Raw genomic sequence first — 113,295 nt, 5'->3', positions numbered from 1 at the left:
CGCTCACCGGCAGGAGCAGGGCCGGCTTCGGCCAGGTCGGCTGCAGTGGCGGCGAAGCTTTGGCGATCGTGCGCGCCTCGGAGGTCTGGACGCCCTCCATCTGCGAGGTTTCCTTGGCGCGCTTCAGATAGTCGTCGAGGACGCCGCGTGCGGCCTGGGCCTTGGAGTCCAGCTGCCGCAGCTGCACCTGGGCAAGGCTCGAGTCGGAAGACTGCTGGCGCAAGGCTTCGAGCTTCGCCTGCAACTTGCCGACATTTTGCGCGGCAAGATCGTAGCTGGCCTTCAGCTGCTGCCTGATGCGGTCGGCCTCGGCGCCCATGAGCCGGTTCATCCGCTCAAGCTCGGACCGCAGCCGCGCGATCGCCGGATGGCGCGGCCCATACATGGTTTCGAGATTGGCGAGTTCGGCGGCGCGCTGATTGTAGTCGTCGCGCAATTTGATGGCCGAGTTGGAAGACAGGATTTCCGCCAGCCTGGCGAGACCGGCAGGTGAGCTGCCGACGGCAAGCGCCTGATTGTAGCGGTCCCTTGCCTGGTCGGCGTCGCCTTGGGCGGTGATCAGTTGCGTCGTCAGCTGGTCGAGCTGGAATTGCAACGTGCCGCCATCGGTCGGATCGACGATCCTGTGCGTCGTCTTGAAATCCTCGACCGCGCGTTCGGCGTCGCTGACGTCCTTCTGCAGGCCCTTGATCCGGTCGTTGAGGAGGGAGTTCACATCGCTGTTGGCGCCTTCGCGTTCCCCGGCAAGGCCGGTCCGGTAGCGTTCGACGATGGCGTTGGCGATGCGCGCGGCCGTCTCCGGCGATTTCGAGGTGAAGCTGACATTGATGACATAGGTGAGCCCTTCGCGCTCCACCGATACCGCTTTTTGAAAGCGCTTGAAGGTCGCGTCGCGCGTGGCCTTCTGGTCTGATCCGAATATGGAAAACAGCCGCGATATCAGGCCGCGGCCCGAGAATTCGGGGTCGCTCGCCACCTTCTGACCGTCGAATACGTCGCCCAGCAGATCCTGCGATTCAATGACGAAGACCTGGCTGGCAATGGCGGCGCTGTCGGAGCCGATGCCGGGAAGAACGCTGTTGAAATTGGTGGAACGCGAATCGCGCGGGTCGATCAGGATCGAAGCCGTTGCGGTGTAGCTCGGGCTGGTCACCAAGAGATAGAGCACCGTCAGCAGCAGCACGGCACCTGCAATGACAAAAATCATCAGGCGGCGGCCCCAAAGAATCGCCCACAGCGCTGCGATATCAAACAACGGTGGAAGCGTGCGATCGTCGATGCCGGCAGGACTCATCATTTTTCCTCTGCAGAGTCACGTCACTCTACACCTCGCACTATTCCCCATTATCGTTAGCCTTTCGTTAAGGTTACCAAAGCGTTTCACCTTTGTATGCAGGTGTGCCAGTAACCATTCGTCGCGTTCGGGGCTGGCGCATGCGGGAGTTTTTGTTCTATTCAGGGACAGGTTTCAGGGTCGGTTCGGCTGCCGCGGGGGCAAGGCCATTGCCGATCGTCACAGGAGCCGATCTTGGATGACAACATAAGCGACAACAAAGCCGCAATGGCTGGGAGCGGCAATCCGGCAGCCGACATGCGCATGTCCATCCCCGCGCTCGCCAGGAGCGGGGCGGTCGCGGGTGTGATCAAGCTCGCCAGTGCCGGCCTGTCGTTCCTGATGTTCGTGGCCGTAGCGATGGTGATGGACGAGCGGCAGTTCGGCCTCTACAGCGCCACCTATGCCGGCGCCAGCCTGGTTTCTTTCTTTGCATCGGTCGGCCAGCAGAGCACTGTGCTCAGGTTCTGGCCGCAATATGCCGGCCTCGGCGACCTCAATTCGGCGCATGGCATGATGGCGCGCGCAATATTGGTGGCGCTGCTCGGCCTTGTCGTCTCCAGCCTGCTCATCCTGGTGGCGGGGTTTTTGCCGTTCGTCGGCGGCGGCACGCCCGAATGGCTATCGCTGTGCCTGGCTGCCGCGGTGCTGTCATTCTCGCTCGGCTGGTCGGAATTCACCTCCGGCGCCTTCCGCGCCAAGAATGCGCTCATTTACGGCCTGTTGCCGCGCGATATCATATGGCGGGCGGCAACCATTGCCGCCATTCTCTGCTTTCGCTTCATGCATGTCGGCGTCAGCGCGGTGGAGGCGACCTACCTGACCGCGGGGCTGCTCCTCCTTTCGGTGGTGCCGCAAACGCTGTCCCTGCTGCGCGACACGTCGCGCGCCGAGCGCGGTCCGCTTAGCCCAGCGCAAAAGCAGGAATTCAAGACGGTGACGCTTGGCCTGTGGGGCGTCACCTCACTGCCGCCGGCGCTCGGCCAAGTCAGCACCTTGCTCGTGGCCATGATCCTGGGGCCGGTGCCGGCCGGCGCAATCTTCGTGGCGGACCGGACGACGCGGTTCGTGGCGCTGGCGCTCAACGGCATCAACCAGGCGCTGGCGCCGCAGATTTCGAGCGCCTTCTACAGCGGCGACAGGGCGCATGTGCAGCGCATCACCAGCCTTGCGGCACTTGGCAGCTTTGCCATTGCGCTCTGCGTGCTGGCGGCGTTCTGGCTTTTCGGCGGCTTCATCCTGTCCATTTTCAATCCGGCCTATGACACGCCGACCATGCGCACGACGCTCGTCATCTTCGGCATCGGCGCGACCTTCGGAACCGCTTGCGGCCCGATCGAGATACTGCTGCAACTGACCGGCCTGCAGCATGCGCTGTTCAAGGTGCTGGTCGTCGTCAACGTGCTGGGGCTCGCCGCGACGGCCGCGACGACCTACTATTTCGGGCCGGTCGGCGCGGCGGTCACCATCGCCGCAACGGTCATTGCCTGGACTGCCATCGCAGTGTCGATCGCACGGCGTCGAATAGGCATAAACCCGTCCATCTTCGGCCTCGCGGCGGGCAAGGCGGCAGCCGTTTCCCGCCCGGTGCTTAGAGACCGTACGTGAAGATCGTGCAGGTCCAGACGCAGGCGGAGGCGGCCGGCGCGCAACGCGTTTCCGACATGGTGGGGGAAGGATTGCGGGCGCGTGGCCATGATGTCCGCACCGTCTTCATGTACCGGAAGACCGACGCCTTCGACCACGACGCCAGCGCCGATTTCATTCTTACCGAACCGCCAAAAGGCTTGCCGGGACAGATCCGGGCAACCATCGGGCTGGTGAGCTATCTGCGCAAGGCGCGGCCGGACGCCGTCATCACCTATCAGCACTATGGCAACATCTTCGGCACGATCGGCGCCCGACTGGCCGGGGTCAGGCACATCGTCGCCAACCAGAGCGGCGCACCGCAGACCAAGGGCACCATGGGCCTGCTCTCTCAGATCGACAAGCTGATGGGCGTGACCGGCCTTTACCACGCAAACATCGTCAACTCGGCCTGGACCGAGGCGCAATTCGATCATTATCCGCAAGCCTACCGGCGGCGCCTCCATCGCATCGATCACGGTGTTCCGGCGCCGCGCGAGCAATTCGACAAGGCGGCGGCGCGTGCTCGCTTCGGCTTGCCAGGCAATGCGTGGCTTGCCGTGTCGTCCGGACGGCTGACACGGTCGAAGAACCAGATCGCGCTGGTCGGGGCACTTGAGCGGTTGTCCGACATCCATGTAGCGCTTGCCGGCGTCGGACCGGAACTGGAGACGCTCGTCACCTTTGCCAGGGAGCGGGGTGTGGCGGACCGGTTGCACCTGGTCGGCGAAGTTCCGCCGGTACAGATTTTCGAATTCCTGGCGGCGGGCGATGTCTATGCGTTCCCGTCGACGAGCGAGACCTTCGGTCTTGCCTGTGTCGAAGCGGCGATTTCCGGCCTGCCGGTGGTGGCGAGCAATCTTGCGGTGATGCGCGAGGTGCTGACCGCGCAAGACGGCGAACCGGCTGCGATCTTCGTCGAGGCCGACGCCGCCGGCATGGCCGAGGGGATGGCCGAATTGATCGCCGGGCCGGAACTGACGGCCAGGCTTTCGGGCGCCGGGCGGCGGCTCAAGGACAAGTACTCGCCCGCCCAGATGTGTGCCAGCTACGAGGCGCTACTACTTTCCTGAACGCCTTCGCACGGCTGCGATCCCGTCGATCACTTCCAACCTGCCGGCTCGGTTGAGCGTGTGGATTTTCGGGTATGGCCAGTCGCCGTCGGCGACGATCGGCCGGGGTGCTGAAAGCCGCACCGTCCGCCGGTCGAGCTGCAACAGTTCGGACAGACTGAGGCCGCCGCCATAGCCGAGCGTTCCATCCTGAACGGGAAGGGCGACGCGTCCGTCCGGGCTGCGAACGAAAGCGCCGCCCGGACGTGCCGCGCGGTGGTCGATCAGGATCGGATTGCCGGCGTGTGGCGTCCAGGGGCCGGTGAGGGCGGGAGCCGAAAACACCACCAGCGTATCGGAGGTGCTGCCGTAGCCGTCACGGTCAGTGGCGAACAGCCAGAGCAGCGCGTCATGCTCGAGCAGCGTTGCGTCGGAAATCTCGCCCTCGACCAGCACCGTCTCGGCGGTCCAGCGGTCGGGGAACACTGACGCGCGATAGAGGGTGAGCTTGCCGCTGGCACTGGCCTCGGGAAGCATCCAGATTGCCCCCTCGCGCTCGAACACCTGGGGATAGGAGAGGTGGTGCGGTTCCTCCAGCACCACGCGTGGCGCCTCGGGAACGCCATTCGCATCGAACGCAACGACCGAGATGACAGCCTTGCCGGTGGCGTGAGGATAGTCCTCGACGAACAGGAACGACCGGCCCTGCCATTCGAACGGGAACGGGTCGGCGTAGAAATGATCGCCCGGGTCGGGCAGGACCGACCAGCCGTTGCCAAGCCTGCCGGTTTCGGCGACACCGGGAGCATCGGTAAAGCGGTAGCCGACCCGCCAATGCGCGTGGCGATAGCTGACGCGCCGGATGATTTCACGGCCAAGCCGCGGCAGCGCCGAACCGAGATAGGCGGGCAGGAATTGCGTTACCGGAGCGCTGCGAGCTTCAGACGACGATTCGCTCTGCAAGGGCCGGCCGTCGGCAAAAGCCTTGGCGAGCGAGACGACCAGCGTGATGGCGCGTGCGAGCACATCTTCCGTGCCGAGCGCCACCGATTCCCGCTTGTCCACCATCGGCCGTGCCCGGCCGACCACTTTTCCATCAAGGACGGCCTCGATCACAGGCAGCCTTCCGGCCGCGATCGCTGTCGCCACGGCAAGATCGGACCGAGATCCGTCGAACAGGAGGCCAATGGTTGGAACATCGGATCGCGGCGCATTGCCGGAAAGGTCCAGCCTGAGCGCTGCGGGCCGGCCGGTGGGCTGGACCGGAATCTCGTTCAGCGCCGCAGCCAGATTCGGACGGTGGCGCCGAAACAAGCGCTGTTCGAAAGCAAAGGCGGCTTTGGCCGACCCTGGCCAGCCTGCCGTTCCCGGCTGCTGTAGCACAGCGACATCGTGGCCGTTCGATCGCAGCCGCTCGATGACAATCTTCTGCCACGGGCGCGGGGTAGTTTGCGGAACAATGACGTCGATCGCCAGCATGTCGTACCAGTTCGCGATTGTATCGGGACCCGGCCTGGACATTTGAAAAGCAATGACCGGTAAAAACAAATGACTGACTGAAAAAACTTACCTTGCGGTTACTTGGAAGTCTGGCCATCCGCTTTAGGGGAAGATCTTGACCAACCCTGCCGGCCTGCCAACGAATGCTGGATTGACGACAGATATGCAATCAGCACTCGAGGCCCCGTATATACCAAGTTCCTAACATTCCATGCGGTTGACCTTGACGTGGAACGCAAGACAGCGTCGATAGACCATGCCCAGCCGGTTCGGACCATAAATGTTTGAAGTCACAGTCGAGGATTCGTTCGATTTTCGTTCGAAGGAATATGCCGAGCTTTTCGCCAGCTCGGCCGCGACCGCTTTTCAGCACCCCATTTGGCTAGCCCTGCTGTACGAGAAGATCGTCGGGCATGGTGCGGCCACGCCGCTGATCATCGTCGTGCGCACAGCCGGAAGACTGGCGATGGTCCTGCCGCTGGTCAGGCGTCGCTATACGCTTTTGAAAGTCGTGGAATTCGCCGACATGCGTGTTTCCGACTACATATCGCCGGTCGCCGACGAGGAGACGTTTTCGCGTATCGTTGCAGACGGCCGCACTGTGGCTGCCATCCGAAAACATCTGAAGCCCTATGATCTGCTGCGTATCGGCAAGCTGGCCGATCGCTCGCTGCCAATCGAGCGCCTGTTTGGCATCGACAAGCGCGAAAGCATGGGCATGAGCGCCTATTCCAGCAAGCTGGAGACGACATTCGCGGCGTGGCGCGAACATCAGCTCGACAGTTCCTATCGCAAGGAACTCGACAAGAAGTCGCGGCAGCTCGGCCGGATGGGCCAGGCGCGTTTTGAATGTTCGGATAGTATCGATGCCATCCGGACGACATTCGATGCCCTCAAATTGTACCGCGGCAAGCGTTTCGACGGCAGCGACGGCCCGGCCGACCTGTTGCAGTCGCCGTCCTATTTCGAGTTCTATATGGCCGTGGCGGCCGAGGGATGTGGCGGCTTTGCCCGCACCTACACCTTTTGGATGGACGATCGGGCGATCGCCGGCGCGCTCGGTCTCGCACATCGCGGCTCGCTGCTGGTCATTCTCGGCGGCTTTGACGAGGCGGGTTACAGGAAGCAGTCGATCGGCAGCCTGATGTTCGAACAGATCGCCCGTGACTGCATCGAGCGCGGCGACCATTCGCTCGATTTCACGATTGGAGACGAACCCTACAAGATTACCTTCGGTGGCCGGCCATCGCCGATGTGGCAGATTTTCAGGGCCGGCAGCCCGCTCGGCTATGCCGCCCACATGACCGTCGAGAAACTGCCGGCGGCCAAGGCGCTGGCGCGGCGGCTGGTCGGGTCGCATGGCAAGAAGCCCAAGTCTGGCCGCACCGCGCTGCCGCAAGCGCCCAGCGACGAGGCGGCCGGTTCCTAGAACAATTACAGGAAAAGTGTGAAGCGGGTCCCCGGGGAAAAGCGCGTAGCGCTTTCCCTGGGGGATTGCTCAAAAACAAAGATAGAGCTGTTTTAGGTCGCGGCTTCGATACGGGGCTTTCTGAAACTCCGCAGCCTGGCGGCGAAGGCGGGGCTCAGAGCGTCGATCCTCTGCATGACGCGGCGGCGGCTGAAATGAAGCTGCCGGCGCGCGCGCCAGCGCAGGTCCGTGTCGATGGTCAGGCTGCGGCGAAAATCAGCCATATGCAGGCCGTGTTCGTCCATCGCCAGCTTTACCGGATCGTCGTAGAACGTTGCAATCTTGGCCGCCGCCATGCCGGGCGAAGCCATCCAGTCCGGCACATGCACGGTGCACAGCCGCTCGACATCGGTAAGCAGCCGGCTGACGCCGGTTCCGGCGGCCGGACAAGAGGTCTGATAGGCATCGCCGATCAAAACGATGCCATTGCGCACACAGTTCTGCGCCACGGTGATGTCGGTGAGCCAGCTGTCGACCCGGTTGATGACTTCGAAATCGCCGAATGTCTTAAGCAGCCCCGGCAGTGTTTCGATGAGCGTTTCCCGGGGACGTTCGCGCAGCGCCTTCACCCAGGGATCACGGTGATCGCGGAAGACGAACAGATTGGCGCGCGTGACGTCGGCGGCGGGAAAAAGGGTCAGGTAATCGATGCCGTCGGAGACCCGCTCGCCGTAGTAGGTGACGGCCGGGTGCTTGAAGGCGCTTGTTCCCACCGGGCGCAGATTGAAGCCGAAGGTCAGCGACTGCTTCTGGTGAACGAAGTGGCGCTCGATACCGACGTCGCGCTTCAGAATATCGCCCATGCCGGTGGCCAGCACGAGCAGCCGCGCCGTCACGTCGTGATGGTCGAGGATCGACACGCGCTGGCGGTCCGCTCCTGTCTCCAGCCCGTTGACGCGGCCGGAGATGAAGCGAACGTTTTCGGGCAGTTCGGCGCGCATGGCGGCAACGAGGTCATCGTAGAAAATGCCGTAGTGGCGCGCGTGCGTGCGGTCGAGGATACGCCCCCTGCGAATGTTGACGATGTCGTCGAAGACCACGGCCGCCGTCGAAAGCCTGTCCAGAAGGCCAAGCCGGCGCAGTTTTTCAGCCTGGTCGCTGGAGACTTTCTCGACACGGAACTCCCTGGGAAAGACCGAATGGCGATCGATCAAGATGACGCTGTAACCGGCCCGTGCGAGCACATTCGCCGCAATGGTGCCGGAAAGTCCGGCGCCGACGATGGCGATCTCGGCATCGGTCCCTTCGGGCAGCGGACTATTGTGATGCTCGGCCGTCATTTGGAGTACCTCAACATGGCATAGACGGCGCGGGGACTGGTTGTGAAGTAGCGCCAGAAAAGCCGGCGCGGCTCCATCATCACACGCCAGAGCCACTCGAAGCCAGCCTTTTGCACCCATAGCGGTGCGCGCCGGACCTTGCCGGCAATATGGTCGAAAAGCCCGCCCGACGTCTTGATCACGCCAACATTGTGGAGCCGCGATGCATAATCGCGGACAAAGATCTGCTCGCGCGGCACGCCGAGGCCCAGCCACAAAATGTCGGGCGCTAGCGCGTTGATCTCGTCGAGTTTCCTTTCAAGCGCCTGGCCGGCCAGAAAGCCGTGACAGTTTCCGGCGATGCGCAGGCGAGGGTATTTGGCGCTGATGCGGGCGACAGCTGTGTTGTTCTCCGCCTCTGTCGAGCCAAGCAGGTAGAACGTCGTGCCTTCCTGTTCGGCGAGCCTGGCCACATCATGGAACAGGTCCGTGGTGGCGACCCGCTCCGGCAGATGCACGCTGCACAGCAGGCGCGAGGCAAAAACCAGCGGCTGGCCATCGGCGAAGATCTGGTCGGCCTGGCGAAAGAGCCGGGCGACTTCCGTGTTCTGCCCCACCTGGGCGATGACATCGCCATTGGCGGAGGTGAAATAATAGGGGCGGGTGTTGGGCAGATGCCCACGCGCCGACGCGATCATCAGACGGGCGGCGTCCTGCCGGTCGATGACGGTGATCGGCAGGCCGCCGAGTACAACCGTCGGCAGGGCGGGGAGCTGCGCGCCGGTTGTCGCGTCTGCAGGTCCGGTCTCGCCAAGCGAGCGGGGATGGGAAGCCTCACCTGCTGCGGACGCCTCGGGGCGCCGCGTATCCGCTTCGCGGATCGCGCCCTTACCCCTTTGAGACTTTTTTGAAACGTCGCGCATCGCGGAAATTACCCATTTCGAAGTATTCTAAGTAAATAGTGGGGAAAGTTAAGCGATACGTTAATAGGTAGTTAACGCGTAAACTTTTCATAAAATTTATAAATAAATCAATGGGTTGCATCACCGCAGCGAAGCGGCCCAAATCGCGAAGAACGAACCATTTCAGGTCGAGTTTGCTTTTTGGCCCAGGAGCATAAAAAATCCAATTGGATCAACGCGCTGATTGCATTTTGTTGGCCGACAGAATTCGATGGTGGTGTGGCGGGGACTCTGGCGTTGCGAACGCTCACGCAGCCAGCGGGCGACACGGAAAAGCCGACGCAGCCTGCGTCAAGAAAAGGTCGATGAAAACGGATTTCCGTCATGTTCCATGAACGGCGATTGCTTTGGATTGGATGTCAAAGGCATCAACCGATACGATGCTTGCAAGCAACCGCCCCTAGTAAAACTATGTCTTTCCGGTTGCATTTACTTGCAGACATTGTTCTCGTGCCATGCATCGAGAAATTCGACGCCGCTGCTTGTCGCAACCCGCTTCGCTCTGTCGGACCTGCCCGCGATACCGGCAATCGAAGGGCAGGGCGCATCGTGAGGCCGTCGGACAAAAATCCTTCCGACCTCTCTCTTGGAGGGATGCCCATTGCGGCGGGAATACCTTATCGTCGAGGGCGGGCGCAAGCGCCAAATCCTCTGAACCGGCCTGATTGAGATGCTGCTTGATTCAGGCTCCGCGTCGGAGGATACCGAACGGATCAAGCATGGAGTCCAGTTTGCCAGCCGTTGTTTCGCAACCGGTCGTCGCCCTTTTGACGCGGGCCGCGATCTTTCTTGTCGTTACGCTCAAATCCGGCCCTGAACACGACGCGACCGCACGCGGCTTGTGTGCCGATCTTTCCGCGCTCAAGCGAGCGGTCGGCTTCCGCGACCTCGAGGGCGGGTTGTCCTGTGTCATGGCAATTGGCTCCGACGCGTGGGACCGGTTGTTTGCAACCCCAAAGCCTAGAGATCTGCATGCATTCCGTGAGATCAGCGGTCAGCATCACGCTGTTTCGACGCCGGGCGACTTGCTGTTTCATATCCGTGCGGCGCGAATGGACCTCTGCTTCGAACTGGCAACGCAGATCATGGCGCGGCTTGGTAGCGCTGTTGCCACGACGGACGAGGTGCAGGGCTTCAACTATTTCGACAATCGCGATCTGATCGGTTTCGTCGATGGTACCGAGAACCCGGTGGATCAGAGCGCGATCGATGCCACCATCATCGGCGAGGAGGATCCTGACTTTGCCGGCGGCAGCTACGTCATCGTGCAGAAATACCTGCACGACCTGGCGCGCTGGAACGAGGTGCCGGTGGCGGAGCAGGAAAAGATGATCGGGCGGACCAAGCTTTCCGACATCGAACTGGACGATGCGGTGAAGCCGACATCGGCGCACAATGCGCTGACGTCGATCACCGAGGATGGCGAAGAGCTGGAAATCCTGCGCGACAACATGCCGTTCGGCGATGCAGGCAAGGGCGAGTTCGGCACCTATTTCATCGGCTATGCCCGCTCGCCTCGCCGCATCGAGCAGATGCTGGAAAACATGTTCATCGGCCGTCCGCCCGGCAATTACGACCGGCTGCTCGATTTCAGCCGCGCGGTGACCGGCACATTGTTTTTTGTGCCGTCGGCGACTTTTCTCGACGCTGCTGCGGCGGATGCTGCCGCCGCTCCGCCCGCGGCCCAACCCGAGGCGACGGATCAAACCCAGTCGCGCCCGCGCGACGGTTCACTCGGTATCGGATCTCTCAAGGATGTGAGGCAGACATGAACACTCTTTATCGGGAACTCGCTCCCATTTCCGACGGCGCTTGGGCGCAGATCGAGGACGAGGCATCGCGCACCCTCAAGCGCCATCTGGCGGCTCGGCGCGTGATCGATGTCGTCGGCCCGAAAGGTTTTGAGCTTTCGTCTGTCGGCACCGGCCATCTCAAGCAGATCGCAGGCCCGGGCGAGGGGGTTCAGTCAGTGCAGCGCGAGGTGCAGGCGCTGGTCGAGCTGCGCGTTCCGTTCGAACTGACACGCCAGGCCATCGACGATGTCGAACGGGGTGCCACGGATTCGGACTGGTCCGCGGTGAAGGAAGCGGCGCGCAAGATTGCCTTTGCCGAGGATCGCTCGGTGTTCGACGGCTACGCCGCCGCCGGCATCCAGGGCCTTCGTGAAGGCACCAGCAATCCCGTCGTGGCACTGCCGGCCAAGGTGATGGCCTATCCGGAAGCGGTCGCCCAGGCGGTCAGCCAGTTGCGACTTGCCGGCGTCAATGGCCCCTATGCGCTGGTGCTGGGTGCTGCGGCCTACACGGCCGTCAGCGGCGGCAGCGACGAGGGCTATCCGGTCTTCCACCATATCGAGCGCATGGTCGACGGCGGCATCATCTGGGCGCCGGCCATCGAAGGCGGGTTCGTGCTGTCCACACGCGGCGGCGATTTCGAGCTCGATATCGGGCAGGACTTGTCGATCGGCTACCTCTCGCATTCCAGCACGAGCGTCGAACTCTATCTGCAGGAGACGTTCACCTTCCGGCTGCTGACGTCAGAGGCCTGCGTTACGCTTGCGCCGTCGCGGAAGTGAGCTCGAAGTCGTAACGGCCTGGCCGCAAGATCGGCCGGGCTACCATTCGGCGAAGGAACCGTCCTTGTGGCGCCAGATCGGGTTGCGCCAGCGGTGGCCTTCCTTGGCCCGCTCCTTGACGTAGTCTTCGTCGATTTCGACGCCCAGGCCCGGGCCATCGGGGATGGCGACATAACCGTCCTCGTAGCGGAAGACGTCCTTGTTGGCGGCGTAATCGAGCAGGTCGTTGGCGGCGTTGTAGTGGATGCCGAGGCTCTGTTCCTGGATGAAGCAGTTGTAGCTGACGGCATCGAGCTGCAGGCAGGCTGCAAGCGCGATCGGTCCGAGCGGGCAATGCGGCGCCACCGCAACGTCATAGGCTTCCGCCATCGCCGCGATCTTGCGGCATTCGGTGATGCCGCCGGCATGCGACAGATCGGGCTGGATGATGTCGACCGCGCCTTGCTCGAACACCGACTTGAAATCCCAGCGGCTGTAGAGCCGCTCGCCGAGCGCGATCGGCGTCGAGCCGAGTGCTGCGATCTCCTTCAGTGCCTCGCGGTTTTCGCTGAGCACCGGCTCCTCGATGAACATCAGCCGGTAGGGTTCCAGTTCCTTGACCAGCATGCGGGCCATCGGCCGGTGCACGCGGCCGTGGAAATCGACGGCGATGCCGATGTTGGGGCCGACTGCTTCGCGAACCACGGCGACGCGTTCGACAGCCGCATCGATCTTGTCATGGCTGTCGACGATCTGCAGTTCCTCGGTGCCGTTCATCTTCAGCGCCTGGAAGCCGCGCGCCACCACCTCCCTAGCGCCATCAGCCACTTCCGCCGGGCGGTCGCCGCCGATCCAGGAATAGACCTTGATGGTGTCGCGCAATTTGCCGCCGAGCAGTTCATGCACGGGCACGCCGAGCGCCTTGCCCTTGATGTCCCACAGCGCCTGGTCGATGCCGGCAATGGCGCTCATCAGGATCGGCCCGCCACGGTAGAAGCCGCCGCGATGCATCACCGTCCAGTGGTCCTCGATCAGGCGCGGGTCCTTGCCGATGAGATAATCGCCGAGCTCCTTGACCGCCGCCTCGACCGTCAGCGCCCGGCCTTCGACGACAGGCTCGCCCCAGCCGGTGACGCCGGCATCGGTCTCGATCTTCAGGAACAGCCAGCGCGGCGGAACGATGTAGGTGGTGAGCGAGATGATTTTCATGCTGGTCTCAGTTGTTCTTGAGTTTCTTGGCGCTGACGAGGTCGCGCGCCGCAAGGTCGAGAATCCGGCCTGCCGCCGCACGCGCCGCCGCGGCATCGCGCATGCGCAGCGCCTCGACGACTTCGCGGTGCGCCGCGACCGCTTCCATGCGCCGGTCGAGCGAGATGGTCGCGGTTGCTTCCAGCGAGAATTTCAGCCCGGTGTCGATCAGATTGCCGATCTGGCGGAAGATCGGGTTGTGGCTCGCGGCATAGACGATCTGGTGGAAGGTGATGTCCGAGCGCGAGAAGGTGACGAGATCCTCGCCGGCGTTGGCCATGCCGCGCCATGCGGCTTCAAGGTCGGCGATCTCCTGCAGTGTCGCGCGCGTCGCCGCAAGTTCGGCGACCAGCGGTTCGATTGCGCGGCGCGTTTCGAGGATGGCGTCGAACAGCTTGTCGTCCAGCGCGTGTGGCGCATGCCAGGCCAGCACCTGCGGGTCGATGATGTTCCAGTTGTCCTGTTCACATACAACCGTGCCGATGCGCGGCCGCGACAGCACCAGCCCCTTGGCGGCCAGCACCTTCAGCGCTTCGCGGATGACGGTACGGCTGACGCCATATTCGACGCCGAGTTCGTTTTCGGTCGGCAGGGACGAGCCGGCGGGATAGCGTCCGGAAAAGATGTCGGAGGCGATTGCCTTGATCACATCGGGCATGACGCGCGGGCGGCGGGTGGGCGTGTCGCCTGATGCCTTCTTCGAAGTCTCGGTCACCTCAGCCCTCCTCCAAGGCGGCGAAACCGCTGATCTCGCACAACCGGTCCGGCCTTACCGGATGCGGATGATTTGCGCCAGCGATCCCTGGTCAGAGCATGTAGCTTAATTATCATACCAGATCAATTGACGAGTATGATAAAAACAATTAGAGACTCCAGCACCCGGGCCTGAGCGCCCGGCCTATCGCTGGGAGGTAATCATGCGACTTTTGAAGACCGCGCTCGTCGCGGGCGCGCTTGCCGTGCTGTCCGTCACGACCATCGCTGCATATGCTCAGGACACCAAGATCGGTTTCATCGTCAAACAGCCGGAAGAGCCGTGGTTCCAGGACGAATGGAAATTCGCCGACCAGGCCGCCAAGGAAAAGGGTTTTACCCTGGTCAAGATCGGCGCCGAGGACGGTGAGAAGCTGATGTCGGCCATCGACAACCTCGGCGCGCAGGGCGCGCAGGGCTTCATCGTCTGCACGCCGGATGTGAAGCTCGGCCCCGGCATCGTCGCCAAGGCCGCCGCCAACAATCTCAAGCTGATGACTGTGGATGATCGCCTCGTTGGCGCAGATGGCAAGGCGCTGGAAGACGTGCCGCATATGGGCATTTCGGCGACCAAGATCGGCGAGGCCGTCGGCCAGGCGATCGTCGACGAAATGAAGGCGCGCGGCTGGAAGGCCGACGAGGTCGGCGCCATCCGCGTCTCTTATGACCAGCTGCCGACCGCCGTCGACCGTGTCGAAGGCGCCATTTCGGTGCTGAAGGCCAATGGCTTCAAGGCCGAGAACATTTTCGACGCCCCGCAGGCCAAGACCGACACCGAGGCTGCGCTCAATGCGGCGACAGTGGTGCTCAATGCCCATGCCGACATCAAGAAGTGGGTCTCCTTCGGCCTCAATGACGAAGCCGTACTGGGCGCGGTGCGCGCTTCCGAGAGCGTCGGCATTCCGGCCGATGGCATGATCGGCGTCGGAATCGGTGGCGCGGATTCGGCGATCAACGAGTTCAAGAAGCCGACCGCCACCGGCTTTGTCGGCACGGTGATCATCTCGCCGAAGCGTCACGGCTACGAGACGGCGCTCAACATGTATGACTGGGTCGCCAACAACAAGGAACCCGAGAAGCTGATCCTGACCGCCGGTGCGCTCGCCAAGCGCAACGACTACCAGACGGTCCGCCAGGGTCTCGGCATCGAATAATCCTCCCTGTACAAACAGGCGGCGGCTCATAGCCGCCGCCTGTTTGGCATCACGCAGAAGGATTGGCGTCCGTGTCCTTTCTCGATTTCTCGCGCATCACCAAGACCTATCCGGGCGTCAAGGCGCTGTCTGACGTCTCCTTCGGCGTCGACAAGGGCGCCGTGCACGGCTTGATGGGCGAGAACGGCGCCGGCAAATCCACGCTGATCAAGATCCTGTCCGGTGACCAGCATGCCGACGAAGGCGAAATCAGCATCGACGGCAAGGTCCAGGCCTATTCATCGACAAGGGATGCCTTCGACAATGGCGTCATCGTCATCCACCAGGAACTGCAGCTCGTCCCCGAATTGACTGTCGCGGAAAACCTCAGCCTCGGCCGCTTTCCCGCCAGCGCCGGCATCATCGCCCGCGCCAGGATGCGGGACGATGTCGGCGCCAAGCTGAAATCGGCCGGCATCGACATCGACATCAGCCGCAAGGTCAAGACGCTGTCGATCGGCGAGCGCCAGATGGTCGAGATCGCCAAGGCGATCATGCTCGATGCGCGCGTCATCGCGCTGGACGAACCGACGTCGTCGCTGTCGTCGCGCGAAAGCGAAATCCTGTTTGCCCTGATCGACCGCCTGCGTGGCGAGGGCAAGGTCATCATCTATGTCTCGCACCGACTCGACGAAGTGTTCCGGCTCTGCGACAGCCTGACCGTGCTGCGTGACGGCAAGCTTGCCGCGCATCACGCCTCACTGAAAGATGTCACCCGCGACCAGGTTGTCGCGGAAATGGTCGGCCGCGAAATTTCCGACATCTGGGGTTTTCGTCCGCGCCCATCCGGCAATGTCCGGCTGAAGGTCGAAGGCCTCTCAGGGGCAAAGCTGAAGACCCCGGCCAGCTTCGAGGCGAAGGCAGGCGAGATCGTCGGCTTCTTCGGCCTGATCGGCGCCGGGCGCTCGGAACTGATGCGGCTGGTATTCGGTGCCGACCCGCGCTCGGGCGGCGCCATCGGTGTCGACGGTAAGGTCGTGCATGCCACCGATCCGCATGACGCGATCCGCGCCGGAATCGTGCTGTGTTCGGAAGACCGCAAACATGACGGTATCATCCAGGGCCGCTCGATCGAGGAAAACATCAACATCTCGTCGCGGCGCCACCACACGCGCTTCGGTGTGCTCAACCGCGCCAGCGAGATCGCCACCGCCGAGACCTTCATCAACAAGCTCAAGGTACGCACGCCGTCGCGCAAGCAGGACATCATCAACCTGTCCGGCGGCAATCAGCAGAAGGTCATCCTCGGCCGCTGGCTGTCGGAGCAGGGCGTGCGGGTGCTCATCGTCGACGAGCCGACGCGCGGTATCGATGTCGGCGCCAAGTCGGAAATCTACGAACTGCTCTACCAGCTTGCCGAGGACGGCATGGCGATCGTCGTCGTCTCGTCCGAACTTCCGGAGGTGATGGGCATTTGCGACCGCATCCTGGTGATGTGCGGCGGGCGCGTCAGTGCCGAACTCACGCGCTGCCAGTTCGCCGAAAAAGCGATCCTGGCCGCTGCTCTTCCCGATCAGAAAACACCCGACGCGATCGCTTCCTGAGGATCTTGCCATGACCGACCAGTTGAAGAAAATCCTGCTCGGCGAACAGGGCCTCGTCGTCATCTTCATCGTCGCCTTCGCTCTGGTGTCGTTGCTGGTGCCGAACTTCCTCACCGACCGCAACATGCTCGGCCTGCTGCAGTCGGTGGTCACCGTCGGCATCGTCGCCTGCACCATGATGTTCTGCCTCGCCGCGCGTGACTTCGACCTCTCGGTCGGCTCCATCGTTGCCTTTGCCGGCATGGTCGCGGTGATGGCATCGAACTACACCGGCTCGATCCTGCTCGGCCTGCTGGCGGCAATTGCCTGCGGCGCCTTCGTCGGCTTCATCAATGGCGTCGTCATCGCCAAATTCCGCATCAACGCGCTGATCACGACGCTTGCCACCATGCAGATCGTGCGCGGCTTTGCGCTGATTGCATCGGACGGCCGTGCCGTCGGCATCAACAGCCCGGATTTCTACCAGCTGGCGCTGTCGAAGCTGCTCGGCATACCGACGCCGATCTGGGTGTTGGCGGTGTTGTTCGGCATCTTCGGCTTCGTCTTGAACCGTACCGTGTTCGGCAAGAACACGCTGGCCATTGGCGGCAATCCCGAGGCGTCGCGGCTGGCCGGCGTCAATGTCGACTGGACGCGCATCTGGATTTTTGCGCTGCAAGGCGTGGTCTGTGGCATCGCCGGCATCCTTTTGGCCTCGCGCATCACGTCGGGCCAGCCCAATGCGGCGGTCGGGCTTGAACTCTCCGTCATCTCGGCGTGCGTGCTCGGCGGCGTCTCGCTTGCCGGCGGCCGCGCCACGATGTCGGGCGTCATCGTCGGCGTGCTGATCATGGGCATTGCCGAAAACGCCATGAACCTGCTCAACATTCCGGCCTTCTACCAATACATTGTGCGCGGCGTGATCCTGCTGCTTGCGGTGCTGCTCGACAATCTGCGTTCGTCGGCACTGGGTCGGCGCTGACCATCTTCCAGTGGAGTGACAGCCATGGCTGAGCGCCTGTCCGGTAAACGCATCTTCCTGACCGGCGCCGCGCAAGGCATCGGGCTTGCCATTGCGCAGGCCTGCCTTGCCGAGGGGGCAAAGCTGTTCCTGGTCGATCGCGACGGCGCGCTGCTGGACAAGACGGTCGCCGGCCTTGCCGCGCCGCAGGGCCATATCGGGCATGCCGCCGCCGACATCAGCGACGGGGCCGCGATTGCCGCCGCCGTCAGACACGCAGGCGACGCAATCGGTCCGATCAACGCGCTGATCAACAATGCCGGGATGAATCTGTTCTCGACGCCGCTCGAGGCGACCGAGGAGGAGTGGAACCGCAATTTCGACGTCAACGTCAAGGGCGCCTGGAATTGCAGCAAGGCGGTGCTGCCGGGCATGATCGCAAGTGGTGGCGGCGCGATCCTCAACATCGCTTCGACGCACAGCTTCACCATCATTCCGCACACGTTTCCCTATCCCGTCGCCAAGCACGCACTGCTTGGGCTGACCAAATCGCTGGCGCTCGAATATGCGGGGCAGGGCGTGCGCGTGAACGCGCTGGCGCCCGGCTATGTCGAGACGCAGAAAGCGATCGACTATTGGAACAGTTTTCCTGATCCGGCGGCGGCACGCGCCAACACTCTGGCACTGCATCCCGGCGGCCGCATCGCCTCGACGCGCGAGATCGCGCTGGCCGCTGTGTTCATGATTTCCGACGAGTGCCCGTTCATGAACGCAGCCACTCTCGTCGTCGATGGCGGGCTCAGCCAGCTGCAGCATCCCGCCTGAATTCCGGGAAAGATCATGACCAAGAGACGATCGCAGCACTGGTTCGGCGGGCAGGGCAAGGATGCCTTCATCCACCGCAGCTGGATGAAGAACAACGGCCTGCCCGATGACGCTTTCGACGGCCGTCCGGTGATCGGCATCTGCAACACATTCTCCGAGTTCACGCCCTGCCATGTGCATTTCCGCGGCCTGATCGAGCACATCAAGGCGGGCGTGCTGGAGGCCGGCGGCCTGCCGCTGGAGTTCCCGGTGTTTTCGTGCGGCGAATCCAATCTGCGGCCGACGGCGATGCTGTTTCGCAACCTCGCCTCGATGGATGTCGAGGAGGCGATCCGCGGCAATCCGATGGACGGCGTCGTGCTGATGGCGGGTTGCGACAAGACCACGCCGTCGCTGGTGATGGGCGCGGCGTCCTGCGACCTGCCGGCGATAGTCATCTCCGGCGGGCCCATGCTCAACGGCCGCTTCCAGGGCCGTGCCATCGGCTCCGGCACGGACGTCTGGAAATTCTCCGAGGATGTCCGCGCCGGCGTGATGAGCGAGCAGGATTTCGCCAACGCCGAAAGTGCCATGTCGCGCTCGCCCGGCCACTGCATGACCATGGGCACGGCTTCGACCATGGCCTCGATGGTCGAGGCGCTCGGCTTGGCGCTGCCAGGCAACGCCGCCTATCCCGCCGTCGATGCGCGCCGCAACCGCATCGCCCGCATGACGGGGCGGCGCATCGTCGAAATGGTCAATGAGGATCTGCGCCCGTCGGCCATCCTGAGGAAGGAAGCCTTTGCCAACGCAATCCGCGTCAATGGCGCGATCGGCGGCTCGACCAATGCGGTCGTGCATCTGCTGGCGATTGCCGGCCGCGTCGGTACCGAGCTGACACTGGACGACTGGGACCATTACGGCCGCGACGTGCCGACCATTCTCGACCTGATGCCGTCCGGCCGCTTCCTGATGGAGGACTTTTGCTACGCTGGCGGCATTCCGGCGGTGATGAAAGAGATCGCCGACATGCTCGATCTCGATGCGCTGACGGTCACCGGCAACAGCGTGCGCGACAACATCGCCGATGCCAGGAATGACAATCCGGAGGTCATCCGCCCGCGCGACAAGGCGCTCACGCAACAAGGCGGCATCGCCGTGCTGCGCGGCAATCTGGCGCCGGATGGCGCCATCATCAAACCGTCGGCGGCCTCGTCGGCGCTGATGAAACATCGCGGCCGCGCTGTCGTCTTCGAGGATATCGATGATTACAAGGCGCGCGTCGACGATCCCGCGCTCGACATCGATGAGAACTCGATCATGGTGCTGAAGAATTGCGGCCCCAAGGGTTATCCGGGGATGGCCGAGGTCGGCAACATGGCGCTGCCGCAAAAGCTGCTCAAGCAGGGCGTGCGCGACATGATCCGCATTTCCGACGCGCGTATGTCCGGCACCGCCTTCGGCACGGTCGTGCTGCATGCGGCGCCCGAGGCGGCTGTCGGCGGTCCGCTGGCGTTGGTCCGGAGCGGCGATATCATCGAGCTCGATGTCGAGGCGCGGAAGCTGCATCTCGAAGTCTCGGAACAGGAGCTGGCGCGGCGTCGTGAATCCTGGCAGCCGCCTGTGCCGGCGATGCGAGGAGGCTATCAGAGCCTTTATGTCGACCGCGTGCTGCAGGCCGATCGTGGCGCCGACCTCGATTTCCTTGTCGGCAGTCGCGGCCACGCCATTCCGCGCGAAAGCCATTGAGGCCGACCGATGCCGAATTTCCGGCCTGACGATTTCCACGGCATTCACGCCATTCTCTACGCGCTCTTCGACGAACAGGAAAAACTCGACCGCGCGGCGATGCGCAGGCAAGTCGAGATCTGCCTGGCCTCTGGCGTGCACGGCATGGCGGCGCTTGGCTTGGCGACGGAGGTTGCCAAACTGACAGAGGCCGAGCGGCGGACGATCATGGATTGGACGGCGGAGGATATCGCGGGCAAGGTGCCGCTCGCCTTCACCATTTTCGGCTCATCAGTGGCTGAACAGGTCGCGCAGGTGCGGCACGCCGAAAGCGTCGGCGCCGATTGGGTGATCCTGCAGCCGCCACCGGTCGGATCCTACGGAGCGCCGGAGTACATCCGTTTCTTCGGCCGCGTTGCCGAAACCACCGACCTGCCGGTGGCGATCCAGAACGCGCCGGCTTTTTTCGGACGCGGCCTGACGTCGGATGAAATTCGCGACCTCGTCACGCTTCATCCCAACATCAGCCTGATCAAAGGCGAGGGGCCGGTCACGGACATTGCCGGCCTGATCGAACGCACCGAAAGCCGAATCCCGATCTTCAACGGGCGCGGCGGGCTGGAGCTGATCGACAACTTCCGCGTCGGCTGCCGTGGCATGATTTTGGCGCCTGACTGCATTGACCTCGCCGTGCGCGCCTATGAGGCCCTCCGCACTGGCGACGAGCCTGCGGCCGAGGCCGAGTACGCAAAGATGCTGCCGGCCGCCGTCTTCGTCATGCAGGGAATCGAGAACCTGATCTGCTACGGCAAGCGGCTGTTCGGCGCCCGTGCCGGCGTGCCGATACACGACCGCGCGCCGGCAATGCGGCCCAATGAGGTCGGCCTTGCGATGGTCGAGCGCTTTGCATCCCACCTGGGCAAATTACCGGGATAGGGCGCTATCCCTGCGGCGTCGACCGCCGCGTTGACGGAGCGAGGAGTCGCGATCAGAAACGCTCGCGATAGGCGCGCGGATTGGTGCCCAGCACGCGCAGAAAGCCGCGCCGCATGGTTTCTTCCGAACCGAAACCGCAGCGGCGTGCCGTCTGGTTAACGGGCTGGCCCCGCTCCAGCATCCGTCGTGCCGCCTCGATCCGGATCTCCTCGATCGCGCGGGCCGGTGTCCGGCCGGTGGCCTCGCGATAGCGTCGCGAAAAACTGCGCGGGCTCATACTGGCGTGGTCGGCCAACTGCGTCAGCGACAGGTCGCCTGCCAGATTTTCGAGGATCCAGCCATGCAGCCGGTCGAAGCGCCCGTCGCCTTGCTGCAGCTTGAGCGTCTGGCTGAATTGCGCCTGGCCGCCGGGACGTTTCAGGAAGACCACCAACTCGCGCGCCACGCTGAGCGCCGTATGCCGGCCAAGGTCGGCCTCGACGAGGGACAAGGCGAGGTCGATCCCCGCCGTTACGCCGGCCGATGTCCAGACATTGCCGTCACGAATGAAGATTGGATCGGGTTCGAGGCGGACCGCCGGAAAGCGCCGGGCGAACTCCGCGCAGCGTCCCCAATGGGTCACCGCGCGACGGCCGTCGAGCAGGCCTGCCATCGCCAGCAGCATGGCGCCGCTGCACACGGACGCGGTTCGCGTGGCATTGCGCGAGCGGCTGGCGATCCATCGGACAAGCTCGGAATCCTCGCAGGCTGCGTTGACGCCCCATCCGCCTGGCACGACCAGCGTGTCGATCTCACCTCCGTGGGTCGGCAGCGCCGCGGCTTCCAGCACGAGACCGGCAGATGTCCTGATCCGCGGCGAGGCGGCGACCATCACGACCTCGTAGGGCGCTGGTTCTCCGGCCTGCCTCTTGAAGTCGTTGGCGCTGGCAAAGACTTGAAGCGGTCCGCTGACGTCGAGGAGCTGGACGTCGGGATAGGCAAGCACTTCGATACGGCGCATTGGGTTTGGCCTGAAACGAGGGGTGAATGGCAATCGTGCCAAACCATGATGCCTTAGATTGCCCGAAGTCAACCCACGGAGATTTCCATGCCCCTTCGTTTCGGCATCCTCGTATTCCCCAACGTCCAGCAACTCGACCTCACTGGCCCCTACGAAGTCCTGGCGTCCGCCAAGGACGCCGAGGTGGATCTGATCTGGAAGGACCGCAATCCGGTGATGTCGTCGACGCATCTCTCGCTTACCCCGACGGCGACCTTCGACGATTGCCGACCTCTCGATGTGCTGTGCATTCCGGGCGGGGGCGGGGTCAACGCGCTGCTGGAGGACCAGACAGTCCTCGATTTCGTGTGGGAGCGCGCGGCGCAGGCGCGCTACATAACTTCGGTGTGCAGCGGCGCCCTGGTGCTCGGCGCGGCCGGGTTGCTGAAGGGCAAACGGGCGACCACGCACTGGTATGCGCATGATTTCCTTGAAGAGTTCGGGGCGATCCCCGTCGATGAGCGTATCGTCGAGGACGGCAAGCTCATTACCGCCGGCGGTGTCACTTCCGGCATCGATTTCGGCCTGGCGCTGGTTGCGAGACTGCTTGGACAGGAGGAGGCTGAGATCGTGCAGCTCTCGCTCGAATACGCCCCGGCTCCCCCCTTTCGGTCAGGCACGCCCGCCGAGGCTTCGCCTGCCGTGCTGGCGCAGGCAAAAGAGCGCCTCTCTGGTTCGAGGCGGGTTCGCGAGGAAATGTTCGCTCGCTGGCGCGAGGCTCGCGCCGCCGCTGCGCCGGTGCGCAGCCACGGCTGAAGCGGCAGGGCCGAAGGCGCATATCTTCGCCATTCGGCCCGGCTGCGTTTCCACTGTTGACACGTCCCTTCGTCTGTGCAGAAATTGGTTGGACCATTGAACCACTTTGAGTGCCACAGGCGTGACCGAGTTCAGCCTCCCGCCGATCCAGACGACGGCCCGCGACGATGCGGTGCTGAAGGCGTTGGCCGGCTTTGTCATGCGCGAAAAGCTGGAGCCAGGTGAGAGGCTGCCGACCGAACGTATCCTCGCTGAGCGCCTGAAAGTCAGCCGCAACACGGTGCGCGAGGCGCTCACACGCTGGGAAGGGCTTGGCCTGGTCGAGCGCCGGCAGGGCTCGGGCACCTATCTCAAGGCCGCCGTTTCGCTCGACATGCTGCACATGCCGCTGACGCTCGCCGGCGGCAATGATTTCACCGGCCTGATGCGCACGCTGGAAATCCGCCGCGCGCTGGAAGCGGAAGCCGCCGCTCTTTGCGCCATTCGCGCCGACAAGGACGATCTCGCCGAGATCGAGCGCAAGCTCGACATCATGGAGGAAGAGTTTCTCAGCCGGGCCGGCATGTCGTCGGAAGAGGACTGGGAATTCCATCAGGCGATCTACCGCGCCTGCGGCAATCCGCTGTTCGAGCAGATCATCGCCGCCATGCACGAACTGTTCCACCGCTTCTGGGAACATCCGCTCGGCGTGCGTGATTTCGGCCACGCCAGCTTTCCCTACCACCGCACCATGTTCAATTGCATCGCCGCGCACGACCCGGAAGGCGCCCGGGCCGAGGCGCTGAAGCTGATCGCCACGGTCGAGGACGATTTGAAGCGCGGTGCCGCCAACCTCAAACTTTCGGACCGCAAATGAACGAGCACAGTTTCGACCCAGGGATTTCCGGCAGCGACTATCTCGCCGAGGCGGCGACCCTTCTGGCGCATGACGACCCGTTCCCCGGCAATGCCGTGGTGCCGCCCATCTACCAGACCTCGCTGTTCACATTCGGCAGCTATGCCGAGATGGCCGATACCTTTGCCGGTCGCAGGAAGCAGCCGATCTATTCGCGCGGCGACAATCCGACGGTGATGGAATTCGAGTCACGCGTCGCTGCGCTTGAAGGCGCTGAGGCCGCGCGCGGATTCTCCAGTGGCATGGCGGCAATCAGCTCTACCGTGCTCGCCTTTGTCGGTGCCGGCGAGCGTATCGTTGCGGTGCGCAACTGCTATGGCGACGCCTACCGTCTGTTCGAGCGGCTGTTCCCGCGCCTCCACATCAAGGTCGACTATGTCGACGGCTCCGATCCGGATGCGATTGCCGCAGCTCTGCCCGGCGCGAAACTGCTTTATCTGGAAAGCCCGACCTCGATGATGTTCGAGCTGCAGGACATCGCGCATCTGACGCGGCTGGCCAAGGAGCAGGGCATCGTCACCACCATCGACAATTCCTGGGCGACACCGGTGTTCCAGAAGCCGATCCTGCACGGCGTCGATCTCGTCCTGCATTCAGCCTCGAAATATCTCGGCGGCCACAGCGATACCGTCGCCGGCGTGGTGGCTGGCTCGGCTGCCCATATCAAGCACATCAACGACCAGACCTATTCCCAGCTCGGCGCGAAGCTGTCGCCCTTCGAGGGCTGGCTGCTGCTGCGCGGCTTGCGCACGCTGCCGCTCAGGCTGCCGCATCACATGAAGAGCGGGCTCACCATCGCCGAGCGCTTGAAGGCGCATGACAAGGTCGAGCGGGTCAACCACCCCGCCTATTCCAATCATCCCGGCAAGAAGACGCTTGCCGGCTATGCCGGGCTGTTCTCCTTCGAAGTGACGGAGGATGTAGACATTCCGGCTTTCGTCGATGCGCTGAAATTCTTCCGTATCGGCGTCAGCTGGGGCGGCCATGAAAGCCTGGTCGTGCCGGCAAAGGCCTCGCTCGAGCAGACGCCGGGTCTCAATTCGATGGCGCGCTTCGGCGTCAGCCCCCGAACCATCCGCTTCAGTGTCGGATTGGAAAGCGTCGAAGACCTCTGGGCCGACATCGCCCAGGCTTTTGACAAAAGCAAAGTCTTCGACAAAGCAAAAAAATAACTGGGTTCAAAATGGGAGTTCTGAACATGAGAAGACTGACAATCATGCTTGCCACTGCTGCCGGCCTGGCGATTTCCGCCAGCGGCGCGTTGGCCGACACCACCATCAAACTGGTCGAGGTCATCACCAGCCCGCAGCGCACCGAATTTCTGAAGAAGCAGATCGCCGAGTTCGAGGCGGCCAATGCGGGCGTCAAGGTCGAGGTGGTCTCGCTGCCCTGGGGGCAGGCGTTCGAGAAATTCCTGACCATGGTGCAGGCCGGCGATACGCCCGACATCGTCGAGATGCCCGAGCGCTGGATGGGCCTCTATGCCACCAACGGCCAGCTCGAGGATCTCGGCCCCTACATGGCCAAGTGGGACGATGCCAAGACGCTGGGCGATCGCGCCAAGCAGTTCGGCTCTACGGTCAACAACACCCAGTTCATGATCCCCTACGGCTACTATGTGAATGCGCTGTTCTGGAACAAGAAGCTGTTCAAGGAAGCCGGTCTCGACGGCCCGCCGGCGACGCTCGACGACTTCATTGCCGATTCAAAGAAGATCTCCGCCATTCCGGGCAAATATGGCTATTGCTTGCGCGGCGGCCCGGGCGCCTTCAACGGCATGCATATGTTCATGAACATCGCCGCCGGCAAGGGCGGCTATTTCAACGAGGACGGAACCTCGACCATCAATGACGAGGGCTCGGTCAAGGGTCTGCAGATGCTGGCCGACATGTACAAGGACGGTCTGGCGCCGAAGGATGCGGTGAGCTGGGGCTTCAACGAGACGGTCACCGGTTTCTATTCCGGCACCTGCGCCATGCTCAACCAGGATCCGGATGCGCTGATCGGCATTGCCGACAAGATGAGCGCCGACGATTTTGCCGTGGCGCCGCTGCCGGTCGGACCGAGCGGCAAATCCTATCCGACACTGGGCTATGCCGGCTGGGCGATGTTCGCCAATTCGCAGCACAAGGACGATGCCTGGAAGCTGATGGCGACGCTGTTGTCGCCCAAGGACAATCTGGAATGGGCCAAGGAAGTCGGCGTCGTGCCGATCCACAACGGCGCCGACCAGGACGCTCATTTCAAGACCGAGCAGTTCAAGGGCTGGTTCACCGAGCTCAGCGACACCTCCAAATATGAAATGGTGACGCCGCCGACGCATCTGGAAAACCTCGGCAATTTCGTCGACCAGGTGGCGATCAAGAATTTCCAGGAAGTGCTGCTCGGGCAGAAGACGGCCAAGGAGGCGGCCGACGCATGGGCCACCTTCCTGACCAAGGAACAGCAGGACTGGCTGGCCAAGAACAAGAAGTAGTTCTTCTTCCTTCTCCCCGTTCACGGGGAGAAGGTGGCCCGAATGCATGTCGCCCAAAAGTGCGTAGCGGTTTTGGGACAACGACATGCACAGACAGGCCCGGATGAGGGGCTGCGCCAGCACCCCAAGGCTTAGGGCTGCCCCTCATCTGCCTACCGGCATCTTTCCATGAACGGTGACGACGCTAGTCGCCAATCCCGACTCCAGGAGACGATTTAGCACCCGATGACCTACGCCGTGTCCGCAATACGACCCGCAGGCAAGCCGCGAAAAAAGCGGCTGACGCATGCCGCCATCGAGCCCTGGCTTTATCTCTCGCCGGCGATCGTTCTGCTGGTCGTGGTGCTGTTGGTGCCGCTGATCATCGGTATCAGCTACTCCTTCCGCAAGTTCTCGGCCTTCAAATCCGAATATGTCGGCCTCGGCCAGTATCAGGCGATGCTGACCGACCAGGTGCTGGGGCAGGCGCTGGTCAACACGCTGTGGTGGACGGTGGCCAGCCTGTTCTTCCAGTTCTTCCTCGGCCTTGGTCTCGCGCTGCTGCTCGACAAGCCGTTTGTCGGCCGCAAGTTCGTGCAGGCGGTTGTGTTCCTGCCCTGGGCGGTGCCGTCCTTCCTGTCGGGCCTCACCTGGGCGTGGCTGTTCAATCCGATCATCGGGCCGCTGCCGCATTGGTTGTTCGCGCTTGGCCTGAAGGCCGAACCGACCAATGTGCTCTCCGATCCGGCGACCGCCATGTGGGGGCCGATCATCGCCAACATCTGGTTCGGCATTCCGTTCTTCGCCATCACGCTGCTGGCGGCATTGAAGTCGATCCCGTCGGAGCTGCATGAGGCCGCCGCCATCGACGGCGCCTCGCCGTGGCAGCGCTTCACCAAGGTGACGCTGCCCTTCCTGGCGCCGACCATCGTTATCACCGTCATGCTGCGCACGATCTGGATCGCCACCTTCGCTGATTTGATCTTCGTCATGACCGAAGGCGGGCCGGCAGGTTCGACCAGCACCGTGCCGGTCTACATCTATGTCAGCGCCTTCAAGTCTCTGGACAAGGGTTATGCCTCGGCGGTGGCGGTGCTGCTGCTGGTGCTGCTCATCGCCTATGCGATTGCCCTGATCGCCATCCGCCGCTTGCTGGTGAGGCACGTCTGATGATCGCCGGACGCTCCACCTCCTCGCGTATTTTCAGCGGCATCGGCCTCTACGCGGCGATTGCCGCCTACATGATCTTCGCCCTGTTCCCGATCTTCTGGACGCTGAAGATATCGGTGACGCCGGAACGGCTGCTCTATTCCGAAGGCATCACGCTGTGGCCATCGGAAACGACATTCCGAAACTTCATCACTGTTCTGGAAGCATCTGATTTCCCGCGCTATTTCCTCAACAGCGTCATCGTCTCGGTGTCGACGGCGGCCCTGGTGACGGTCATCGCCACGCTCGCCGGCTACGCCATGTCGCGCTTCACCTTCCGCGGCAAGGCAACGCTGGCGATCATGCTTTTGCTCACCCAGACCTTCCCGCTGGTCATGGTCATTCCGCCGATCTACCGCGTCATGGGCGAGCTTGGCCTGACCAACAGCCTGGTCGGGCTGATCATCATCTACACCGCCTTCAACACCGCCTTCGCCACCTTCCTGATGCAGTCCTTCTTCGACGGCATCCCGAAGGACCTGGAGGAAGCCGCGATGATCGACGGCTGCACGCGGGCCCAGGCGATGCGCAAGGTGATCGTGCCGCTGACCTTGCCCGGCATGGGTGCCACGCTCGGCTTCGTCTTCACCGCCGCCTGGAGCGAATTGCTGTTCGCGCTGATGCTGATCTCCAGCGATGACCAGAAGACATTTGCCGTCGGCCTGCTCACCTATATCGGCAAGTTCGCCGTCGACTGGGGGCAGATGATGGCGGCGTCCATTCTGGCGCTGATCCCGGTCTGTATCTTCTTTGCCTTCCTGCAACGCTATCTCGTCACCGGCCTCACCGCTGGCGCGGTCAAAGGATAATCGATGGCTTCCGTCACGCTGCAAAATGTCGAGAAGGATTACGGTTCGCTGCGCATCCTGCACGGCGTCGACCTCGAAATCGCCGATGGCGAGTTCGTCGTGCTGGTCGGCCCGTCCGGCTGCGGCAAGTCGACCTTGCTGCGCATGATTGCCGGGCTGGAAGAGGTCTCCGGCGGCGAGATCCGCATCGGCGAGCGGCTGGTCAACGATGTCGCGCCGAAGGACCGCGACATTGCCATGGTTTTCCAGTCCTACGCGCTCTATCCGCATATGGATGTGTCGTCGAACATGGGCTTCAGTCTGCTTCTGAAAAAGGCGGAGAAGACAACGATCGACGGCAGGGTAGGGGCAGCAGCCAAGCGGCTCGGCCTCGACAATTTTCTCGGGCGTCTGCCGCGGCAACTGTCGGGCGGCCAACGCCAGCGCGTCGCCATGGGCCGCGCCATCGTGCGCGATCCCAAAGTGTTTTTGTTCGACGAGCCGCTATCGAACCTCGACGCCAAGTTGCGCGTGCATATGCGCGCCGAGATCAAGGCGCTGCACCAGCAGCTCAAGACCACTTCGGTGTATGTCACCCACGACCAAATCGAAGCCATGACGATGGCCGACCGCATCGTCGTCATGCATGACGGCTACGTGCAGCAGGTCGGCCATCCCCTGGAACTCTATGACCGGCCGATCAACACCTTCGTTGCCGGTTTCATCGGCTCGCCCGGCATGAATTTTTTGCCGGCGACCGTCGCCAAGGGCGGCAAGGTGGATGCCGTGCTGGCCGATGGCCAGAAGCTGAGATTGCCTGACGGCTTGCCCTTGAAGGATGGTGACAAGCTCACCGTCGGACTGCGGCCGGAACACATCCAGCTTGCCGATGATGGTCCGCTCAAGGCAGAGGTCGAGGTGGTCGAGCCGCTCGGCCTGTCGACACAGTTCTATGTCAGGTTCGCGGACCAGCAGATTTGCGTCTTCGTCATGGGACGCAGCAATGTCCGACCGGGCGATACGGTGCGGCTGTCAGCCGATCCGGCTGCGCTGCATCTGTTCGATCCTGCGACCGGCAATCGCATCGGGTGAGGGTGCCCGGCAATCAACCTACCGGTGGTTGCTCAGGCTGGCATACATGCCGGTGGTGCGGAACTGCGTCGGGTTGATGCCGTAGAGCCGGCGGAAGACTTTCGAGAAATAGTTGGCGTCCTCGAAGCCGCACAATATGGCGACTTCCTTGACCGGCAGGAAATCGGCCTTGGTCAGAAGTTTCGCCGCACGCTGCAACCGCTGCTGCAGCACGAACTCGGCCGGCGGGATACCTTCGCTTTCGGCGAAGCAGCGCGAGAAATGCGCGCGGCTGAGGCCGCTGATCGAAACGAGGTCGGCCACCGGCAGAGGCTTGTCGAGATTGGCGTTGATGTGGTCGATCACCGGCTGCATGGCGCTCTGTTTCTCGGTGAAGGCATGCGAGCCGAAAACATCGTCGTAAAGCGCCATCGCCGCCTCATAGGCGATCGCCGAAGCAGCGCCCGGCGAAGCGGCGCCGTTGATGAGACGCAGGCTGCAATCGGCGAGATGATCGATCGTCTCGGGCTGCAGCCGAAACACCGGGCCGGAGACGCTGAGAATGGATTTGTGGATGCGCAGCGCCTCCTCGCCATTCATCGAGATCCAGAAATATTCCCAGCGGTCGCCCTTCTCCAGCCAGTAGCGGTGGTTGTGCGGCACCAGCACCAGCAGCGTGTCGTTGGCCTGCAGGCGATAGTTGCGGTTCTCGTAGCGCAGTTGGCCGGTGCCGCTGATCGTGTGCTGCAGAACAGTGAACGGCGTCTGGCCGCGCTTGCGTCCATCCCAGTCGTAGGTCACGCCCTCGCGCACTTCATAGCCGGTGCTGGTCGGCATGGCATGCAGGCGCTGACGGCCGCGCGGCAGCGAGATGGTGCGCATCAACTGTCCGTTGGCGATCAGATCGCGCAGCACAAAATTACCCTCGAAAGCATAATCGTTCTCTGGCCGCGCCCTGGAATAACGGCATAATCCAAATCCTGAGAACGCGAAAGACCCGCGGTTGAGGAGCGGGCGGGGAGGAGAAAGAGCCGGAATTCCGGCTCGAATGGCACGCGCGCCGTGGCGCGCCGCCATACCCTCCTCCTTTGCTCCTTGCTTGGCATTCGATTGGATCGAGGTGAAGGTGATGAGTTTCAAAATCGCTATTATCGGCGCCGGCAGCGTCGGCTTCACCAAGAAGCTGTTCACCGACATTCTGTGCGTTCCGGAATTCAGCGGCATCGAATTCGCGCTGACCGATCTCAGCGAGCACAATCTCGAGATGATCAAGGCGATCCTCGACTGCATCGTCGAGGCCAACAAGCTGCCGACCAAAGTGACAGCTACCACCGACCGCCGCAAGGCGCTCGAAGGCGCGCGCTATGTCATCAGCTGTGTGCGGGTCGGTGGGCTCGAGGCCTATGCCGACGATATCCGCATTCCCTTGAAATATGGCATCGACCAGTGCGTCGGCGACACAATTTGCGCCGGCGGCATTCTCTATGGCCAGCGCAACATTCCGGTCATCCTCGACTTCTGCAAGGACATAAGGGAACTCGCCGAGCCCGGCGCGAAATTCCTCAACTATGCCAACCCGATGGCGATGAACACCTGGGCGGCGATCGAGTATGGCAAGGTCGACACCGTCGGCCTCTGCCACGGCGTCCAGCACGGCGCCGAACAGATCGCCGAAGTGCTCGGCGCCAAATCGCATGGCGAACTCGACTATGTCTGCTCCGGCATCAACCACCAGACCTGGTTCATCGACCTCCGGCTCAACGGCCGCAAGATCGGCAAGGATGAACTGGTTGCAGCTTTCGAAGCACATCCGGTTTATTCGCAGCAGGAAAAGCTGCGCATCGATGTGCTGAAGCGCTTTGGCGTCTATTCGACCGAAAGCAACGGCCATCTTTCCGAATATCTGCCCTGGTATCGCAAGCGGCCGGACGAAATCACCCGCTGGATCGACATGTCAGACTGGATCCACGGCGAGACCGGCGGCTACCTCCGTTACTCCACCGAAACGCGCAACTGGTTTGAGACGGAGTTCCCGCAATTCCTCGAGGCGGCATCGAAGCCGCTCGACATGTCGAAGCGCTCGAACGAGCATGCCAGCCACATTCTCGAAGCGCTGGAGACCAACCGCGTCTATCGCGGGCATTTCAACGTCAAGAACACCGGCATCATCACCAACCTGCCGCAGGACGCCATCATCGAATCGCCCGGTTTCGTCGACCGCTTCGGCATCAACATGGCCTCCGGCATCACGCTGCCCGAAGCGTGCGCGGCCACCTGCATGGCCTCGATCAACGTCCAGCGCATGTCGGTGCATGCGGCGATATCAGGCGATATCGACCTGTTGAAGCTTGCAGTGCTGCACGATCCGCTGGTGGGTGCGGTGTCGACGCCGGAAGAGGTCTGGCAGATGGTCGACGAGATGGTCGTCGCCCAGGCGCGCTGGCTGCCGCAATATGCCGATGCCGTGCCGGAGGCCAAGGAGCGGCTTTCGAAATCGAAGGTGAAAACCCGGGACTGGGCGGGAGCGGCGCGGCGCAAGGTGCGCTCGATCGAGGAATTGCGCGCCGAAAAGACGGCGCTGAAACAGGCCGGTTGAAAATGTTTTCAGGCGGGCCGCGGGAGGCCGGTTCGCCAATCAGCCGTCCCGAGTAAAAGCGGGCAGCAGCAGACGTCGAAACATCTGGGAGGAACACAATGAGGAACTTTCGCAGAATTGGCATTCTCGCCGGGCGCAGAATTGGCATTCTCGCCGGACTGACGCTAAGCGTCTCGGTATCGGCGCTCAGCGCATACGCATCCGAGCCGACGACGCCGCCGGTGCCGGCGGCATTTCCCGCCGAGGGCAAGATCAAATACGTCGCCCGCGATTCCATCCTGGAGTTCAAGGCGCTGCCCGAATATCACGAGCCCGACTGGGTCACCGAGAAATACGTCAAGACCGGCAAGCTGCCGCCGGTCAAGGATCGGCTGCCGAAGGAGCCGCTGGTGTTCAAGACCAGCAACATGCCGGACGGCATCGGCGTCTATGGCGACACCATGCGCCACGTCATCGGCGGCCGGCCGGAAGGCTGGAACTATGGCGCCGGCCAGACGCAAGGGTGGGGCGGCATCGACATCGGCCTTTCCGAATGCCTGACGCGCACCGCGCCGCTGTTCCAGGTCGAGGCCAAGGACACCGAGCCGCTGCCGAACCTGGCCCGGAACTGGGACTGGTCAAAGGATGGCCACACGCTGACGATGCACCTGGTCGAAGGCGCCAAGTGGTCTGACGGCGTTGCCTTCAATGCCGACGATGTCATGTTCTACTGGGACGACGAGGTCGTCGATCCCAATGTCTCGCCGTTGAACGGCGCCACCGCGGAAACCTTCGGTGTCGGCACAACGCTGAAGAAGATTGATGACTATACCGTCGAGTGGACGTTCAAGGACGCTTTCCCGAAACAGTATCTCTATGCCATGGCCTACGGCACCTTCTGCCCCGGCCCGGCGCATATCCTCAAACCGCAGCACCCGAAATATTCCAAGAACACCTACGAGCAGTTCAAGAACGCCTTCCCGCCGGAATATATGAACATACCGGTGATGGGCGCCTGGGTGCCGGTGGAGTATCGGCCGGATGACATCATCGTCATGCGCCGCAACCCCTATTACTGGAAGGTCGACGAGAAGGGCAACCAGCTGCCTTACCTCAACGAGGTGCACTACAAGCTGTCGACCTGGGCCGACCGAGACGTGCAGGCGGTGGCGGGCGCGGGCGACTTCTCCAACCTCGAGCAGCCGGAGAATTTCGTCGCTTCGCTGAAGCGCGCGGCGGACAAGGATGCACCAGCCCGGCTCGCTTTCGGCCCGCGCCTGATCGGCTACAATCTGCGCATGAATTTCTCCGCCAATGGCTGGGGCAATCCCGATGAGCGCGGCCAGGCGATCCGCGAGCTGAACCGCAACGAGGATTTCCGCAAAGGCGTTACCATGGCGCTCGACCGCAAGGCGCTCGGCGACTCGCTGGTCAAGGGTCCGTTCACCGCCATCTACCCCGGCGGCTTTTCCTCCGGCACCAGCTTCTATGACCGCAACTCGACCGTCTACTATCCCTTCGATCTCGAAGGCGCCAAGGCGGAGCTCGCCAAGGCCGGCCTGAAGGATACGGACGGCGACGGTATCGTGAACTTCCCAGCCGGCACCGCCGGCGGCAAGGATGTCGAGATCGTGATGCTGGTCAATAACGACTACACCACCGACAAGAGCCTTGCGGAAGGCGTCGTCGCGCAGATGGAGAAGCTGGGCTTGAGGGTCGTGCTCAACGGCCTCAATGGCACCCAGCGCGATGCCACCCAATATTCCGGCCGTTTCGACTGGCTGATCCGGCGCAACGAGCAGGAGCTGACCTCCGTCGTGCAGAATACTGTGCAACTCGCTCCCATCGGCCCCAAGACCAGTTGGGATCACCGCGCGCCGGAAAGCGGCCAGGTCGACCTGATGCCTTTCGAAAAGGATCTCGTCGACATCGTCAACAAGTTCGTCTCTTCGTCAGACAATGACGAGCGCGCCAGCCTGATGAAGGAGTTCCAGAAGATCTCGACGGAGCACGTCTACAATGTCGGCCTGACGGAATATCCCGGCGCCCTGATCATCAACAAGCGCTTCTCCAACGTCCCGCAGGGAACGCCGATCTTCATGTTCAACTGGGCCGAGGATTCGATCGTGCGCGAGCGGTTGTTCGTTGCCGCCGACAAGCAGCAGAAATACGAACTCTTCCCCGAGCAGCTTCCCGGCAAGCCCGGCGACAAGGGTCCGACGAACTGAGTTACCTCCCCTGGCTGACGCCCGGCCGCGCKGCGCGCGCGGCCGGGACGGAGTAAGGTCAGCGGCAGACAACACTGAAACCTGCAACAAGGAGGAGAGACGGTGCTGCGATTCCTGGCTATGCGCATAGCATCGGCGTTGCCGGTTATGGTCATCCTGAGTTTGGTCACTTTTGCCATCATCCAGGCGCCACCGGGAGACTATGCCGACTATATCCGCTCGCAGCTCATCAACCAGGGCGGGGCCTCGTTCGCCGAAGCCGACGCGCAGGCGCAAGCCTACCGGGTCGAGCATGGCCTCGATAGACCGCTGCCGGTCCAGTATCTCAACTGGATCGCCGGCATCGTTACCCGCGGCGATTTCGGCTACAGCCTCTACTACAACAAGCCGGTCGCCGCCGTGGTCGGCGAGCGTTTGCCGCGCACGCTGCTTCTGGCGCTGGTCTGCCATCTGCTTGCGTCGGTGCTCGGCATCACCTTCGGCATCTGGGCGGCGACCAGGCAGTACACCTGGATCGACTCGACGCTGTCGGCCATCTCCTTCCTCGGCATGACCGTGCCGCGCTTCCTGATGGCGCTGATCATCGTCTATCTCATGGTCTTCCAGTTCAACGTGTCGGAGATAGGCAGTTTCTTCTCGCCGCAATATGGCGGCGCGCCGTGGTCGTGGGCTAAGTTCGCCGACCTCGTGAAGCATGTCTGGCCGGTGGTGGCGATCGCCACCTTCGGCGGGCTCGCTTACAATATGCGCGTCATGCGCGGCAATCTGCTCGATACGCTGAACGCCCAATATGTCGAGACGGCCAAGGCCAAGGGGCTCACCGGCGGCGCCGTCGTCATGCGCCATGCCGTGCCCAACGCGCTGCATCCGCTCATCATGTATCAGGGCGTGGTGCTGCCCTACATGCTGACCGGCGAGATCGAGACGGCGATCATCTTCGCGCTGCCGACGGTCGGGCCGGCGATTGTCGGGTCGATGGCGGTCGGCGACGTCTATGTCACGGCGACCTTCATGATGGTGCTGTCGGCGACGCTGATCGTCGGCAACATCATCGCCGACATGCTGCTTGCGCTGCTCGATCCGCGCGTGCGCCAGTTCGGGGAGAGCTAGATGCTGGCACGCGACCCATCCCCGCCGCCACCGCCGGCTGAAGCAACCGCGGTTGCGATCCCGCGCGGCAATGAGAGCTATATGGCGCTGGTCTGGCGCCGGCTGAGGCGCTCCTGGACTGGCATGGCCGGGCTGATCCTGGTCGTGCTTCTGGTGGTGATGGCGCTGTTTGCCGATTTCTTCGCGCCGATGGACCCAAAGGCGACCGATGTCGCTTTCGCCCCGCCGCAAGTCATGAGCTTCCACGACAGAGACGGCAATTTCGTGCTCCAGCCGCGCGTCTATGCGCTGGCGGATTCTGCTGACCTCGACCCGGTCACCTTCCAGCCGGTCGTTGGGCCGGACTACGAGCATCCGCGCCTGCTCGGCTTCTTCGTCAAGGGCGCCGAGTACCGGCTGCTTGGCCTGATCCCCGCCAACCGCCATTTCTTCGCCTCGACAGACGGCCTGCCGGTGCACTTCCTCGGCACCGACAAATTCGGCCGGGACGTGCTGTCGCGCGCCATACAGGGGTCGCGCGTCTCGCTGATGATCGCGCTGACGGTGGTCTTCATCATCACCGTCATCGGCACCACCGTCGGCATGGTGTCGGGCTATTTCGGCGGCCGGTTCGACGTCTGGGTGCAGCGCTTCGTCGAGCTGGTGCTCGCTTTCCCGCAATTGCCGCTTTATCTGGCGCTGACGACGCTGATCCCGGTGACCGCGCCGACCAACGTCTTCCTCGCCTTCGTCATCATCGTCATGTCGGCGCTTGGCTGGGCGCAGATGTCGCGCGAGGTCCGCGGCAAGACGCTGGCGCTGGCGCGGATCGACTACGTGCGCGCCGCCATGGCGGTCGGCGCCACCGACATGCGCATCATCATGCAGCACATCTTTCCCAATGTGATGAGCCACGTGATCGTCGCCGTGACGATCGCGATCCCGACGGTGGTGCTGCTCGAAGCCTTTCTCGGTTTTCTCGGCTTCGCGGTGAAGCCGCCACTGATCTCATGGGGGCTGATGCTGCAGGACACCGCGACCTATTCGGTCATCGGCACCTATCCCTGGATCCTCTCGCCGGTCGGCTTCGTGCTGGTCACCGTCTTTGCCTTCAACGCACTGGGCGACGGCCTGCGCGATGCCGTCGATCCCTATTGAGGTGGCCTGAATGACCGTCGCGCTCGCACAATCCTTCGCACCGGCTGTCCGGCTCGACCATGCCGGCCGCCACGACCAGCCCATCATCGATGCCCGCAACATCGAGGTCGCCTTCAAGGTCGAGCACGGCGTCGTTGACGCGGTGAAGGATGTCTCGTTCCAGCTCTATCGCGGCGAGACGATCGCCATCGTCGGCGAGTCCGGCTCCGGCAAGTCGGTGACGGCGCGCACGGTCATGGGGCTCTTGTCAAAGCGGGCCACCGTGTCGCCGAAATCAAGCGTCGACTATTGCGGGCAGGACATACTGAAATTCCCCGAAAGCGCCCGGCGCAAGCTGCGCGGCAACCGTATCTCGATGATCTTTCAGGAGCCGATGAGCTCGCTGAACCCGATCTATACGGTCGGCAGCCAGATCGTCGAAGCAATCCGAGTGCATCGCAAGGTGAGCCGCAAGCAAGCCTGGGCGCGGGCGCTCGAGCTTTTGCGGCATGTCCAGATTCCCGAGCCAGAAGCGCGCATCAAGCAGTATCCGCACCAGATGTCGGGCGGGCAGCGCCAGCGTGTGATGATCGCCATGGCGCTCGCCAACGATCCCGACGTGCTTATTGCCGACGAGCCGACGACCGCGCTCGACGTCACGGTGCAGGCGCAGATTCTCAACCTGATCCGCAATCTGCAGAAAGAGCTCAGGATGGCGGTCATCCTAATCACCCACGACCTCACCGTGGTGCGGAAATTCTCCGACTATGTCTATGTCATGCAGTATGGCGAGATGTGCGAGCACAATGTCACCGAGCGGCTGTTCGCCGACCCGCAGCATGCCTACACCAAACGGTTGCTCGCCTCCGAGCCGCACGGCAAGCCGCAGCCGCTGCCTCAGAACAGCGGCACCATCCTCGAGGCCCACGACATGCGCGTCTGCTTCATGCTGCGCCATGGCAGCTTCCTGAAGCCGGACTGGCGCGAACTCGTCGCCGTCGACGATCTCGGCCTGAAACTTTGCCGCCACGAAACACTTGGGCTGGTTGGCGAATCCGGCTCCGGCAAGACCACGTTCGGTCTTGCTCTGCTCAAGCTCACCGACGCCAAGCATGGCGAGATCAGCTTCGACGGCAAGCCGATCCAAGGCCTATCGCGCAGCGAGATGCGGCCGCTGCGCTCGCGCATGCAGGTCGTCTTCCAGGATCCGTTCTCCTCGCTCAACCCGCGCATGACGATCGGCCAGATCATCGAGGAAGGGCTGGTCGTCAACAGGTTAGGCGCGACACGGCGCGAGCGGGTCGATCGGGTGCGTGACGCCCTGGTCAGCGCCGGCATGCCGGGCGACATTCTTTCGCGCTTTCCGCACGAATTTTCCGGCGGCCAGCGGCAGCGTATCGCGATTGCGCGGGCCATTGCGCTGGAGCCAGAATTCATCCTGCTCGACGAACCGACGTCGGCGCTCGACCTCTCTGTGCAGGCGCAGATCATCGACCTGTTGCGCAAGCTGCAGGACAAGCGTGGTCTCAGCTACCTCTTCATTTCGCACGACCTCAAGGTGGTGCGCGCGCTCTGCCACCGCGTCATCGTTATGCAGAACGGCAAGATCGTCGAGCAAGGACCCGTCGACGAGGTTCTCACCAATCCCAAGACCGCCTACACCGAACGGCTCGTCAGGGCCGCCTTCGACGTGGCGTAGCAAAGTGCCGGAGGTTTAAAGTGGCAAGACATCCCAGGATCACCTTCATCGGCGCCGGCTCGACCGTGTTCATGAAGAACATTGTCGGCGACGTGCTGCGGCGGCCGTCGCTGTCTGGCGCGACGATCGCGCTGATGGACATCAATCCGCAGCGGCTTGAAGAGAGCGCCATCGTCGTCAACAAGCTGATCGCGACGCTGGGCGTGAAGGCGAAGGCCGAGACCTATTCCGATCAGAAGAAGGCGCTCGCCGGCGCCGATTTCGTCGTCGTCGCCTTCCAGATCGGCGGCTATGAACCGTGTACCGTCACCGATTTCGAGGTGCCGAAGAAATACGGCCTGCGCCAGACCATTGCCGACACGCTCGGCGTCGGCGGCATCATGCGCGGCCTCCGGACCGTGCCGCATCTGTGGAAGATCTGCGAGGATATGCTGGCTGTCTGCCCCGAAGCGATCATGCTGCAATACGTTAACCCGATGGCGATCAACACCTGGGCGATCTCGGAGAAATACCCTGAGATCAAACAGGTCGGCCTTTGCCATTCCGTGCAAGGCACCGCGATGGAGCTGGCACACGATCTCGACATCCCCTACGAGGAGATCCGCTATCGCTCGGCCGGCATCAACCACATGGCCTTCTATCTCAAATTCGAGCATCGCCAGCCGGACGGCAGCTATCGCAACCTCTATCCGGACCTGGTCCGCGCCTATCGCGAGGGCAGGGCGCCCAAGCCGGGCTGGAACCCGCGCTGCCCCAACAAGGTGCGCTATGAGATGCTGACGCGGCTTGGCTATTTCGTCACCGAAAGCTCCGAACATTTCGCCGAATACACGCCCTATTTCATCAAGGAAGGGCGCGACGACCTGATCGAGAAATTCGGCATCCCGCTCGATGAATATCCCAAGCGCTGCATCGAGCAGATCGAACGCTGGAAGGGACAGGCCGAGGCCCATCGCTCGGCCGATCGGATAGAGGTCGAGCAATCGAAGGAATACGCCTCCTCGATCATGAATTCGGTGTGGACCGGCGAGCCGTCGGTGATCTACGGCAATGTCCGAAACAATGGCTGCATCACCTCTCTGCCGAACAATTGCGCCGCCGAAGTGCCGTGCCTGGTCGATGCCACCGGCATCCAGCCGACCTATATTGGCGAGCTGCCGCCGCAGCTCACCGCGCTGATCCGCACCAACATCAACGTGCAGGAATTGACGGTGCAGGCGCTGATGACCGAGAACCGCGAGCACATCTACCACGCGGCGATGATGGACCCGCATACGGCGGCCGAACTCGACCTCGACCAGATCTGGTCGCTGGTCGACGAGCTGCTGGCGACGCATGGTGACTGGCTGCCGGCCTGGGCGCATGGAAGCGCCAAAGTCCGGGCCGCCTGAAGCGTCACACCTCCGGTGGCGCGGGCAACCGGTGGCGCAGCTCCTCGACCAGGACGCGCTCGTTCTCCGAATAGTCGATCGGGACGACGACAAGATGGACGCCGCCGCCGGTGAAGGCCTGCTCAAGCGTCGATTGTATTTCTGAGACGGCGCCGACCCTGGTGCCCTTGGCGCCGTACGCCTCGGCATATCTAACAAAATCGGGGTTGCCGAAGGTCATGCCGAAATCGGGAAACTGGTCGACCGCCTGCTTCCAGCGGATCATGCCGAAAGCATGATCCTCGATGATCAGCACGACGAGGTTGAGTTTCAGCCTGACAGCGGTTTCCAGCTCCTGGCTGTTCATCATGAAGCCGCCATCGCCGCAGATCGCCATGACGCGCCGGCCGGGATAGAGCATGGCTGCCGTCATAGCCGACGGCAGGCCGGCGCCCATCGTCGCCAACGCATTGTCGAGCAGCAGCGTGTTGGCGACGCGCGTGCGGTAGTTGCGCGCGAACCAGATCTTGTACATGCCGTTGTCGAGCGCCAGGATGCCGTCGGCCGGCATCACCGCGCGGATGTCATGAACCAGGCGCTGCGGCGTGAAACGGTCCTCGGTGGCGCGCGCGGCAATGCGGCTCAAGATGCCTTCGCGCAGCGGCAGCAGCGCCTGTGCATTCGGGATCTTACCCTCGATGCGGTCGGCAAGCAGCCTGAGCGAAGCGCCGATGTCGCCGACCACTTCCGTCTGCGGGAAATAGACCTGTTCGACATTGGCCGGCTGGTAGCCGACATGGATCACCTTCGGTCCCTTGTCGCCCATGATGAAGGGCGGCTTCTCGATCGTGTCGTGACCGATGGTGATGATGAGGTCGGCCTGTTCTATGGCCTCATGCACATAGTCGCGCTCGGACAGCGCCGCCGTGCCCATATAGAGCTCGGTCCCGCCGGGCACCGTGCCCTTGCCCATCTGCGTGGTGAAATAGGGAATGCCGGTCCTGATCACGAACTGCGCGAGATCGGAGGTCGAGCGCGGACGCGATGCGGCGGCGCCCAGCATCGCCAGCGGGCGCTGCGCCAGCATGATCATCTGGGCGGCGCGGTCGAGCGCAAGCGGGCTGGCCAGCGGAAGTTCGACCGGGTGGGGCGGAATCAGCGCCACATCGTCGCATTCCTCGGCCGCGATGTCTTCGGGCAGTTCCAGATGCACCGGTCCGGGACGTTCCTCCTCGGCAATGCGGAAGGCTTCGCGCACCACGGCCGGAATAGTCCTCGGCGAGATGATCTGGCGCGACAGTTTGGTCAGCGGCTTCATCGCGGCGACGATATCGACAATCTGGAAGCGGGCCTGGCGCGACGACCGGATGCCCTTCTGCCCGGTGATCATGATCATCGGCATGGCGCCGAGCAGCGCATAGGCGGCACCCGTCGTCAGGTTCAGGGCGCCGGGCCCGAGCGTGGTGATGCAGACGCCGGGCTTGCCGGTGAGCCTGCCATGGGTGGCGGCCATGAACGCCGCCGCCTGCTCGTGGCGGGTCAGGATGAGCTGGATTGAGGATTTGCGGATGGATTCCACGACGTCGAGGTTTTCTTCGCCCGGAATGCCGAAGATGCGATCGACGCCCTCATTCTCGAGGGCGGCTACAAGCAAGTCTGAACCTTTGGGCACGAAGCATCTCCTGGGCAAAGTGGCGGCGAACGGCGCCAGTATGTGATCAGACATAGTGCTGGTTAAGCCCTACCGCGAGGCGCAGCCGCCGCCAATGTAGTTTTGTGCTTACAGACCGTTCTGCTTCTCGCGGCCTGAGACCTGCGAGCGCTTCTGGCGAATGGAAAAAAATTCCCTAGGGATGGCGCTGGAGGGCCTATCCTTGCTTCTTGCGGCAGGCGCAAGCCTGTAAATGTGCGGTATCAAGCGGGTCCGCGAGAGGTGAGTAACATGCCCAATCCAACCGTCGTCGGGTTTTCCGGCAATTTCACCCGGCCGTCCAAGACGCGTGGCTTCGTCGACCAGGTCGTCAGGGACATTGCGCGCCAGCACGGCCTGTCCGCGAGTACCTATGACATCGAAGATCTCGGCCCTTCGCTCGGCAGTGCCAAATGGGCGCGCGATCTCGACGGCCAGGCGCGGGCGATTTTCGACAGTGTCGTCAACGCCGATGTCCTGGTGGTGGGGTCACCGACCTACAAGGGCAGCTACACCGGCCTGTTCAAGCACTTCTTCGATCTGTTCGATCCCGCTTCCTTGCGTGGCAAGCCGGTGGTGCTGCTCGCGACCGGCGGCAACGATCGCCATGCCTTGATCGTCGAGCACCAGTTGCGGCCGCTGTTCGGCTTCTTCGAGGCGCTGACGCTGCCGACAGGGATCTATGCCACGGACAAGGATTTTTCCGACGGCGTGCTGCGGGCCGAACCCATCCTGAAGCGCGTCGAGCAGGTCGTCGGCGAGGTCGGGCTGGTGCTGGCCAACCGCTCGGCTGCCAGCGTTGTTGCCGGATAGAGCGAGGCGAGCTCCAGCCTTAACGGCCTTTGCACGGGAGTGAATAAAAAGGGCCCGCAACCGACGCGAATCGTGACGGGCCTCCTTGGAGTACGCCGGGCCTCCCACCCGCCCGACTGCTTTGAAAACTATCCGGCAGAAGGATGGTTCCGCGAGATCCCTGCAAGTCCTTAAGTCATAGCCAAAATCAATACCCCGCCGGCTAGGCCTGGCGGGGTATTGATTGGAGGGTCTGGATCGAATCGGAGCGATCCGGTTGAAAAACGCCAATGCCGGGCAAAGGTTCCCGCGCTCGCGGTCATCCTGAGCGACGATGACAACGGGCTTAGCCCAACGCCAAAATCCATTTCAGGACGGATTTATCGCGAGAACTAGTTCCTGTCCGCCGGCTTCGACCGCATCCTCGACACTGTCTCGCGCTCGGCGCGCTTGGAGCGCAGCGGGGGCAGGCCGCGGTCGATCAGGTCCATGTCTTCCAGCACCATGTCTCCCATGCGCTTGAAGGCGATGTCGAGCGCGCCGGCGCGGTGGGCGGAGCGCAGGAAGCCGGGGATTGTACGGACCGGGTGGTCCTGCGCCAGCGGCTCTTCGGGGAAGACGTCGCTTGCAGCGACGATGTGGCCGCTCTTCACCGCCGCCATCAGGGCAGGGAAGTCGACGACGCCGGCGCGGCTGAGCAGGATGAAGGCAGCGCCCTTGCGCATGCTGGCGAAAGCATCGGCGCCAAGAAAACCCTGGTTCTCTGAGGTCACCGAAGCGACGACGAAGACGAAGTCGCTCGATGTCAGGACGTCGTCGAGCGAGGCCGGCTCGACGCCATTGTCGATCAGGATCGACGGCGGCAGCCAGGGATCGAAGACTTTTGTCCGCGTGCGAAAACCCGACAGCAGGCGGTTGAGCGCGCGGCCGAGATCGCCAAAGCCGATGATGCCGACATCGGCGCCGGACAGCAGCCGCGCCGTCAGATTGCCGTCGCCGCCCCACAGCTCCTCGCCTTTGCGGAAGGCGAGGTCGGCGTCGACGATGTTGCGGGCGAGGTTGAGCGCCATGGCAAGGCCAAGCTCGGCCACCGGCTCGGCGAAGACGAGGCCGGTGGTGACGACGTGGATGCCGCGCGCGAACAGCGTCTCATAGGGCATGTTGTTGATGAGGTTGGTCTCGACATTGAAGACGCAGCGCAGCGCCTTCATCGCTTCCAGCGTCTCGGGCGAGATGGGCGGCTGGCCGATGATGTAGCGGGCCTGCGCCAGCACATCGGCGGGCAATTTCGCCACGCCGTCGGCCGTCGTCTCGACGATGCGGTAATGCGCCTTGAGGCGCGCCAGTTGCGGTGGGGTGAAGATCAACTCGAGCGTGCGTGGTTCCGGCGCGCTGATGGCCAGCGGCAAATCCTTGTTTGGCATGACGATTCCTCCCGGCGCGATCCGGATCGCGTATTTTTGCTTAGCACTTGCCGATAGCCCGAAACCGCTTCACACTTTAGGGAGACATGTGCCTGTGGGACAAAATACCCACGATTAAACGATTTACAACTCCGAAAAATCGATTTACTCATTTCTACAGCGGACGGGAATGCCTCAGTCCGCGCCTCGGGAGGAGGAGCAATGGCGCATAGGCAGGACCAGCAGCGGCGTGCGTCGATCCACGACGTGGCAAGCCGCGCCGGCGTGTCCGCCGCCACCGTCTCCAAGGTCATGGCCGGCGTCACCACAGTGAAGCCGGAAAATGCGCAGCGCGTCTTCGATGCGGTCGAGCAACTGGGTTACCGCGTCGACCCACTGGCCTCCGACATGCGCCGGGCCAAGCGCCGCATCATCGGCGCCATCATGCCCGAGTTCGAAAGCGAATTCTTCGGCCAGATGGTCACCCAGCTCGAGAGCCTCGCCGAGCAGCGCGGCTATACGCTGGTGGCGGCCTCAAGCCGTGAATCGGAAGCGCGTGAAAAAGAGATCCTGGCCCGCATGCATGACTGGCGCGTCGCCGGTGTGGTGCTGGCGCCGGTTCGCAACGAGCATGGCCCGGCGGCCGACTTCATGAAGGCCAATGGCATGACCGGCGTGCTGATCGACCGTGTGCTCTCCGACGACGCCTTCGACACAGTTTCGGCCGACAGTGCCGCCGCCAGCACCGAAGTGGCGCGCGAACTGATCGCCAAGGGTCACCGCCACATACTGGTCGTCGGCCTCGGCGAGCAGGCGGCCACGGTTCGCGCCCGTCTCGACGGGTTTCGCGCCGCCGCACTCAAACTGGCGCCGGATGTGCGCATCGATGTCGTGTTGGCTGAAACCGACGTCGAGCCGTTGAGAGCGCAGCTGCGTGACTATTTCGGGAAAGGCGCCAATGGGGGCGAACGGCCGACGGCGGTCTATTCGCTGTTCCTCAAAGGCACGCTGGTGGCGCTGTCGGAATTCCGCCGGCGCGGCTGGCATTGCCCCAACGATATTTCGCTGGTCGGCTTCGACGACGCCGAATGGATGCAGGTGACATGGCCGGCCATCGCCGCCGTGGTGCAGCCGGTGCGCCAGATCGCCGGCCACGCCATGGAAGCGCTGTTTGCAAGAATTGAAGGTCGGGAGGGGCCGCCGATCGCGCGGCTTGAACCTTGCCGGGTTTTGATGCGGGAATCCGTTGGCTCGCCAGGCAACGGCCCGCATTCCGGGGGAGGACACCGACAATAGCCCCCATTGTCGACAACCCATAAGCTGCACCTGGCCTAGGCTCGCGGCACTGACATCAACCGGAGGATAACAAAAATGACATCGCGCATCCTGAAGATAAATCGATTTACGTTCGCTCTGGGCGCGGCAATCGCGTTCTCGGCCATCTCCGTCGCGAAAGCCGACGATGCCGAATACGGCGTGTTGATGAAGACGCTGGCCAATCCGTTCTGGGGCGCGATGAGCCAGGGCGTCGAGGCCGGCGCAAAAGAGTCCGGCGTGAAGATCTTCGAGCAGGCGGCCGAAAGCGACCAGGCGGCCGAGCCGCAGCTGAACCTGTGCAACACCATGCTAGAGCGCAAGCCGGCGGCGATGATCACCGCGGCCATCAACTCGACCAACCTCTTGCCCTGCCTGAAGGTGGCGCAGGAGGCCGGTGTCAAGATCGTCGACCTCGACAACAATATGGACCAGGCGGTGCTCGACAAGGAAGGTATCAAGGTCACCTTCCATATCGGTTCCGACAATGGCGCGGCCGGCGCGCAAGGCGCGGACTATCTCGTCTCCAAGCTCGGCAAGGACGCCAAGGGTCCGGTGCTGGTGATCGAAGGCCTGTCGGGCAACATTACCGGCGAGAAGCGCGCCAAGGGCTTTGCCGACAAGCTCAAGGAATTGGTGCCGGGTCTCGAAATCGTCGCTTCGCTGCCGGGCGACTGGGATCGCGGCAAGGCCGCCTCGATCGCCACCGATACGCTGACGGCGCATCCCGACCTCGTCGCCATCTTCTGTGCCAATGACGGCATGGCGCTGGGCGCGGTGGAATCCGTCTACGCCGCCGGCAAGGGTCCGCAGGTGACCATTATCGGCGTCGACGGCAATTCGGATGCGGTGAAGTCGATCAAGGAAGGCCGCCTCAATGCCTCGGTGGCGCAGCTGCCTTACCTCGTCGGCAAGCAGGCGGTCGAGAACGTCAAGAAGGCGCTGGCCGGAGAGAAGGTTGAGGACAGCATCGCCGTGCCGACCCTGGTGCTGACCAAGGAAGTGCTCGACGCCGGCAAGGAGCCGATGCTCGAATTTGTGAAATAGTCCCTCCCAGGACTGGGGGTATTTCCCCCGCGGGCTGGCGCGGCATGCTCGCGCCAGCCACCTCTTTCAAAAGGTGCAAAAAGATGGCTTCTGAAACGGCGCAGCCCGGCTTCTGGGCACGGGTGCAGCGCGCATCCGTCGAACGGCTTCATATAAGGCTGGAATCGCTGCTGGTGCTAGTGGCGCTCAGCGCCGTCATGGCGGTGCTGTCGCCCTACTTCCTGTCGCTCAGCAATTTCCTCAACATCCTGCTCGCGACCTCGACGATCGGTGTGCTGGCGATCGCCGCCACCTTCGTCATCGGCTCGGGCGGGCTCGATCTGTCGCTCGGCTCGGTGATGGGCCTATCCGGCGTCGCCGGCGCCTTCGTCGCCGTCAATCTCGGCTGGCCGTGGCCGCTGGCGGTCTGCGCCTGCATCATCGCCGGCGGCATTGCCGGTTACATCAACGGCCAGCTGGTGACTCGCGCCTTCGTGCCGGCCTTCATCGTCACGCTCGGTATGCTCGGCCTGGCGCGCGGGCTGGCGCTGGTCATCTCGCAGGGCAGGGCGATCTACGGCCTGCCTGCAGAGATTGTCTATATCGGCCAGGGCCGGCCGTTCAGTATTCCGATGCCGGTGATCATTCTGGTGCTGACGGCGATCGTCGCGCACTGCCTGCTTGCCTATACGCGCTTTGGCCGCCACACGCTGGCGCTCGGCGACAGCGAGGGCGCGGCACGGGCCGCCGGCATTCGCGTCGAACACCATCGCCGCATCATCTACACGCTGTCGGGCGCGCTCGCCGGTCTCGCCGGCCTGTTGTTCACCGCCCGCGTCAATGCCGGCGATCCGACCGCCGGCATCAATTACGAGCTCACCGCCATCACCGCGGCGATCATCGGCGGCACCAATCTGTTCGGCGGTCGTGCATCGATCCTCGGCACCATGATCGGCGCGCTGATCATGGGCGTGCTGCAGAACGGGCTGACGCTGCTGGCGGTGCAATCCTACTACCAGCAGATGGCGATCGGCGCGGTGTTGATCCTGGCCGTCTTCATCGACCAGTATCAGGTCCGGAAGGAGTCGCGCGTATGACCCTCCTCATCCTGCAAGGCATCCGCAAAAGTTTCGGCGCGGTCGACGTGCTGCATGGCGTCGACCTGTCGGTAGAGGCCGGCGAAGTGATCGGCCTGGTCGGCGACAATGGCGCCGGCAAGTCGACGCTGATGAAGACCATCACCGGCATCTACCGGGCGGACGAAGGTTCCATCCAGTTCGATGGCAGGGACATCCTTCCGCTCGATCCCGGCCAGCGGCGCCGGCTCGGCATCGAGATGATCTACCAGGACCTGTCGCTGGCCAAGCAACAGGACGTGGCCGCCAACATCTTCCTTGGCCGCGAGCCGGTGAAGAGGCTGTTCGGCGTCATCCCTGGCTTTGTCGACAAGGCCGAGATGGACCGCCAGGCGACGAAGATGATCGAGCGGCTCGGCGCGCATCTGCCGTCGATAAACCGATCGGTCGGTTCGTTTTCGGGCGGCCAGCAGCAGACGGTGGCGATTGCGCGGGCGCTGACCTTCAACCCCAAGCTGGTCATCATGGACGAGCCGACGGCAGCACTTGCCGTGCGCGAAGTGCAGAGCGTGCTCGATCTCATCCGCCGGCTGAAATCGGAAGGCATCGCCGTCATCCTGATCTCGCACCGGCTGAACGACGTGCTGTCGGTCACCGACCGCATCGTCGTGCTGCGCCACGGCCGGGCCGATGCCGATCTCATCACTGCAAAAACCAACATGGCCGAAGTCGTCAGCCGCATCGTCGGCGGCGGCGATATCGCTGCGGCGGCGGCGCACGAACAACGAGGCTGAACTGATGAATACTTTTGGACTGCACACTTTCGCCATCGCCCCGGTCTGGGATCTCGATCTGATCGAGCCGCAGATGGAGCGGCTGAAAGGGCTTGGCATCGGCCTGCTCGAAATCCCGCTGCTGCGCCCCGAGGAGATCGACACTCTGCGCACACGCGCCTTTGCAGAACGCTGGAATGTCGAGCTCATACCTTCACTCGGCCTGCCGCGCGCGCTCGACGTGGTGGCGCGGCCGGACGAGGCGTTGGCCTTTCTCGAGCCGGCCTTCGCTGTCTGCGAAGCGGTGGGCAGCGCAGCGCTCGGAGGCGTCACCTATGGCACGATCGGCAAGACGACAGGCCGCGCCCCGACCACCGAAGAAATCGACGGTATGTGCCGGTTCCTGGCGCGTGCTGCCAAAGCCGCCAAGGCGCATGGCCTAAAACTCGGCATCGAACCCTGCAATCGCTACGAAACGCATCTGATCAATCGCGGCATCGACGCCGCCAACATCATCGAGCGCGTCGGCGCCGACAACATCTTCATCCATCTCGACACCTACCACATGCATATCGAGGAAAAGAGTTTTGCGGCCGGCTTCAAGGCAGCCGCGCCCTATCTCGGCTACGTCCACGTCTCAGAAGCCAATCGTGGCGTGCCGGGGCGCGGCATGCTCAACTGGGCGGCCTGCATGAAGGCCATCGCCGATATCGGCTATGCTGGCGCCATCACGCTCGAAAGCATGAACCATGTCGATGTCGACATTGCCGGTGGTCTCGCCGTTTGGCGTCCGGTGGCGGAGAATCCCGACGATGTGATCGGAGTCGGGTTGCCGTTCCTGCGTGAAGAGGCACGGAAGGCGGGATTGACGCTCGGCAGATAATCATCTGCCGAGGCGTCGTATCAATCAAAACGGATAGTGCTGGTTCGGGTCCTCGATCGTCAGCCAGCGCAGGTCGGTGAATTCGGCGATCGAAGCCTTGCCGCCGAAGCGACCATAGCCCGAACCCTTGACGCCGCCGAACGGCATCTGCGCCTCGTCGCCAACGGTCGGGCCGTTGATGTGGCAGATGCCGGCCTCGATGCGCGCGGCAACCGCCATGGCACGACGGATGTCGCGGCTGAACACGGCCGAGGAGAGGCCGTATTCGGTGTCGTTGGCGACGCGCACCGCTTCGTCCTCGCCCTTGACGCGGATGACCGGCTTGACGGGGCCGAAGGATTCTTCGGAGTAGACGCGCATCGCCGGCGTGACGTGGTCGAGCAATGTCGCTTCAACCACGGTTCCGGTGCGCTTGCCGCCGGCCACCAGCTTGGCGCCCTTGGCGACGGCGTCGGCAACCAGTTCTTCCATTTTGTCGGCCGCTTGGCTGCTGATCAGCGAGCCCAGCACGACATGGCCGCGCGGGTCGCCGGCCGGCAATTGTGAGGCGCGGGCGGCGAGCTTGGCGACGAACTCATCGGCGATCTTCTCGTCGACGACTAGGCGCTCGGTCGACATGCAGATCTGGCCCTGATGCATGTAGGCGCCGAAGGCGGCCGCGTTGACCGCGGCATCGATGTCGGCATCGTCGAGCACAACCAACGGCGCCTTGCCGCCGAGCTCGAGCAGCGCCGGCTTCAGATGCTTGCCAGCGAGCTCGGCGATGATCCGGCCGACCTTGGTCGAGCCGGTGAAGTTGACGCGCCTGACGGCGGGATGCGCGACCAGTGTCTCGACGATTACCGCCGCGTCTTTCGGGTCGTTGGTGACGACATTGATGACGCCCTTGGGCAGGCCGGCCTCGACCAGCACCTGGCCGATCAGCCGATGCGTGCCGGGGCACATTTCAGAGGCTTTCAGCACCACCGTGTTGCCGCAGGCGATCGGCATGGCGATGGCGCGGGTGCCGAGAATGACCGGCGCGTTCCACGGTGCGATGCCGAGGCACACGCCGGCCGGCTGTCGGATCGCCATGGCCAAGGTGCCGGGCTTGTCGGAGGGGATGACCTCACCCGAAATCTGCGTCGTCATGGCGGCTGCCTCGCGCAGCATCTTGGCGGCCAGCATGACGTTGAAGCCGGCCCACGGGCCGGTGGCGCCGGTCTCTTCCATCATCAATTTGGTAAATTCGCCGACCTTGGAATCCATCACATCGGCTGCTTTGGCGAGCAAGGCGCGGCGCTCGCCCGGACCGGTCTTCGACCAGGTCTTGAAGGCGGCTGCCGCGGCTTCGACGGCGGCATTGGCGTCGGCTACGCTGGCGGCTGCGGCGCGCGTCGCCAGCTTGCCGGTGAACGGGTCCATGCGCTCGAAAGACGCCGCGCCCGACGCATCCCTTTTGTCACCGTCGATCAGAAGTCCAATGTCCATTGTTTTCTCCCTCGCTCGCCGTCGAGCGTCTTTTCTATCTTGTTGTTGACCATGATCTTATCCGAAAACCGGCTCCCACTCTTCGGGATCATGGTCTAGAAGCCGAGCACCTCGGCGTTGATCGATGCTTCGAGGCCACCGTCAACCGGCACGTTGGCGCCGTTGACCCAGCGCGCGCCATCCGAGCACAGGAACAGCACGACAGGGGCGATGTCGCCCGATGTGCCGGCGCGTCCGACACGGGCGATATCGCTGTCGACGCGGGCGTCGCCGAGCACGTTGCGGAATTGTTTGAGGATAGGCGTTTCGACCGGGCCGGGGCTCACCGCATTGACGCGGATGCCGCGGTTTTTGAACAGGTCCTGATGCGCGGCGCGGAAGGTCCACAACAGCAGCAGTTCCTTGGAGACGGGATAGCCTTCCTCGTTCTTCACTTGGTGGTCAGCGACCACTTTGGCGACATCGGGAAAACCTTCGATGCCGACCATCGACGCTGCACGGTTGAGGTTGGCGCGCCAGCCATAGCCGGCGATCGAGGCGACGTTGACGATGGCGCCGCCTTCGCGAAGCTTTGGCGCAAGGCCTTCCGAGAGTGCGCGCAGGCCGTAGAAGTTGACCGCCAGTGTCGGCACCGCGCCGGTGTTACCGGAGAGGCCTGCGACGTTGCAGAGCGCATCGATGCGCTGCGGCAGTGATGCAATGAGATCGTCGACGCCAGCCTTGGAAGAGATGTCTGCCTTGACGAAACTGCCAACCGCAGCTGTCGGCTCACGCACATCGACGCCGATCACGTCGGCGCCGAGTTGGCCGGCAAGTTCGGCGGTGCGGGCGCCAATGCCGGAAGCGACACCGGTGACGAGAATGGTCTTGCCGAAAAGCATGGTCACACCTTCTCCCGCTGTGCGGTGGCTTGTTGCGACGTCGATGCCGTGTCGCCATCGGCGGTGTTTGCCGGGAGCCTGACGCGATAGCCGACCGGCAGCAGGCGCAGGCCGAAGCGCTCCTCCAGCGTCCCCCACAGGCCGCGCGGCAGGAACAGCGAGAACAGCACCGCCGTGGCGCCAAGGCCGATGAGATACCAGACGCCGGTGCCGCCGAACCAGGTCTCGATGAGGAAGAACAGCAGCGCACCCAAAATGGCGCCCTCGAAGGTGCCGATGCCTCCGACCAGCACCATGAAGATCATGTAGGCGGTCCACTGGACGTTGAAGTAGGTTTTCGGCTGGAAGGTGATGGAGGTGGCCAGCCACAGCGCGCCGGCAATGCCGATGCCGAAGGCGGCGAGCACGAACAGAAGTCGCTTGGTGCCGGTGACGCGCACGCCGACCGAGGCGGCGGCATCCTCATTGTCCCTGATGGCGCGGATGGCCGCCCCCGTGCTGCCGCGCAGCAGGCCGAACAGGATGGCGAGCAGCGCCGTCATCGAGGCCAGCGCCAGCCAGTAGATCGTCGCCCGCCTGGCGCCGGCATCGTAGACGTTGAGCGAGATCAGCGACGTCCCGGTTTCGCCTTGTACCAGCCGGTCGAGATTGACCAGCAGATGGGTGAGCGCCGCAATCACCCACATGCCGATGGCGAACTCGCCGTTCTTCAACCGCAGCATGAACAGCGACATTGGCCAGGAGATCGCGCCGACAATGATCGCCGAGACGAACAGCGAGGCGAACGGATCGAGGCCGGCATCGGCGAGGCGAATGGCGAAATAGGCGCCGAGCCCGAAGAACACTTGTTGTCCAACCGAGACCAGGCCGCCGAAGCCAGCCAGCGCGTTCCACATCGCCGCCAGGATCACATAGATGAACAAGGCCGTCATGCGGTCGACGGCGCCGGCCGACAGGAACTGCGGCGCGACGGCGAGCAGCGCGATGATCACCACAACCGCGATCGCCGAGATGCGCGAGGCCGGGGTGCCACGCTCGATGACGGGGGAGGTCGAAACGGCGCTCATGTCGTCTTCCTCGCGGGCAGGCGCAGCAGGCCGCGCAGGCCGAGGCCCGAAGTGGAGAGCCGGATGAACAGCACGATCAGGAAGGCGACATGGCCGCCGATGAGAAAGCCTTGCGGATGTATCTGCGCGCCGAGTGTCTGGGCCAGCGCCAGCACGATGCCGCCGACCAGCGTGCCCCACAGCGAACCGGCGCCGCCGATGACTGCCGCCTCGAAGGCGAACAGCAATTGCGGTGCGCCGGTATACGGATCGAAGGTGGCGCGCATGCCAAGGAAGGCGCCGGCAAGACCGACGGTGACCATGGCGATGGCTGCGGCAAGGGCGTTGGCGCGGCGCGCATCGACACCGACGAGACCAGCCGTATCAGGATCTTCCGAGGTGGCGCGGATCGAGCGGCCAAGCCTGGTGCGGGTGAGGAACAGCTGCAGCCCGCCAAGCAGGATGACGGCGGTGGCGAACATGATGACGGCAAGCTTGCCGACATAGATGCTGCCCGGCCATTCCCAGGAATCGTAGGACAGGCTGCCGATATAGGGCGCCAGCGAACGGGTGTCGGCGCCGAATTGCTCGAACAGAAGATTGTCGATGACGATGGCGAGGCCGAAGGTGGTGAGGATCGGCAGCAGCGCGCCGCCGCGGGCGCTGCGTTCGAGCAGGAAGCGCTGCAGCACCCAGCCGATCGCCGCCATCAGCGGCAGCACGATGAGCAGGCCGACGAAGGGCGAGATGTGGAATTGCGAGGCGAGCCACCACAGTGCATAGGCCGAGAACACGGCGAGACCGCCATGCGCCAGGTTGATGATGCGCATTACCGAAAACATGAAGGAGAGGCCGCAGGCGATCAGCGCGTAGTAGCCGCCTAGAAGGATGCCCTGGACGATCTGGTTGCTCATGCCGGCACGCTCCCGGCGCTTTTCCTGTGCAGGCCGAAATAGGCCTTGGTCACCTCGTCGCGGGACATGCCCTTGCTCGGACCCTCCAGCGCGACGCGCCCTTCGAGCATGCAGATGACCTTGTCCGAGACCGAGAGTGCGCGGTTGAGGTCCTGCTCGACCAGGATGATCGTCGTGCCTGAACTGATCAGGCCTTGCAGCGAAGCGTAGACGCGGTCGACCACCAGCGGCGACAGGCCGAGCGAGACCTCGTCGAGCAGCAGCAACTCGGGATTGCTCATCAAAGCGCGGCCGATGGCGGTGGCCTGCTGCTCGCCGCCCGAGAGAAGCCCGGTCTTGGCGTGGCGGCGCGGTTTGAGGTTCGGGAAAGTATCGAGCACCCGTTCCACGCTCCAGTCGCCGGGCCGGCCGGCGGTCTTGCCAAGCAGGAGGTTCTCCTCGACCGTCATCTGCACGAAGAGTTTTCGCCCTTCCGGCACCAGCGCAACGCCCATGCCGACGCGTTTGTGAGACGGCACGCCGGTGATATCGGCGCCGTCCAGCAGCACGAGCCCGGCCGTCGGCTGATGCGCGCCGGCGATCGCCCGCAGCAGCGTCGTCTTGCCGGCGCCGTTGGCGCCGACCAGCGCCAGCGTTTCGCCGCGCTCGATCGTAAAGCCCACGCCGCGCACCGCTTGCAACAGCCCGTGCCGGACAACCAGGTTTTCAACTGCGAGCAGGCTCATTTCGGGCCTCCACCGAGATAGGCGCGCACGACTTCGGGGTCGGCCATCACCGCTTGCGGCTCGCCGTCGGCGATGATCTTTCCCGCATCCATGCAGATCAGCCGCTCGGCCACCTGCAGCAGGATGTGGACGATGTGCTCGATCCAGACGATGCCGATCTTGCGCCGGCGCAATTCCTTGATGGTGTCGACAAGTTCGCTCGCCTCGCCATCGGTCAGCCCGCCGCCGATTTCATCGAGCAGCAACAGCGTCGGCCTCGCCGCGAGCGCGCGGGCCAGTTCCAGCCGCTTGCGGTCGAGCAGGCCGAGCGTCTCGGCGCGCCGGTTGGCGACGCCCAGCATGCCGCAGAGTTTCAGCGACGCCAGCGCTTCCTCATAGGCCTCGTCGCGGCCGAGACCGGCGCCATGCGACGCTGCGACGAAGACGTTTTCGAACGTGGTCATGCCGCTGAACGGTTTCGGCACCTGGTGCGTGCGCACCAGGCCGAGCCGGCAGCGCGCCGTGGCCGGCAGTCCCGTCACGTCACCACCCCTAAAGGCGACGGTGCCGGCGCTTGGCGGAAAGGCGCCAGAAAGCACGCTGAGCAAGGTCGTCTTGCCGGCGCCGTTCGGGCCGACGATGCCGACGGCCTCGTCGGCATTCATGGCGAAGTCGATATCGTCGAGAACCACCAGCGCGCCGAAGCGTTTCTGGATGCCGGCAGCGCTGAGGATCGCAGCGTTTGGTAAACCGTTCACGATGCGATCCCCGTAGCGTTCGTCAGCCGTTATACGGCTGGAGCTTGGCTTCGACCGGCACCTTAGGGTCGGTGGCGTTCTCGGTCACGACATAGTCGAGCGGGAACTTGCTGCCTTCCTTGGCGGCCACCCACTGCGTGCCGATAATCGGGCCGGGCGAGACATTGGCGACCGGGCCACTGTTGAAGTCGACCTTGCCGATCATGGTCTCGGTGTTGAGCGTGCTCAGCGCCTTGGCGACCGCCGCCTTGTCCTTGGCGTCGGTGCTCGCCTTCAGCGCTTCGAACCCGGCGTCGAGCAGCGACATCGAGGCGCCGAGCTGCTGCGTCCACTGCTTGCCGCTCGCCGCCTCATAGCCGTCGGCAAGCTCGGCTCCCGAAACGCCGGTCAGCGGCGACTTGTAGGGGAAGGCCTTGTGCCAGTAGGCGGCGCTCGAAATCTTGTTGCCGAGATCGCCGAGCGCCTCGATATCGGACGGGAACAGCCCGGTCTTGGCGACCTGGCAGATCTTGATCTGCTTGATCAGGCCTTGCTGCGCGGCCTGACGCCAGAAGGCGGCGAAGTCCGGCGGGATCGGGAAGGAGTTGAAGATCTCGACGCCTTCCTGCTTGAACAGGGCGATCTGCGAGGAATAGTCGGTGGTGCCGGTCTCATAGGCGCCGGGATCGACGATGGTGAAACCCTGCTTGGCCAGCAGCGGCGCCAGATGGGTGCGGATGGCGTTGCCGTCGGCGTCGTTGGGGTACATGACGCCGACCTTCTTGTTGGTCTCGATCAGGTTCCATTGCGAGATGTAGGTCCGGAAGAACTCGTCGACGCCGAAACCGAAATGATAGGTCCACTTGAACGGCGAGGGTGCGCCGGGCTTGGCGCCGCGGCCGAAATACCAGGCCTCCCACGGCATGACGGTGGACAGGCAAGGCACGCCGGCAGCTTCGCAAGCGTCGGCGACCGGGTTGATCACCTCCGGCGTCGACACCGCCAGCATCAGGTCGACGGACTGGTTGTTGATGAGGTCCTTGGCGAGCTGGCCGGCGCGGGATGGATCGGACTGCGTGTCCTGGTCGATGATCTCGACGCTGTATTTCTTGCCGCCGAGTTCGATGCCACCGGCGAGCGCCTTGCGGGCAAGGTCGAGCACGTAGCCGTCGGTCTGGCCGAAGCCGGCGAGCGGTCCGGTGCGTGGGCTGACGAAGCCGACTTTGAGCGTGTCGGCGTCTTGCGCGAAGGCCTTGCCGCGACCGAGTGCAAGTGCCGCGCCGCCGGCGATTGCTGTGGCGATGAACTGGCGCCGCGAGACGCCGGATGTGCTTGAGGTCATGCTGATATTCCTCCCTTTCCTGGCGGTGCCTGGAGGCGACCGCCGGCCTGCTCAAAATCGGTGCCGCCCGTTCTTCAGACCGGATATGCCCCGGCTGGCTTTGAGGCGGCAGCGGAACGCCGCCAATGCCGGCAAACGGCACGATTTCGATCCTCCCATTGCCACAGTGCCCCAGGCGTTTGGTTTGGTAAAATGATATTTTGCGGTGTTTTGTTAACCCTGGGGTTACGAGAATTCCGCATTCACGCAGGTCTGCAAGACTGATCTGATCGCTGGGCACTCTTGAAGGACAACGCCTCAGCCGCCTTGGCTGGCCGCCTCGCGGATGGTTTTCAGCAGGATGGCGAAGGCCGGCGAGGGGGCGGTGTCGGTGCGCATGGTCAGCCCGACGGGTCCCTTGGTTTCCTCGGTGTTGACGGGCAGAGCGACGAAGGCTCCGCTGGAGATTTCATTGGCGACGACGCCGGTCGAGATGATCCAGACGGCATTGCTTTGCCGCAGGAAGGCGCGGCCGAAGGAATCCGACACGGTCTCGATCTCGGTCGCCGGCGCGGTCATACCGTTGGTGATGAACAGGCGGTCGACAAACGGGCGGATGACCGATTCCCGCGTCGGCATCAGCACCGGGAATTCGTCGAGCCGGGCGAAGATGTCCTGGCCCGGCTGCGCCAGCGGGTGGCCGGCCCGCACCACGAACAGCACCTGTTCGGAATAGAGATGCTCGAAGAAGAAGCCGGTCATGTTTTCCGGCGCCGCCAGCCGGCCGACGACGAGGTCGAGCGCGCCGACGCGCAATTGCTCAAGCAGCACGGCATTCTCGCCGGTGACGATCTTGATCGCAGCCCCCGTGTTCTCCTTGAGGAACAGGGTCATGGCGAGCGGCATGACCCTGGCCGACACCGTGGGCAGGGCGCCGATGCGTATCGGATGGCGGTTGATGGCGCCGTCCTGCCTGACCGAATCGACGCCGCGCTTCAAGGCGGTGATCGCCGTGCCGGCATGGCCAAGGAAGATTTCGCCGAGCCGCGTAACCCTGATGCCTCGGCCGTCGCGTTCGACAACGGCGATGCCAAGCGCCTCCTCCAGTTCGCGCAGTGTCTTGGTCACCGCCGGCGGACTGACATGAAGAAAGTCGGCCGCCCTCGCCACGCTGCCTTGCCGCGCTACCTCAAGGAATGCCTGCAGGTGACGGAACCTTATGCGGCTTTCGGACATGGTTTCGTAACCTCTCAGTTAATGAAACGGCGCAAAATATCATTTTACCAAACCAAATGCCTTGTGCAATGTGAAGACGGAGGATCGAAATCGTGCCATTCGTCAACATTGGCGGCATCACGCTGCACCATCGTCACTTCAAGGCGGAGGGCAGTGCGAGACCGGTCGTGTTCATCAATTCGCTTGGCACCGACTTCCGCATCTGGGACGAAGTGGTGTCTGAATTGAACGCTGACATGCCCTTGCTGGTTTACGACAAGCGCGGCCACGGGCTCTCCGATATTGGCGGCATCTCCTCGATCGACGATCATGTCGACGATCTCTCCGGCCTCATCGATCATTTCGGGCTGACCAACGTGGTGCTCTGCGGCCTGTCGGTCGGCGGCCTGGTCGCGCAAGGGTTTTACGCGCGGCGCCCTGAACTCGTCGAAGGTCTCATCCTGTGTGATACAGCGCACAAGATCGGCACAGCCGACAGCTGGAATACGCGCATCGCAACAGTCGAAACCAAAGGCATTCAGGCTATCGCCGACGCCGTGCTCAAGGTGTGGTTCACGCCGGCCTTCCACACGGAACGTGTCGCCGAGCTGGACGGCTACTGGAACATGATGACCCGGCAGGCCATCGCCGGTTATGTCGGCACCTGCGCCGCGGTCCGCGATGCGGATTTCACCCAGGCAGCGCAGGCCATCGCCGTGCCCACGCTTTGCGTCGTCGGCGACCAGGACGGCTCGACGCCGCCGGATCTCGTCCGCTGGCTGGCCGACCTCATTCCCGGCGCGCGCTTTGAGATCATCCGCGATGCCGGCCACATCCCTTGCGTCGAGCAACCCGGGGCGCTGATCGCCCTGATCCGAGAATTTGTCGCGTCGCTTCCTCAGAGAAAGCAGATCCATGGATGAAGTGTCCAAGAACGAAACCAGATACCGGGCCGGGCTGACGGTGCGGCGCTCGGTGCTCGGCGACCCGCATGTCGACCGCAGCGAGGATGCCGTCACCGATTTCGACCGGCCGTTCCAGGAGCTGATCACCGAGGCGGCATGGGGGACGGTGTGGGCGCGGCCGGGTTTTAGCAAGCGCGAGCGCTCGATCGTGACGCTGGCCCTGCTCGCCGCGCTCGGCCATGATGAAGAGGTCGCCATGCATGTGCGCGCCACCGCCAACACCGGGGCTTCGCGTGACGACATCTGCGAAGCGTTCCTGCATGTCGCGATCTATGCCGGTGTGCCGGCGGCCAACCGCGCCTTCAGGATCGCCAAGGAGGTGTTTTCGGAAATGGACGGAAGCAGGAATGGCCATGCCAGCTGATGCCGGCTCGAACGGCAGGCCCGAGACCGGTGCCTTCTTCCAGCGCGATCGCCGCTGGCACCCGCCGGCGCTGACGCCGGACTACAAGACTTCCGTTCTGCGCTCGCCGCAGAAGGCGCTGCTGGCCTTCGACAATACGCTGTCAGAAATCACCGGCCCGGTGTTCGGCCACGCTATGCTGGGCGAACTCGACGATGATCTGATCCACAATTTCGCAAAGCCCGGCGAAAGCGCAATCGGCGAGCCCATCATCGTCTATGGCCGGGTGCTCGACGAGCGCGGCGTTGGCGTCTCGGGCGCGCTGCTCGAATTTTGGCAAGCCAATGCAGGCGGCCGCTACCGCCACAAGAAGGACGGCTATCTCGCGCCGCTCGATCCGAATTTCGGCGGCTGTGGCCGCACCATAACCGACGCTGATGGCGGCTATGCCTTTCGCACGGTGAAGCCCGGTCCCTATCCCTGGCCGAACGGGCCCAATGACTGGCGGCCCTCGCACATCCATTTCTCGGTGTTCGGCCACGGCTTTGCGCAGCGGCTGATCACGCAGATGTATTTCGAGGGCGACCCGCTGATCTGGCGGTGTCCGATCGTGCGCGGCATCCGCGACAAGGCGGCCGTTGAGACGCTGATCGCCGCGCTCGACATGCAGGCGACGATCCCGTTCGACGCGCGCGCCTACAAGTTCGACATCGTGCTGCGCGGACGCCGCGCCTCAATGTTCGAAAACCGGCCGGAGGGCAATTGATGGCGCAGGCGCTCACCCGGCTGAAGGAAAGCCCGTCGCAGACAGCGGGGCCTTACGTGCATATCGGGCTGACGCCGAATTTCGGCGGCATTGGCGGCGTCTATCCGACCGACCTCGGCGCGACGATGCTCAACGACAAGACCAAGGGCGAGCGCATCGGTTTGCGCATCCGCGTGCTCGACGGTACCGGCACGCCGCTCAAGGACGCGCTGATCGAGATCTGGCAGTCGGATGCCAACGGCTTCTACAATTCGCCGGCCGAGTTGCGTGGCGATGCCGATCCGGATTTTCAGGGCTGGGGCCGCCAGCCGACCGACATGGAAACGGGACTGTGCAGTTTTCAGACGATCAAGCCGGGACGCGTGCCGTTCAGCGACGGGCGGTTGATGGCGCCGCATATCAGCCTGTGGATCTTCGCTCGCGGCATCAATATAGGTCTGCACACGCGGCTCTATTTCTCCGACGAGGACAAGGCCAATGCCGAGGATCCGATCCTGGCTCGCATCGAGCACAAGCTGCGTGTGCCGACGCTGATAGCCGAGCGGCAAGGCGACGCCTACATTTTCGATGTCCATCTCCAGGGGGAGAAGGAAACGGTCTTCTTCGACAGCTAGAGCGGTTCATCGTTTCACGGAAACGCTGAACGGCTCTAGCTCCTTTTCTGACGCACTTCCGGACGGAAAACCGCTTCACACTTTTCCTGGAATTGCTCTGTGAGACCCGCGCATGACAGTATCGCCCTTCGACCATCCGCTGCTGTCCGGCCTTCTCGGCGACGAGGAGGCGGCACGGCATTTCTCCGCCGATGCGGAAATCGATACGATGCTCGATTTCGAACGCGCGCTGGCGCAAGCGGAAGCCGAAAGCGGGATCATCGGCAAGGATGCCGCGGCGGCGATCGTGTCTGTCCTGTTGTCCTACAAGCCCGATACAACGCGGCTGCGGGCCGGCGTGGCGAAAGATGGGGTGATCGTTCCCGAACTGGTGCGCCAGTTGAAGGCAGCGGTCGGTGCGCCGCACAATGCCAGCGTGCATTTCGGCGCAACCAGCCAGGATGTCATCGACACTGGCCTGGTGCTTCGGCTGCGCCAGGTGATCGATCATCTTGATCTTCTGCTGACCGAAAACATCCTGCGGCTTACGGCGCTGGAAGAACGCTTCGGCGACAAGGCGTTCACCGGGATGACACGCATGCAGCCGGCAATCCCCATCCGGGCAGTGGACCGGGTTGCGACATGGCGGGTGCCGTTGCAACGGCATCGGCAGAGATTGTCGGAACAATCGCCACGCCTGCTCGTGGTGCAATTTGGCGGCGCCGCCGGCACGCTGGAAAAGCTCGGCGACAAAGGCCCCGCGGTGCGTGCGGCACTTGCCGCAAAGCTTGGCCTCGGCGACGCACCGCAATGGCAGAGCCAGCGCGATGCGCTGGCCGAGTTCGCCGGTCTGCTATCGCTCATCACCGGCAGCCTCGGCAAGTTCGGCCAGGACATTGCACTGATGGCGCAGGCCGGCGCTGAGATCAAACTGTCCGGCGGCGGCGGCTCGTCGGCCATGCCGCACAAGCAGAACCCGGTGAAAGCGGAGGTGCTGGTGACGCTGGCGCGCTTCAACGCCACGCAGCTTTCCGGCATGCATCAGGCGCTGGTGCATGAGCAGGAGCGCTCGGGCGCCGCGTGGACGCTGGAATGGCTGCTGTTGCCGCAAATGGTGATTGCGACCGCGGCCGCGTTGCGGCTCGCCGCCGAACTTGCCGGACAGATCGAGAGCCTGGGGCACTGATGCGCACAAAAATCGTCATTGTCGGCTCCGGACCGTCCGGCTTGTTGCTCGGCCAGCTGCTCAGCGGCATCGGCGTCGAGACGGTGATCCTCGAGCGTTCGAGCCGGGAGCACGTGCTTGGCCGCGTGCGGGCAGGGGTGCTCGAACAGGGCACGGTCGAGTTGCTGGAGGAAGCGGGTGCGGCTGCAAGGCTGCACGCCGAGGGGCTGCCGCATTCCGGCCTTTCGCTCGCCTTCGGCGGCAGCCTGCACCGGCTCGACCTGTCGGCGCTGACCGGCGGCAGGCACGTCACCGTCTACGGCCAGACCGAAGTGACGCACGATCTGATGGACAAACGCGAGGCGGCGGGCCTGACCACTGTCTACGAGGCGGCAAACGTTGCGCTGCACGGCTTCGACGGTGAGACGCCTTTCGTGACTTACGAGAAGGATGGCGCTAGCCATCGCATCGATTGCGACTTCATCGCCGGCTGCGACGGCTATCATGGCGTCAGCCGCAAATCGGTGCCTGAGCGCGCGCTGAAGACCTTCGAGCGGACCTATCCGTTCGGCTGGCTCGGTGTGCTGGCCGAAGTGCCGCCGGCCGATCACGAACTGGTCTATGCCAACCATGAGCGCGGCTTTGCGCTGTGCTCGATGCGCTCGACCCATCGCAGTCGCTACTATGTGCAGGTCCCGGTCGACGAGCGCGTCGAAGCCTGGAGCGACGACCGCTTCTGGGATGAGTTGCGCCGCCGCCTGCCGGTACAGACCGCTGCCGCCGTCGTTACCGGCCCGTCCTTCGAAAAGTCGATCGCGCCGCTGCGCTCGTTCGTTGCCGAGCCGATGCGCTTCGGCCGGCTGTTCCTGGTCGGGGACGCCGCCCATATCGTGCCGCCGACCGGCGCCAAAGGGCTCAACCTCGCCGCCAGCGATGTGCGCTATCTCTTTGCCGGGCTTCGCGAATTCTATCTCGACAAATCGAAGGTCGGGCTCGACGCCTATTCGGCCAAGGCGCTGGCCAGGGTGTGGAAAGCGGTGCGCTTTTCCTGGTGGATGACGACGATGCTGCACCGCTTTCCCGATACGGGCGAGTTCGGCCAGCGCATCCAGGAAGCCGAACTCGACTATCTCGTGCATTCGCAAGCGGCGTCGACCGCTCTTGCCGAGAACTACGTCGGACTTCCTTATTGATCGGTGGAAGCCGTCAAACCCGCTCGAGCGCCACCGCGATGCCTTGACCAACACCGATGCACATGGTGGCGAGCGCATAGCGGCCGCCGCGCTCGCGCAATTCCAGCGCCGCGGTGCCGGTGATGCGCGCCCCCGACATGCCGAGCGGATGGCCGAGCGCGATGGCGCCGCCATTCGGGTTGACGTAGTCCGCGTCCTCGCCGATGCCGAGTTGGCGCAGCACAGCGATGCCTTGTGAGGCGAAGGCTTCGTTGAGTTCGATGACATCGAATTGCTGTGGCGTCAGGCCGAGACGAGCACAGAGCTTTTTCGTCGCCGGTGCCGGGCCGATGCCCATGATGCGTGGCGCCACGCCGGCGGCGGCACCGCCGAGGATGCGAGCGATCGGCGTCAGGCCGTATTTCTTTACCGCCGCTTCCGAGGCGACGATCAGTGCCGCCGCGCCATCATTGACACCCGATGCGTTGCCGGCGGTGATCGTGCCGCCCTGGCGGAACGGCGTCGGCAATTTGGCCAAAGACTCGACCGTGGTTCCGGCGCGGGGATGCTCGTCCTTCGATACGATAATCGCATCGCCCTTCTTCTGCGGGATGGTCACCGGGGTGATTTCCTTCGCCAGCCGGCCATTGGCCTGTGCTGCGACAGCCTTGTCCTGGCTGCGCACGGCAAAGGCATCCTGGTCGGCGCGCGACACGGAAAAATCCTCGGCGACGTTCTCGCCGGTCTCGGGCATGGAATCGACGCCGTACTGTTTCTTCATCAGCGGGTTGATGAAGCGCCAGCCGATGGTGGTGTCATAGATCTCGGCATGGCGCGAAAAGGCGGTCTCGGCCTTGGGCATGACGAAGGGGGCGCGGCTCATCGATTCGACACCGCCGGCGATCATCAACTCGGCCTCGCCCGACTTGATGGCGCGGGCGGCGATGGTGAGCGCATCCATGCCGGAACCGCAGAGGCGATTGACGGTCGAGCCGGAAACCTCCTTCGGCAGTCCGGCCAGCAGCAGCGACATGCGCGCGACGTTGCGATTGTCCTCGCCGGCCTGGTTGGCGCAGCCTAGGACGACGTCGTCCACCGCCTGCCAGTCGATGCCGGGATTGCGTTCGATCAGCGCCTTCAGCGGGATGGCGCCGAGATCGTCAGCGCGTACCGAAGACAGGGAGCCGCCGAAGCGGCCGATCGGGGTGCGGATGTAGTCACAGATGAAGGCCTCGGCCATGTCATGCAGCCTTTTCTTTTCCGCTTCCTTCATGCGCCGCCTTGGTGCGGGCCTGCAGGTCGCGCAATGTCGTGAGTTCGAGTGCGGTTGGCGCTGGTGTCTCTTCAAGCGCCTCGGCGAATTTCACCACCCAGCCGCAGGTGTCCTGCACTTGCTGGCGCGTCACGCCGGGGTGAAGCGACACCACGGTGAATTCCTTGGTCACCGGGTCTGGCTTCCAGATGGCGAGGTCGGTGATCAGCAAGGTCGGTCCTGCGGAGTCGATGCCGAGGCGCTGGCGGTGGTCGCCGCCGTCGCCATGGCCGAAGGAAGTGAAGAAGTCGATCTTTTCGACCATGCCGCGCTTGGTCTGCGCCATGGTGATGTAGATCTCCTTCGACGAGGTGGCGATCTCCGGCGCGCCGCCGCCGCCGGGCAGGCGAGTCTTCGGGTGCGCATAGTCGCCGATGACGGTGGTGTTGATGTTGCCGAATTTGTCGAGCTGGGCGGCACCGAGGAAACCGATGGAAATGCGGCCACCCTGCAGCCAGTAGCGGAACATCTCCGGCACCGAGACGGTGGTGACGGCGGTGTCACAGAGTTCGCCGTCGCCGATCGACAGCGGCAATACGTCGGGCGCGGTGCCGATCGTGCCGCTTTCATAGATCAGCGTGATGTCGGGCGCATGCGTCAGCCGCGCGACATTGCAGGCGGCCGACGGCGCGCCGATGCCGACGAAGCAGACGTCGTCGTTCTTCAATGCGCGGCTGGCGGCAATCGTCATCATCTCGTTGGGGGTGAAGCCACTCATGCCGCGCTCCTCAGATGTTTTACGCGGCCGGCAAAATCGTCCGCCGAGCGTTCGATGACATTGGCCTGCATCCAGGCCTGGAATTTTTCACGGTCGGCGGCGATGTCGTCCCATTCGAGATAGGCGGCGTTGTCCCTGGCATAGTAGCCGTGCGTGTAGGAGGGATGCGAACCGCCGGGCACGACCGATATGGCCGCGATGGTCCAGCGCGGCAGCACGGTGAGATTGGGGTGGAGGTCGTCGAAATCGTCGACCACTTCCTCCACCGTCACCACGGCGCGTTTAGCTGCCAGCACTGCTTCCTTCTGGATGCCGATGATGCCTTCGACCAGCACATTGCCCTTTTTGTCGGCCTTCTGCGCGTGGATGAAAGTGACGTCGGGGCGGATTGATGGAACAGCCGCCAGCACCTCGCCAGTGAACGGGCAGGTGACCGAGCGAATGTTGGGATTGACCGCCGTCAGCTCGGCGCCGCGATAGCCGCGGAACACCGCGCAGGGCAGGCCGGAAGCACCCGCCTCATAGGCGTTGGCCATGCCGGCATGGCTGTGTTCCTCGATCTCGATTGCCCGGGGAAAGCCGTTCTCGATGGCGTCACGGGCGCGCCGCAGCAGGCCGACGCCAGGATTGCCGACATAGGAGAAGATGATCTTCTTCGCCATGCCCATGCCGATCATCTGGTCGTAGATCAGGTCGGGGGTCATGCGGATCAGCGTCAGGTCGCGAAATCCCTGGCGGATCGCTTCATGCGCCGCCGCCGTCGGGATCAAATGGGTGAAGCCCTCGAAGGCGACCGCATCGCCATCGTGCAGGTTCTCGGCCACGGCCTGATTGAGCGGTAGGAACTTGACCATCGCGGGAACTCCAAAAAGTTCGTATTGCGAACAAATGTTTTGTATGCGATACTTCTACATCGAATCGTCGCGCCGAGTCAACAACGTCGCTTGCAGAGGCCAAAATGGATGACGAGGGAACTTCGCGCGACCATGTCGGCTCGCTGGAACGCGGCCTTGCGGTCATGGAGATCCTTGCCCGGCACCCGGCCGGCATGACGCTGACCGAAATGGCGGAGGAGGCGGGGCTGACCCGCGCCGGCGCGCGCCGCTTCCTGCTGACGCTGACCGCCACCGGTTACGCGACGCAAGCCGGTCGACTGTTTTCACTTTCGCCACGTCTCCTGACTGTCGTGCGGACCTGGCTTGGCGGTGCTTCGCTGTGGACCTTTGCGGCGCCGATCATGCGTGAGCTGGCCGGGCAGTTTAATGAGGCCTGCAACGCGGCGGTGCTGTCGGGCGAGGAAGTCGTCTATGTCGCGCGCATTCCCGGCCGCCGCATCCTCAGCGTGTCGCTTGACGTCGGCACCAGGCTGCCGGCGCACTGCACCTCAATGGGGCGTGTCCTGCTTGCGGGGCTGGGCGCGGACGAACTGAAGGTCTTCCTTGCCGAGGCCAAGATCGAGCGGCGGACACCGAAGACGATCACCAGCCGTGCCGCGCTTGGCAAGGCGATTGACGCGGCGAGGGCGGATGGCTTTGCCATTGTCGATGAGGAACTGGAGTTCGGCCTGCGCTCGCTTGCCGTGCCGATTGCCGACCGATCCGGGCGGACGGTGGCGGCAATCAATATGTCGACCCAGTCGGCGCGGTTTTCGGTGGCAGAGATGGAGCGGGATATCCTGCCGGCGCTGCGGAAGGCCAAGCAACGCGTCGAGGAATTTTTCTTCGTCTGACCGGATGCGAGCTGTCCGAAGCTTGGCGGTGCCATGGTTCTGATGGGAATTGATGGAGCGGACCTTGGCCGATGGACCGGCCATGGCGCTATATCCTGTCCTTCACGGGAGGAATGGATGGCAGGCCAGGGTTTCGAGCCGGATGTAAAGGTTCGCACCAGCGAATACCGGATCGGTTGCATCGGCGCCGGCATGATCATGGCCGAATGCCATCTCGCCGCCTATGCGCAAGCCGGGTTCCCGGTGGTGGCGATCGCTTCCCGGACGAGGGCCAGCGCCGAGAAGGTGGCGAACCGCTGGGGCATTCCGAAAGTTCATGACACGCCGGAACAGCTGATCGAGGATCCAGAGGTGGAGATCGTCGACCTTGCCTTTCCGCCCGACCAGCAGCCGGCGCTGATCCGCCATGCGCTGAAGCAGAAGCATATCAAGGCGATCCTGGCGCAGAAGCCGCTGGCGCTGTCTGTGGATGAAGCCGTGAAGCTGCGCGACGAGGCGGCAAAGTCCGGCAAGATCCTCTCGGTCAACCAGAACATGCGCTACGACCAGTCGATGCGCGTGTTGAAGCAGATCATCGACAGCGGCGCGCTGGGCGACATCGTTTTCGCGCAGATCGACATGCACGCCATCCCGCACTGGCAGACCTTCCTTCAGGATTACGACCGGCTGACGCTCGCCAATATGAGCGTGCACCACCTTGACGTGCTGCGCTTCCTGTTCGGCGACCCGGATGAAATCACCACGCTGACGCGCAAGGATCCGCGCACGACATTCGAGCATTCCGACGGCATCACCGTCTCGACGCTGCGGTTCCCCTCCGGCGTGCTTGCCGTGTCGCTGGAGGACGTCTGGTCCGGTCCGTGCCAGGAAGGCTACGAGGACGATCAGCACATCAACTGGCGCGTCGACGGCACCAAGGGTGTCGCCAAGGGCACGATCGGCTGGCCGAAAGGCGTCGCCTCGACGCTGACTTATGCCTCGACCGAAACGACCGGCGGCGCATGGGTGAGCCCAAGCTGGGAGACGATGTGGTTCCCGCACGCCTTCATCGGCGTCATGGAACAATTGCAGCATGCGGTGAAGACGGGCGCGCCGCCGGCGCTGTCGGTTGCCGACAACGTCAAGACTATGGCGCTGGTTGAGGCTGGCTATCGTTCGATGGCGGAAGGCCGCACCATCAAACTGTCCGAGATATCGATCGACTGAACATCTTGCCGCCGAATAGCGTGGCGGCTGAATCGCTTACCGGGAGGAGTTCACATCATGATGCAGGCAGGGATCTTCACCGGCTATTTCCCTTACGAGCTCGCGGAGGCCGCAAGGCGCATCCGTGCGCTCGGTTTCAACACGGTCCAACTCGACATGCATTTCAGGGATGTCGACCTGTCCGCCGGGCAGATCACAGGAGACAAGGCCAGGAAAGTCCGCGACACGTTCCGCGACCACAATCTGCCGGTCTGCTGCATCTCGGGCTACACCAACATCATCCATCCTGATAAAGCCGAGCGCGCAAAGCGCGTCGGCTATCTCAAGGAGATCATCCGCAACGCGCGCGACTTCGGCTCGCCCTACGTGATCTCCGAGACCGGCACCTACAACACCGAATCCGACTGGGTGCATCATCCCAAAAACAAGACCGAGGAAGGTTTTGAGGAATGCCGCAAGGTGATCTCGGACCTTGCCCAGACCGCCTATGACCATGGCGCGGTGTTCCTGCTCGAAACCTATGTCAACAATGTCGTCGGCTCGGTCGAGGAGACGGTCAAAATGTTCGCGCAGGTCGACCATCCCGGCCTTGGCCTGCTGATGGACCCGACCAATTATTTCGAGGCGCACAACATCGACCGCATGGACCAGGTGCTGAACCAGGTGTTCGACACGCTGACTGACAAGATCCGCATCGCGCATGCCAAGGACGTCAAGCGCTCCGGGACTGACAAGACGGAGAAGCATGCCGATATCGGCGATGCGGACGCGCATGAGGGGCTGACCTTCCGCGGCGTCGGCGAGATCGAATTGCCGGCGCCCGGTCTCGGTTCGCTGAACTACGATCTTTATCTGCAACGGCTCAGCGAGAAGCATCCGAACATCCCCGTCATCATCGAGCATCTGACCGAGGATGACGTGCCGCGCGCGAAAACATTTCTCGACGGGAAATTCCGCGCCAACGGGCTTTGAGCAGGGCGAAACGGCGATGGCGACGGCGGCCAAGACAAAGCGCGATTACAGCCTGGTCGGCGAAAGCACCCGCCGGGCCATCGAGATCGGGCTGGCCTCGGCCGAGTGGTATCACACCGACGTGCCGCGCAAGCAGATGAAGGAGCTGATGCAGCGTTCCGACGGTCCGGCGATCCGCGACACCGTGATCTGGATCGCTGCGATCCTGGGCTCGGCGGCCGGCATCGTCTGGTTCTGGGGCACATGGTGGGTGTTGCCGTTCCTGCTCGTCTATGGCGTGCTCTATGGTTCGTCGAGCGACTCGCGCTGGCATGAATGCGGCCATGGCACCGCCTTCCGCACGCGCTGGATGAGCGACGTCGTCTATGAGATTGCCTCGTTCATGCTGGTGCGCAATCCGGTGCAGTGGCGCTGGAGCCACGCCCGCCACCACACCGATACCATCATCGTCGGCCGCGACGCCGAGATCGCCGTCATGCGTCCGCCGGACCTGTTGCGGGCAGCGCTCGCCTTCACCGGTATCCTCGACTTCCGTTACGCGCTGCCGACGCTGGTGCGGCAGGCGTTCGGCAGACTGTCGGATGACGAGAAGAGCTACATCCCCGAGATGGAGCAAGCGAAGGCGATCACCGCGGCGCGCTGGCACATCGCCATATACGTTGCGACGATCGCTTTCGCGATCGCGCTGGGGTCATGGCTGCCGCTGGTGCTGATCGGATTGCCGCGCCTCTATGGCAGCTGGCACATGGTGCTGACCGGCCTGCTGCAGCATATCGGGCTGGCCGACAATGTCGTCGACCATCGGCTCAACAGCCGCACGGTTTACATGAACCCGGTCAGCCGCTTCATCTACTGGAACATGAACTATCACGTCGAACACCACATGTTCCCGATGGTGCCCTATCACGCGCTGCCGAAGCTGCATGAACTGATCAAGCACGACCTGCCGGTGGCGAACCCATCGATGTGGCACGCCTATCGCGAGGTGTGGCCAGTGCTGCTGAAACAGCTTCGGTACGAGGACTATTTCCTCAAGCGCGAATTGCCGGCGACGGCGCGACCCTATCGCGGCGAGTTCCACGAGGTCGATATGTCGGCGGCGGCCGAATAGCGAATAAACCACCCGCCTTCTATCCGGCCTGCTACGTGGCCGTTAAGGTGACCGGGAAAATCAGATTCCAGCAAACAGGGACATCCCGATGAGCCGAAAGAGACCGACCGTCGCCGATCTGCGCGCCATGAAAGGCAAGCGCCAGCTGACCATGCTGCGCGTTATGACGATGGAGGAGGCCGAGGCCGCCGAGCGGGCTGGGGTCGACATCGTCTCGGTGCCGCCGGAACTGGTGCTCAACCCCGCATACCGTGACGCAGCCCCCAGCCTGTTCACCATGCCCGGCGAGAACTTTTATGAGATCGGCACGGCGGATGATTTCATCCGCTGGGCTTTCCCGCTCTACAAAGCGGGCGCTGACGCGGTCTATTGCAGCGCCGGCTTCGCCACCGTCAAGCGGCTCGCCGATGACGCCATTCCTGTCATCGGCCATGTCGGCCTTATTCCTTCCCGCGCGACCTGGACCGGCGGCTTCAAGGCCGTCGGCAAGACCGCCGACACCGCCATGCAGATATTCGACGCGGTGAAACAGTATGAGGCCGTCGGTGCGCTCGGCGCTGAGATCGAAGTGGTGCCGGTCGAGGTCGCCAAGGCGATCTCGGAGCGCACCTCGCTGATCATGTTGTCGATGGGCGCCGGCACCGGCTGCGATGCGCAGTATCTGTTCGCCGACGACATACTCGGCCAGAACAAGGGCCACATGCCGCGCCATTCCAAGGTCTATCGCAATTTCGCCGCCGAGTACGATCGGCTCCAGGCGGAGCGGGTGGCAGCGTTTTCCGAATATGTCGCCGACGTCAACAGCGGCGTGTATCCGGAGGACAAGCATGTCGTGCGCATGGACCCGGCCGAGCTAAGCCTGTTCTTGAAGAGGGTAGACGCAAAGAGTTGATTACTCGGCTTCTTTGCCGACCGTCGCTGCGCCTTGCCACGTTCCGTCGGCGAGCATGGCATAGAGCATTTCGGAATCCACTCCCAGCGGCCGGTCCTCCCTGAGCATTGCCACATGCGCGCGCACCGCGGCATGGATCGCCGCGACGCCCGGCGCCAGCTTGAGGCCGTCGCGGAAATCTACGGCTTGCGCGGCGGCCATCAGTTCGAAGGCAATCAACCGCCGCCACAGGGCGATCATCCCGGCGCATTTCGAAACCGCGAGCGGCGTTTGCGTCGCAAGGTCCTCGACGCCTTCGGACACGGCCAGGAAATCCAGCATCACCGGATTGGCCTTGTGGCGGATGGCGGCCAGGATTGCCGCAACCGTCTTTTGCAGCGGCACGAAACCGGCCGAGGCGCCACCGACCGGCGACAGATATTTCGGCAGGCCGTTGCGGCCGGAACCGGTGAGCTGGATGAAACGGGCAGCGCTCGCGGCCGCACACTGGGCGATCGCCAGGCCGAGCGTCTCGAAGGCGAGCGCCAACGACGTCGTATGGAAATTGCCGGTCGACAGCACCAGCCCGTCCTCGCCCAGCACCAGCGGATTGTCGGCGGCGGCGTTGAGTTCGATCTCAAGCGCCAGCCGCGCCTGGTCGATCGCCTGGATCAGCGCGCCATGGATCGACGGCATGCAGCGGATCGACAGCGGGTCCTGCAAGGTGGTCGGCGCCGGCTCCTCGTCGCGGGCAAGCAGATCGCGTAGACCCTTTGCCGCCATTTGCTGGCAGGCGGCCGGCCGCGCCAGATGCAGGCGCGGATCGAGGATGGTGCGATTGGCGCCAATGCCTTCCATGGTCAGAGCGCCGGCCTGCTGCTGTTGTGCAAAGGCAGACAGCGCGTCGGCCAGCGCCAACGCACCGCTGCCGGCTGAAACAGCCGAGGCGTTGATCAGCGACAGCCCGTCCTTGGGCGCAAGGCTGATCGGGGCGAGCCGCGCCATCATCAGTGCCTTGGCCGACGGCATGCGTCGGCCCTGATAGTCGGCTTCGCCGTCGCCGGTCAGCATGCGGGCAAGGGCCGTCATCAGCACCAGGTCGCCGTCGCCGATCGAGCCGAGCCCAGGCATCACCGGATGCACACCGGCATTGAGCGCATCGACGAGCGCCGTGAAAACCGCCGGTGAAATACCCGAGCCGCCAACCGAGAACATCGCGGCGCGGGCAAACATGGTCGCCCGCACCGCTTCTTGCGGCAACGGCTCGCCGACAGCGCCGCTTCGTCCTTCCAGCAACTGGCGCTGGAAGGCGCCGGCATCGCCTTCGACCGAGGTGCCGAGATTGGCGCCGAGGCCGGTGTTGAGGCCGTAAATCTTCTGGCCGGACGCGGCGGCCTGATCGAGCACTTTGCGGGCTTTGTCGAGCCTCTCGATGACATCGGGCGCCACCTCGACCTTGCGGCCAGCGCGGGCGACCTGTGCGACATCCTCGACGCTGATGCCGGCGCCGGTGAGGACGAACGCGCTCATGCGAAGCGCAGCCTCTGGCCGATGCCCTTGTCCGCGGCCTTGGCCAACATCGCCTTGCCCAAGGCAATGTCGGAGAGCGACAGGCCGCGATGCCAGAACAGGATTGTCTCCTCGTCGCTCTCGCGTCCCGCCTTCAGGCCGGCGGCGATCTGGCCGAGCTCGGCATGCAGTGTCTTTTCGCTCAGCCGCCCGGTCTCGACATGGGCGCGCAGCGAGCCGAACTTGCCGCCCTTGCACTGGCCCCAATCGTCGACGACCATTTTCTGCATGATGTCGGTCAGCGATATCTCCACCGCGCTCATCGTGCCATAGGGCACGACGAACGCACCGGGCTTGATCCATTCGGTCTTGAGCAGCGGCTGCGGCTCCGGCAGCCGCGAGGCCTCGACGACGATGTCGGCGCCTTTGACGCAGCTCTCCCAGTCGGCCACGGCCGTGACCGTCTTGCCGAGATCGGCGGAGAGTTTTGCGGCAAAACTATCGCGGCTTTCCGGACGGCGCGAGTGGACGCGGATTTCGTCGAAATCGAAGAGATGGTCGAGCAGGCGCACGTTCCAATAGGCGGTGCCGCGCGCGCCGACATGGGCCAGCACCTTGGAATTCTTGCGCGCCAGATGCTTGGCGCCGATGGCGGTGACGGCGCCGGTGCGCATGTCGGTGATGACGGTGGCGTCGAGAATGGCGCGCGGCGTGCCGGTGCGCGGATCGAACAGGTTGAGGATGCCGAATTCCGAGGGCAGGCCGTGCAGATAGTTGTCGACATAGTCGCCGACGATTTTCACGCCGGCCGCATCGAGCGGCGCGACGTAGCCGCGCAGCACATTGAAATGGCCATGGAAGGCCGGATCGGGTTCGAGATGAACGCGCGGCTCGATCACCGTCTGGCCGTTGCCTTGCGCGATAAGCCCAGCCTCGACGGCGGCAATGATTTCGCCGTCGGTCATATCAAGAGCTTCGATATCGAGGGCATTGAGGTAGTCGATATAGATCGGCTTCATTTATGCGCGCACTTTCCTCCGTCGCCCCGCCCATCCCATAGCAGGCTGCGGGCCGACACGGAAGTTTGTTGGCTAGGCTCTGGACTGGGCCAGCCATATGCTGTTCAACGCGGTTCGTCATGACTGCCGTTCCCGACACCGAAGCCTCGGCCGCAACCGCCAGCAATGCGCGGCGCGTGGCGCTGATCGTCGCCATCGCGTTCTTCATGCAGTTGCTGGATTCGACGATCATCTCGACCTCGCTGCCGCAGATGGGCCAATCCTTCGGCGTGCCGGCGGTGGCGATGAGCATCGGCATCACCGTCTACATGCTGACCATGGCGGTGTTCGTGCCGCTGTCGGGTTGGCTCGCCGACCGCTTCGGCGCGCGCAACATTTTTCTGCTGGCGATCGTCCTGTTCACACTGGCTTCGCTCGCCTGCGGCTTCTCGCAAAACCTCACCCAGTTCGTCGCCGCCCGTGTCGTGCAAGGGCTGGGCAGCGCATTGATGACGCCGGTCGGCCGCATCCTTGTCCTGCGCAATGCCTCGAAGTCGGAGTTGCTCAACGCCACGGCGTTGATCACCTGGCCGGCGCTGTTTGCGCCCGTGGTCGGGCCGGTTCTCGGCGGTTTCATCACCACCTATCTGTCCTGGCACTGGAATTTCTTCATCAACATCCCGCTCGGGCTCATCGGACTGGCGCTGGTCGCGCGCTTCATTCCGGGTGACCGCGAGGCCGATCCGAAGCCACTGGACTGGCCCGGATTTTTCCTGACATCGCTGGGGCTCGCGCTGCTGCTCTACGGCCTGGAACGCATCGCGCATCCCGAAGATGGCGCTTTGCCGACAGTACTGCTGGTCGCGGCCGGCATCATCATCGGCTGGCTGGCGGTGCGGCATCTCCGGCGCGCGCCGCATCCGCTGCTCGATCTCTCGGCGCTCAAGGTGTTGACCTTCGCTATCTCGACGCTTGCCGCCGGCACCATCTTCCGCGTGGCGATCAACGCCACGCCGTTCCTGTTGCCGCTGCTGTTCCAGGTCGGCTTCGGCCTCAGCCCCGTCGACGCCGGCTTGATGATCCTGGCCTATTTCCTCGGCAATCTCGGCATGAAGACGGTGACGACGCCGACGCTGCGGCGCTTTGGTTTCCGCTCGGTGATGGTCGTCAACGGCCTGATTGCCTCGGCCTCGATCATGGCCTGCGCGGCGATCTCGCCTGACACGCCGCAGGCACTGGTGGTGGTGCTGATGTTGATTGCCGGCCTGTCGCGCTCGATGCAGTTCACCGCACTGAACACGCTGGCCTTCGCCGATATCGATGCGGCACAGCGCAGTTCGGCGGCGACGCTGTCCTCCATGTTGCAGCAGGTATCGATGCTGTTCGGCGTCGCGGTGGCGGCGGCGATCCTCAATCTGTCGCAGATCGTCAGGGACCGGCCGGCACTCGACCTCGTCGATTTTCGCATCGCCTTCCTGGTGATCGGCGCCATCGGGCTGGTGGCGGCATTGCGGTTCCTGGTGCTGCCGCAGGCTGCCGGGGCCGAGGTTTCGGGTCACACGACGCAGGATTGACGTCCAGGCACAATTCCCCGGTAGTTGCTACGCCGGCCTGTAAACGCGCTCCGCCGTATTCCAGAAGATATCTGCCTCGGCCGTCGCGCCATGCTTGGCCACCGCGGCGCGGTGCGCCTTGATCAGTTCGGCGTGGCTGGTCCACAGCTTCTCGACCGGGAAGTTCGAGCCGAACATCAGGTGATCGGCTCCCAGAATGTCGATCGCATTGTCGACGATGTAGGCGATCAGTTCCGGGTCGTTGCGGTGAACGAAGGTGCCGAGGCCGGACAGTTTGGCGTAGAAGTTCGGTGCGGCTGAGAGCGTGCGCAGGCCGGCCTTCCAGGCTTCGGTGGTTTCCGGCTCCATCCCCGTCAGCATGCCGGCATGGGTGAGGATGAAATTGGTCTCAGGATTCTCGCCGACCAGCGTCAGCCCGTCCTTCATCTGGGTGGGGAAAAGCTGCAGGTCGAAGGACAGGCTGTAGTCCTTCAGCCGCGCGACATTGGCGCGCACCTTGGGGGTGATGACCTGATCGGCCGAGGCGGCGAAGCGGAAAGCCGATGTTTCGTGCCAATGCAGCTGCATGCGCACGCCGCGCAGCAATGGATACTTCATCAGCCGGTCGATCTGATGCCGCACGTCGTCCACCGTCATGTCGGCATAGCCGACAATGGCATGCGGCCAGCCGGTCTCGTCAGCGGTCTTCTGCAGGAAGGCGACCTCTTTTTCGAAATCCTCCTTGGCCCAATTGGTTTGGACATAGACGGCCTTTTCGACGCCGGAGCCCTTCTGGTCTTCGAGGAACTCTTCGATGGGATAGTCACGGCGGATCGGTTCGTAAGGGCCGAAGATGCGCGGCACCATCGGTCCGACCAGCCAGGGCTGGTCCTTTTGGCGCCAGATGTGGAAATGCACGTCGATGGCTTTCTGCATCACGATATCCTTTTCCAGATTGTCGAAGCCGCCGGGGCCGGGCGGGCGAGCGAAAGGATGAAATCGGTGAGACTCCTGAGCGACGAGCCGTCGATGAGATCGTCGAGGTCGGGCAGGATGGCTTTGAGTGCTGCTGTTGCAGGCCGGAAGCGCGGATCGCCGGCCAGTGGCGTGGCCAGCGACAGCCGGAAGGCGCGGGCGCTCAGCCGACGCATCGCTGTTACCAACGCGCCATGATCGCCGCGCTCCAGCGCGTCCGACAGGATGACGATTGCGGCACCGCGCGCGAAGGCGGAGAAGCGCGGCACAGAGAGGAAAGCGAGCAAAGTCGGCCCCATGCGCGTGCCGCCGTCCCAGTCGTCGACCTGGGCCGCAGCTCGCCCCAGCGCCTGGTCGCGGTCGCGAATGCGCAGTGCTGAGGTGATGCGGGTCAGCCTTGTGCCGAAGGTGAAGATTTCCGCCCGATCCGCACCCTGCACGGCGGCATACGCCAGCTTGAGATAATCGGCCGTGTGCAATTTCATCGAGCCGGAGACGTCGATCAGGATCAGCAGCTTGCGCGGCACCGTCTGGCGGCGGCGCAGCAGCGGTGAGGGGATGTCGCCATCGGCGCTGACGATTTCGCGCAGCGACCGTCGCAGGTCGAGCTTGCCGCGCGAATGGGTGCGCACGGTGCGGAAAGAGCGGCGCGCGGGCAGAGCGGATGAGAGCTTGCGACGAAAGGCGGTCAGTCTGTCGTCGTCGCGCTGGAAGTCGCGCGTGCTGAGTTGCTCCAAGGCCGAGGACAGCTCGCCGCCTTTCTCCTGGCGTGCGGTCTCGCTCTCTTCCTCGCGCGTGCCGCCATCGTCCTTGATGCGGGGTTTCTCGTCTTCCTCGCCTTCGACGGAGGGTTGGCCATCGCCATAGAAGTGGCTGCGGAAATGCGCCTCGAATTCACTGCGGCGGTCGGGCGTGGGCGCGAGCGTTGCGAGCGCCGCCTCGCGGATGTCGGCCATCGAGCGTGGCCCGAGCAGGGTTGCCGCCTGCATGAAGCTGGAGATCTGTTCGGGGGCGACGGCGAAAGCGTGGCGGCGCAGCAGCCTAGCGAAGTCTAGGAACGTTGCGGCGGCATGGGGGAGTTTTTCCGAACGCCTCATTCCTCCGCGCCCCCCTCTGTCCTGCCGGACATCTCCCCCACGAGGGGGGAGATCAGCAGCTTTGGCGCTTCGTTCCTTTCTGCACCGCTGGAGGTTGGCGAAAGCCGGGATGACAGCCAATCTCCCCCCTCGTGAGGGAGATGTCCGGCAGGACAGAGGGGGGCGCTGTCCCGCAAGCGTTGCGGAGTGCGCCGGTGAGGCCACCGCACTGCGAACGAGCCGTTGACTTCACACGTCACGCCAGCGCCTCCTCGACGATGCGGCCAAGCTCGGGCGCGATGTAAGACAAATCTTCCTCGTCCTTGATCAGCACACCGATGGCGCGGCGGAAGGCTTCCGGCCACGGGCTGCCGCCTTTCTCCAGAATGGTCGCGGCATTGGCCCATTCCACCGCTTCGGCAATGCCCGGCGGCTTGGCCAATGGGCGGGCGCGGATGGTGTGCACGGCGGTCGCCACGGCGCGCGCCGTTGCCTCAGCGACATCGCCGGCACGCAGCATGATGATCTCGGCTTCGCGCCTTGCATCGGGATAGCCGATCCAGTGGTAGACGCAGCGCCGGCGCAGCGCTTCGGCGAGTTCGCGGGTGCGGTTCGAGGTCAGGATGACGATCGGTTGCGCCTCGGCGCGGATCGTGCCGCGCTCGGGGATGCTGATCTGGAAATCGGAGAGGAATTCGAGCAGCAGCGCTTCGAATTCGTGGTCGGAGCGGTCGATCTCGTCGACCAGCAGCACACGCTGCTCCGGTGCCCGCAACACCTGCAGCAGTGGCCTGGCGATCAGGAAACGGTCGTCATAGATATCGATCTCGTGCTCGCCGGCATGGCGGATGGCGAGCAACTGGCGCTGGTAGTTCCATTCATACAGCGCATGCGCCGCGTCGATGCCTTCATAGCATTGCAGCCGCACCAGATCGCGGCCGAGCAGCTGGGCAATGGCTTTCGCCGCTTCCGTCTTGCCGACGCCGGGCGCGCCCTCGAGCAGCAGCGGTTTTCCCAGCCGGACGGCCAGGAAGATGGCGGTGGCGAGGCTATCATCGGCGAGATAGCGCGCAGCAGCGAGCTGCTGCGCCACCGCCTCCGGTGAGGTCGCAACAGTCTCGGCGTTCACCTCGGGCATGTCGGTCCTCAGTTTGCCGCTTGCGCCTTCAGCGCCCGCAAGATGCGTTCCGGCGTGATTGGCAGGGTGTCGATGCGCACGCCGACGGCGTCGAAGACGGCATTGGCGACGGCGGGGATTTGCGGGTTGGCGCACATCTCGCCGGGTCCCTTGGCGCCATACGGTCCGTCGGCAGAGGGCCGTTCGAGCACGATGATCTCGGTCTCGGCGAGGTCGCCAGGCCCCGGCATCAGATACTGGTTGAAGTCGGTGCCGCCATGGTCGCGGTTCGGGTAGTAGGGCTCAGTCGTCTCGTAGAGCGCATGGGAGATGCCCATCCACGAGCCGCCGACCAGCTGCTGCTCGACCATCTTCGGGTTCAGCGCGCGGCCGATCTCAAAGACGTTCTTCACCGTCAGCACCGTCACTTCGCCGGTCTCGTCATCGACCTCGACCTCGGCCACAGTGCAGGCATGGGCATAGCAGGTCGACGGCTTCATCGCGCCGGTTTCCTTCTCCGGGTAGGAGCGTGGGATCAGGAACATGCCGCGGCCGGAGATCGAGCGACCGCGCTTGAAATGCGCCGACAAAGCGACATCGAAGATCGAAATCGACTTTTGCGGCGCGCCTTTCACCAGGATGTTGCCCTGGCCATCGGTTTCGAGGTCTGACGCGTTCACCTCCAGCTCTTCAGCCGCCACTTCCAGCATAACCTGGCGGGCTTCCTTGGCCGCCTGGATGACGGCGTTGCCGGCGCGATGGGTGCCGCGCGAGGCGAAGGTGCCCATGCAGTGCGGACCGGTGTCTGTGTCGGCGGTGTCGATGATGACGCGGTCGGTCGGCACGCCGATGGTCTCGGCGCAGATCTGCGCCATGATCTGCTTCAAGCCCTGGCCGAGATCGACTGACGACAGCGTCACCATGAAATTGCCGGTCGGCGTCGAATGCACCAGGGCCTGCGTCGGGTCGCCGCCGAGGTTCATGCCCGTGGGATAGTTGATTGCGGCGACGCCGCGCCCGCGCCGGATCGCCATATCAGGCTCCCTTCGTGTAGGAGGACATCGCCATGTATTTTTCCGCCACCGGCCAGTTGGCGGCGCGCGAGGCTTCCTGCATGCATTCGATGAGGGCTGCGCCTTCGGTCGGCTGGCGATGCGCCTTCATGTCGCCGTCGCGGTAGGCGTTGATGAAGCGGAATTCGAGCGGGTCCATGCCGATCAGCCGCGCCAGCTTGTCCATCTGCACCTCAAGCGCAAAGTCGCCAATGGTGACGCCGAAGCCGCGCATGGCGGACGAGGGCGTGCGGTTGGTGTAGACGCAGTAAGTGTCGATCCAGACATTCGGGATCGTATAGGGGCCGGGATAGTGCGCCGCTCCCTTCTGCGCGCCATAAGGCGAGTGCCGCGAATAGGCGCCGGCGTCGGTGTAGCCGGTGACTTTTCGCGCGACGATGCGGCCGTCCTTCATGACGCCGTCCTTGATGACGACCTTTTCGGCCGCGCGTGGCGAGGAGATCTGCATCTCCTCCTCGCGGCTGTAGATGAAGGAGACGGGACGCCCCGTGAGCTTTGCGCCGAGAATGGCGATCGGCTCGACGATGACGTCGACCTTGCCGCCGAAACCGCCGCCGACGGTGCCGCCGACGAAATGCAGTTTGTTGCCCGGCATCTGCAGGATGATAGAGGCGTTGTCGAGGGTGAAGAACATCGCCTGCGTGTTGGTGTAGCAGGTGAAGCGGTCATTGCCTTCGGGCATGACCAGACAACCGGTCGTCTCGGTCGGCGCATGCTCGATCGGCGAGGACTGGTAGCTCTGTTCGAGGATGTGGTCGGCCTCGGCAAAGCCTGCCTCGACATCGCCGAAACGCACCTTGCGGCATTCGCCGCTGTCATAGAGATAATAGTTCTGGCCGTGATATTCGTTGACCAAAGGCGCGCCGGGCTTCAGCGCTTCCTCCATGTCGAAGACGGCCGGCAGCACCTCGTAGTCGACCTTGACTTTGGCGGCGGCCTCCTGCGCCGCGCGCTCGGTTTCGGCCAGCACCGCCACCACGGCCTCGCCCTTCCAGCGCACCTTGCCGTCGGCCAGCACCGTCTCGTCCTCCGGCCCGACCTGGATCAGGATCAGGATGGTGTAGACATTGTGCGGCACATCCTTGGCGGTGAGGATTTTCACCACCCCCGGATGCTTCTCCGCCTCCGTCGTGTCGATCGAGCGGATGCGGGCGTGGTGATGCGGGCTGCGCACCATTTTCAGATGGAGCATGTCAGGGAAATTGCGGTCGGCGAAATAGGCGGTTTTCCCCGTGACATGGCCCGGCGAATCCAGCCGCGGCCGCGCCTGACCGATCTCGTGCAGGCCGTCCTTGCGCTGATCGGCGAAATAGCTCTTGCGCAGTTCCATTTCTCTTGGTCCCCTCAGGCCGCGTTCTGCGAATTGGCGCGCGCGGCGGTCAGCACCGCCTGGATGATCGGCTCGTAGCCGGTGCAGCGGCAGATGTTGCCGGACAGCGCCTCGACCACGTCCTCGCGGCTCGGATTGGGCGTGTGATCGAGCAGCACCTTGGCGGCCATGATCATGCCCGGCGTGCAGAAACCGCATTGCGTGGCGAAGGCATCGAGGAAGGCGCGCTGCAGCGGATGCAGCACACCGGCTTCGGCGAGGCCCGAGGTGGTGCGAATATCGGCCCCATCGCAGGTCTCGGCCAGTGTCAGGCAGGAAAGCCGCAACTCGCCGTCGATGATCACCGAACAGGCGCCGCACGTGCCCTGATGGCAGCCGCCTTTCGGCGAGGTGTCGCCGATCTTGTCGCGCAACGCATGCAGCAGGGTGGTGCCGCTGTCGACGAATTCGGCCTTTTCGGAGCCGTTGAGCGTGAACTGGACCGGGACTTTTGCCATTCTACCTCCTTGCGCGCCTGCCCGGATGACCGGACAGACGCGCGCCCCCCAACGGGGTGTTTCAGGTCAACAGCAGCCGGCCGAGATGGACCGGCAGAACTTCAGCGCGATACCAGGCGCTGGCGATCGGATCGGTGATCGGCGCGGTGCCTTCACCGGCCACGGCTAGGGCCGCCGCGATTCCATCTAGATTTAGCCTCTTGCTGATTAGCGCATTTTCAGCCGCCCTGGCGCGCATCGGCCGGTTGGCCATGCAGCCGAGCGCGATCCGCGCCGAAGAGATGGTGCCGTCGCCGGCCTGTTCGAGCACGGCGGCGATGCTGATCACGGAGACGCCCTTGGGCTTGACCCGCGACACTTTCAGAAAGCGGAAGCTGTCGGGCTTCGGCAGCGCGAAGTGCACTGAGGTGACGATGGCGCGGCTGTCGCTGCGGCCGGCCAGAAAATCTTCGATCGGCATCTCGCCGTCATCGCTGCCGACGGTCGCATCCAGCGCCAGCAGCGMGACCGCGAAATCGCCATAGGGCGCGGGTGCGAACAGATTGCCGCCGACGGTTGCCATGTTGCGGATCGCCGGGCCGCCGACGGCGCGCGCGGCCTTGGCAATGGCGCCGAGCTCCGGATGGCGGGCGATCGCCGCCATCGTCACCGAAGCGCCGATGCGGGCCTTGCCGCCGAATACGGTGATGCCGGACAGGGCCGGGTCGGTCGAGCGGACGAGGCCGGTGACAGAGACATCGCCTTCATTGGCGGCGCGCACGACCAGCGTGCCGCCGCCGAGATAGCGGGTGCCGGCCGCCTTCAGCGCCGCGTTGGCGTCGCTGACGGTCGCAAAAGTCTGGAGGGCAAGCGCCATGGCGGACTCCCAAGCTCAGCTCTGGCCGGCGAAATGGCTCTTCAGCGCGTTGAAGCCGCCCTGGAAGACATTGGCGCCCATGCCGGCAGCAATCTTGTCGGCCTCTTCGGGCGCGGCGTCGAAGCTCGCTGTCCATTCGGCATAGGTGCGGTCGCCGTCGGTCACCCGGCGCAATTGCAGCGTCGCCTTGTGGTTGGTCAGCGGCTGCGGCGTTTCCAGGATGGAGTAGCTGACGAGGAAGTTTTTATCGGAGAAGTCGAGCAGTTTTTCGCGAATACGCGCACCGCTGGCGAGCTCGAAATTGCGCACGCAGCCAATGGTTTCTGCGCTCTTGCCGTCCTCGATATGGCTTTCGACCATGCGTGGGTGCCAGCCCGGCAGGCCGTTGAAGTCGCGTATGCGCGCCCAGACCTTTTCGACCGGCGCGTCGATGACGCTGGATATGGTGACAACAGCCATATGATCATTCCCCTACGAATTCGATATGCAGCAGGGTAGGGCGGCGGCTGGTGCTGCGCTTATCAATGGGTCTTGCGGCCCTATCAAGGAGTCTGAAAAACGAGCAGCTCGCTCAGGCCACGGCCCGCGCCGCCTCGCGGTAAAGCGTCGGCGGTACGCCGACATGGTCGCGGAAGAAGCGTGAGAAATTGCCCTGGGTGGTGAAGCCGAGGTTGCAGGCGACCGAGATCAGCGGTTCCTGCGACCACTGCAACTGCCGCACGGCTTCTTCCATGCGCAGCGTGTTCCAGTAGACATTGGGCGTCAGATTGGTCTGTTCCTTGAACAAAGCAAAGAAATGCGGCCGCGACAGGCCGACGCTGCGAGCAACGTCGTCGAACGAGATGCGCTCGCAGACATTGGCTTTCATCAGCTGGATCGCCTTGCGGACGCGGAAATCCTGCATGGTGTTGATGCGGATGCGCGCCTCTTGCGGCGCCGAGGCATCGGCGGCGTCGAGCACAGAATCGATGAAGCGCTCGATCTCGTAATTGGCGATGTCGTCGATGCTTTCATTGTCGGTGAGATGATCGAGCAGATTGGCGGCTGCCTGGTGCAGCCAGGGTTCGAGCGTGATCGCGGCCTGCGCAAACAGCGGTGCCGAGGAAGGCAGGTCACGGCGCCGGCGCGCCCAATCCGGATCGATGTAGAACGCAAGGAACAGGCCCGGCTTGCCATTCTGCGACAGGATATGGCTGTGCGGCTGGTAGGAATTGATGCCGGCGGCGATACCGGGACCCAGGCGCACCGTCTCGCGGCCGATGGTCATCTCGCCGGCCGTGCCTTCCAGCCAGATAATGATGTGGGCCTCGACATGAGCATGGGTGACGAAGTCGCTGGCGACATTCAGGACAGAAACATGTCCGAACCGGCCCCAATAGAGCCTGATCGCGTCCGTCATGGGTATATCCTCCCGCAGACGACTGGCCTCCCTTCGCCTGCAATAGGGATTGTGCGGCTGAGTTCGGGCCCGCGTCAAGGCGCGGGCCCAAGGCAGCCGAGTGCCGCCGGCCATGGCGGCGGATTTTCAGACTGAGCGATAGGTACCGAAACGAATAGCGCCGAGCCCCTCAAACCGAGGCCGTCATGCCGCCATCGACATAAAGCGTGTGGCCGTTGACGAAGGACGATGCGTCGGACGCCAGGAACACGGCGGCGCCGATCAGTTCGTCGACATAGCCCCAGCGGCCGGCCGGCGTGCGCTTTTCCAGCCAGGCGGAGAATTCCTGGTTGTCGACCAGCGCCTGGTTCATCTCGGTGCGGAAATAGCCGGGCGCGATGGCATTGATCTGCATGCCGTATTTCGCCCAGTCGGTGCACATGCCCCTGGTCAGATTGCGGATCGCGCCCTTGGTCGCGGCATAGGGTGCGATGTTGGGTCGGGCGAGTTCGCTCTGCACCGAGCCGATGTTGATGATCTTGCCCTTGCCGCGCGCAATCATATTGCGGGCGACGGCTTTGCCGGCATGGAAGGCGCCGGAGACATTGGTCTTGAACAGCCGCTCCCACTGCTCCTCGGGAAAATCCTCGAGCGGGGCGCGAAACTGCACGCCGGCATTGTTGATCAGGATGTCGATGGGACCGATCTCGGCCTCGATGCGGGCCACATCCGCATCGACGGCGCGAAAATCCGTCACGTCGAAGGTCGAGGTATGCGCCTTGAGGCCGGCATCGTGCAAACCTGCCACCGCATTGGCAACCTTGCCGGCATCGCGGCCGTTGAGCACGACGCTTGCGCCATGCTCGGCAAGGCCGCGCGCCAGCGCCAGGCCGATACCCTGACCGGAGCCGGTGATGAGTGCCAGCCGCCCGTTGAGGTCGAACAGCGATTTCGATGTCAAAGCAATGGTTTCCAGCGAAAGGTTTCAGTCATTGCGCCTGAAGTTGCGAATGCGGTCGAACAACACCGCGAGGAGGATGGCGCCGCCGATGAACACGCCTTGCCAGAAGGCGTTGATGCCGAGCAGGCCAAGGCTGTTGCGGATGACCTCGATCAGCGCAGCACCGACAATGGCGCCGAAGGCGGTACCGACGCCGCCGGCAAGGTCTGCGCCACCGATGACGGTGGCGGCGATGACCTGCAGCTCCATGCCGTTGCCGAGATTGGTGGTGACGGCGCCGAGCCAACCGGTCTGGACGATGCCGGCAATGCCTGCCGCCAGCGCCGAGATCATATAGACCGCGACCTTGATCTGGCGCACCGGAACGCCGGTCAGCGTCGCCGCGTGCTCATTGCCGCCGATGGCGAAGATGTGCCGGCCGAACTTGGTCCAGCGCAAGGTGAAGCCGGTGATCAGCGCCAAAAGGATCATGTAGAGCACGGGATTGGCGATGCCGAACACCCAGGCGCCGCCGCCAAGCGCCAGTAGCTTGTCGTGGTCGGGGCCGAACTGGAAGACCACGGTGTTGTTGGAAGCGACCATGGCCAGGCTGCGCGCGATCGACAACATGCCGAGCGTCACCACAAAGGGTGGAAAGCCGAGATAGGCGATAAGGATGCCGTTGAAGGCGCCGATCGAGAGCGCGGTGGCGATCGAGGCGAGGATGCCGACCTCGATCGAGTAGCCGGCATGCATGGTGACGGCCAACACCATCGACGACAGACACAGCACCGAGCCGACCGACAGGTCGATGCCGCCGGTGATGATGACGAAGGTCATGCCGAGCGCGATGATGGCGACGAAGGTGATGTTGCGGGTGATGTTGTAGAGGTTTTTCTGGGTGGCGAAGGCGTCGGTGGCAAACGACAGGAAAATGCAGGCGAGGATGACGGCGATCACCACCCAGAAGGTCTGGCTGGAGAACATGCGCGACAGAAAACTGTGCTGTTTCTGTGCGATCGTCTGGTCAAGGGTGACTGCCATTATCGACCTCTCCTGCCGATGGCCAAATGCGCCGGCGTGGTGAACTGTATGCTGCTTATACCACTTGCTCTATGGCGCCAGTGATCAGCCCGGTGACTTCCTCGGGCGAACTCGAGGCGATCCGCTTGTCCGCGACCTTCCGCCCGCGCCGCATGACGATAACACGATCGGCCACGTCGAAGACGTCGGGCATGCGGTGGCTGATCAGCACGACTGCGATGCCCTGATCGCGCAGATGGCGGATCAGGTTGAGCACCTCGGCCACCTGCCTGACCGAAATAGCCGCCGTCGGCTCGTCCATCAGCACGATCTTGGCCTGCGACAGCATGGTGCGGGCGATCGCCACCGCCTGGCGCTGGCCGCCCGACATCTGCTTGACGAGGTCGCGGGGCCGCGTTTCAGATTTCAGCTGAGCGAAAAGCTGGCCGGCGCGCTTGTACATGGCTGCATAGTCGAGGATCCGGAACGGACCGACGCCGCGCCGCAATTCGCGGCCGAGATAGACGTTGGCGGCGGCGGTAAGATTGTTGCACAGCGCAAGGTCCTGATGGACGATCTCGATGCCGTGCTGGCGGGCTTCCGATGGCTTGTGCAGGATCAGTTCCTTGCCTTCCAGGCGCATGTCGCCATGGCTCGGGCGGAAATTGCCGGCGATCATCTTGACCAGCGTCGACTTGCCGGCGCCGTTGTCGCCCATCAGGCCTACGACCTGTCCCGGCTCGATGGACAACGAGACGTCGTTGACCGCCTGGATGGCGCCAAAATGTTTCGAGATGTTGGTGAGTTCGAGAACCGCCACCAGCCTTCTTGCCTCCCCGTGACTTGGATCAGGATAACGTTGGTTGAAACGTCATCCTGATCCAACACTCTGTTGGTTGGAGCATGATCTCTTCCGAAAACCGGTTCCCACTTTTCGGGATCATGCTCAGGCCATCGGTTCTACCCGCGGCCCTCGCTCGCCCAGCTCCTCCCGGGACAGCGATGTTGAGTTGCATTTACGCAAATGCCTGCGCGGGCGTCAATCGGCCGTGGAATCTAAAAATCCGTTTTGTCGGACAAATACCATTGACGTCGATGCAAAGCCGATATTAGCTGGAAGGCGGAGGAGTTACCTGCCGACCCCGTGCCGGTTTGCGTGTGGGATCAGCGGGAATGCATTGGTGCTGCCGGCCTTTTTTCGAACCGGCTGACCGAAATGAAATGCCTATCGACCTGGCTTGCCGACAAGAGCGCTCGCATAGCGACCCTCTGTCACCGCATTCCGGGTTGGTTCGTGTGGCGGGCACGTCGTGTCCGTCTGTTTCCAAGGGAGGACTGACATGAGGAAAACAGTTTTGCTTGCCGCCGTCGCCGCCATGGCGCTGGGCGCCGGACCGGCTTTGGCCAAGAAGCAGCTCGTCATCGTGGTGAAAGGTCTCGACAATCCATTCTTCGAGGCGATCCACCAGGGTTGCGAAAAATGGAACAAGGAAAACGCCAGCTCGGAGTATGAGTGCTTCTACACCGGCCCGGCGTCGACCTCCGACGAGGCCGGCGAGGCGCAGATCGTCCAGGACATGCTGAGCAAGGCAGACACGGTGGCAATGGCGATTTCACCGTCCAACGCGCCGCTGATCGCGCAGACGATCAAGACCGCCAATCCGACGATCCCGATCATGACGCTCGACGCCGATCTCAGCAAGGAAGATGCGGCGCTTCGCAAGACCTATCTCGGCACCGACAACTATTTGATGGGTCACAAGATCGGCGAGTACATCAAGAAGGGCAAGCCGAATGGCGGCACGATCTGCACCATCGAGGGCAATCCCGCGGCCGACAACATCCTGCGCCGCGCGCAGGGCATGCGTGACGCGCTGTCGGGCAAGGAAGGTCTTGCCGCACTTGCCGGTGAAGGTGGCTGGACCGAAGTCGCCGGCTGCCCGGTGTTCACCAATGATGACGGCGCCAAGGGCGTACAGGCGATGACCGACATCCTCGCCGCCAACCCCAAGCTCGACGCCTTCGGCATCATGGGCGGCTGGCCGCTGTTCGGCGCGCCGCAGCCCTATCGCGACCTGTTCGGGCCGCTCAAGGACCGCATCGCCAGCAACGACTTCGTCATCGGCGCCGCCGACACGATCGGCGACGAGGTGGCGATCGCCAAGGATGGTCTTGTGACCGCGCTGGTCGGTCAGCGGCCATTCGAAATGGGCTACAAGGCACCGTCGGTGATGATCGACCTGGTCGAAGGCAAGGCCGTCGCCGATCCGGTGTTCACCGGCCTCGACGAATGCACCAAGGACACGGTCGACACCTGCATCCAGAAATAGTCAGCGATACCGGGGCGTCCTTTCGGGGGCGCCCCGTCATTTTCCTCAGGACAAGGACAGGCAACATTGTCGGGGCGCAGGCTCCGGCTTTGACGGGCTCATGCGTCTTGCTTTCGGCGAAGGGCACGGACAATTCCGGACGGTTTCCCAGCGACAAATTGCCGATTCCGACGATGCCGGACGACAGATCAAGAGGGCGATCCGCCAAGATAGATGTGCCGGCCGGCCCGGTTGCCACCGCTGTTCGACGACCGGATACAGCTTGGCCCCCCGGCTCCAGTGTACACGCCTCGCTGGCCAACGAGATCGGACTTCGGATCGTGCGCGGCGACTATCCGCCAGGCGCCATCCTGCCCAACGAAGCCAAATGGGCGGAGATGTTCAACGTCAGCCGCTCGGCGGTGCGCGAAGCGATCAAGATGCTGATGGCCAAGAGCCTGCTGGCCTCGCGCCCGAAGATCGGCAGCTGGGTCGAGCCGAGGGAACGCTGGAATCTGCTAGACCGCGATGTGCTCGCCTGGTACGCGACCGGGCCGGACCGAGAGGCGTTCCTGCGCACGGTGCAGGAGTTCCGTCACATCATCGAACCGGAGGCCAGCGCCTTTGCCGCGATGCGACGCAGCGACGAGCAGATGGCCGAGATCAGCCAGGCCTGCCGGGAAATGGGCGAGGCGCTGAGCCTGCAGCAGCGTATCCGCGCCGATACGCGCTTTCATCTCACAATCCTGCGCGCCTCCGGCAACGATCTTTTGGTGCCACTCGGCGTGCTGATCGAATCGGCGCTCGACCATCTCTTCGTCTTCACGACCATACAGGTCAGCGACCAGCGGCACGCCCAGAAGCTGCACGAAGCGATCGAGAAGGCCATCCGTCTGCAACGGCCGGAGGCCGCGCGCAATGCGGTGCGAAAGTTGCTGGCCAATACGGATGAGGGGATCGGCAAGGCGCGGCGGTGAGGCGCTAATCTCCCCCCTTGTGGGGGAGATGCCCGGCAGGGCAGAGGGGGGCGCTGTCCCGCCGACCTTACAACACAAGATACTTGCGCACGTCGTCTGCGATTGGAGGTCAAACTGAAAGCTTGTGTTCCTTCGCGCCCCCCTCTGTCCTGCCGGACATCTCCCCCACACGGGGGGAGATCGGCTGATCCCAAAGGCCAGCAACTCAAATCGTCTGCTTCTTGCCGTCCTTCATTGGCATCAGGTCGACGCCGTTCACCTTGGCGATATGCGTGGCCAGCATCGGCACGAACTGTTCGGCCGGGCCGGTGGCATGGGCGCCGGCGAAGGCGTTTTTGGTGGCATTGCCGAGCGGGTTGGCGATGCCGGCGGCACCCGCCATCGATTCCAGATAGGTCAGGTCCTTGAAGGCGTTGGCAATGGTGAATTTATGCGCGTCGCGGTCGCCTTCCAGCGTCCAGCGCATGAAGGTCTGGTAGAAGCCGCAATCCATGCGGCCATTGCGGATAACGCTGTCGAAGCGCGGCGGTGAGATGCCGACCTTTTCAGCCAGCGCCAGCGCTTCGGAGTAGATCGCGGCATAGCCCAGCGAGATGAAGTTGTTGAGCAGCTTCATGCGGTGGCCGTCACCGGTGTCGCCGATATGGACGATACGGCCGGCCCAGGTTTCGATGACCGGCTTCACCCGGGCAAAGAGCGCGTCGGGCGCGCCGACCATGGCGTCGAGCGTGCCTTCCCAGGCTTCCTTCGGGGTTCTGCTCAGCGGGGCATCGACAAAGTCGACGCCGACTTCGTTCAGTTCGGCAGCAAGCGCCACGGTCGAGACCGGATCGGAGGTCGAGCAATCGACGACGACCGAGCCCTTCTTCAAGCCCTCCTTGAGGCCGCCGGGGCCGCGAATGATAGCTTCGACCTCGCGCGAGCCGGTGACGCAAATGAAGACGATATCGGATGCCGCAGCGACATCGCGCGAGGTTGCTGCTTCCTTCGCACCTCGACCCAGCAGATCTTCCGCCGGCTTGCGGTTCTTGCGGCCGAGGAAGGTCAGGCCGTAGCCCTTGTCGACGATGTTCTTGGCGATGCCGTGCCCCATCAGGCCAAGGCCGATGAAACCGATCTTTTCGCTCGCGGCAGTCGTGGTCATGTCGTGAAGTCCTGTTGCAATGATTGATATCGGGCGTCGCCGTTTTGCAGGCGAGGGTGGTTGCGGAGCGCCATATTGTCTGACAATACACAGGAATCCTAGGCACTGGAGACGAAAATGACGAAGCGGATCATGTTCACCGGCGGCAGCGGCAAGGCCGGGCGCCATGTCGTGCAATATCTGGTCGAGCAGGGCTGCCAGGTGCTCAACATCGACACCAAGCCGCTCGACAATCCCAAGGTGCGCACGCTGATCACCGACATCACCGACAGCGGCCAGGTGTTCAACGCGCTGTCGAGCTATATGGGCCTGCATGAATTCGACCCGTCGCTGCGCCCGCAGCCGGTCGATGCCGTGGTGCATTTCGCCGCCATCCCGCGCATCATGATCACGCCCGACAATGAGGTGTTCCGCATCAATGCGATGGGCACCTACAATGTCATCGAGGCGGCGGTGAAGCTCGGCATCCCCAAGGTGGTGATCGCGTCCAGCGAGACGACCTATGGCGTGGTGTTCGCCAACGAGCCGCGCGACCCCAAATATTTCCCGCTCGACGAAGAATACGACGTCGATCCGATGGACAGCTACGCCCTGTCCAAGGTCGTCAACGAGCACACGGCGCGTGCCTTTGCGCAGCGCAACGGCACCGATATCTATGCGCTGCGCATCGGCAACGTCATCGAGCCGCATGAGTATTCGCTGTTTCCGAAGTGGTTCGCCGAACCGGGCTTCCGCAAGCGCATCGCCTGGAGCTATATCGATGCCCGCGACCTCGGCCAGATCACGCTGCGCGCCGTCGAAACGGACGGGCTCGGCTTCCAGGTGTTCAACGCCGCCAATGACGACACCTCGTCCGACCTGCCGACGGCCGAGCTTTTGAAGCAGTTCTATCCCGATGTGCCGGTTAAGACGAAGCTCGGTGAGTACGAGACGCTGCTCTCCAATCGCAAGGCCAGGGATATGCTTGGCTTCCGTCCCGAGCACAGCTGGCGCAAATACGTCAAATAGGGGCTGTATGGGCTAAGGTTGTAACCTGATCTGTGCACAGCCGCAGGCTTTGCCGCCAACGCCCCGTCCTTTGCTTGACAGCTTTCGAAATCCGGACTTTGTGGACGCATGAGGGACGGAAAGCCGAATAAGGGAAAGAAGCCCGACAAGGCGGCGCCCGCCGAGCGCCCGGCGGCGCTTCGTCGGGCTGACGCGACCCGGGTGCCCGGCTCCAGCGTGCATGCCTCGCTGGCCAGCGAAATCGGGCTGCGGATCGTGCGCGGCGATTACCCGCCGGGCACCATCCTGCCCAACGAAGCCAAATGGTCTGAAACCTTCAACGTCAGCCGTTCGGCGGTGCGCGAAGCGATCAAGATGCTGATGGCCAAAAGCCTTCTGGCATCGCGCCCCAAAATCGGCAGCTGGGTCGAGCCCAGGGAGCGCTGGAACCTGCTCGATCGCGACGTGCTCGCCTGGTACGCGACCTCGCCCGACCGCGAAGTGTTCCTGAAGACCGTGCAGGAATTCCGCCACATCATCGAACCGGAAGCGACCGCCTTCGCCGCCATGCGGCGCACCGAGGAGCAGATGGCCGAGATCAGCCAGGCCTGCCGCGAGATGGGCGACGCGTCGAGCCTGCAGGAACGCACACGCGCCGACACGCGCTTCCATCTCGCCATCCTGCGCGCCTCGGGCAACGATCTCCTGGTGCCGCTCGGCGTGCTGATCGAATCCGCCTTCGATCATCTGTTCACCTATACGACGCGCGAACTCGACGATCTGCAGCATGCACAGCAGCTGCATGAGGCGATCGAAAAAGCCATCCGCCTGCAACGGCCGGATGCGGCCCGCAACGCGGTGCGCAAGCTGCTCGCGAACACTGACGGCGTCATCAACACCAGATAGGATGTGCCGATATTCAGGGTGAGGCCGGCCTGCAAACGCCGGCTTTCTGCGCTTCCGGTGCTCACGTACTTAAGTACGCTCCGCTCCGGTTCTCGAAACCCAACGTTTTCGGCGCGGCCTGACCTGAATCTCAACACATCCTACGAGCGCTCAGCCGGCCTGCGAAGTGGCCAAATGCTGTCTGGTCAGCGCAATCAGCAGTGCCTGGTCGCGGGCGGCGTGCTCGGGGCGATTGACCACTTCGTCGCCGTTGACGATCGCGCCCCAGAAGCCGCGCAGTTCCTCGACGAAGGCTTCGCCGTAGCCGGCACGGAGGTCCCTGGTCGATAGCGTGTGGCCGTCCGATGTCTTGACCGTCAGCCGGGTCGGATGATGGTTGAGCCAGGGCGAGGGGAATTCGAGCTCGAGGCTGGCATCGTCGAAGAACAGCGTGATGCGTTCCTTGTAGTCGGCGAGTTTCGGCACGGTGAGATGCGTCATCGTCCACAGCGCCTGGCCGTCGAGCAGCTTCACCGCACCCTGGCCGCCATCGCCATTGGCGAAGATCTGCGCGCCGACGACCTCGCCGTCCGGCACGCCGAGCGCGTCGAGCAGGCCGTGCACGGCATTGACATCGTGAATCAAGGCGGAGCTGTAAGCGCCGGTAAAGCCACGGAAAGCGAGATCGGTCAAAGGCTGGCCGATGGCGCGCTCGACCTGTTGTTTTTGCTTGCCTTGCGCGGCGGCAATCAGGTCCTTGGGAATGTCATTGCCGCGGATATAGCGCTGGTGGGCGATGAACGGCCACGCGTCGGGATCGTTGACCTCGACCGAGACGGAACGCAGCGTCCTTGCCGTGCCGGGCAGTGATATCAGTGCCAGCTGGTAGCTCGGATCGAAGCGCTTCATATAGCCGACCTGCATGACCTTGCCGGCCTTGTCGCGCGCCGCGACGATCTCGGCGATCTCCTCCGGTGAATAGCAGAGCGGCTTTTCGCAGAAGACATGCAGGCCACGCCCAAGAGCCGCCAGCACCTGCTCGTGATGCAGCGGGTCGGGCGAACCGATGACGACGGCGTCGAGCTTCTGGTCGAACAGCTGCTCCGGCGTTTCGAAATTGGCAATGCCGTGGATATCTGTGACGAACTGGCGCGAGATTTTCGACGGATCGGCGACACCGACCAGCTCGAACAGATCGCCGAGCCGCAACAGGTTTGGAATATGCTCAACCTGCGAAATCATGCCGGCGCCGATGACGCCGACCCGTATCCTGCTCATGCAATCACTTTCTGCAAATAGGGTCTGAAACAGGTCACGGCGCCGCCGATGGCCGGTTGCCGATCTGCGCCAAAAGCCCGGCGATCTCTGCTTCCACCGCCTTCAGATCCTCGCCGCCCGACATGATCGAAATCACCTCGTCGCGCGAGATCTCCGACTTGGCGTAGGTGCCGCGGTTGCGGCCGCGGTTGAGCAGCGTGAAGGTGTCGCCGACGGGATAGGCATGGTGGATGTTGTGGCTGATGAAGATCACGGCCAGCCCGCGCATGCGCGCCTCGATGATGAATTTCAGCACCATCGCCGCCTGATGCACGCCGAGCGCGGAGGTCGGCTCGTCGAGGATCAGCACTTTGGCGCCGAAATGCACGGCGCGCGCGATTGCCACCGATTGGCGCTCGCCGCCCGACAGCGTGCCGACGGCCTGCGTCGGGTCGCGCACGTCGATGCCGATATCGGCCATAGCCTGGCGGGCTATAGTGTTGGCGCGCTCCTTGTCGAAGCGCGAGAAGGGCAGGCGGCTCCTGGTCGGCTCGCGGCCGAGGAAGAAATTGCGGGTGATCGACATCAGCGAGATCATGCCGAGGTCCTGGAACACGGTGGCGACGCCGAGGTCCTGCGCGTCGCGCGGGCTGCGGAAGGTGACCGGCTTACCGTCTACGAAAATCTCGCCCTTGCCCGGCCGGTGCACGCCCGACAGCACCTTGATCAGCGTCGACTTGCCGGCGCCGTTGTCACCCAGAAGGCAGTGCACCTCGCCGGGATAGACCTTGATGTCGATGTCCTGCAGCGCGCGCACCGAACCGAAATTGACCGACACGCCGCGCAGTTCCATGGCCGGCTGGATGGTCTGGGCCGGGTTGGTCATTTGCCGCCTCCGCGTCCGAGCGCCTTGAGGCGGATGTAGTTGTTGACCAGCACCGCCATCAGGATGACGATGCCGAGGAAGACCTTGAACCAGTCGGTGTCGATGCCGGTGTAGAAGATGCCCATCTGCACCAGGCCGAAGATCAGCGCCCCGAACAGCACGCCATAGACTGTGCCGTAGCCGCCGGTAAGCAGCACGCCGCCGATGACCGCCGCGATGATCGCCTCGAATTCTTTCAGCAGGCCGCGCGTGGTGTCGGCGGAGCCGGCCTCCATCACCTGGATGGTGGCAAGCAGGGTGGCGGCGCAGGCGGTGTAGATGAAGAGCGCGATCTTCACCCGGTCGACCGGCACGCCGACATTGCGGGCGGCATTGAGGTCGCCGCCGGTGGCGAAGATCCAGTTGCCGTATTTGGTCTGCGTCAAGACATAACCGGCCAGTGCCGTCAGCCCGAGCCACCAGACGATCGACATCGGAATGCCGACGACGAAGGGAATGCCGTCGGTGCGGGTGGCGATCCAGCCCTGCGTGCCCATCCAGTGGAAGAAGCCGGTGAACAGATGGCCGTTGAACAGGCCGGCGGTTGTCGGGTCCGGCGCGCCGTCGAGGATATAGGGGATCTGCGTGCGGCCGGTGACGGCGCGGGTGATGCCGATCGACAGGCCGCGCAGGATGTAGAGCGAGGCCAGGGTGACGATGAAGGACGGCAGGCGCGTCTTCACCACGATCAGGCCGTTGACATAGCCAGTAAGGATGGCGACCGCGAAGGCGCAGGCGATGCCGCCCCACAGCGGCAGGCCCCAATATTTGACCGTCAGGCCGATAACGACGCCGGCGAAGCCGACCATCGAGCCGACCGAAAGATCGAATTCACCGGCAATGATGAGGAGCGCGGCGGCTGTGGCGATGATGCCGAGTTCGGCCGCCAGCGTCAGGAAGGTCATCGACCCCTGCAGCGAATAGAGGTTCGACGCACCGGGCAGCAAGGCGAAGATGATGATGGTGGCGATCAGGCCGCCGGCGGCACCGGCTTCGGGCCGGCGTAGCCATTGCGTCACCCGGCCGGTACTGGCCAGCCGCTCATCAGCGCCGGCGGCTCGCTTCGACGTCATGCCGAAACGGTCCTTGACCGGCACTTCTGAAGGTATCGCCTTGTCTTCCACGGCTGCCATTAGGCTCCCCAATCGCTCACTTCGCAATGTCGACCAGACACCGGGGAGTCGCATGCGCGCTTCCCCGGTTCGTTTGGTTTGTTTGACTAGCGGATGCCGTCCTTGGCGAGCGCGAGGATCGCCTTGGCCTTGTCGGGTGAGTCAATGAACAGCGGACCGGTATAGGCGTTGTTCTGCGGCCAGAAGCCGTGCGTGGCGTGTTCGACCAGATAGATCACCGGCAGGTAACCCATCAGATATTGCTGGGCGTCCATGCCGAAGCCCATTTCGCCGGCGACGACGGAATCCAGAACTTCGGGGCTGATGTCGAAGGTGTAGAGCTTGATCTTGCCGAACAGTTCCTTCTGCCGGAAGAACGGGATCAGCGGGTTGGCGGCGGTGGCGCCGAGCGCGAACGCGGCCTGAGTGTCGGGATGCGCCGATAGATAGGCTTCGGTGCGGCGCTGGATGTCGGCCGGATCGGGCGACACGGTCAGGACTTCGGTGCCGCCGCCGGAAGGCTTCAGCCCGTCATTCAAGCCCTGGCAGCGCTGGTCGAGGCTGACATTGCCGACCTCGTGGTTGATGCAGACGACCTTGAGCGTGCCTTCCTTGGCCAGCCGCTCGCCGGCCTTCTTGCCGGAATCATATTCGGAGACGGTGCCGACATAGAGCGTCGTGCCGAGTTCGGCGCCTTCCTTCTCGCCGGAATCCAGCACCACCATCGGGATGTTGGCGGCAAGACCTGCCTTGACCGATTTGCCGAGCGCATTGGCGTCGGCGATGGAGACGGCAATGCCGTCCGGATTGGTGGCGATGGCCGCATCGAGCAGGCGGGCCTGCTCGACCACGTCGAACACTTGCGGTGCGTAATATTCGACCTTGGCGCCGGTCAGGGCGGCCGCATCATCGACGCCGCGCTTGACCACCGACCAGTAAGGGTCGGAGGCGGACCCATGCACCACAAAGGTGATGCGGACATCCTTCGGGTCCTTCAGGCCCGCGGCCTGTACGACGCCCGCCAGCATACTCATCGAGACAAGCGCGCCGAGCGCCAGTTTCAGAACGGTCTTCATATCATTCTCCCATTGTCGTTGCAGTTCCAATTCCCTCTTTGCGCTGTTGGCCGACGGCCTACGGCGCTGACCGGGCGGCCGCTTTGCGGGCCTTTGCCGGTGTCGATAGTCCAAGCCTTGCGCGTAGATCCTCGCGCAATGGCTTCATGCCGATGATGTCGATGTCCTGTGCACCGAGCCAGTCGCGAAAAGCCTGGTCGCGAAACAGCTCATATTCCTCGGTGCGGATATAGGCGGAGCGCGGCTCGATCAGTTCGAGCTCGCCCGGCGCGTTGAAGTGCAGGCAGAAGAAGGTCAGGCCTTCGCGCACGCCTTCGACCAACGCCTTGTAGGCCGGCTCTATCGGCTTGGAGCGTGGACGGCCCCAGGTCGTCTGGATGGCGGCGTCGAAAATGACAAAGCCTTTGGCGCGAGCCTCGGCTACGCCGCGCTGGAAGGCCGCTTCGGTGACGCCGACCAGATTGTCGTTGGGCGAATAGGCGGACAGCGTCTTGGTGAGCAGCACCGGCAAGCGATATTCCAGGCCGAGCTTGACGTAGACGTCGCAAAACTCCGGCGACAGCGCTGCCCCCATATGCGCGTCGAGATGGGTGACATCGATGCCGGCGCGGTAGGCGGTGTCGATCTGGGCGCGAAGCTCGGTTTCCACGGCTTGCGGCGCTGCCTTGCGGCGGGTCGTCGCGACATCGGGCCAGAAATAGCCGAACTCGTCGGTCAGGCCGGCCGCGCGCGACGGCGACGTCAACGGCCGCCATTTGTAGTGCTGCTTTTCGCTGTTCAGCGTCAGGTGGACGCCGAGATCAAGCCGAGGATCGGCTGCTGCCGCTTCGGCCATCTCCGGGAACCACGGGCACGGCACCATCACCGCGCCGGAGCTGCAGGCGCCCAGTCCGGTCAGTTCGAGGAAGGCGCTGTTGGCGCCATGGCACATGCCGACATCGTCTTCGTGCAGGACAAGCTGTCGCCTCATGGACGGCCACCGTCTTGCCGGCACGCCGGTTGCGAGGGTCTTCCAAAGTGTGTCCCGTGCTGCATGGAACCGACCGTTTGCCCAACTGGACGCGATGGAACGCCCAAAGCCGTCTTTCCGACAGGGCCACTTCAGCGAATTCGGATGGGTACGATTTTTCCGCGAACCTGCGTTCTGGAATGCCGGTTTCATTCTATTCGGCGTCAAACCTGGTCCCGCGCAGCCGGGATGGCTTGGTCCGATCGTGGCGGAGTGGTTCTTTCAAACAGCGGCGGCAAGCGTAGAGCTTTCACACCATCAAGCGATGTGGAGAGCTGCCATGTACACTGCCGGTGAAGAAGAAATCGAAGCCATTGCCCGGGTGATCCGTTCCGGCGCGCTGTTCCGCTATGGCGAGAACAGCGAATGCAACCGCTTCGAGGCCCGCTATGCCAGGCATCTCGGCGTCGAACATTTCGCGCTTGCCGCCAGCGGCACCTATGGACTTGCCGCCGGCCTGATCGGGCTCGGCATCGGGCCTGGCGATGAGGTGCTGGTTCCCGCGCATACCTATATGGCGACGGCAACCGCCGTGCTGTCGGTCGGCGCCATTCCGGTCATTGTCGATATCGACGAGAGCCTGACCATCGATCCAGCAGCGCTGCGCGATGCCATCGGCCCGCGCACCAAAGCGGTCATTCCCGTGCATATGTGGGGTGCTGCCTGCAACATGAACGCCATCATGGACATCGCCAAGAAGCGTGGCCTCAAGGTGCTGGAAGATGTCTGCCAGGGCATTGGCGGCGGTTATGAGGGCAGGAAGCTCGGCTCGATCGGCCATGCCGGCGCCTACTCCTTCAACTACTTCAAGAACATGACGTCGGGCGAGGGCGGCGGCATCGCCACCAGCGATCCGACGGTGGCGGAGCGGGCGCGCTGCGCCATCGACCCCTGCCATTTCTACTGGCAGGGCCGCAGCGACAGCATCAAGCCGTTCGCCGGCATCGGCGCGCGCGCCTCGGAACTGATGGGCGCCATGCTCAATGTCCAGCTCGACCGCCTCGACGGCATCATCGAGGCGATGCGGGCGGAGAAGAAGAAGGTACTGGCCGGCACGCGCCATCTCGGCAATCTCGGCCTGACGCCGTCGCCGATGAACAGCCCCGACGACGATTGTGCGGCGCAGGTGATGTATCTCCTGCCCAGCGAAGAGGCGGCGCAGGCTTTTTCGAAGACCATTCCGAGCGTCATTGCCGGCAAGACCGGCCGCCACAATTTTACCCAGTGGGACCAGGTGCTGATGCATGAAGGCGCGCATCACCCGGCGCTCAATCCCTACACGCTGCCGGAGAACAAGGGTCTGCGGCTCGACTACGCCGACGATCTCGGCAAGGGCTCGCTCGACATTCTCAATCGCACGGTGATGGTGGCGATGAACCCGGCGCATGGCGACGCCGACATCAACGACATGATCCACAACATCGACGCGGCGGCCCGCGTGGCGCTGGAAAATGCCTCGCTGGATGACGTGGAGGTGCGCAAGGCGGCACCGGTGGATCTGCAGAAGTTCGACAGCGTGAACTGAAGCGCGGCGCTCTGGACCGGTCTATTGCCGGTCCAGCCGCGTAAAGGCAGCGCGGAGCGCCAGCACCGCGCGCAGGATCTGGCGTTCATCCATCGCGGCATAGCCGAGCAGCAGGCCGTGTTCGGGCTCGCTCGAATGGTAGTTGATGGAAATGCCTTGCACGTCGAGCCCTTCCTTGACGGCGGCGGCGACGACGTCGCTGTCCTTGTAAGGCCTTGTGAAACTCGCCAGCAATTGCATGCCGGAATCGTTCTCGGTCACCGCCAGCCATTCGGACAGATGCTCCTGGCACAGCTTGACGAAATTGGCCTGCCGGCGCGCGTAGAGCCGGCGCATGCGTTTCAGATGCGTGGCGAAATAGCCTTGTGAGATGAAGTCGTTGACCGTTGCCTGTAAGATCAGCGGCGCGAACTGGCCGGTGATCGAGACAGCGCGGTCGAAGGGCACCGAGAGTTCGCGCGGCACGATCAGGTAGCCAATACGCAGCGCCGGGATCAGCGTCTTGCCGAAGGAGCCGATATAGACGACGCGATCGGCGTGATCGAGGCCGCGCAGCGCCGGCACCGGCCGGCCGCGGTAGCGGTACTCGCCGTCATAGTCGTCCTCGACGATCCAGGCGCCGTGGCGCTCGGCGATGTCGAGCAGTTGCAGCCGTTCCTCGATGCGCATGATGGTCCCGAACGGCCATTGGCAGGACGGCGTCACATAGATCAGCCGCGGCGGCGGCAGCTCCGGATCGGCAAGGTGCCAGCCCTGCCGGTCGACCTTTAGGGGCGCAAGCTGGGCGCCGCTGGCGAGGAAGGCGCTCTTGGCGCCGAGATAGCCGGGCTCCTCCATCCAGACATGGTCGCCCTCGTCCATCAGCACGCGCGAGGCGAGGTCGAGTGCTGCCTGCGCGCCGGTGACGATGATGACCTGATCGGCGGTGCAGTTGATGCCGCGCGACAGGCTGATGGTCGAGGCGATGGCCTGGCGCAGGCCGGGATGGCCGGCAAAGGAGAGGTAGCCGAGCAGGTTCTCGTCGCGGCTGCGCGCATTGCGCACCAAAAGGCTCGACCAGATGGTGAAGGGAAAGGACGCCGTTTCCGGCACGCCGGGATGGAAGTTGATGACGCCGGCATTGCGCGGTGGCTGCGGGCCGTTGACGATGGTCTGGCCGCGCCGCGAAAGCTTTTGCGGAGCGGCAAGGCCGGCGCGGAGCGAGGCCGGCGGGCGCTTCTGTTGTATCGGCGCCACCCAGGTGCCGGAGCCGGCGCGCGCCTCGATGAAGCCTTCGGCAAGCAGCTGGTCGTAGGCGGCGATCACCGTGTTGCGGCCGACCTTCAGATCCTCGGCCAGCGAGCGGGTCGAGGGAAGCAGCGTGTTCTGCTGGATCTGGCCGTCGAGGATGAAGCGGCGCAAGGCACCGTAGATCTGTCGGTGCATCGGTTCGTCCGAGGCGCGGTCGACGGACATGATGTCGAGGGAAAGGCGCATGTGGTCCGCCAAACCTAGCCTCCGACAAACCTGGCTGCGCGGGCGATCTTTTCTTCGTTGAGGAGGCAGACGGTCTCAAACACCAGCCGCCTGGTTTCGGCACGGACCTCGCGACTATTCTTCAGCGCGCGATGCACGGTGGCGGCGCCGAGTTGTACCTTTTGCGCAATCTCACGGATGGTGCAAAGCCGTTCCATACCGAGTGCCGCCTCGAATGCCATGTCACTCCTCCACCCGCATCAAGGCACGGCTTGCCGCCAGCCTCAAGCCGGAAACTCCAAGGGTCGAAAACTCGGCCTCACCAAGCCGGGGCCGAGAATTCTGCGACCCGCGCCGCCAGGGGAGGACGGCGGCGCGGATCGCCGGGCGCTTTCGCGTCGCTACCCCTACCGAGGCGCGCGCCCAACCGGCCAACCACCAGCCCCCCGGCGGTGGTCAGGCCATGTCTCGTGTCGCCACCTCGAAGCCGGCCTTGCGGGCCGTAGCGACAAGCGAAGCGTAACCCTTCGTGGCATAGGTCAAGGGATTTGCCTTGGCCGGATCCTGTTCGGCCTCGACGACGATCCAGCCTTCGAAGCCACGATTGGCCAGCGGCTTCAGCAACGACAGGAAGTCGACGGAGCCATCGCCGGGTACGGTGAAAATCCCCTCCATAACCGCCGCCATGAAACTCATGTCTTCGCGCCTCGCCTTTTCCAGCACGGCCGCGCGGACGTCTTTGCAATGGAAATGCACGATGCGGTCGAGGTGCCGATTCAGCAGGGCGAGCGGGTCGCCGCCCGAGAACAGGCAATGGCCGGTATCGAACAGCAGGCCGACGCTTTTGCCTGTCGTCGCCATCAGCCTGCCGACCTCGTCGTCGGTCTCGACGATGGTGCCCATATGGTGGTGGAAAGCCATGCCGACGCCGAAGGCGGCCATGCGGTCGGCAAGCTCAGTCAGTTTCTCGCCATAGGCGGTCCATTCGCCGTCAGTGAGGCGCGGACGCTGCGAGATCGGTGCAAAAATGCCGTCGTGACGGCCGCGCGACGTGTCGGCATAGACGACGACCTTGGCGCCGAGGTCGCGCAGCAGGGTGAGATGCGGTGCGATGGCGGCGAATTCCTCGTCGACCGTGCGGTCGAGAATGCGGCCGTCATACCAGCCGGAGACGAGTTCCAGCCCGTAGGCGGACAGGAGCGGTCCAAGTTCGTCGCTTCGCCTGGGGAATTTGCCGCCGAGCTCGGTGCCGCGATAACCGGCCTGCCTGGTTTCGGACAGGCAGGTCTCCAACGGCGTGTCACCGCCGAGTTCGGGCACATCGTCATTGCTCCAGGTGATGGGATTGATGCCGATCTTGACCGTCATGTCGCCACTTTGCAGGCCTGGGGAAACACAATGCCGAGGCTGCAAACTGGAGGGAAAGAGGACCTGTCACTAGGTCCAGTTGAGGCGAATTTGGCAGAACCAATCGCTGGAGCCACGGATCGGAGCCCTGTGGCGCTGCCCGTCGCCGCGAATGCGCCGATAGTGGCGTGGAACGGTCGACTTCCCAGACCTCGGACAGGAAACGCCTTGACCCCAATCGTCGCCAATCAGGCTGATAGCCCTGGCATCGACAGCTCTTATGCCTGGATGCGGCTTGCCATCTCGATGCTGCTGGCGACGATCGGCGCGGTCGGCATGTGGGCCGTCGTGGTGGTGTTGCCGGCCGTGCAGGCCGAGTTCGGCGTTGACCGCGCTGCGGCATCGATGCCCTACACCGCAACCATGGTGGGCTTTGCCGCCGGCAACGTGCTGGTCGGCCGCGCCATCGATCGCATGGGCTATTGGATTCCAGCGCTGATCTCCTCGGTCGCACTCGCCGCCGGTCTCCTGCTCGCGGCGGCGTCGACGTCGATCCTGCAATTCACCCTTGCCCAGGGGGTGCTGATCGGCCTTGGCTCATCGGTGATCTTCGGACCGCTGATCGCCGATATTTCGCACTGGTTCAATCGTCGACGCGGCGTCGCCGTCACGGCGGCGGCCGCGGGCAACTATCTCGCCGGAGCGCTGTGGCCAACCATCATGCCGACGCTGATCAAGGCGGAAGGCTGGCGCTTCACCTATGCCGCCATCGGCATCTTTTGTCTGGTCACCATGATACCGCTGGTGCTGTTGTTGCGGCGCGGCGCTCCAAACGCAGCGGCGGCCGGCTCGCCTGGAAGCCGGCCTGTGCAGCCGATTTCAATCTCGCCGGCGGCACTGCAGGTGCTGCTGGTCATCGCTGGTCTCGGCTGCTGCGTGGCGATGTCGATGCCGCAGGTGCACATCGTCGCCTATTGCATGGATCTTGGCTATGGCATCGCGCATGGCGCCGACATGCTGTCGATCATGATGGCGGCGGGCGTCGTCAGCCGGCTCGCCTCCGGCTTTGTCGCCGACCGTATCGGCGGTGTGAAAACCCTGCTTATCGGTTCCGTGCTGCAATGCCTGTCGCTGCTGTTTTACATTCCGTTCGACGGGCTCGCCTCGCTCTATGTCGTGTCGCTGGTGTTCGGCCTGTCACAAGGCGGCATCGTGCCTTGCTATGCCATCATCGTGCGCGAATACCTGCCGGCCAAGGAAGCCGGCCAGCGTATCGGCATCGTCATGATGGCGACCATCTTCGGCATGGCGATCGGTGGCTGGATGTCGGGCTGGATCTACGACCTGACTGGCTCCTACGCGGCAGCCTTCCTCAATGGGATCGTGTGGAACCTGGTCAACGTGGCGGCCATCCTTTTGCTGATGTGGAGGGCTGGGCGCCCGGCCATGGTTACGGCCTGAGGGACTTCAGCCGGCGAGGCCGCAACCTGCCGTCGGCTTGACAATCGCCAGTTGCTGCGCGACGCCAAGCTGGCATGGCGTAGCGGGGAAGCCGGACAAACATGGCGACAGAGACGACGAAGCCGCAATCGCGCGCGACGCAAGGGGCAGGGCTATGACCAAGCCGCGCTCGCGCCGTGGCGGCGGTCGCCCGACCATTGCCGATGTGGCGCGCAAGGCCGGCGTTGGCGCCATCACCGTGTCGCGGGCGCTGCGGGAGCCCGACCGCGTCAGCCAGGATTTGCGCCGCCAGATCCAGGCCGCCGTCGACGAACTCGGTTATGTCCCGGATCCCAATGCGCGGGCGCTGGCCTCGGCGCGCGCCGATGTGTTCGGCGTGCTGGTGCCGTCGCTCACCAACAACGTCTTCGCCGAAGTGGTGCGCGGCATCTATGACAGCCTTTCGGACGGCCCGTTCCGCGTCCAGCTCGGCAACACCCACTATTCCGGCCTCGAGGAGGAGCGCCTGCTGCAGGTGTTCGCGCCGCAGCGCCCGGCGGCGCTGATCGTGGCCGGTATCGACCAGACGCCGACCTCGCGAAAACTGCTGGAGAGCGCAGGCTGCCCGGTGGTGCAGGTGATGGAGACCGGGCCCGACCCGGTCGACATGCTGGTCGGCTTCTCGCATTTCGACGGCGGCAGGACAGCGACCGAGCATCTGATCGAGGCGGGCTACCGTCGCATCGGCTTCATCGGCGCGCGTATGGATCCGCGCTCGCAGCGGCGCCTTGCCGGCTATCGCGCGGCAATGGAGAAGGCCGGCCTGTTCGACCCGCGGCTGATCACCACCACGCCGCTACTGTCCAGCATGACGCTCGGCCGCGAGCTGCTTCGCGATGCGCTGGCCAAGATGCCGGCGCTCGACGGCGTCTTCTGCAACAATGACGATATCGCGCTCGGCGTTCTGTTCGAATGCCATAGCGCCGCACTCGACGTGCCGAAGACAATCGGCATTGTTGGCTTCAACGACCTTGAGATGATGCAGGCGGCGTTCCCGCCGCTCACCAGCATCCGCACCCCTCGCTATGAAATCGGACGTCGGGCTGTTGCCATGGCGCTGGCGGCGATCGCCGGGCAAAGGCCAGAGCAGCGGCTCGTCGATCTCGGTTTCGAGCTCAAGCCCCGCGAGAGCACGGCACGCTGAACACGCTTCGGCGACCTCAGCAAATGGTGCTTTACACGGCGTCATGGTAGCGCTACCATTTTTATCGGACAGGCGTTCTGGCGGAGGAGCCAAGCCTGTTTATTATACATAAGCAACAGCTCATACTTGTTTATTATGTATAATATGCTAGGTTTCGTTTCTCGCCCGCGAAGCGGCGAGGGGGGAGGGGATCGGGCCGGCTTCGGGCCCTTGAGACGTGCCACCGGCAAGGCTGCGGAGCCGTCGCCGGGCGTGGAAAATCGCCACGACAAACAGCATCAAGCAGAACTGCAAACGGGAGGAATATCGATGATCAAGTCATTCGTTGGCGGCATCGTTGCCGCCACTGCATTCGTCATGTTGAGTTCGTCGGCGATGGCCGGCCCTGAAGTCGTCAAGGGACCAGCGGCCGAGCCCGACTGCTTCGCGCCATGGGCGGCCGATACACAGTTCTTCAAATTCCCCAAGAAGGAAGGCCCATACCGCATCGCGCTCGCCAACGGCTATATTGCCAACACCTGGCGCATCCAGATGATCCAGACGGCCAAGGCCTATGCTGCGCAGAAGGACGTCGCGGCAAAGTTGAAGGAATTCAAGGTCGTATCGACCGGCGAGGATGTTCCGGCGCAGATCTCGGCGATCAACAACTTCATCGATTCCGGCTTTGACGCCATCGTCGTCAACGCGCAGAATCCGACCGCCTTCGGGCCGGTCATCAAGCGCGCCAAGGAAGCCGGCGTCGTGCTGGTCGCCTTCGACAACATCCTCGACACCAAGGACGCCATCAACGTCAACGTCGACCAGAAGGGTCTCGGCGAATTGTGGGGCAAATGGCTGATCGACCATATACCGGATGGCGGCAAGATACTTGAAGTGCGCGGCGTTGCCGGCACGTCGGTCGATACCGACCGCCACAACGGCATCCATGAGGCCTTCGACGCCTCGGGCAAGAAATGGGACGTCACCGAAGTCGCCGGCAAGTGGGATGATCCGACAGCGCAGAAGGTCACGGCTGACGCGATCGCCACCAATGGTCCGTTCGTCGGCATCACCGGGCAAGGCGGCGACACCGGCATCGTTCAGGCGATGATCGACGCCAAGCATGCCTTCGTGCCGTTCGGCGGCGAAACCGAGAACGGCTTCCGCAAGTTCTGCGCGGCGCACGCGGCGGACGGCCTGAAATGCTCCTCGGCCGGCACTGGCCCTGCCCAGGTCGCGGTCGCCATCAAGACGGCGATCGCCGCACTTGAGGGTCAGGTCGTACCGCAATCGGTCAAGCTGCCGCTCGCCATCGTCGAGGATCCGAACTTCAAGGAAGGCCAGGACTATTTCCCTGCCAAGGCCGACCAATAGGCTGCACATTCGGCGCCGCGGGATGCTCCGCGGCGCCGAACCACTTGCCATCTCAATCCATAAACTGCCCCGGAGGGCTGATGGACGGTGCGGCTCCACTCTTTCGCATGGAAGGCATTTCCAAGCGCTATGGCGGCGTGCGTGCGCTGGAAAAGGCCGAACTTTCGGTCACATCAGGCAGCATCCACGCCATCCTCGGCGAAAACGGCGCGGGCAAATCGACGCTGATCAAGGTCATGGCCGGCGTGGTGGCGCCCGACGAGGGCACGATGACGCTGGACGGGCGTGAGGTCAGCTTTGCCTCGCCGGCTGCGGCCAACCAGGCCGGCATCGTCTGCATCTTCCAGGAACTGTCGCTGGTTCCCGAGCTCAGCGTCGCCGACAACATCGTCATTTCCGACCCGCCGACACGGTTCGGCATGATCGACCGCAAGGCGCAGCGCCGTATCGCAGAAGAGGCGCTGGCACGTGCGGGTGCAGCCGACATCCATCCGCTGGCGCTGGTCAAGGACCTTCCCCTTTCGAGAAGGCAAATGGTCGAGATCGCCAAGGCATTGGCCAGGAAGCCGCGCATCCTGATCCTCGACGAGGCCACTTCGGCGCTGGCTGCCGCCGATGTCGCCAAGATCTTCGCCGTGCTGAAGCGGCTGCGTGGGGAAGGGCTGGCGTTGCTCTACATCTCGCACCGGATGAACGAGATCGCAGAACTCGCCGACCAGTGCACGGTGTTTCGCAACGGCCGCACCGTCGCYAGCTACAAGGCAGGCACAAAGAGCGACAACGAAGTCGTCGAACTGATGATCGGGCGCGAATACAGCCACATTTTCCCGCCGAAGCCCGCGCGCACTGCAGCTGCCGCCGTTCCCGTGCTGGAGGCGCGCAAGCTGTCCTGGACGGACCGGCTGGACAATGTCTCGCTGACGGTCGGGGCAGGCGAGGTCGTCGGCCTTGGCGGTCTCGACGGCCAGGGTCAGCGCGAATTGCTGCTTGCCTTTTTCGGTGTGCTGCGCGGCCTCAGTGGCCAGATCCTTATCGACGGCAAGCCGGTTTCGATCGCCAGCCCGGCAACGGCGCGCGGCGACCGGATCGGCATGGCGCTGATCCCTGAGGACCGCAAGACCGAAGGCCTGATGCTGCCGATGACGGTGCGCGAGAACCTGTCCTTCGCCGCCCTCGACCGGCTGTCGAAAGCCGGCATCATCGACCGCGCCGCCGAACAGCGGCTGATCGACGACATGGTCGGGTTGCTGGCGATCAAGACGGCCGGTCTCGACATTCCGGTCGGGGCGCTGTCGGGTGGCAACCAGCAGAAGGTCGTCATCGCCAAATGGCTGATGCGCCAGCCGCGCATCATCCTGCTCAACGATCCGACGCGCGGCATTGATGTCGGCACCAAGCAGGAGCTCTATCAACTGATGCGCAAGTTGGCGGATGCAGGCGCGGCGATCCTGTTCTATTCGACCGACTATGACGAACTGATCGGCTGCTGCGACCGCGTGCTGGTGCTCTATGACGGGGCGATCAAACGCGAGCTGGTCGGTGCCGAGATCACCGAGCGGGCGCTGATAGCAAGCGCGCTCAACATCCACGGCGACGACGCCGGCGCAAGACAGGGAGCGGACGCGTGAAAGACTGGCGCTATTGGCTGGCCGAGCAGCGCGGAACACTGATGGCATTGGCCATCTTCATTGTCATGTTCGTCATCTACACGTCGAACCATCCGGCGGGCTTCACCGCCAATGTCGTGCAGACAGCTTCCAACAAGGGCGTGCTGCTTGCCTTCGTCGCCATGGCGCAGACACTGGTCGTGATCACCGCCGGCATCGACCTCTCCGTCGGCATGATCTTCACACTGACCAATTGCCTCGCCTCCTGGCTGGTCATCGGCACCGGCCTCGAGACCGCTTTCGGCGTCATCGCGGTGCTCGGCACCGGGCTCCTGTGCGGGGCGATCAACGGCGCTATCGTCATCTACGGGCGGCTGCAGCCGATCGTTGCCACCATCGCCACGGGTGCGGTCTATTTCGGCATCGCGCTGCTGCTCAGACCGTTTCCTGGCGGGTCGGTCAACGAAGGTCTCGCCGACGCGCTGACCGGACGTCTGTTCGGCGTGGTGCCGGCAAGCTTGGTCGCGCTGCTCGCCGTGGTGCTCATCGTCTGGGTGCCGTTCAGCCGTTCGGTGCTGGGCCGCGCTGCCTACGCCGCCGGCTCGTCGGAGACGGCGGCCTACATGTCCGGCGTGCCGATAAGGCGCGGCAAGTTCGCCGCTTACGCGCTCGCCGGGCTGCTGGCCGCGATCGGCGGACTGTTCCTGACCTTCTTCACCTATACGGGCGATGCAGCCTATGCCAGCGGCAACGCCTATACGCTGTTTTCGATCGCCGCGGTGGTGCTGGGCGGCGTCTCGCTGTTCGGCGGCAAGGGCAGCGCCATCGGCGCCATCTTCGGCGCGCTGGCCTTCCGCACCATCGGTGACCTGTTGTTCGTTTTCGATTTCGATCCGCTGTGGCAGCCGCTGTTCCAGGGCGTTATCCTGCTGGTCGCGGTCAGCCTCGGCGCCTTCGCCCTGTTTCGGGTCCGCAACCGGCTGGAGTGGTTCCTGTGAGCGAGACAACATTGGGCGGCATAGCCGGCCGCATGCCGAAATTCATCCGCCGCGCCGACCCGGCCGTGCTGACGGCCTTCGCCTGCATCGTGCTGTTGCTGTTCCTCGGCAGCCTCTATTCGCGCAGCTTCCTGTCGCCTGAATATCTCTTGCAGCAGCTCAAGGTAGCCTCGTTTCTCGGCGTCATCGCCACAGGCATGATGCTGGTCATCCTGCTTGGCCAGATCGACCTGTCGGTGCCGTGGGCGGTGGCTGCGGGCGCGATGATGGCCTGTGCCGCCGCGGCCTATGGCCCCATCGGCGTGGCGCTGGCCATTCCGTTTGGCATTTTTTGCGGGATGCTGATCGGCATCGTCAACGGCATCGGTGTCGCCTATCTGCGCATCCCCTCGATGATCATCACACTCGCCACCAACGCCGTCGCGCAAGGGCTCATGGTCGTCTATACAGGTGGCTACTCGCCACAGGATTCGGCCACCGGCGCCATGCGTTATCTCGCGACAGGTTTTACCATTCCGGGCGTGCCTAATGCCGTCATCATCTGGGCGCTGATCGGTGCCGCGATGGTGTTCGTGCTGACCCGTACCAGCTTCGGCCGCACCGTCTACGGCATTGGCAACCGCGAGCGTGCCGCCTATCTCTCCGGCATCGACACAAGGCGCGTGGTGATGATCGCCTTCGCTATCTCGGGCGGCCTCTCGGCCTTCGGCGGCGTGCTGCTCGCCGGCTATGCTTCCAAGGCGGCGCAGTCGATGGGTGACGCCTATCTGCTGCCGTCGATCGCCGCCGTGGTGCTTGGCGGCACCTCTATCCTCGGCGGGCGCGGCTCCTATCTCGGTACCGTCGCCGGTGTCATCCTGATCACGCTCCTGCAATCCATCCTTTCGGTCATGCAGATGCCGGAAGCAGGGCGGCAGATCGTCTATGGTCTGGTCATCGTCGCCATGCTCCTGCTCTACGGCCGCGCGCCGGCAAGCCGCTGACTGTGGACGAAAAGACGGCAAAACCGCCAACGGGCGGTCCCGGCCCGGTGCCTCGGGCCATTGTGGTGATGGGCGTCGCCGGCTGCGGCAAGTCGGCTGTCGGCAAGGCGCTGGCAGCAGCGGAAGGGGCCGTCTTTGTCGAAGGCGACAGGCTGCACCCGCCTGAAAACGTCGCGCGCATGGCGAGCGGTGAGCCGCTCACCGATCAGCTTCGTGAAGGCTGGCTCGATGCCATTGGCGGACGCATCGCGGACCTGGCCAGCAGCGGCCAGGGCGTGGTGGCCGCCTGCTCGGCACTGAAGCGCAGCTATCGCGATCGTCTGCGTGGTTTTCGCCGGGATATCGTTTTCGTCTATCTGGAGATCGATCCCGCAACCGCCAAGCGGCGCGTCGCCAGCCGCAAGGGGCATTTCATGCCGGCCAGCCTAGTCGAAAGCCAGTTCGCCATCCTTGAGCCACCTGGCGCCGACGAGCAGGCGCTGACGGTCGATGCCACACGTCCAGTGGCCGACACCGTCACCGCCGTTGCCAGCCTGCTGGCCGGTGCAAAGTCATGAACCACCGTCATCGGGCAAGGCGCTTTCCGGCCGTTCGGTGAACCGGTCATGGCCGGACCAGGTCATCATTTGCTCGGGATAGAGTTTCAGCGCCTCCAGCACGCGGTCGCGCTTGAGCAATATATACTCGGCCTGTAACGCCATGTTCTTGGTGCCACCGGCCCTGGTCACGAGCTCGCCGGTCCCTGCCTGGGCCGGCACCAGTTCGGGACTTAGGATGGCGCTGTACTGGCGGAACGGATCGGTCTCGAAGGTCGACATGGAAAACAGCGCCGCCTTGGCTCTGGCGGCGAAATTCGTCGGCGCCGAGGCGAGGTGGGTCCAGCCGCTTTCGCCAATGGCGACTTCGGTGAATGTCGAGCCGGCATGGATGGTGTTGGTCACCAGGACGACGCCGTTGTTGCCAAGGACCTTCTGGATCCGGCCGGTGACCTGGTAGGCGTCGCCGCGTTCGAACACGATCCGGCTTTTCAGGAAACGATTCTCGACCTGGACCATCGGCGGGTTCAGGACGCGCAGGCCGAATGTCGAATCGGATATGCCGTGAGCGCTGACGCTGAGCTGGTTCGCCTCGATGCCGGCTTCATAGAGCGCGCGTTTGCCGATGATGGCCTGGGCCGTGAACTGATCGCACCAGATGATGGCGCCGTGGCCGCGCTTCAGCGCCGCCTGCAGGCCTTCCAGTCCCTCCAGCCGGATATCGGGCGACCAGCCGCGGCCGACGAGATGCACGGCAAGCAGCAGACGCCGGCGATGGTTGGAATAGAGCAGAGCCCTGAACAGCTTTTGCGCATCGATGCCGTTGCCGAGCACGGCGCGCGTCGCGGCGGCGTAGCGCACGAAATCCTTGCGGATATGGCGCTTGAGGCGGAGCCCCGATACGCGGCTGCAGATCGCGGCCCACGAGCTGACCGGCAGCAATGCCGCGACGCTGAGATAGAAGGCGGCCAGCAGCAGCTCGCGAAAATCCCTGTTGTTGAAAGTACGCAACCTGCCGGGGCGAACCAACTTGCGGCTGAAGAAGCGCACATGCTCGGCGCGTTCGGGCACCAGCACATCGGCGATGATTTCAGTATGGTAAATGACGGCGGACGATGGTGTCCGGTCGGCTTTCCGGGATTTTCCCAACCACGGCAGCCTCATCCGATCGGTGTCCACCTGTTCTTGCGCACGTCCGAAAATCGCTTTACTGCGTCTGCCACGGGCGCGCAATCGGCGTCGGCAAGGCCATGGTGATCGGCATTCAAGGTTCAAGCTTGAAACAGGCGCTATCCCAAGCACTTCCGCAACTGGCGCCCTGGCAGCCGGCTGCGGTGGCGCTGATGGCGCCGGACCGGCCCCCGCTCAGCTTTGCCGGCCTCGCCGACCTTGTCGACCAACTCTGCGGCGATCTCGCCAGGCGTGGCGTTCGCCGCGGCATGGCCGTCGGCATCGTCCTGCCCAACGGCCCGGAAATGGCGAGCTGTTTCCTGGCGGTTTCGGCGCTGGCGACGGCGGCGCCGCTCAATCCGGCTTACGGCGAAGACGAATTCCGCTTCTATCTCGGCGATCTCGACGTGAGGCTCCTGCTGTGCGGACAAGGCATGGGCGGAGCCGCGCGCAACGCCGCAAAGGGCCTAGGCATTGCGGTGCTCGATGTGGTCGTGACCGAAGGGGCAAAGGCCGGCGAATTTGTCCTGTCAGGCGACGCCGAACTGACAGCTCCTGGCGACGCGCAGCTCAACGGACCTGACGATTTCGCGCTGGTCCTGCACACATCGGGAACCACGGCGCGGCCGAAGATCGTCGGCTTGCGGCAGCGCAACCTGCAGGCATCGATGACCAACATCGCCCGCACACTGGCGCTGTCGAGAGACGACATCTGTCTCAACGTTATGCCGCTGTTCCACATTCACGGGCTGATGGCGGCGCTCAGCGCACAGCTGGCAGTCGGCGGCACTGTTGTCTGCACGCCAGGCTTCAACCCGCTCAAATTCTACGGCTGGCTCGCCGACTTCCGGCCGAGTTGGTACAGCGCCGTGCCGACCATGCATCAGGCGATCCTGGCCCGCGCGGCGCGCAATGGCGACACCATTGCGACGACACACCTGCGCTTTATCCGCTCGTCTTCGGCAGCGCTTCCCGATACCGTGTTCCGCGACCTCGAGCACGTCTTCGGCTGCCCGGTGGTCGAGGCATATGGCATGACCGAAGCGGCGCATCAGATGACCTCGAACGGCCTGCCGCCGGCGCGCCGCAAGCCGGGCGTGGTTGGCCTGCCTGCCGGTCCGGAGGTGACGATCCTGGACGACAAGGGGACGATCCTGCCGGCGGGCGAAAAGGGCGAGATCGCGGTGCGCGGCGCCAACGTCCATGACGGCTATCTCAACAATCCGGCGGCCAATGAAGCTGCCTTCACCGATGGCTGGTTCCGCACCGGCGACCAGGGACTGATCGACGCGGAGGGTGACCTCAAGATCACCGGCCGGCTGAAAGAGATCATCAATCGCGGTGGCGAGAAGATCTCGCCACTCGAGGTCGACAATGTGCTGCTCGACCATCCGCTGGTGGCGCAGGCGGTGACCTTCGCCGTGCCGCACGCCATGCTCGGCGAGGAGGTGGGGGCTGCCATTGTGCTGGCCGAGGGCGCCACCGCCGATGCCGAACAGATTCGCGATTTCGCGCGCAGCCGCATCGTCGAGTTCAAGGTGCCACGCCACATCCTGTTTCTGCAGGAGATACCCAAGGGCCCGACCGGCAAGATCCAGCGCGTCGGCCTTGCCGGTAGGCTCGGTTTGATCTGAGGAAGTCTGACCGCAGGATTTAGATCTGCGACGTCAGTTCGACCGGAAAATCGTCATTGTCGGCATCGCGCATGGCGGCGAGGCTTCTGTTATCCAGCACCTCGGCGATGGCTTGGCGTACCTCCAGCATCATGTGCCGGACCTGGCAGGTCGCCTCGTCACAATCCTCGCAGCGCTGGTATTGCGTACGGCTGGCACAAGGGATCGGCGCCAGCGGCCCGTCAAGGACGCGCACAACATGGCCGATCTTGATCTCGGAAGCGGGCCGGGCGAGGCGATAGCCGCCTTCCTTGCCCTTGCGGCTCTGGACGAAACCGGCATTGCGCAGCTCGCCCAGAATGGCATCCAGGAATTTCTTCGGGATATTGTTGGCGACAGCGATGTCGTTGACGAATGCAAGCTGGCCGACCGGCAGGCCGGAGAGATGCACGAGGGCCTTGAGGCCGTATTTGCCTTTTTTGGTAAGCATGCCCGATTCAGTTCATGAAAACCCCAACCGCCCGCATCTGGCGGTTGTTTGTGTGCAAATCATGACATTTCGCCTGCGCAACCCGGTTTCGCGCAAAACAAGCCGCCCAAGCGCACGTTAGGCACAAACGCGTTGATTCTTTGTAACGTTTTTCACCTATGGCGCAGGTTTATGCGGGAAAGCCGTATATCGGTGGCAAAACGAAAAAGCCGGCAAAGAGCCGGCTTTCTTGTTCAGTTTTCAGCTTGGATGCTGCTGATCAGCGGCTGCCATAGGTCTGGTCGAGCAGGCCGCCGGCGGCGAAGTGTTCCTTCTGCACCTTGTCCCAGCCGCCGAAGACGTCTTCCACCGTCAGCAGGCGGACATCGGGGAAGTCTGCCTTGTATTTTGCCGCGACTTCAGCGTTGCGGGCCCGCAGACCATTTTCAGCGGCGATGGTCTGACCCTCCGGCGTGTAGAGGAAGTCGAGATAGCTCTTGGCGAGGTCACGGCTGCCATGCTCATCGGCGACCTTGTCGACGATCGCCACCGGGAACTCGGCGAGCAGGCTGACGGTCGGCGTGACCTGTTCGAACTTGTCGTCGCCATACTCCTTGCGGATGCCGCGCGTCTCGGACTCGAATGTGATCAGCACGTCGCCGATCTCACGCTGCACGAAGGTGGTGGTGGCGGCGCGGCCGCCGGTATCGAAGATCGGCACGTTGTTGAACAGCTTGGTGACAAACTCCTTCACCTTGGCATCGTCGCCCTTGAAGGCTTCCTTGGCGTAGGCGGTGGCCGCCAGATAGGTGTAGCGCGCATTGCCCGAGGTCTTCGGGTTGGGGAAGATCACCTGCACGTCGTCGCGCACGAGGTCGTTCCAGTCCTTGATGTGCTTGGGGTTGCCGGCGCGCACCAGGAAGGACGGCAGCGAATAGAAGGGCGAGGCGTTGTCGGGAAAGTCCTTCTGCCAGTCGGCGGAGACGAGACCTTTCTTGACCAGGAAATCGATGTCGGTGACCTGGTTGAAGGTGACGACATCGGCGCCAAGGCCTTCGGCAATGGCGCGCGCCTGGGCAGAAGTGCCGGCATGCGACTGGTCGATGCTCACGCCCGGGTGGCCAGCGACAAAGGCCTTGTTCACCTGGACGAACAGCTCGCGGCCGACATCATAGGAAGCGTTGAGCAACTTGTCGGCCGACCAAGCCTGCGAGGAGGCGAGAAACAGGCCGGCGGCGGTGGCGACGCTGACGAAAAATCGCTTCATGAAAAGGGCTCCTTGAGAAGGCCGTTGTCGGATGCACCGATATAATGCGCGAACATAATAGGACCATGTCCAGCGCGACCAGACATGCGGACGCGGCCTGCCATCTAGTGGTGAGAAAAAGTGTTGCCGAAACAGCCGGTTGGTAGGATTTCCTTCCAACGCGTTGCAGAATGATTGCGTCTTACGACCAAGGCATATACAATTGGCATATACAAGGATGCGCCGCCATGCCGCAACACCGCCACTCCACGCCGCCGAGAGAGGCGAAGCTCTTCCGCAACAACCGCAGCCAGGCGGTGCGTATTCCCGTCGAGTTCGAGCTCCCCGGCGAAAAAGTCCTGATCAGTCGCGACGGCGACCGCCTGATCATTGAACCGGTCCGCAGACCTGGAGTTGCCGCGCTGCTTGCCCAATGGGCAAAAGAGCCGCCGCTTGGCCCTGAAGATGACTTTCCCGAGATCCATGATGCGCCCGTCAGCTCCGAGGACATCTTCTGATGCGGTTCATGCTCGATACGAACATCATCAGCGACATGATCCGAAATCCGGCCGGCAAAGCCGCCAGCGCGGCGGTTCGCGAGGGAGACGGCGCCCTCTGCACCAGCATCGTCGTTGCCTCGGAGCTGCGTTATGGTTGCGCCCGCAAGGGATCGGCCAAACTGCTCGCCAAGGTCGAGGAATTGCTCGCCGAGTTACCTGTGCTGCCGCTCGACGTGCCGGTGGACGCCGAATACGGCGCACTTCGTGCCGACCTGGAGGCCAGAGGCCAGCCGATCGGCCACAATGACCTTTTCATCGCCGCCCACGCCTGCGCACTGGGGATCACCCTGGTGACGGCCAACACCGGCGAGTTCAGCCGGATCGCGAGCCTGAAGGTCGAGAACTGGCTGGAGTAGAACGAGATCAAGCAGTCGCCGGGAAGAGCTTCCAGCGCCGCGGCCTGA

General features: G+C 63.6%; 105 protein-coding genes (2 of these 105 running past the window's edge). 57 read left to right on the top strand and 48 right to left on the bottom strand.

From position 1 onward, the window contains the following. A protein-coding gene (locus AC1DYO_RS08410; RefSeq protein WP_477262124.1) for a GumC family protein crosses the window boundary here: on the bottom strand, positions 1-1,294 show its 5' portion. Its footprint begins 854 nt before the window's first position; the window shows 1,294 of its 2,148 coding nt (coding positions 1-1,294); its start codon is at positions 1,292-1,294; its stop codon lies off the left edge, out of view. 234 nt (positions 1,295-1,528) lie between these two features. Between AC1DYO_RS08410 and AC1DYO_RS08405 the strand changes: the two genes are divergently transcribed. Together AC1DYO_RS08405 and AC1DYO_RS08400 are read left to right on the top strand one after the other, a co-directional pair. Next, positions 1,529-2,941: a lipopolysaccharide biosynthesis protein gene (locus tag AC1DYO_RS08405; protein WP_477262122.1), complete on the top strand. Its 1,413-nt coding sequence runs from the start codon at positions 1,529-1,531 to the stop codon at positions 2,939-2,941. Then, positions 2,938-4,032 carry a glycosyltransferase family 4 protein gene (locus AC1DYO_RS08400; RefSeq protein WP_477262120.1) on the top strand — a complete coding sequence of 365 codons (1,095 nt, stop codon included), beginning with the start codon at positions 2,938-2,940 and terminating at the stop codon, positions 4,030-4,032. The genes AC1DYO_RS08405 and AC1DYO_RS08400 overlap by 4 nt, the downstream gene beginning before the upstream one ends. Here the strand turns inward: AC1DYO_RS08400 and AC1DYO_RS08395 are convergent. Continuing rightward, positions 4,021-5,532: a glucosamine inositolphosphorylceramide transferase family protein gene (locus AC1DYO_RS08395; protein ID WP_477262118.1), complete on the bottom strand. Its 1,512-nt coding sequence runs from the start codon at positions 5,530-5,532 to the stop codon at positions 4,021-4,023. The two genes, AC1DYO_RS08400 and AC1DYO_RS08395, sit on opposite strands and share 12 nt — an antisense overlap. A gap of 259 nt (positions 5,533-5,791) precedes the next feature. Here AC1DYO_RS08395 and AC1DYO_RS08390 point away from each other — a divergent pair, with 259 nt between their 5' ends. Further along, a complete protein-coding gene (locus AC1DYO_RS08390) occupies positions 5,792-6,940 on the top strand; it encodes a GNAT family N-acetyltransferase (RefSeq protein ID WP_477262116.1) in 1,149 nt (382 codons plus the stop codon). Between the two features lie 92 nt (positions 6,941-7,032). Here AC1DYO_RS08390 and AC1DYO_RS08385 read toward each other — a convergent pair whose 3' ends face one another. After that, on the bottom strand, positions 7,033-8,259 hold the full coding sequence (locus AC1DYO_RS08385; protein WP_477262114.1) for an FAD-dependent oxidoreductase: 1,227 nt from the start codon (positions 8,257-8,259) through the stop codon (positions 7,033-7,035). After that, a complete protein-coding gene (locus tag AC1DYO_RS08380; protein ID WP_477262112.1) occupies positions 8,256-9,161 on the bottom strand; it encodes a WecB/TagA/CpsF family glycosyltransferase in 906 nt (301 codons plus the stop codon). The genes AC1DYO_RS08385 and AC1DYO_RS08380 overlap by 4 nt, the downstream gene beginning before the upstream one ends. A 758-nt stretch (positions 9,162-9,919) precedes the next feature. Here AC1DYO_RS08380 and AC1DYO_RS08375 point away from each other — a divergent pair. Both AC1DYO_RS08375 and AC1DYO_RS08370 read left to right on the top strand, forming a co-directional pair. Then, on the top strand, positions 9,920-10,972 hold the full coding sequence (locus AC1DYO_RS08375; RefSeq protein WP_477262110.1) for a Dyp-type peroxidase: 1,053 nt from the start codon (positions 9,920-9,922) through the stop codon (positions 10,970-10,972). Continuing rightward, the gene (locus tag AC1DYO_RS08370) at positions 10,969-11,775 is read left to right on the top strand and encodes a family 1 encapsulin nanocompartment shell protein (protein ID WP_477262108.1); all 807 of its coding nucleotides are present in this window, start codon (positions 10,969-10,971) and stop codon (positions 11,773-11,775) included. Before AC1DYO_RS08375 ends, AC1DYO_RS08370 begins: the two co-directional genes overlap by 4 nt. Positions 11,776-11,814: 39 nt before the next feature. Here the strand turns inward: AC1DYO_RS08370 and dgoD are convergent, their stop codons facing one another. Both dgoD and AC1DYO_RS08360 read right to left on the bottom strand, forming a co-directional pair. Continuing rightward, on the bottom strand, positions 11,815-12,963 hold the full coding sequence (dgoD, locus tag AC1DYO_RS08365; protein ID WP_477262106.1) for a galactonate dehydratase: 1,149 nt from the start codon (positions 12,961-12,963) through the stop codon (positions 11,815-11,817). Positions 12,964-12,970: 7 nt separating this feature from the next. Then, positions 12,971-13,660, bottom strand: a complete 690-nt coding sequence (locus tag AC1DYO_RS08360; RefSeq protein ID WP_210284732.1) for a FadR/GntR family transcriptional regulator — start codon at positions 13,658-13,660, stop codon at positions 12,971-12,973. Between the two features lie 259 nt (positions 13,661-13,919). Between AC1DYO_RS08360 and AC1DYO_RS08355 the strand changes: the two genes are divergently transcribed. The 6 genes from AC1DYO_RS08355 (at position 13,920) to AC1DYO_RS08330 (ending at position 20,900) form a co-directional block, all read left to right on the top strand. Next, a complete protein-coding gene (locus tag AC1DYO_RS08355; RefSeq protein WP_477262104.1) occupies positions 13,920-14,909 on the top strand; it encodes an arabinose ABC transporter substrate-binding protein in 990 nt (329 codons plus the stop codon). A 71-nt stretch (positions 14,910-14,980) separates the two neighbouring features. Beyond that, positions 14,981-16,492 (top strand): L-arabinose ABC transporter ATP-binding protein AraG, encoded by a 1,512-nt coding sequence (gene araG, locus AC1DYO_RS08350; RefSeq protein WP_477262102.1) that lies wholly within the window; start codon positions 14,981-14,983, stop codon positions 16,490-16,492. Positions 16,493-16,502: 10 nt separating this feature from the next. Further along, positions 16,503-17,453, top strand: a complete 951-nt coding sequence (araH, locus tag AC1DYO_RS08345) for an L-arabinose ABC transporter permease AraH (protein ID WP_477262100.1) — start codon at positions 16,503-16,505, stop codon at positions 17,451-17,453. Between the two features lie 24 nt (positions 17,454-17,477). Continuing rightward, the gene (locus tag AC1DYO_RS08340) at positions 17,478-18,257 is read left to right on the top strand and encodes an SDR family oxidoreductase (RefSeq protein ID WP_477262098.1); all 780 of its coding nucleotides are present in this window, start codon (positions 17,478-17,480) and stop codon (positions 18,255-18,257) included. A 15-nt stretch (positions 18,258-18,272) separates the two neighbouring features. After that, complete coding sequence (locus tag AC1DYO_RS08335; RefSeq protein ID WP_477262096.1) at positions 18,273-19,985, top strand: IlvD/Edd family dehydratase; 1,713 nt, start codon at positions 18,273-18,275, stop codon at positions 19,983-19,985. A 9-nt stretch (positions 19,986-19,994) separates the two neighbouring features. Next, positions 19,995-20,900: a dihydrodipicolinate synthase family protein gene (locus tag AC1DYO_RS08330; protein WP_477262094.1), complete on the top strand. Its 906-nt coding sequence runs from the start codon at positions 19,995-19,997 to the stop codon at positions 20,898-20,900. A gap of 52 nt (positions 20,901-20,952) precedes the next feature. Here the strand turns inward: AC1DYO_RS08330 and AC1DYO_RS08325 are convergent, their stop codons facing one another. Then, positions 20,953-21,900 carry a GlxA family transcriptional regulator gene (locus AC1DYO_RS08325; protein WP_477262092.1) on the bottom strand — a complete coding sequence of 316 codons (948 nt, stop codon included), beginning with the start codon at positions 21,898-21,900 and terminating at the stop codon, positions 20,953-20,955. A gap of 87 nt (positions 21,901-21,987) precedes the next feature. Between AC1DYO_RS08325 and AC1DYO_RS08320 the strand changes: the two genes are divergently transcribed. The 7 genes from AC1DYO_RS08320 (at position 21,988) to AC1DYO_RS08290 (ending at position 29,134) form a co-directional block, all read left to right on the top strand. Further along, the gene (locus tag AC1DYO_RS08320) at positions 21,988-22,695 is read left to right on the top strand and encodes a DJ-1/PfpI family protein (protein WP_477262090.1); all 708 of its coding nucleotides are present in this window, start codon (positions 21,988-21,990) and stop codon (positions 22,693-22,695) included. Between the two features lie 121 nt (positions 22,696-22,816). Beyond that, a complete protein-coding gene (locus AC1DYO_RS08315; RefSeq protein ID WP_477262088.1) occupies positions 22,817-23,551 on the top strand; it encodes a FadR/GntR family transcriptional regulator in 735 nt (244 codons plus the stop codon). Further along, entirely contained in the window at positions 23,548-24,762 is a 1,215-nt protein-coding gene (locus AC1DYO_RS08310; RefSeq protein WP_477262086.1) for a PLP-dependent transferase, read from the top strand. The genes AC1DYO_RS08315 and AC1DYO_RS08310 overlap by 4 nt, the downstream gene beginning before the upstream one ends. A 26-nt stretch (positions 24,763-24,788) precedes the next feature. Continuing rightward, the gene (locus AC1DYO_RS08305; protein WP_477262084.1) at positions 24,789-26,066 is read left to right on the top strand and encodes an ABC transporter substrate-binding protein; all 1,278 of its coding nucleotides are present in this window, start codon (positions 24,789-24,791) and stop codon (positions 26,064-26,066) included. A 225-nt stretch (positions 26,067-26,291) separates the two neighbouring features. Beyond that, positions 26,292-27,215: a carbohydrate ABC transporter permease gene (locus AC1DYO_RS08300; protein ID WP_477262082.1), complete on the top strand. Its 924-nt coding sequence runs from the start codon at positions 26,292-26,294 to the stop codon at positions 27,213-27,215. Next, positions 27,215-28,063 (top strand): carbohydrate ABC transporter permease, encoded by an 849-nt coding sequence (locus AC1DYO_RS08295; RefSeq protein ID WP_454574742.1) that lies wholly within the window; start codon positions 27,215-27,217, stop codon positions 28,061-28,063. The genes AC1DYO_RS08300 and AC1DYO_RS08295 overlap by 1 nt, the downstream gene beginning before the upstream one ends. A gap of 3 nt (positions 28,064-28,066) precedes the next feature. Next, positions 28,067-29,134 (top strand): ABC transporter ATP-binding protein, encoded by a 1,068-nt coding sequence (locus AC1DYO_RS08290; protein ID WP_477262080.1) that lies wholly within the window; start codon positions 28,067-28,069, stop codon positions 29,132-29,134. 18 nt (positions 29,135-29,152) lie between these two features. On the opposite strand, the gene AC1DYO_RS08285 is transcribed toward AC1DYO_RS08290, so the two are convergent. Beyond that, entirely contained in the window at positions 29,153-29,995 is an 843-nt protein-coding gene (locus AC1DYO_RS08285; RefSeq protein WP_477262457.1) for an AraC family ligand binding domain-containing protein, read from the bottom strand. A 247-nt stretch (positions 29,996-30,242) separates the two neighbouring features. On the opposite strand from AC1DYO_RS08285, the gene melA (AC1DYO_RS08280) reads away from it, so the two are divergent. From melA (AC1DYO_RS08280) to melA (AC1DYO_RS08255), 6 genes are all read left to right on the top strand, one after another. Then, positions 30,243-31,709 (top strand): alpha-galactosidase, encoded by a 1,467-nt coding sequence (gene melA, locus AC1DYO_RS08280; protein WP_477262078.1) that lies wholly within the window; start codon positions 30,243-30,245, stop codon positions 31,707-31,709. Positions 31,710-31,807: 98 nt separating this feature from the next. After that, positions 31,808-33,916 carry an ABC transporter substrate-binding protein gene (locus AC1DYO_RS08275; protein WP_477262076.1) on the top strand — a complete coding sequence of 703 codons (2,109 nt, stop codon included), beginning with the start codon at positions 31,808-31,810 and terminating at the stop codon, positions 33,914-33,916. A 102-nt stretch (positions 33,917-34,018) separates the two neighbouring features. Further along, positions 34,019-35,026 (top strand): ABC transporter permease, encoded by a 1,008-nt coding sequence (locus AC1DYO_RS08270; protein ID WP_477231677.1) that lies wholly within the window; start codon positions 34,019-34,021, stop codon positions 35,024-35,026. Continuing rightward, positions 35,027-36,163 carry an ABC transporter permease gene (locus tag AC1DYO_RS08265; protein WP_477262074.1) on the top strand — a complete coding sequence of 379 codons (1,137 nt, stop codon included), beginning with the start codon at positions 35,027-35,029 and terminating at the stop codon, positions 36,161-36,163. It begins immediately after the preceding gene. Between the two features lie 10 nt (positions 36,164-36,173). Next, on the top strand, positions 36,174-37,841 hold the full coding sequence (locus AC1DYO_RS08260; protein ID WP_477262072.1) for an ABC transporter ATP-binding protein: 1,668 nt from the start codon (positions 36,174-36,176) through the stop codon (positions 37,839-37,841). Positions 37,842-37,861: 20 nt separating this feature from the next. Beyond that, entirely contained in the window at positions 37,862-39,232 is a 1,371-nt protein-coding gene (gene melA, locus AC1DYO_RS08255) for an alpha-galactosidase (protein WP_477262070.1), read from the top strand. Between the two features lie 4 nt (positions 39,233-39,236). Here the strand turns inward: melA (AC1DYO_RS08255) and AC1DYO_RS08250 are convergent, their stop codons facing one another. Continuing rightward, positions 39,237-40,883 carry an acetolactate synthase large subunit gene (locus AC1DYO_RS08250; protein WP_477262068.1) on the bottom strand — a complete coding sequence of 549 codons (1,647 nt, stop codon included), beginning with the start codon at positions 40,881-40,883 and terminating at the stop codon, positions 39,237-39,239. A gap of 270 nt (positions 40,884-41,153) precedes the next feature. Here AC1DYO_RS08250 and msuE point away from each other — a divergent pair, with 270 nt between their 5' ends. Beyond that, the gene (msuE, locus tag AC1DYO_RS08245) at positions 41,154-41,714 is read left to right on the top strand and encodes an FMN reductase (RefSeq protein WP_477262066.1); all 561 of its coding nucleotides are present in this window, start codon (positions 41,154-41,156) and stop codon (positions 41,712-41,714) included. Between the two features lie 371 nt (positions 41,715-42,085). On the opposite strand, the gene AC1DYO_RS08240 is transcribed toward msuE, so the two are convergent. After that, positions 42,086-43,117, bottom strand: coding sequence for a hydroxyacid dehydrogenase (locus AC1DYO_RS08240; protein WP_477262064.1), 1,032 nt, complete (start codon positions 43,115-43,117; stop codon positions 42,086-42,088). Between the two features lie 201 nt (positions 43,118-43,318). Between AC1DYO_RS08240 and AC1DYO_RS08235 the strand changes: the two genes are divergently transcribed. From AC1DYO_RS08235 to AC1DYO_RS08215, 5 genes are all read left to right on the top strand, one after another. Then, on the top strand, positions 43,319-44,392 hold the full coding sequence (locus AC1DYO_RS08235; RefSeq protein WP_477262062.1) for a LacI family DNA-binding transcriptional regulator: 1,074 nt from the start codon (positions 43,319-43,321) through the stop codon (positions 44,390-44,392). Between the two features lie 75 nt (positions 44,393-44,467). Continuing rightward, on the top strand, positions 44,468-45,457 hold the full coding sequence (locus AC1DYO_RS08230; RefSeq protein WP_477262060.1) for a sugar ABC transporter substrate-binding protein: 990 nt from the start codon (positions 44,468-44,470) through the stop codon (positions 45,455-45,457). 83 nt (positions 45,458-45,540) lie between these two features. Then, positions 45,541-46,533, top strand: a complete 993-nt coding sequence (locus AC1DYO_RS08225; RefSeq protein WP_477262058.1) for an ABC transporter permease — start codon at positions 45,541-45,543, stop codon at positions 46,531-46,533. Then, on the top strand, positions 46,530-47,306 hold the full coding sequence (locus AC1DYO_RS08220) for an ATP-binding cassette domain-containing protein (RefSeq protein WP_477262056.1): 777 nt from the start codon (positions 46,530-46,532) through the stop codon (positions 47,304-47,306). The genes AC1DYO_RS08225 and AC1DYO_RS08220 overlap by 4 nt, the downstream gene beginning before the upstream one ends. Positions 47,307-47,310: 4 nt before the next feature. After that, positions 47,311-48,168, top strand: a complete 858-nt coding sequence (locus AC1DYO_RS08215) for a sugar phosphate isomerase/epimerase family protein (RefSeq protein ID WP_477262054.1) — start codon at positions 47,311-47,313, stop codon at positions 48,166-48,168. 24 nt (positions 48,169-48,192) lie between these two features. Here the strand turns inward: AC1DYO_RS08215 and AC1DYO_RS08210 are convergent, their stop codons facing one another. From AC1DYO_RS08210 to pcaQ, 8 genes are all read right to left on the bottom strand, one after another. Next, the gene (locus tag AC1DYO_RS08210; protein WP_477262052.1) at positions 48,193-49,638 is read right to left on the bottom strand and encodes an aldehyde dehydrogenase; all 1,446 of its coding nucleotides are present in this window, start codon (positions 49,636-49,638) and stop codon (positions 48,193-48,195) included. Positions 49,639-49,733: 95 nt separating this feature from the next. After that, positions 49,734-50,519 (bottom strand): coniferyl-alcohol dehydrogenase, encoded by a 786-nt coding sequence (locus tag AC1DYO_RS08205; protein ID WP_477262455.1) that lies wholly within the window; start codon positions 50,517-50,519, stop codon positions 49,734-49,736. 2 nt (positions 50,520-50,521) lie between these two features. After that, positions 50,522-51,586: a branched-chain amino acid ABC transporter permease gene (locus AC1DYO_RS08200; protein ID WP_477262050.1), complete on the bottom strand. Its 1,065-nt coding sequence runs from the start codon at positions 51,584-51,586 to the stop codon at positions 50,522-50,524. Further along, the gene (locus AC1DYO_RS08195) at positions 51,583-52,479 is read right to left on the bottom strand and encodes a branched-chain amino acid ABC transporter permease (RefSeq protein WP_477262048.1); all 897 of its coding nucleotides are present in this window, start codon (positions 52,477-52,479) and stop codon (positions 51,583-51,585) included. Before AC1DYO_RS08195 ends, AC1DYO_RS08200 begins: the two co-directional genes overlap by 4 nt. After that, positions 52,476-53,204: an ABC transporter ATP-binding protein gene (locus AC1DYO_RS08190; protein WP_477262046.1), complete on the bottom strand. Its 729-nt coding sequence runs from the start codon at positions 53,202-53,204 to the stop codon at positions 52,476-52,478. Before AC1DYO_RS08190 ends, AC1DYO_RS08195 begins: the two co-directional genes overlap by 4 nt. Beyond that, positions 53,201-53,875 (bottom strand): ABC transporter ATP-binding protein, encoded by a 675-nt coding sequence (locus tag AC1DYO_RS08185; protein WP_477262453.1) that lies wholly within the window; start codon positions 53,873-53,875, stop codon positions 53,201-53,203. Before AC1DYO_RS08185 ends, AC1DYO_RS08190 begins: the two co-directional genes overlap by 4 nt. Positions 53,876-53,963: 88 nt before the next feature. Next, positions 53,964-55,262 carry an ABC transporter substrate-binding protein gene (locus tag AC1DYO_RS08180; protein WP_477262044.1) on the bottom strand — a complete coding sequence of 433 codons (1,299 nt, stop codon included), beginning with the start codon at positions 55,260-55,262 and terminating at the stop codon, positions 53,964-53,966. A gap of 297 nt (positions 55,263-55,559) precedes the next feature. Then, the gene (pcaQ, locus tag AC1DYO_RS08175) at positions 55,560-56,477 is read right to left on the bottom strand and encodes a pca operon transcription factor PcaQ (RefSeq protein WP_477262042.1); all 918 of its coding nucleotides are present in this window, start codon (positions 56,475-56,477) and stop codon (positions 55,560-55,562) included. A gap of 92 nt (positions 56,478-56,569) precedes the next feature. Between pcaQ and pcaD the strand changes: the two genes are divergently transcribed. The 6 genes from pcaD to pobA all read left to right on the top strand — a co-directional run bounded on the left by pcaD (position 56,570) and on the right by pobA (position 61,481). Continuing rightward, positions 56,570-57,379 carry a 3-oxoadipate enol-lactonase gene (gene pcaD, locus AC1DYO_RS08170; RefSeq protein ID WP_477262040.1) on the top strand — a complete coding sequence of 270 codons (810 nt, stop codon included), beginning with the start codon at positions 56,570-56,572 and terminating at the stop codon, positions 57,377-57,379. After that, positions 57,372-57,785 (top strand): 4-carboxymuconolactone decarboxylase, encoded by a 414-nt coding sequence (pcaC, locus tag AC1DYO_RS08165; protein ID WP_477262038.1) that lies wholly within the window; start codon positions 57,372-57,374, stop codon positions 57,783-57,785. The genes pcaD and pcaC overlap by 8 nt, the downstream gene beginning before the upstream one ends. Beyond that, on the top strand, positions 57,775-58,530 hold the full coding sequence (gene pcaH / locus AC1DYO_RS08160) for a protocatechuate 3,4-dioxygenase subunit beta (RefSeq protein ID WP_477262451.1): 756 nt from the start codon (positions 57,775-57,777) through the stop codon (positions 58,528-58,530). The genes pcaC and pcaH overlap by 11 nt, the downstream gene beginning before the upstream one ends. Beyond that, positions 58,530-59,144 (top strand): protocatechuate 3,4-dioxygenase subunit alpha, encoded by a 615-nt coding sequence (gene pcaG / locus AC1DYO_RS08155; protein ID WP_477262036.1) that lies wholly within the window; start codon positions 58,530-58,532, stop codon positions 59,142-59,144. Before pcaH ends, pcaG begins: the two co-directional genes overlap by 1 nt. Before the next feature lie 112 nt (positions 59,145-59,256). Then, positions 59,257-60,309 carry a 3-carboxy-cis,cis-muconate cycloisomerase gene (locus AC1DYO_RS08150; RefSeq protein ID WP_477262034.1) on the top strand — a complete coding sequence of 351 codons (1,053 nt, stop codon included), beginning with the start codon at positions 59,257-59,259 and terminating at the stop codon, positions 60,307-60,309. After that, complete coding sequence (pobA, locus tag AC1DYO_RS08145) at positions 60,309-61,481, top strand: 4-hydroxybenzoate 3-monooxygenase (protein ID WP_477262032.1); 1,173 nt, start codon at positions 60,309-60,311, stop codon at positions 61,479-61,481. The genes AC1DYO_RS08150 and pobA overlap by 1 nt, the downstream gene beginning before the upstream one ends. A 13-nt stretch (positions 61,482-61,494) precedes the next feature. Here pobA and pcaF read toward each other — a convergent pair whose 3' ends face one another. The 3 genes from pcaF to AC1DYO_RS08130 are packed head-to-tail and all read right to left on the bottom strand — an operon-like array spanning position 61,495 to position 64,344. Beyond that, a complete protein-coding gene (gene pcaF, locus AC1DYO_RS08140; RefSeq protein ID WP_477262449.1) occupies positions 61,495-62,700 on the bottom strand; it encodes a 3-oxoadipyl-CoA thiolase in 1,206 nt (401 codons plus the stop codon). A 1-nt stretch (position 62,701) separates the two neighbouring features. Beyond that, entirely contained in the window at positions 62,702-63,490 is a 789-nt protein-coding gene (locus AC1DYO_RS08135) for a CoA-transferase subunit beta (protein WP_477262030.1), read from the bottom strand. Beyond that, positions 63,487-64,344, bottom strand: a complete 858-nt coding sequence (locus tag AC1DYO_RS08130; protein WP_477262028.1) for a CoA transferase subunit A — start codon at positions 64,342-64,344, stop codon at positions 63,487-63,489. Before AC1DYO_RS08130 ends, AC1DYO_RS08135 begins: the two co-directional genes overlap by 4 nt. Positions 64,345-64,448: 104 nt before the next feature. On the opposite strand from AC1DYO_RS08130, the gene AC1DYO_RS08125 reads away from it, so the two are divergent. The 5 genes from AC1DYO_RS08125 to AC1DYO_RS08105 all read left to right on the top strand — a co-directional run bounded on the left by AC1DYO_RS08125 (position 64,449) and on the right by AC1DYO_RS08105 (position 69,400). Continuing rightward, positions 64,449-65,219, top strand: a complete 771-nt coding sequence (locus AC1DYO_RS08125) for an IclR family transcriptional regulator domain-containing protein (protein ID WP_477262026.1) — start codon at positions 64,449-64,451, stop codon at positions 65,217-65,219. 117 nt (positions 65,220-65,336) lie between these two features. Then, complete coding sequence (locus AC1DYO_RS08120; RefSeq protein WP_477262024.1) at positions 65,337-66,425, top strand: Gfo/Idh/MocA family protein; 1,089 nt, start codon at positions 65,337-65,339, stop codon at positions 66,423-66,425. Between the two features lie 57 nt (positions 66,426-66,482). Beyond that, positions 66,483-67,397: a sugar phosphate isomerase/epimerase family protein gene (locus AC1DYO_RS08115; protein ID WP_477262022.1), complete on the top strand. Its 915-nt coding sequence runs from the start codon at positions 66,483-66,485 to the stop codon at positions 67,395-67,397. A 16-nt stretch (positions 67,398-67,413) separates the two neighbouring features. Next, entirely contained in the window at positions 67,414-68,508 is a 1,095-nt protein-coding gene (locus tag AC1DYO_RS08110) for a fatty acid desaturase family protein (protein WP_477262020.1), read from the top strand. A gap of 88 nt (positions 68,509-68,596) precedes the next feature. Next, positions 68,597-69,400, top strand: a complete 804-nt coding sequence (locus tag AC1DYO_RS08105; RefSeq protein ID WP_477262018.1) for a 3-methyl-2-oxobutanoate hydroxymethyltransferase — start codon at positions 68,597-68,599, stop codon at positions 69,398-69,400. On the opposite strand, the gene AC1DYO_RS08100 is transcribed toward AC1DYO_RS08105, so the two are convergent. Further along, complete coding sequence (locus tag AC1DYO_RS08100; RefSeq protein ID WP_477262016.1) at positions 69,401-70,909, bottom strand: HAL/PAL/TAL family ammonia-lyase; 1,509 nt, start codon at positions 70,907-70,909, stop codon at positions 69,401-69,403. Further along, positions 70,906-71,907 (bottom strand): ornithine cyclodeaminase family protein, encoded by a 1,002-nt coding sequence (locus AC1DYO_RS08095; RefSeq protein ID WP_477262014.1) that lies wholly within the window; start codon positions 71,905-71,907, stop codon positions 70,906-70,908. Before AC1DYO_RS08095 ends, AC1DYO_RS08100 begins: the two co-directional genes overlap by 4 nt. A 119-nt stretch (positions 71,908-72,026) precedes the next feature. Between AC1DYO_RS08095 and AC1DYO_RS08090 the strand changes: the two genes are divergently transcribed. Beyond that, on the top strand, positions 72,027-73,460 hold the full coding sequence (locus AC1DYO_RS08090; protein ID WP_477262012.1) for a DHA2 family efflux MFS transporter permease subunit: 1,434 nt from the start codon (positions 72,027-72,029) through the stop codon (positions 73,458-73,460). Between the two features lie 27 nt (positions 73,461-73,487). Here the strand turns inward: AC1DYO_RS08090 and AC1DYO_RS08085 are convergent, their stop codons facing one another. From AC1DYO_RS08085 to AC1DYO_RS08030, 12 genes are all read right to left on the bottom strand, one after another. Beyond that, a complete protein-coding gene (locus tag AC1DYO_RS08085) occupies positions 73,488-74,375 on the bottom strand; it encodes an amidohydrolase family protein (protein WP_477262010.1) in 888 nt (295 codons plus the stop codon). Further along, a complete protein-coding gene (locus AC1DYO_RS08080; protein WP_477262008.1) occupies positions 74,375-75,511 on the bottom strand; it encodes a vWA domain-containing protein in 1,137 nt (378 codons plus the stop codon). Before AC1DYO_RS08080 ends, AC1DYO_RS08085 begins: the two co-directional genes overlap by 1 nt. Positions 75,512-75,746: 235 nt before the next feature. Continuing rightward, a complete protein-coding gene (locus tag AC1DYO_RS08075; RefSeq protein WP_477262006.1) occupies positions 75,747-76,628 on the bottom strand; it encodes an AAA family ATPase in 882 nt (293 codons plus the stop codon). An 8-nt stretch (positions 76,629-76,636) separates the two neighbouring features. Continuing rightward, on the bottom strand, positions 76,637-77,641 hold the full coding sequence (locus AC1DYO_RS08070) for a xanthine dehydrogenase family protein molybdopterin-binding subunit (protein WP_477262004.1): 1,005 nt from the start codon (positions 77,639-77,641) through the stop codon (positions 76,637-76,639). 1 nt (position 77,642) lies between these two features. Then, positions 77,643-79,010 (bottom strand): xanthine dehydrogenase family protein molybdopterin-binding subunit, encoded by a 1,368-nt coding sequence (locus AC1DYO_RS08065; RefSeq protein ID WP_477262002.1) that lies wholly within the window; start codon positions 79,008-79,010, stop codon positions 77,643-77,645. Positions 79,011-79,024: 14 nt separating this feature from the next. After that, positions 79,025-79,507: a (2Fe-2S)-binding protein gene (locus tag AC1DYO_RS08060; protein ID WP_477262000.1), complete on the bottom strand. Its 483-nt coding sequence runs from the start codon at positions 79,505-79,507 to the stop codon at positions 79,025-79,027. Between the two features lie 61 nt (positions 79,508-79,568). Continuing rightward, positions 79,569-80,363 carry an FAD binding domain-containing protein gene (locus AC1DYO_RS08055; protein WP_477261998.1) on the bottom strand — a complete coding sequence of 265 codons (795 nt, stop codon included), beginning with the start codon at positions 80,361-80,363 and terminating at the stop codon, positions 79,569-79,571. Positions 80,364-80,378: 15 nt separating this feature from the next. Continuing rightward, on the bottom strand, positions 80,379-80,822 hold the full coding sequence (locus tag AC1DYO_RS08050) for an SRPBCC family protein (protein ID WP_477261996.1): 444 nt from the start codon (positions 80,820-80,822) through the stop codon (positions 80,379-80,381). Positions 80,823-80,934: 112 nt separating this feature from the next. Continuing rightward, entirely contained in the window at positions 80,935-81,762 is an 828-nt protein-coding gene (locus AC1DYO_RS08045) for a helix-turn-helix domain-containing protein (protein ID WP_477261994.1), read from the bottom strand. A gap of 169 nt (positions 81,763-81,931) precedes the next feature. Continuing rightward, a complete protein-coding gene (locus AC1DYO_RS08040; RefSeq protein ID WP_477261992.1) occupies positions 81,932-82,702 on the bottom strand; it encodes an SDR family oxidoreductase in 771 nt (256 codons plus the stop codon). 24 nt (positions 82,703-82,726) lie between these two features. Continuing rightward, positions 82,727-83,725 (bottom strand): ABC transporter permease, encoded by a 999-nt coding sequence (locus tag AC1DYO_RS08035; RefSeq protein WP_477261990.1) that lies wholly within the window; start codon positions 83,723-83,725, stop codon positions 82,727-82,729. Positions 83,726-83,780: 55 nt separating this feature from the next. Further along, positions 83,781-84,524 carry an ATP-binding cassette domain-containing protein gene (locus tag AC1DYO_RS08030; RefSeq protein ID WP_181055639.1) on the bottom strand — a complete coding sequence of 248 codons (744 nt, stop codon included), beginning with the start codon at positions 84,522-84,524 and terminating at the stop codon, positions 83,781-83,783. Positions 84,525-85,044: 520 nt separating this feature from the next. On the opposite strand from AC1DYO_RS08030, the gene AC1DYO_RS08025 reads away from it, so the two are divergent. Together AC1DYO_RS08025 and AC1DYO_RS08020 are read left to right on the top strand one after the other, a co-directional pair. Next, a complete protein-coding gene (locus AC1DYO_RS08025; RefSeq protein ID WP_181055640.1) occupies positions 85,045-86,034 on the top strand; it encodes a sugar-binding protein in 990 nt (329 codons plus the stop codon). A gap of 173 nt (positions 86,035-86,207) precedes the next feature. Then, on the top strand, positions 86,208-86,990 hold the full coding sequence (locus AC1DYO_RS08020) for a FadR/GntR family transcriptional regulator (RefSeq protein WP_477261987.1): 783 nt from the start codon (positions 86,208-86,210) through the stop codon (positions 86,988-86,990). Positions 86,991-87,195: 205 nt separating this feature from the next. Here AC1DYO_RS08020 and AC1DYO_RS08015 read toward each other — a convergent pair whose 3' ends face one another. Then, positions 87,196-88,134: an NAD(P)-dependent oxidoreductase gene (locus tag AC1DYO_RS08015; RefSeq protein ID WP_477261985.1), complete on the bottom strand. Its 939-nt coding sequence runs from the start codon at positions 88,132-88,134 to the stop codon at positions 87,196-87,198. Positions 88,135-88,251: 117 nt separating this feature from the next. Between AC1DYO_RS08015 and AC1DYO_RS08010 the strand changes: the two genes are divergently transcribed. Beyond that, entirely contained in the window at positions 88,252-89,142 is an 891-nt protein-coding gene (locus AC1DYO_RS08010; RefSeq protein ID WP_477261983.1) for an NAD-dependent epimerase/dehydratase family protein, read from the top strand. A 108-nt stretch (positions 89,143-89,250) separates the two neighbouring features. Beyond that, on the top strand, positions 89,251-90,027 hold the full coding sequence (locus tag AC1DYO_RS08005) for a FadR/GntR family transcriptional regulator (protein WP_477261981.1): 777 nt from the start codon (positions 89,251-89,253) through the stop codon (positions 90,025-90,027). A 150-nt stretch (positions 90,028-90,177) separates the two neighbouring features. Here AC1DYO_RS08005 and AC1DYO_RS08000 read toward each other — a convergent pair whose 3' ends face one another. The 5 genes from AC1DYO_RS08000 to AC1DYO_RS07980 all read right to left on the bottom strand — a co-directional run bounded on the left by AC1DYO_RS08000 (position 90,178) and on the right by AC1DYO_RS07980 (position 95,346). Further along, positions 90,178-91,284, bottom strand: a complete 1,107-nt coding sequence (locus AC1DYO_RS08000) for a Gfo/Idh/MocA family protein (protein ID WP_477261979.1) — start codon at positions 91,282-91,284, stop codon at positions 90,178-90,180. Between the two features lie 34 nt (positions 91,285-91,318). Then, positions 91,319-92,149 carry an ATP-binding cassette domain-containing protein gene (locus AC1DYO_RS07995; RefSeq protein ID WP_477261977.1) on the bottom strand — a complete coding sequence of 277 codons (831 nt, stop codon included), beginning with the start codon at positions 92,147-92,149 and terminating at the stop codon, positions 91,319-91,321. Beyond that, positions 92,146-93,261, bottom strand: a complete 1,116-nt coding sequence (locus tag AC1DYO_RS07990) for an ABC transporter permease (RefSeq protein ID WP_477262447.1) — start codon at positions 93,259-93,261, stop codon at positions 92,146-92,148. Before AC1DYO_RS07990 ends, AC1DYO_RS07995 begins: the two co-directional genes overlap by 4 nt. 146 nt (positions 93,262-93,407) lie before the next feature. Next, positions 93,408-94,376: a rhizopine catabolism ABC transporter substrate-binding protein gene (locus AC1DYO_RS07985; RefSeq protein ID WP_477261975.1), complete on the bottom strand. Its 969-nt coding sequence runs from the start codon at positions 94,374-94,376 to the stop codon at positions 93,408-93,410. A 58-nt stretch (positions 94,377-94,434) separates the two neighbouring features. Next, entirely contained in the window at positions 94,435-95,346 is a 912-nt protein-coding gene (locus tag AC1DYO_RS07980) for a polysaccharide deacetylase family protein (protein WP_477261973.1), read from the bottom strand. A 319-nt stretch (positions 95,347-95,665) separates the two neighbouring features. On the opposite strand from AC1DYO_RS07980, the gene AC1DYO_RS07975 reads away from it, so the two are divergent. Beyond that, positions 95,666-96,910, top strand: coding sequence for a DegT/DnrJ/EryC1/StrS family aminotransferase (locus AC1DYO_RS07975; protein ID WP_477261971.1), 1,245 nt, complete (start codon positions 95,666-95,668; stop codon positions 96,908-96,910). A gap of 21 nt (positions 96,911-96,931) precedes the next feature. Here the strand turns inward: AC1DYO_RS07975 and mocR are convergent, their stop codons facing one another. The 3 genes from mocR to iolE all read right to left on the bottom strand — a co-directional run bounded on the left by mocR (position 96,932) and on the right by iolE (position 99,733). Next, complete coding sequence (gene mocR / locus AC1DYO_RS07970) at positions 96,932-98,386, bottom strand: rhizopine catabolism transcriptional regulator MocR (RefSeq protein WP_477261969.1); 1,455 nt, start codon at positions 98,384-98,386, stop codon at positions 96,932-96,934. Between the two features lie 14 nt (positions 98,387-98,400). Next, a complete protein-coding gene (locus AC1DYO_RS07965; RefSeq protein ID WP_477261967.1) occupies positions 98,401-98,607 on the bottom strand; it encodes a hypothetical protein in 207 nt (68 codons plus the stop codon). A 214-nt stretch (positions 98,608-98,821) separates the two neighbouring features. Beyond that, entirely contained in the window at positions 98,822-99,733 is a 912-nt protein-coding gene (iolE, locus tag AC1DYO_RS07960; protein WP_477261965.1) for a myo-inosose-2 dehydratase, read from the bottom strand. 267 nt (positions 99,734-100,000) lie between these two features. Between iolE and AC1DYO_RS07955 the strand changes: the two genes are divergently transcribed. From AC1DYO_RS07955 to AC1DYO_RS07925, 7 genes are all read left to right on the top strand, one after another. Beyond that, a complete protein-coding gene (locus tag AC1DYO_RS07955; RefSeq protein ID WP_477262445.1) occupies positions 100,001-101,173 on the top strand; it encodes an MFS transporter in 1,173 nt (390 codons plus the stop codon). Positions 101,174-101,327: 154 nt separating this feature from the next. Beyond that, a complete protein-coding gene (gntR, locus tag AC1DYO_RS07950) occupies positions 101,328-102,356 on the top strand; it encodes an HTH-type transcriptional regulator GntR (RefSeq protein ID WP_477261963.1) in 1,029 nt (342 codons plus the stop codon). Positions 102,357-102,665: 309 nt separating this feature from the next. Next, a complete protein-coding gene (locus AC1DYO_RS07945; protein ID WP_477261961.1) occupies positions 102,666-103,709 on the top strand; it encodes a sugar ABC transporter substrate-binding protein in 1,044 nt (347 codons plus the stop codon). 80 nt (positions 103,710-103,789) lie between these two features. Next, positions 103,790-105,337: a sugar ABC transporter ATP-binding protein gene (locus AC1DYO_RS07940; RefSeq protein ID WP_477261959.1), complete on the top strand. Its 1,548-nt coding sequence runs from the start codon at positions 103,790-103,792 to the stop codon at positions 105,335-105,337. Then, positions 105,334-106,314 (top strand): ABC transporter permease, encoded by a 981-nt coding sequence (locus AC1DYO_RS07935; RefSeq protein WP_477261957.1) that lies wholly within the window; start codon positions 105,334-105,336, stop codon positions 106,312-106,314. The genes AC1DYO_RS07940 and AC1DYO_RS07935 overlap by 4 nt, the downstream gene beginning before the upstream one ends. Continuing rightward, a complete protein-coding gene (locus tag AC1DYO_RS07930) occupies positions 106,311-107,297 on the top strand; it encodes an ABC transporter permease (protein ID WP_477261956.1) in 987 nt (328 codons plus the stop codon). Before AC1DYO_RS07935 ends, AC1DYO_RS07930 begins: the two co-directional genes overlap by 4 nt. Positions 107,298-107,299: 2 nt before the next feature. Continuing rightward, entirely contained in the window at positions 107,300-107,854 is a 555-nt protein-coding gene (locus AC1DYO_RS07925; RefSeq protein WP_477261954.1) for a gluconokinase, read from the top strand. Here AC1DYO_RS07925 and AC1DYO_RS07920 read toward each other — a convergent pair. Next, positions 107,849-108,997 carry a hypothetical protein gene (locus AC1DYO_RS07920; RefSeq protein WP_477261952.1) on the bottom strand — a complete coding sequence of 383 codons (1,149 nt, stop codon included), beginning with the start codon at positions 108,995-108,997 and terminating at the stop codon, positions 107,849-107,851. The genes AC1DYO_RS07925 and AC1DYO_RS07920 overlap by 6 nt on opposite strands. An 86-nt stretch (positions 108,998-109,083) precedes the next feature. On the opposite strand from AC1DYO_RS07920, the gene AC1DYO_RS07915 reads away from it, so the two are divergent. Next, on the top strand, positions 109,084-110,637 hold the full coding sequence (locus AC1DYO_RS07915) for an acyl--CoA ligase (RefSeq protein WP_477261950.1): 1,554 nt from the start codon (positions 109,084-109,086) through the stop codon (positions 110,635-110,637). A 19-nt stretch (positions 110,638-110,656) separates the two neighbouring features. Here AC1DYO_RS07915 and AC1DYO_RS07910 read toward each other — a convergent pair whose 3' ends face one another. Together AC1DYO_RS07910 and AC1DYO_RS07905 are read right to left on the bottom strand one after the other, a co-directional pair. Then, complete coding sequence (locus AC1DYO_RS07910; protein WP_006202816.1) at positions 110,657-111,106, bottom strand: RrF2 family transcriptional regulator; 450 nt, start codon at positions 111,104-111,106, stop codon at positions 110,657-110,659. A gap of 259 nt (positions 111,107-111,365) precedes the next feature. Further along, entirely contained in the window at positions 111,366-112,352 is a 987-nt protein-coding gene (locus tag AC1DYO_RS07905) for a sulfate ABC transporter substrate-binding protein (protein ID WP_477261948.1), read from the bottom strand. Positions 112,353-112,579: 227 nt separating this feature from the next. On the opposite strand from AC1DYO_RS07905, the gene AC1DYO_RS07900 reads away from it, so the two are divergent. Both AC1DYO_RS07900 and AC1DYO_RS07895 read left to right on the top strand, forming a co-directional pair. Then, entirely contained in the window at positions 112,580-112,849 is a 270-nt protein-coding gene (locus tag AC1DYO_RS07900; protein ID WP_477261946.1) for an antitoxin, read from the top strand. After that, on the top strand, positions 112,849-113,247 hold the full coding sequence (locus tag AC1DYO_RS07895) for a PIN domain-containing protein (protein ID WP_477261944.1): 399 nt from the start codon (positions 112,849-112,851) through the stop codon (positions 113,245-113,247). The genes AC1DYO_RS07900 and AC1DYO_RS07895 overlap by 1 nt, the downstream gene beginning before the upstream one ends. 7 nt (positions 113,248-113,254) lie before the next feature. On the opposite strand, the gene AC1DYO_RS07890 is transcribed toward AC1DYO_RS07895, so the two are convergent. Beyond that, positions 113,255-113,295: the 3' portion of a sulfate/molybdate ABC transporter ATP-binding protein gene (locus AC1DYO_RS07890; protein WP_477261942.1), read on the bottom strand. Its footprint extends 1,003 nt past the window's final position; 41 of the gene's 1,044 nt are visible here — the last part of the coding sequence; its start codon lies off the right edge, out of view; its stop codon occupies positions 113,255-113,257.

Source organism: Mesorhizobium sp. P2_F5, assembly GCF_056403715.1.
The sequence above is the reverse complement of the archived record's forward strand: the minus strand, read 5'-3'. Positions and strand labels throughout refer to the sequence as shown.

What these genes read in the sequence shown, in the direction of transcription:
- AC1DYO_RS08355 (WP_477262104.1), top strand. Translation starts at nt 13,920, where the DNA reads ATGCGACTTTTGAAGACCGCGCTCGTCGCGGGCGCGCTTGCCGTGCTG.
- AC1DYO_RS08240 (WP_477262064.1), bottom strand. Translation starts at nt 43,117, where the DNA reads ATGCCAAACAAGGATTTGCCGCTGGCCATCAGCGCGCCGGAACCACGC.
- AC1DYO_RS08275 (WP_477262076.1), top strand. Translation starts at nt 31,808, where the DNA reads ATGAGGAACTTTCGCAGAATTGGCATTCTCGCCGGGCGCAGAATTGGC.
- gntR (WP_477261963.1), top strand. Translation starts at nt 101,328, where the DNA reads ATGACCAAGCCGCGCTCGCGCCGTGGCGGCGGTCGCCCGACCATTGCC.
- AC1DYO_RS08135 (WP_477262030.1), bottom strand. Translation starts at nt 63,490, where the DNA reads ATGAGTGGCTTCACCCCCAACGAGATGATGACGATTGCCGCCAGCCGC.
- mocR (WP_477261969.1), bottom strand. Translation starts at nt 98,386, where the DNA reads ATGCGCCTTTCCCTCGACATCATGTCCGTCGACCGCGCCTCGGACGAA.
- melA (WP_477262078.1), top strand. Translation starts at nt 30,243, where the DNA reads ATGAGTTTCAAAATCGCTATTATCGGCGCCGGCAGCGTCGGCTTCACC.
- AC1DYO_RS07920 (WP_477261952.1), bottom strand. Translation starts at nt 108,997, where the DNA reads ATGAGGCTGCCGTGGTTGGGAAAATCCCGGAAAGCCGACCGGACACCA.
- AC1DYO_RS08095 (WP_477262014.1), bottom strand. Translation starts at nt 71,907, where the DNA reads ATGAAGCCGATCTATATCGACTACCTCAATGCCCTCGATATCGAAGCT.
- AC1DYO_RS08205 (WP_477262455.1), bottom strand. Translation starts at nt 50,519, where the DNA reads ATGCTTTTCGGCAAGACCATTCTCGTCACCGGTGTCGCTTCCGGCATT.
- AC1DYO_RS08230 (WP_477262060.1), top strand. Translation starts at nt 44,468, where the DNA reads ATGACATCGCGCATCCTGAAGATAAATCGATTTACGTTCGCTCTGGGC.
- AC1DYO_RS08390 (WP_477262116.1), top strand. Translation starts at nt 5,792, where the DNA reads ATGTTTGAAGTCACAGTCGAGGATTCGTTCGATTTTCGTTCGAAGGAA.
- AC1DYO_RS08385 (WP_477262114.1), bottom strand. Translation starts at nt 8,259, where the DNA reads ATGACGGCCGAGCATCACAATAGTCCGCTGCCCGAAGGGACCGATGCC.
- AC1DYO_RS08220 (WP_477262056.1), top strand. Translation starts at nt 46,530, where the DNA reads ATGACCCTCCTCATCCTGCAAGGCATCCGCAAAAGTTTCGGCGCGGTC.
- AC1DYO_RS08080 (WP_477262008.1), bottom strand. Translation starts at nt 75,511, where the DNA reads ATGAGGCGTTCGGAAAAACTCCCCCATGCCGCCGCAACGTTCCTAGAC.
- dgoD (WP_477262106.1), bottom strand. Translation starts at nt 12,963, where the DNA reads ATGAAAATCATCTCGCTCACCACCTACATCGTTCCGCCGCGCTGGCTG.
- AC1DYO_RS08260 (WP_477262072.1), top strand. Translation starts at nt 36,174, where the DNA reads ATGACCGTCGCGCTCGCACAATCCTTCGCACCGGCTGTCCGGCTCGAC.
- AC1DYO_RS08045 (WP_477261994.1), bottom strand. Translation starts at nt 81,762, where the DNA reads ATGACGGACGCGATCAGGCTCTATTGGGGCCGGTTCGGACATGTTTCT.
- AC1DYO_RS08090 (WP_477262012.1), top strand. Translation starts at nt 72,027, where the DNA reads ATGACTGCCGTTCCCGACACCGAAGCCTCGGCCGCAACCGCCAGCAAT.
- pcaG (WP_477262036.1), top strand. Translation starts at nt 58,530, where the DNA reads ATGGCGCAGGCGCTCACCCGGCTGAAGGAAAGCCCGTCGCAGACAGCG.
- AC1DYO_RS08110 (WP_477262020.1), top strand. Translation starts at nt 67,414, where the DNA reads ATGGCGACGGCGGCCAAGACAAAGCGCGATTACAGCCTGGTCGGCGAA.
- araH (WP_477262100.1), top strand. Translation starts at nt 16,503, where the DNA reads ATGACCGACCAGTTGAAGAAAATCCTGCTCGGCGAACAGGGCCTCGTC.
- AC1DYO_RS08065 (WP_477262002.1), bottom strand. Translation starts at nt 79,010, where the DNA reads ATGGAACTGCGCAAGAGCTATTTCGCCGATCAGCGCAAGGACGGCCTG.
- AC1DYO_RS08050 (WP_477261996.1), bottom strand. Translation starts at nt 80,822, where the DNA reads ATGGCTGTTGTCACCATATCCAGCGTCATCGACGCGCCGGTCGAAAAG.
- AC1DYO_RS07945 (WP_477261961.1), top strand. Translation starts at nt 102,666, where the DNA reads ATGATCAAGTCATTCGTTGGCGGCATCGTTGCCGCCACTGCATTCGTC.
- AC1DYO_RS08215 (WP_477262054.1), top strand. Translation starts at nt 47,311, where the DNA reads ATGAATACTTTTGGACTGCACACTTTCGCCATCGCCCCGGTCTGGGAT.
- pcaC (WP_477262038.1), top strand. Translation starts at nt 57,372, where the DNA reads ATGGATGAAGTGTCCAAGAACGAAACCAGATACCGGGCCGGGCTGACG.
- AC1DYO_RS08265 (WP_477262074.1), top strand. Translation starts at nt 35,027, where the DNA reads ATGCTGGCACGCGACCCATCCCCGCCGCCACCGCCGGCTGAAGCAACC.
- AC1DYO_RS08380 (WP_477262112.1), bottom strand. Translation starts at nt 9,161, where the DNA reads ATGCGCGACGTTTCAAAAAAGTCTCAAAGGGGTAAGGGCGCGATCCGC.
- AC1DYO_RS08320 (WP_477262090.1), top strand. Translation starts at nt 21,988, where the DNA reads ATGCCCCTTCGTTTCGGCATCCTCGTATTCCCCAACGTCCAGCAACTC.
- AC1DYO_RS07905 (WP_477261948.1), bottom strand. Translation starts at nt 112,352, where the DNA reads ATGAAGCGATTTTTCGTCAGCGTCGCCACCGCCGCCGGCCTGTTTCTC.
- iolE (WP_477261965.1), bottom strand. Translation starts at nt 99,733, where the DNA reads ATGACGGTCAAGATCGGCATCAATCCCATCACCTGGAGCAATGACGAT.
- AC1DYO_RS08330 (WP_477262094.1), top strand. Translation starts at nt 19,995, where the DNA reads ATGCCGAATTTCCGGCCTGACGATTTCCACGGCATTCACGCCATTCTC.
- AC1DYO_RS08340 (WP_477262098.1), top strand. Translation starts at nt 17,478, where the DNA reads ATGGCTGAGCGCCTGTCCGGTAAACGCATCTTCCTGACCGGCGCCGCG.
- pobA (WP_477262032.1), top strand. Translation starts at nt 60,309, where the DNA reads ATGCGCACAAAAATCGTCATTGTCGGCTCCGGACCGTCCGGCTTGTTG.
- AC1DYO_RS08150 (WP_477262034.1), top strand. Translation starts at nt 59,257, where the DNA reads ATGACAGTATCGCCCTTCGACCATCCGCTGCTGTCCGGCCTTCTCGGC.
- AC1DYO_RS08060 (WP_477262000.1), bottom strand. Translation starts at nt 79,507, where the DNA reads ATGGCAAAAGTCCCGGTCCAGTTCACGCTCAACGGCTCCGAAAAGGCC.
- AC1DYO_RS08035 (WP_477261990.1), bottom strand. Translation starts at nt 83,725, where the DNA reads ATGGCAGTCACCCTTGACCAGACGATCGCACAGAAACAGCACAGTTTT.
- AC1DYO_RS08225 (WP_477262058.1), top strand. Translation starts at nt 45,541, where the DNA reads ATGGCTTCTGAAACGGCGCAGCCCGGCTTCTGGGCACGGGTGCAGCGC.
- AC1DYO_RS08010 (WP_477261983.1), top strand. Translation starts at nt 88,252, where the DNA reads ATGACGAAGCGGATCATGTTCACCGGCGGCAGCGGCAAGGCCGGGCGC.
- AC1DYO_RS07980 (WP_477261973.1), bottom strand. Translation starts at nt 95,346, where the DNA reads ATGAGGCGACAGCTTGTCCTGCACGAAGACGATGTCGGCATGTGCCAT.
- AC1DYO_RS08180 (WP_477262044.1), bottom strand. Translation starts at nt 55,262, where the DNA reads ATGACCTCAAGCACATCCGGCGTCTCGCGGCGCCAGTTCATCGCCACA.
- AC1DYO_RS08285 (WP_477262457.1), bottom strand. Translation starts at nt 29,995, where the DNA reads ATGCGCACCATCTCGCTGCCGCGCGGCCGTCAGCGCCTGCATGCCATG.
- AC1DYO_RS07955 (WP_477262445.1), top strand. Translation starts at nt 100,001, where the DNA reads ATGCGGCTTGCCATCTCGATGCTGCTGGCGACGATCGGCGCGGTCGGC.
- AC1DYO_RS08125 (WP_477262026.1), top strand. Translation starts at nt 64,449, where the DNA reads ATGGATGACGAGGGAACTTCGCGCGACCATGTCGGCTCGCTGGAACGC.
- AC1DYO_RS08325 (WP_477262092.1), bottom strand. Translation starts at nt 21,900, where the DNA reads ATGCGCCGTATCGAAGTGCTTGCCTATCCCGACGTCCAGCTCCTCGAC.
- AC1DYO_RS08085 (WP_477262010.1), bottom strand. Translation starts at nt 74,375, where the DNA reads ATGCAGAAAGCCATCGACGTGCATTTCCACATCTGGCGCCAAAAGGAC.
- pcaQ (WP_477262042.1), bottom strand. Translation starts at nt 56,477, where the DNA reads ATGTCCGAAAGCCGCATAAGGTTCCGTCACCTGCAGGCATTCCTTGAG.
- AC1DYO_RS08370 (WP_477262108.1), top strand. Translation starts at nt 10,969, where the DNA reads ATGAACACTCTTTATCGGGAACTCGCTCCCATTTCCGACGGCGCTTGG.
- AC1DYO_RS08375 (WP_477262110.1), top strand. Translation starts at nt 9,920, where the DNA reads ATGGAGTCCAGTTTGCCAGCCGTTGTTTCGCAACCGGTCGTCGCCCTT.
- AC1DYO_RS08210 (WP_477262052.1), bottom strand. Translation starts at nt 49,638, where the DNA reads ATGGACATTGGACTTCTGATCGACGGTGACAAAAGGGATGCGTCGGGC.
- AC1DYO_RS08360 (WP_210284732.1), bottom strand. Translation starts at nt 13,660, where the DNA reads ATGCCCGATGTGATCAAGGCAATCGCCTCCGACATCTTTTCCGGACGC.
- pcaH (WP_477262451.1), top strand. Translation starts at nt 57,775, where the DNA reads ATGCCAGCTGATGCCGGCTCGAACGGCAGGCCCGAGACCGGTGCCTTC.
- AC1DYO_RS08235 (WP_477262062.1), top strand. Translation starts at nt 43,319, where the DNA reads ATGGCGCATAGGCAGGACCAGCAGCGGCGTGCGTCGATCCACGACGTG.
- AC1DYO_RS07990 (WP_477262447.1), bottom strand. Translation starts at nt 93,261, where the DNA reads ATGACGTCGAAGCGAGCCGCCGGCGCTGATGAGCGGCTGGCCAGTACC.
- pcaF (WP_477262449.1), bottom strand. Translation starts at nt 62,700, where the DNA reads ATGGCCGAGGCCTTCATCTGTGACTACATCCGCACCCCGATCGGCCGC.
- AC1DYO_RS07895 (WP_477261944.1), top strand. Translation starts at nt 112,849, where the DNA reads ATGCGGTTCATGCTCGATACGAACATCATCAGCGACATGATCCGAAAT.
- AC1DYO_RS08290 (WP_477262080.1), top strand. Translation starts at nt 28,067, where the DNA reads ATGGCTTCCGTCACGCTGCAAAATGTCGAGAAGGATTACGGTTCGCTG.
- AC1DYO_RS08015 (WP_477261985.1), bottom strand. Translation starts at nt 88,134, where the DNA reads ATGACCACGACTGCCGCGAGCGAAAAGATCGGTTTCATCGGCCTTGGC.
- AC1DYO_RS08195 (WP_477262048.1), bottom strand. Translation starts at nt 52,479, where the DNA reads ATGAGCAACCAGATCGTCCAGGGCATCCTTCTAGGCGGCTACTACGCG.
- AC1DYO_RS08025 (WP_181055640.1), top strand. Translation starts at nt 85,045, where the DNA reads ATGAGGAAAACAGTTTTGCTTGCCGCCGTCGCCGCCATGGCGCTGGGC.
- AC1DYO_RS08295 (WP_454574742.1), top strand. Translation starts at nt 27,215, where the DNA reads ATGATCGCCGGACGCTCCACCTCCTCGCGTATTTTCAGCGGCATCGGC.
- AC1DYO_RS08300 (WP_477262082.1), top strand. Translation starts at nt 26,292, where the DNA reads ATGACCTACGCCGTGTCCGCAATACGACCCGCAGGCAAGCCGCGAAAA.
- AC1DYO_RS07915 (WP_477261950.1), top strand. Translation starts at nt 109,084, where the DNA reads ATGGTGATCGGCATTCAAGGTTCAAGCTTGAAACAGGCGCTATCCCAA.
- AC1DYO_RS07900 (WP_477261946.1), top strand. Translation starts at nt 112,580, where the DNA reads ATGCCGCAACACCGCCACTCCACGCCGCCGAGAGAGGCGAAGCTCTTC.
- AC1DYO_RS08200 (WP_477262050.1), bottom strand. Translation starts at nt 51,586, where the DNA reads ATGAGCGCCGTTTCGACCTCCCCCGTCATCGAGCGTGGCACCCCGGCC.
- AC1DYO_RS08105 (WP_477262018.1), top strand. Translation starts at nt 68,597, where the DNA reads ATGAGCCGAAAGAGACCGACCGTCGCCGATCTGCGCGCCATGAAAGGC.
- AC1DYO_RS08115 (WP_477262022.1), top strand. Translation starts at nt 66,483, where the DNA reads ATGATGCAGGCAGGGATCTTCACCGGCTATTTCCCTTACGAGCTCGCG.
- AC1DYO_RS08100 (WP_477262016.1), bottom strand. Translation starts at nt 70,909, where the DNA reads ATGAGCGCGTTCGTCCTCACCGGCGCCGGCATCAGCGTCGAGGATGTC.
- AC1DYO_RS08070 (WP_477262004.1), bottom strand. Translation starts at nt 77,641, where the DNA reads ATGGCGATCCGGCGCGGGCGCGGCGTCGCCGCAATCAACTATCCCACG.
- AC1DYO_RS08305 (WP_477262084.1), top strand. Translation starts at nt 24,789, where the DNA reads ATGAGAAGACTGACAATCATGCTTGCCACTGCTGCCGGCCTGGCGATT.
- AC1DYO_RS08395 (WP_477262118.1), bottom strand. Translation starts at nt 5,532, where the DNA reads ATGTCCAGGCCGGGTCCCGATACAATCGCGAACTGGTACGACATGCTG.
- AC1DYO_RS07995 (WP_477261977.1), bottom strand. Translation starts at nt 92,149, where the DNA reads ATGACCAACCCGGCCCAGACCATCCAGCCGGCCATGGAACTGCGCGGC.
- msuE (WP_477262066.1), top strand. Translation starts at nt 41,154, where the DNA reads ATGCCCAATCCAACCGTCGTCGGGTTTTCCGGCAATTTCACCCGGCCG.
- AC1DYO_RS08120 (WP_477262024.1), top strand. Translation starts at nt 65,337, where the DNA reads ATGGCAGGCCAGGGTTTCGAGCCGGATGTAAAGGTTCGCACCAGCGAA.
- AC1DYO_RS08005 (WP_477261981.1), top strand. Translation starts at nt 89,251, where the DNA reads ATGAGGGACGGAAAGCCGAATAAGGGAAAGAAGCCCGACAAGGCGGCG.
- AC1DYO_RS07965 (WP_477261967.1), bottom strand. Translation starts at nt 98,607, where the DNA reads ATGGCATTCGAGGCGGCACTCGGTATGGAACGGCTTTGCACCATCCGT.
- AC1DYO_RS08075 (WP_477262006.1), bottom strand. Translation starts at nt 76,628, where the DNA reads ATGCCCGAGGTGAACGCCGAGACTGTTGCGACCTCACCGGAGGCGGTG.
- AC1DYO_RS07985 (WP_477261975.1), bottom strand. Translation starts at nt 94,376, where the DNA reads ATGAAGACCGTTCTGAAACTGGCGCTCGGCGCGCTTGTCTCGATGAGT.
- AC1DYO_RS07975 (WP_477261971.1), top strand. Translation starts at nt 95,666, where the DNA reads ATGTACACTGCCGGTGAAGAAGAAATCGAAGCCATTGCCCGGGTGATC.
- AC1DYO_RS08130 (WP_477262028.1), bottom strand. Translation starts at nt 64,344, where the DNA reads ATGGTCAAGTTCCTACCGCTCAATCAGGCCGTGGCCGAGAACCTGCAC.
- AC1DYO_RS08190 (WP_477262046.1), bottom strand. Translation starts at nt 53,204, where the DNA reads ATGAGCCTGCTCGCAGTTGAAAACCTGGTTGTCCGGCACGGGCTGTTG.
- AC1DYO_RS08000 (WP_477261979.1), bottom strand. Translation starts at nt 91,284, where the DNA reads ATGAGCAGGATACGGGTCGGCGTCATCGGCGCCGGCATGATTTCGCAG.
- AC1DYO_RS08335 (WP_477262096.1), top strand. Translation starts at nt 18,273, where the DNA reads ATGACCAAGAGACGATCGCAGCACTGGTTCGGCGGGCAGGGCAAGGAT.
- AC1DYO_RS08020 (WP_477261987.1), top strand. Translation starts at nt 86,208, where the DNA reads ATGCCGGACGACAGATCAAGAGGGCGATCCGCCAAGATAGATGTGCCG.
- AC1DYO_RS08310 (WP_477262086.1), top strand. Translation starts at nt 23,548, where the DNA reads ATGAACGAGCACAGTTTCGACCCAGGGATTTCCGGCAGCGACTATCTC.
- AC1DYO_RS07910 (WP_006202816.1), bottom strand. Translation starts at nt 111,106, where the DNA reads ATGCTTACCAAAAAAGGCAAATACGGCCTCAAGGCCCTCGTGCATCTC.